This window comes from Brevibacillus composti (genome assembly GCF_016406105.1).
Taxonomy (GTDB): Bacteria; Bacillota; Bacilli; order Brevibacillales; family Brevibacillaceae; genus Brevibacillus; species Brevibacillus composti.
The window spans coordinates 2,136,190-2,251,532 of record NZ_CP066308.1 but is presented as its reverse complement, the minus strand read 5'-3'; the positions used below and the strand labels follow the sequence as shown (position 1 = coordinate 2,251,532).

The window sequence follows — 115,343 nt, the reverse complement described above, 5'->3', positions numbered from 1 at the left end:
TCGACACCCTGACCGGCTTTAAATACATCGGGGAAAAAATGAGCGCGTATGCAGAGTCGGGCGTATATCAATTTCTCTTTGGTTTCGAAGAGAGCAACGGGTATGTGATCGGCGATTTTGTCCGGGATAAAGACGGCATCCAGGCCGCCATTTGGACGGCTGACATGTGCGCACGCTGGAAGGCGAATGGCAAAACCTTGCATCAGAGGCTTTTGGAGCTCTACGCCGTCTATGGATTCTATCAGGAAGAGCTGGTCTCTCTGGAGCAAAAGGGAAAAACGGGAGTCAGTCGGATCGCCGCCCTCCTCGATCATTTTCGCCACAACGCGTATCCCGATTTCGCCGGTGAAGAGGTGGCGAAAAAGGAAGATTATCGGCAGGGAACCTGTCAGGACTTCGTCCAGCGTCGTACCTACCCTCTCGCCCTGCCACTGTCCAATGTGTTGAAATATACGCTCGCGGACGGCTCCTGGTTTTGTCTGCGGCACTCAGGGACCGAACCCAAAATGAAATGCTATTTTGGCGTGAAAGGCTCGTCTTTGGAGGAGAGCAACCGCAAGCTGGCGCGGTTGAAGCAAGAGGTCCTGTCGCTTACCGACCGCTTGCTGTCCGAGTCACAGTCTGCCGCAGGGGAGGCGTAGTCTTTGAAAATACTTTTGGCTACCTTTTGGTACCTGCCCCATGTAGGTGGGGTGGATACCTATCTAAAAGTGCTGAAACAAGGATTGGAGGAACGCGGGCATCAGGTAGAACTGCTCGCCCACCATCCCAGCATGAGTGAAATTTATCAGCCGCTCAGCGGGAAAACGATCGAGAAAAAGCCGATTCTCTATCCTCTCTATGAGCTGATGATGGATTATTTTCAGCGGGAGCAGCCGGATTTGGAAGATTGGGCCCGCTTTCGCGAGATTGAAAGCTATGCATTTGAATTGGCTTCCTCTCTGTTTTCATTGGATCAGTTCGATTTGATCCATACTCATGACGTCATCTCCACGCGGGCCTATGCCCGCATTCGCCCCGAAAGAACGGCTCATGTGGCGACCATTCACGGTTTATTGATGGAAGAGTTTTTTGTCACGGGAGAAATCACGCAGGAGGGCAGCGGCAGATGGAAATACAGCTTCATCGAAGAGCGGCTCGGCGCCTCCTCCGCCGATCGGACCATCCTTCCCAGCGAGTGGCTGCGCAGGGAATACGTCAATCGCTTTTTCGTCAATCCGGAAAAGCTGACCGTCATCCCCTACGGGCTGAATACGGAGCAAATCATCCGGGAGGCGGACGCCATCACGCCCATCCCGCGATCAGACGCCAAGCTGGTCTTCCTCTGTCCGGCGAGGCTCGTCCCCTACAAAGGCCAGCGTTATCTGATCGAAGCGCTGGCTAAATTGCGCCAGGTGCGCGACGATTTTATCTGCCAGTTTGCCGGGGATGGCTCGCAGCGTGCAGAGCTGGAGGCATTGGCGGCTTCCTTGGGACTGCAAGATCATGTCCAGTTCCTGGGCAACCGCAGCGATGTCGTCCGCCTATTGAAACAAGCGGATGTATTCGTCCTGCCTTCGCTCGTAGAAAATCACTCCCTGGCCGTCATGGAGGCGCAGGTGATCGGCCTTCCCGTCATTACGACGCGTGCGGGAGGAAATGGAGAGCTGTTGACGCCGCTGCACACAGGCATGCTGGTGGAGCCGAGAAACAGCCAGCAGCTGGCAGAGGCACTGCTTACGCTGATGGAAAATCCCGACCTCAGAAAAAGGATGGCGGAAAACAGCAGGCGGTGGGGAAGAAAGCATTGGCATCCCGCCAATATGATCGAAAGAACGCTGCACGTGTACGAACAGGCATGTGAAGATAGAAAATGAGGAGGGGCCGCTTGATCATCCGGCCGTACGGTCCCCGTTGTCTGGTTGACGAAATCTTCCAACTCTTTTTTTGCCTCGGCATCCAGAGCGGCGATCCGCTCTTCAAAGAGCGTTTTGGCAAAAGTGTACAGCTCCAGGTCGAGCTCATTTTGCGCTTTGATGATCTCGATAACCTCCGGTGAAATCTCCTCCTGATGAGGACGATTCGGTGTGACATTGGACTTCCACAGCGAATCGATTTGCGTCCACCCGAATGTACTTTTCAACAAATACACCGATTCCGCGAAGCGCTCCGTCAGACCGATCACCGAAAAATGCTTTTGCAAGTTTTCTTTTGCCCGGCCGAGATCTACACCTCCCCCTGCCAGGTATTGGATCATATTATTGGACACCTGGGGAAAGTCGGATGACAGAAACTCAGTGATCGACATCTGGATTTCCGGCTGTTTGAAGGAGTACAGCGAGAGAAGCCGATCGATCGGGTGCCGCAGAATCGTCGCGTACGTATACGGCCTTGTCACGTGGCTATGCAATCCGAAAAAGTAATGGCCATAGACGCATTTGATCCGTCCCTCTTCATCCAGCCGCAGCTTTTCTTCCATTTCCTTTTCATTGTGATAGAGCAGTTCCCGTTCCGTTTCCGCATACTCCCTCGTGACCATCTCCAGCATAGTGGTTCCGGCCGTCTTCGGCAGATGGATAAAGAAGAGCAAGGGATGCTTGTGATGTTCGGACAATGCCACGTTCAGACCACCTCCTGATCCAAAACGGATAAGAATCTCGGGCGCAAGATGTGACCCTATGTGACGAGAATACCGTATACCTCCTCCGAAGGAAGCGGGATAAATGTCTGCTGCCCGCTCTCTCGGCGAAGGATGTGGATTCCGGCAGCGCGCCTGTCTGCACCCCGCCGCAGGTTGCTTTGACCGACGTAGATCGTATCGTCCCGAATGGCCAATCCTCTCGTGTACGAAGGGGCCACAAAGAGAGTCTCACTCCCGCTCATCGGCACCTACCCCATTCCTAAAGTCAACACGTACTTGCCTTGCACATATACTGAGGTATCAACCTTTTTTAGTGGAAAGGAGAACTATGAGAATCGCGTTTTACTACGACTCCTCCTTTGATTGGAATGACCAAGATCTGGAGACCAAAGGAGTCGGAGGTTCCCAATCCGCGCTCATTTCGATCACAAGAGAACTGGCCAAACGGCATGATGTCACCATCTTTAACAGCACCTCCCGCGAAGGGCGGTACCATGGCGTGGTCTACCGTCATGTGAATCGTTTTGACCATGAGGAAAGATGGGATGTGTTCATCAGCTTCCGCTGTGCCGTGCCTCCTAACGTACATGCCTCTTGCAAGCTCCACTGGTGCATCGATCCCGGGGACAACAGCGTGGAGAAAGACCATGCCTACGTTGACAAAATTATCACCATCAGTCCCTTTCACACCAAAATGATGCGCAATATTTTTCATCTGAGCCAAAGCAAGATCTATGAGGCCCGTCTAGGCGTCAGGGCGGACGAGTATCTCAGCGATTTCCCTAAGGTACAGGGGAAACTTATTTTTTGTTCGGCTCCCGAGCGCGGTCTGCAGCATGTTCCGCGCATTTTCGAGCGAATCAAACAGCGGGTGCCGGAAGCCTCTCTGGTGATTACGATGGACTACTCCCTCTGGGGCTTCGATCCCGATATCGCCCATTATCGCCGGCTTTTTGCAGGACTGGACGGCATTCGCTACCTCGGCAACGTGCCGCGACACCAGTTAATTGAAGAGCAAAAGACGAGCATGGTCCATCTCTACCCCTGCGACGGCCCCTACGAGATGTTCTGTCTTGCTTCCCTGGAGTGCCAGGCTGCCGGGACGCCTACCGTCGCCACCCATCAAGGCGCCCTCTCCACGACTGTCCAGGACGGGTATACGGGGAAACTGATCTACACGCTTCCCGATTACGATCCTGATTTTTATCAGACTTTTGCCGACTCCGTCGTACAGTTGCTGCAAGACGGTCCTGCCTGGGAGAAGATGAGCAGGCAAGCGAAGCATCGCGCTTTGAGCCAATTCTCGTACGAAGGCTTGGTGCAAGAACTGGAGCAGCGCTTTTTGGAGTGGTCCCGCTAATCGCCGACGCCTTTTTTATCCTATTACACCGCGCCACAAAGGGAAACGGCGTATGGCCGAGAAACAAAAGATACAGAAATACCCTCCTCTGCTAAGGAGGGCATGTGTCTCATCTCATATTAGCTTGCTCCCTGGATAAACTGCCCCAGCAGGACGCGGGCTTCTTCTTCTGTACACTGAACGAGGGGATGCTTCATCGCATAGGCGGCAACCGGCAGGATGGAGCCGGAAAGCCGGCGCTCCAGGGCGAGCTTGCAGCAACGGATCACATCGATGACGATGCCCGCACTGTTCGGGGAGTCTTCGACGGACAGCTTCACATCCAGCTTCACGTCCGCGCCGCCAAACTGGCTGCCCTCGATGCGTATATGGCAAATTTTATTGTCTTTGAGCCAGGGGATATAGTCACTTGGCCCGACATGAATGTGCTCCTCGGCCAGCGGCGTCTCCAACTGCGACTGTACGGCTTCCGTCTTCGAGATTTTTTTCATGGCCACACGCTCTCGGTTCAGCATGTTGAGAAAATCGGTATTCCCCCCGATATTCAATTGATAGGTGCGGTTGATCCGAATGCCGCGTTCCTCACAGAGGCGGGTCAATACCCGGTGAATGATCGTTGCCCCGAGCTGAGACTTGATGTCATCTCCGATGAGCGGCAAGCCAGCCTGCTCGAATTTGTCCGCCCATTTCGGGTCGGACGCGATAAAAACGGGGATGCAATTGATAAAAGCCACACCCGCCTCAAGTGCGCATGATGCGTAATGTTCTGTAGCCTCTACACTGCCAACGGGCAAAAAGTTGATCAGCATTTCTGCTCCGCTCTCGCGCAATTCCCTGACAATGTCACAAGGGGGCAAGGAAGATGGCCGGAAGCGTCTCTCCTCGGCAAAGGAGTCCATGTGGGAAGATATCCCGTCCAAAAGATGGCCCATCTTGACCACTACCGTCGATTCTTCTACATCTGCGGCAAATACCTTGGTGCAATTGGGCGCGGCAAATATCGCCTGATGAAGAGGCGTTCCCACTTTTCGGTCATCAATGTCAAAAGCCGCGACAATCTCTATATCCCCGGGTTCATATCCACCGATTGACGGATGGATCAAGCCGCTTGCATCGGTTGACCTGCTCTTGTAATAGGAAATGCCCTGCAACAAGGCAGACGCACAATTCCCCACCCCGACAATGGCCGCTTTGATACTTGGCATCTTGATTCCCCCTTTTCCTGAAGCGGTTTGCCACGAGCAGCCGTTCCCACATGATTTACTTTCTCAGTCTATGCAGCGTCCGGTGTCCCGGTGAACCGAACAGCATGGCTGAAAGCATGCATAGAAAAACCAGTCTTAGCACAAACTAGAAGGAGTTACTCTTTCCTGCACGGTGACAAACTGGAGGTGTCTTGCATTGTTTGCAAAAAGAAATCAGGAGCCCGTACCTGAGCTGGAAACGACCATTTGGACCTGCAGCAACGATGACTGTACCTGCTGGATGAGAGAAAATCTGACCTTTGAAGAGGAACCTACCTGCCCGATGTGCAGCTCTTCGATGACGAAGGGGACGCGAATGCTCCCGCCGCTGACTTGGAATGTATTTCGGTAAGCGATAAACGATAGAAAAAATGCCAACCCTGGACCGCAGGGTTGGCATTTTCTATATACGCCGGTCTCTTTTAGGGGCACCGGCCCGGGATATGAAAGGCCCGGCTCTTGATTTCAAGCGGAATGCCGGCGGTCACCAAGAACACCTGGTCACTGACTGCGGCGACGCTCTGGTTCATGATTCCGGATAAATCGCGAAACTGTCTGCCGAGCAAATAGTCTGGCACCAGACCGTAACCGACCTCATTTGAGACGAGCAGGATCGTACCGGGAAAATCCCGCAGCTCCTCGGTCAATTCTTCGATTCGCCGCGACACCTTTTCCATCGGCTGGTCATGCTCATGCCGCAGCAGCCAGTTGGAGAGCCAGAGGGTGAGGCAGTCCACGAGGATCACGGGGTTTTTTGATTCCCGCTGCCACTGCTCTTTGATTCGGCGCAAGCATCCGCTCAAATCATACGCCTCCCAGGCCGTTTCCCAGTGAAAGGCGGCTTGTGCCCGCTCCTCTTGGTGCCGGCGGATACGCTCCCTCATCTCCGCATCCCCCGGGATCGCCGTGGCCACAAAAAGACCGCTCTCGCCCAGCTGTGCCGCATAGGTGGAGGCGAAACGGCTCTTGCCGCTTCTGACGCCGCCTGTAATCAGGATGACCATGGGTACAACCTCCCGTATACAAGAATGCATGGCAAAAGCTGATCGCTCTATTCCCGCTGAGACCGCAGCATGATTTGCGGCAACTCGTGCACGGGATGATCCAGCACAATCGGCTCGATCCCATAGACGTCTTTGATCAATTCAGCCCGCAAGATTTCTTCAGGGACGCCCACTCCGATCTGGCGGCCTTTGTTCAAGAGAAGAATCCGGTCGCAGTAGAGTGAGGCCAGATTCAGGTCATGCAGGACCGCAATCACGGTTGTCTGTCGCGTCCGTTGCCAGCGGTGGACGGTATCCAGCAGCTGAATTTGGTAGCCGATATCGAGATAGGTCGTCGGCTCATCCAAAAGAAGCAGCCGGGGCTGCTGAGCCAGTACTTTGGCCAGAGCGACACGCTGCTTTTCTCCGCCGCTCAGCTTTTCCAGCGTGCGATCCTGCAAGTCGTCGAGCCGCAGTGTCCGCAGGATGTCATCAATCATGTCCGAGGAATCCGCTTTCTCCGTACCGAGCCAGCTCTGGTAGGGATATCTGCCCATCTCCACCACCTCCCGGACGCGAAAGCCGACTGGAGGCAGGGGCTCTTGCTGAAGGACGGCCAGCCACGTAGCCAGATCCTTCCGCTTGTACTGCGAAACGAGCTTCTCCTGCAGCCAGATCTGCCCGTCACCCCAGGATTCTACCCCGGAGAGCAGCTTGAGCAGGGTGGACTTTCCGCTTCCGTTGGGGCCGATTATGCCGAAGAATTCGCCCGGCTCTACGGAGAAGTTCAGACTGCTCAGAACAGAGCGGCCATTGTAGTTTTTAGATACATCCACGACCCGGATCACATCGCTTCCCCCTTACCCGAACGCTGTTTTTTCTTCAACAGATACGCGAAGAAAGGCGTTCCCAGAAAAGCTGTCACGACTCCCAAAGGGATTTCGGTCGGACTTAGCACGGTTCGTGCCAGCGTGTCCGCCCAGAGCACGTAGATCCCTCCGTACAGGGCGGACAGCGGCAGCAGCAGCCGGTAGTCCGGACCCGCCATCAGCCTGACGAGATGCGGGACGACCAGTCCGACAAATCCGATAATGCCCGACACGGATACCGCTACAGCCGTGAGCAGGGTGGAGACGGACAGGACGGCGATTTTGGTCTGGTCGACCTCGATCCCCAGGTGGGCTGCCTGCCTCTCCCCCAAGGCAAATACATTCATCGTCCGGCTATAGCCCATGAGAATCACAAGACCCAGGAGCAAGGCCGGCAAAAGGACCATGGTAAAGGGCAAGCCCCGAAAAGCCAGACTGCCCATCAGCCAAAAGAGGATCTCATTGACGACCTGGTCTGAGAGGGACACCAGCAGCGAGACGATCGATCCCAGAAAAGCCTGGGCCACCACCCCGGACAAGATCAAGGTCTCGATATGTATGTTCCCTTGGTTGTTGGCCAGCCGGATCACCATCCAGAGACTCAGCAGGCCGGTCCCGAAGGCCGCCAGCGGTACGCTCCACTGCCCAAGCAAAGCATACTGGAAGCCGAACAGGATCATAAGCGACGCGCCCACTGCCGAGCCGGAGGCGACTCCCAGGGTATATGGATCCGCCAGAGGATTGCGCATGATTCCCTGGAAGCCAGCGCCCGCCAACGAAAGACAAGCGCCGACCAAAATGGCCAGGAGCACGCGCGGAAAACGGACCTTCAGCACGATCTGTTCTGCTGACTGCGGCCAGTCGGCTGACACCAGCATCCCCACGCCGGGAATCTGGTGCAGCAGAATGCCCCACACCTGCGACAGCGGCAGGTCTGCCGAGCCGAGAGAGAGACTCGTCCCTACAGACAGAAAGAGGAGAGCCATCCCGGCTCCTCCAAATAGAAAAAAACGCATTTTCATTTTATTTCATCCGTTCCGGGTAGACGGCTTTGGCCATTTCGTACAATCCTTGTGTAATCCGCGGGCCTGGACGAGACAGCACATTGTGGTCCAGACCGAACACTTGATTTTCCTCAATCGCTTTGATCTTGTCCCAACCATTGCGCTTGCGAATCATCTGGTCCAGACTCTCCCCCGTTTTATCGTCGGTGAAGCCTTTTGCATACAGGATCACATCCGGGTCTTCCTGGAGGATTTTCTCTTCGCTGATCGGATTCCACCCTTCGGTATCGGCAGCGATATTGATTCCGCCCGCCATCGTAATCAGCTCATCGAGAAATTCCCCTTTGCCGACCGTCCAGCCAGCAGAAAACTCCAAATAGACTTTCTTCTTTTCCTCCGGTTTCAGGGTCTGGACAGCTTCGGTGACCTTCGTGATGTCCGCTTTCATCTTCGCGACCAAGTCTTCCGCCTGCTGATTGCGGTCGGTAATTTGTCCGATCAGCAAAATATTGTCCATGATGTCGTCGACGACCTTGGGTTGAAACGTAATCACCTTCAGGTCGAGAGCACGCAGTTTCTCGACGACCTCATTTTTCATCGAAATGCCGCCGATGACCAGGTCAGGCGCATGCGAAATGATCGCTTCTTCATTGGGCGTAACGACGCCGCCGACTTTCGGCTTTGCTTTCGCTTCTTCTGGGTAGTCATCGTAATCGGAGACGGCCACCACCTTGTCACCGAGGCCGAGCGCAAACAGCATCTCGGTCTCTGCCGGCGACGTGGAGACGATCCTCTCCGGCGCTGCTTCAAACGTAATCTCTTGACCTGTTGCATCTTTTATCGTGATCGGATAGCTGGTCGCCTTTGCGCTCGATTCCGCAGATGGCGGCGGAGCGGCGGGGCTGCTCGCTTCTGTTTGCGGCGCTGGTTCTGCTGGTTGGGCGGTTTGACTGGTGCCACCGCAGCCTGCAAGTCCGATGACGAGCACCAAACAGAACAGGAAAAACATCATGCGTCTCATACCATTCTTCTTCCCTTCTGACAAATGTGCAAGCGAAAAGACCCTTTGTCTCCGCGGGGAAACACAGGGCCCACTTCATTTGGATGCCTCTCATTATATCATTGCCACCGGGAAAAAAGAAGCGGACGCGGCTGCTAGACTTGCAGCACGCAGGCACCCCCCAGGCGTCAGCGCAGCAGTTCCTGCACGGCTTGCACCTTCCGTTTTTTATTCATGCGCGCCTCAATCGCCTGATCGACGGTGACGGAGATAAACCGGGTTTTGGTGTTGGGCCGGGACTGGGCGATCAGGTCCAGATCCGCGTGAATCGCTGTTCCGATCGTGACGAAGCCGCCACCTGTCGTCGCATCGCGAAGCAGCAGAATCAGCTCCTTTTCATTGGGCACCATAATCGCCCCGATCGGATAGACGATGTCTACCACATTGGAAGAATTGTCGCCCGCTCCAAAAGCCGGTTCGGTCGGTTTGAAGGTAACCGTGGCGCCCGTGTACCGGTACGCGATATTGTTTGACTCCAGACCCACCTGCCATTCCGAATTGAGAAACGCCCGCAGGCCCTCGTCGCTCAGCCGATAGCTGGAAAGACCGACGACCATGCGGATATCGACAGAGGTAGAAAAAGGAGGAAGGTATTCGTCCGGGATCCGTTTGCCCACCTGCTGGAATACGCCTGGCAGCGGCTCTCCGATCTGCACCTCGTCGCCCGCCTGCAGCTTCCTGCCCTGATAGCCGCCCAGCTGGCTCAGTACATACGTGGATTTGCAGCCGAGCACGTCCGGCACCTGGATCCCGCCCGATACGCAGAGGTACGTCTTGACGCCGCTCGTGGTCATGCGAAAAGAGAGGACATCCCCTTCTTTCACCAGAAGCGACTCCCACATCGGCACGATCTCCGCGTTCAGTTTTGCTTCGCAGGGCGCGCCCGTGATGGCGATCACTGTTTTTTTGCGAAATTCGATCACGGGTCCGAGCAGCGTGATTTCCAGAGCCGCATAGTCTTGGGGATTGCCGAGCAGGAGATTGCCGAGCACATACGAATACTTGTCGGCAGCACCGGAGGGAGGCACCCCGAGGTGGTAGTATTCCTTTCGCCCCATGTCCTGCACCAGTGTCTGCAAGCCGCCGTCGATGATATACAGCATCTCAAAAATCCTCCATCAATTGTCTGATATACTGATCGCGCATGGCGAAATACTCTTCGGGGGAAAAGTCAACGTACTTCATCCGGTACCGGTAGCGGCCCTCCTCCACTTCCGATAAAATCCGGTGGTACTCCCCTTCGTCAACGGGGCGGTGCTTCCAGATGTCCCCCGGCCTCGCCAAAAAGAAGGAATCGCGCAGATCCTCCAGCCTCCCCGTCTGATCGAAAACGGAAACGGCCGACATGCCGATGAGCTGATAGCTCCCAGGAGCGGACAGCGGATAGATCACCGTGAAGGCTCCTCCCAGACCGACCGCCCTGCCTGGCGTGTCCGTGCGGGGGCTGGCGTATTTGGGCGTCTGGATGATCTCCTCCCGCCGCAGCCCCAGCGGATACTCCCAGGCGGTTCCCGGGATGAAGCCCATCATGGAAATCAGGTAGGGACTCCGCGAGTGCGCCTCGATAAAGGCTTCTTTGTCCCGGTAGCCGTTGAGCCGCATCACTAGTTCAAAATTGCTGTCGAAGCCGTGATCGATATTCCGCTCCTGAAACCGTTTTCCATACTCGCGGGTGATCGGGTCGTCGTACCAGATCGGGATCTCGACGATGCGCACCTCCAGATTTAACGCCGAGGGATTGCTTTTGGTCATGTCGATCTCTTTTAAATAATCGAGCAGCGTCGATGCGGAGATCACCTCCGGGTCAAAGCGGATCAGATACGAGGAATTGGACGGACAGATATCCAGGATACCGGGGATCTGGCGCTTTCGCAGCTCGCTCGTGATCGCCAGCGCCTTAAAATTGCTCTCTTCGCTCATATCGCGTGAAATCTCGGCAAATATGTATTCGTCTCCGCCAAAATCAAAGCGGGTCTCCGGCAGCATAAACATCGCCATTCCTCCTTCAGGGAAGAAGTTTTTGCATTCTCCTGCTCAGCGTAGCCGGACTGACGCCCAGAACTTGCGCGGCTCTGGCCGCCGTCCCGTACTTTTGCAAGGCCATTTGAATCAGCTGTGCCTCTACCTCCTCGATGGCGTCCCTGAGCGGGACAATTTCCCGGATGATCGGCTTTTTGTCCATCTCTTGCGGCTTGCGGTCATAGAGATTGCCGAGCACGTCGCGCGCGCCGATCTGGTCCCCCCTCGCCGTTACGACCAGTCGCTCCACCATGTTTTGCAGCTCCCTGACATTGCCTGGCCAATATGCGGGATCTGGTAGGCCCCCGGCACCATGAGGCCAAAGTCGATCGTCGGACAGCCCGCTCCGAAGGTAGACAGATAGGCGCCGAGATTGGCCGTGTTCTTCACCCGGATCGCAGTGAAGATGCCGTCCCGCGTCCCTGCCAGCTCCACCTCGATCACTTCATCTCTGGCGTGGGTAGTCGCCATAAAATGCTCCCTGCGCTCCTCCACCCACTTCACAGGCCGCTGCAGATCTCGTGCAGCGTGAGCGACGACCGCCTCCTCGGTGTAGGTCGCGATCTTGGCGCCGAAGCCCCCGCCTACATCGGGTGCGACGATGCGCAGCTTGCTCTCCGGAATCCCCAGCACATCCGCGTAAATCATCCGGTGGATGTGCGGATTCTGCGAGGTGCACCAGATCGTCATTTCCCCGCCGCCCGGATTGTACTGCGCCACAGCCGCTCTGGTTTCCATCGGATTGGGAATGACCCGCTGGTTGTAAAGCCGCTGCCGGACGACCACTTCCGCCTGTTCGAATACTTCGTCCGGGATGTCCCCGGCTTTCCACAGGAGGGCGAGGTTTCGCGGCACATCGTCATGAAGCTGGGGCGCGCCGTCTTCCAGCGCTTTTTCCTGATGCGTCACCGCTGGCAGCTCCTCGTAATCCACTTCGATCAAATCAAGCGCGTCCCGGGCTATGTACCGATCCTCCGCGATGACGACCGCTACCGCCTCGCCTGCATACAATACCTTTTCCCCGGCCAGCGGGCTCCTGTCTTTGGCCTTGAGGTCAGCGCCAGGCACATACCACATCGTCGGCACAGGCTTCACTTTTCCGTGCAAATCCGCTGCCGTATACACAGCGGCTACGCCGGGGAGCTGCCTAGCCTTTTCCACGTCGATGCCCTTGATTTTGGCATGGGCAAACGGACTGCGCAGAAAAGCCGCGTGCAGCATGCCGGGCAGCTTGATGTCGTCGGTAAATTTCCCGTTACCGGTGAGCAGGCGCGGGTCCTCTTTTCGTTTTACAGGGGTTCCGATGATGGACATGCTTATTCACCCTCCCCGACTGATACTGACTGGGCAGCCTCGGCGCTCTCCGCCGATTTCGCCATTTCACTGGCTGCATGCATCACGGCATCGACGATGAACTGATAGCCCGTACAGCGGCAGATGACACCCTCCAGCGATTCACGCACCTCTGCTTCTGTGGGGCTGGCATTCTCCTGCAGCAGGCCGGCCATCGCCATCATCACACCCGGCGTGCAGAAACCGCACTGCAGCCCGTGCTTCTCCCAAAAGCCTTGCTGGATCGGATGCAGACGCTCCATATTTCCCAAGCCTTCCACTGTCAGAACCTCGGCGCCGTCAGCCTGGACGGCCAACATCGTGCAGGACTTGACCGCGCGGCCGTTGACCATGACAGTACAGGCACCGCATTGACTGGTGTCGCAGCCGATGTGCGTCCCCGTCAAATTGAGCTTCTCTCTCAGAAAGTGGACCAGAAGCAGGCGGGGTTCCACCTCAGCTTCTCTTGCCACCTCATTTACCGTCAGTGCGATTTTGCATGTACGGTTCATTGAGACACCCCCTCATCCTTCTTTTGATTGCGAGTGAGAAAACAAGAGCCCCATCTCTTTTTCCGCCGCTTTGAAAAACTGTCCCATCACCAGCTTGGCTACGCCATTCATGACCCGCTGTCCGACCGATGCAAGCATCCCCGACACCTGCACTTCCGCCGCGCAGTCGAGCCGCACGCCGTCTCCCTCTGGAGAGAGCCGCATGTCGGCTACCGCGTCGATCTCTCCCGGCCCTCCTTTGCCTTTGACCAGCAAGCGGTAAAAGACAGGCTCCTCTTGATCCTCCTGCCTGACCTCACAGGTGAAGACCCCTTTCACCGGACCGACACTCAGGCCCATTTCCGCGTGGTACAGCTGATCAGCCACACGTGAGAAGGATTGGCAGCCCGGAATGGCCTTTTTCAACACCCCCTCGTCCTGCATTCCTCTCCAAACAGTGTCGAGCGGCAAACGAAACTGATGTGTGTACGAGATTTTCAGGCAAGCTCTCCCCTTTCAATCCTGTGTCGTATTCCCTGCAAAATCTCTGTGCAAGCCATGCAGGTCTTTCCCCAGACGCATCGCAAGTATTGTGCCAGACAAGATTCGTCGGAATAATGAGACGATTCAGGCCGCAAGCCCTCGATTTTCTTTCAGTTTTGAACGGCATGCTTTCATTTTTGAAAGATGCGCAAAACAAATACGCCGGCAAAGGCAGGGAGCCTTCACCAGCGTCATGCAAAACTGAAAGGGGACTTAATACTGCTGCTGACTAGACCTCTTCTTTTTTCTCCGTCCATTTGAACAGCACCAGCACACCCGCCGCCAGCAGGACGGCAATGATCAACCGGTACTTGTTTTCTGACAGAAAGACCAGGTCATGTCCAATAAAGGTTTCCAGCACCAGCGACGGCGTCTTGCCTATGACCGTCGCGAGAAAGAAATCGCCGAACGGAATGCGGGCAAAGGATGCCCCCACGTTGACGACCCCCGAAGGTATCAGGGGATTGATCCGCAAGAGAATCAACGTCAGCAAGCGGCGTGATCTGCTCATCTCGGCGAGCCTTTTGAACAAGCGCGTATCGCTTACCTTCTGCAGCTTCGCCGAACGGGATATTCCCCAGCGGTACAGGAGAAACGACACCGTCGCTCCCAGTATTTCGCCCGCGAGCGAGATGAGAAATCCTCCCCACAGCCCAAACACGACGGCATTGGCCGCCGACAGGAACAGGGAAGGCAGGAAACCGGCCACACTGATCAGAACATTGATCAGCAAGCTGGCGACAATTGCGAGAACTCCCCACGATCGTATCCACTCCGAAGTGGATACCACTAACTCCGACCCAATCACTGAAATACAGCCCTCCCGTATGGAAACAGCATAAAAAGCCCGGATGACCGCTTCGACCGGCCGCCCGGTTTGAAAAAGTGGCGGCAGAGCTAGACTAATTCCAATGGCTCTCTAAAAGAGTACCAGAAAAACGGGAAAAAGGGAGCAGCGAAATTCCATTTCGCACACAAATGGCGAAGAAGAACCACGCGGGCAAAAGGAAAAAGATGTTTCTCTGCCGAAGTATTCTGGGTTCAGCAAAACGAAAGGAAGGAAACGAACATGGATTGCATTTTTTGTAAAATCGTAAAGGGCGAGCTGCCGGCAAACAAGGTATACGAGGATGAGCACGTAGTCGCCTTCCACGACATCAACCCGATCGCACCGGTGCACGTCCTGACCATCCCGAAAAAGCACATCACCTCTGTCTTGGACATCAAGCCCGAAGACAAGGAATTGATCGGCCATCTCCACCTCTCCCTGCAAAAGGTAGCGGCAGAAGTCGGCGTAGACGAGACGGGCTTCCGCGTGATCACCAATACGGGCGTACACGGACAACAAGCCGTTTTCCACATCCATTACCACCTGATCGGCGGCCGCCAATTGGAGTGGAAGATGTAGCTGTTCTCTCCAAAGAAAAAGACAATGCTCCCCGCTCCGTCGAGCGCGGCATTGTCTTTTTTTGCTTCGTATCCTTTGGCACTTTCCGTAAGCGAATGCAGCCGTGAGCGTTTAGCGTGCAGCCCGGAGCCGCCGCTTACTCTGCCGATCCCATGGACTGGGCGATATGCTCGGCAATCAGCTTGCCGTGGTCCCGTCCATTTTCGATAAAGATGGCATTGGCGTGCTCCCCGGAAGCGATGACGCCGGCGATGTAGAGTCCGGGCACGTTTGTCTCCATGGTGTCCGGATCATGAACCGGTTCCCCGCTGTGCGGATCGGTCTGTGCCCCCAGTGCAGCGAGCATCGCCCGGTCCGGCCGAAAGCCGATCAGGGAAAAGACAAAATCATTGGCAAGGGTCCGCACCTCTCCTCCGACGCGGACGACCAGCTCCCGCTCGCGGATCTCCTGCACTTCCGCCGCGTAAAGCACCTGTATTCTGCCCTTTTCCGCCAAGCTCTCAAAAACCGGCCGGGTCCAGGCTTTCACCCGATCGGAGAGCGTCGGCTTGCGGCAGAGCACCGTCACCTCTGCCCCCGCCCGCTCCAGCTCCATCGCGGCGTCTACCGCCGAATTATTGCCGCCAATCACGGCTACCTTCATGCCCGCATAGGGATGCGCCTCCGTGAAAAACGCGGAAACCTTCTTGAGATTTTCTCCCGGGACATGCAAGCGATTGGGATTGTCGAAGTAGCCCGTCGCGAGGACGAGATACCTGCATCGGTATGTCTGTTCCGCTTGAAACCGGTCCCGCGTCCTGACGAGAAATCCCTCCGCTTCTCTCTCCACGTGAAAAACTTCTTCATACAGGTGGATCCTGAGCTGGTGGCGGGCAGCTACCAGACGGTAATAGTTCAAGGCCTCAGCGCGCGTCGGCTTTTCATTCGGGGTCGAAAACGGAATGTCGCCAATCTCCAAACGCTCCGGCGTACTGTGAAAAATCATGTACGTGGGATAGCGGTAAATTGAATGAACCAATGTCCCCTTTTCAATGACCAGCGGGTCGATTCCCCGTCTCTTCAATTCTACGGCGGCGGCAAGGCCACAAGGCCCCGCTCCGATAATCAATACTTGCTCCATGGTCCCATCCATCCTCTGTTTGTCTATTGGATCTCTCTATCACACAGTACCCCCATGATAACATACCCGCGGCCATTCGCGGACACTCCGCCCGTCCCGAGGGCGCTTCTGGCTGCGCTGGCGGTCCATTTTCATGTCATTTCCAGAAAATGAGGAATGAAAGAGCTTTTTCAATTCTTTACACTAAAAAGAGACATAACCGCAACACAGACAGAAAATACATACGAAAGTGAAGAACCATGAAAAAACAACACCCGATCATGCTTACCTTCTTTTTGTGGGCCTCGTCCCTCTTGTGCCTGACGGTCGGCGTCTCCTCGTCCGACGCGAAGACCGCATCGCTGAAAGACATCGCGGACAGCTACGCCCGGGCTGAGATCCAATCGCTCTATCAGGCGGGGATCGTCCTCGGCGATGCAGACGGGTATTATCACCCCAAGCAGCCGGTGACCCGCGCGGAATTCGTCGCCATGCTCACCCGCACCTGGGGACTTTTGCCTGTCAAGAGTCAGTATCCGGCCTATGTCGATGTGCCGAAAAGCTCTTGGGCATACGGGCCTGTACAAGCCGCGGTTTCGCTCGGCATCGCCAACGGCACAACGGCCACGACATTTTCGCCAAACCGCACCATCTCGCGTCAGGAGGCAGCCGCCCTGCTGATCAGGGCCTTGCAGGACGAGCCTGCGCAGCCGCACTCGCTGCCGCTGCATGACGCCCGTGACGTCGCCGGATGGGCGCGCCCGTATGTACATGAGGTCATCCGCCAAAAAATACTGGTCGGTTATCAGGGGTATTTTCGCCCAAACGCCGCTCTGTCCCGGGAAGAGACAGCCGTGATCCTCAGCCGCTTGAAGACAAAGGCGGGACAAGGCGCATCCGCCAAGCAGCCGATCATCCTCGGCTGGCAATACCAGACCAGCACCCAGGAATTTATTGATTTGATCAAAGATTCGCCGGTCAATACGCTGTCGCCGCGCTGGTATTACCTGCAGGCGGATGGCTCTGTCTCGGACCACACCGATGCGGCCATCGTCCGCTGGGCGCATCAGAACGGCAGAAAGGTATGGGCGCTGTTTGGCAACCGCTTTGACGCCAAAGCGACGCACGAGATGCTCACATCTCCCGCCAAACGGGCCGCCGTCATCGCTCAACTGGAAGAGTTCAGCGTCAAATACCAATGGGATGGAGTCAACGTCGATTTTGAGAATATCAAGCCGGAAGACCGCTATTCCTTTACGCTTTTTGTCAAAGAGCTGACGGCCGCGCTGCATAAAAAAGGCCTGAAAGTATCGGTCGATGTTCCGCCGGATTCCCAGTCCGATTGGAGTGCTCCCTACGATTACGTCCAGTTGGGCAAAATCGCCGACTACATCGTATTGATGGGGTATGAGGAGCACTGGAGCGGCGGTCCTGCGGCCGGTTCCGTCTCTTCCGTTCCCTGGCTCGTGAAGGCGTCCGATCATTTGCTGTCTCTCGTACCGCCGCAAAAATTCATAACCGGGCTTCCGCTCTATACGCGCGACTGGTACCGGGAAAATGGCACGCTGCTGTCCAGAGACCTGCTCATCCTGGAATCGTATCGGCTGCTTGCGCAAACCAAGCCAACACTGAAATGGGATCCAGCCGTTTCCCAATACAAGGCGGTCTATGCGAAAAACGGGATCACGCATTCGCTCTGGCTGGAAGAAAGCCGATCGATCGGAGCCAAGCTGCGCGCCAGCATGGATCAGCCGATCGCCGGATTTGCTTTTTGGTACGTCGGAGAACCCTTGCCGGATGTGTGGAATGTCATTTCCAATGCGTGGACTCTCCATAAGTGGAAAATGAGGGGAACATCCTCGTAGCGATCTGTGAAAACGCGGCTTCGCCAGCGGCATGGTGCTGGGCGAAGCCGCGTTGCGCTATATCCCATTGTTCCTAAAAAAAAACAAGCCTGGGTCAAAGCAGGCTTGTTTTTTTATCCGCGGCGACTGTTCCGCTTCTCTCAGCTGATTTTTTGCAGCTTCTCTCAGCTGATTTTTTGCAGCAGCTTCCCTTTGAGCTGCGTAAGCATGTCGGCCGTCATTTTGTCCAGGTCATACTCTGCTTCAAAGCCCCATTCTTCTTTGGCGGCCGTCGGGTCGATGGAGTTCGGCCAGCTTTCGGCGATCGCCTGGCGAACTGGATCGACATCATATTGCAGCGTAAACGAGGGAATATGCTTTTGAATGGCCCGTGCCACATCCTCCGGCTCGATGCTCATGGCCGTCACATTGAAGGCATTGCGATGCTTCAAGCGGGACGGGTCTGCCTCCATCAATTTGATGATCGCTTGCAGAGCATCCGGCATGTACATCATATCCATGTATGTTCCTTTGGCGATGTACGAAGTGTACGTCCCGTCCAGGATCGCTTTGTAATAGATTTCGACGGCATAGTCGGTCGTGCCCCCGCCGGGTGGGGTGACGTAGGAAATCAGCCCAGGGAAGCGGACTCCCCGCGTATCGACGCCGAATTTATGGTAGTAGTAATCGCACAGAAGCTCACCCGCTACTTTGTTCACGCCGTACATCGTCGTCGGACGCTGGATGGTGTCCTGCGGTGTCTGATCTTTTGGCGTGCTGGGACCAAATGCCCCGATAGAGCTTGGCGTGAAGAACTGGCATCCCAGCTCGCGGGAGACTTCGAGCGCATTCACGAGTCCGCCCATGTTCAAGTTCCAGGCCAGGAGCGGTTTGGCTTCTGCCGTCGCGGAGAGCAGTGCCGCCAAATGCATGAACGTATCGACCTGATGCTTTTTGGCGATCTCGTACATCGCTTTGGCATCGGTTACATCCAGGAGTTCAAAGGGTCCAGCCTGTACGGTGGGATGGTCTTTCGGCATTCTGATGTCAGTCGCGATCACATTATGCGCGCCGTATACGTCGCGCAGCTTCGCCGTCAATTCGGAACCGATCTGACCCAGTGCACCGGTAATGATGATTTTTTTCATGAAAGAATCCCCATTTCTTTGCCCACTTTTTCATAGATGCGAAGTGCTTCATCCAGCATGTCTTTGGTATGGGCGGCTGTCGGCATATTGCGGACGCGGCCGGTCCCTCTTGGCACGGTCGGGAATACGATGGACTTGGCGTAGACGCCTGCTTCATACAAGCGCTTGCTGAACTCCTGCGTCTTCTGTTCCTCGCCGATGACGCAAGGGGTGATCGGCGTCTCGCTGTTTCCGATGTCAAAGCCGAGTTCCTTCAAGCCTTTTTTCAGGTAATGGCCGTTCTCCCAGAGACGGTCATGCAGCTCCGTGCTGCTTTGCAGAATATCGATGGCCGTCATGCTTGCAGCAACGTCCGCTGGCGTGAGCGACGTCGAGAACAGGAACGGTCTGCTGCGTACCTTCAGCCAATCAATCAGGTTCTGTCTGCCGGCCACATACCCGCCGACTACCCCGATCGCTTTGGACAGGGTGCCGATCTGGAAGTCGATTTTATCCGAGAGGCCAAAATGCTTCACGGTGCCTGCCCCTTTGCCGAGGACGCCGGAACCATGGGCATCATCGACGTAGGTGATCAGGTCGAATTCTTCGGCCACCTCGACGATTTCCGGCAATTTGGCGATGTCGCCATCCATCGAGAAGACGCCGTCCGTAATCACCATTACTTTTTTGTACTTGCCGGACTCGACGGCCTCTTTTGCTTTGGCGCGGAGATCGTCAATGTCGGAGTGGTTGTAGCGAATGATCTGGGCGCGGGACAGGCGGCAGCCGTCGATGATCGAAGCGTGGTTCAGCTCGTCGGAGAGAATGGCGTCGTCCTTGTCCATCACAGCAGAGATCGCTGCCATATTGCAGTTGAAGCCGGACTGGTAGGCAATCGCCGCTTCTGTCTGCTTGAAGGCGGCCAGCTTTTCCTCGAGCTGGATATGAAGCTCCAGCGTCCCGTTGATCGTGCGGACCGCGCCCGCGCCGACGCCGTATTTCTGGGCGGCTTGCACCGCAGCGTCAATCAGCCGCTGGTCGGTGGCAAGACCCAGGTAGTTATTGGAGGAGAGATTGATCAATTGTTTGCCGGAGATCGTGATGATCGGTCCATTTGCGCTTTGCAGAGGATCAATTACGTTATACAGACCTTTGCTCTTCAGATCGGCCAGGTTTTCTTCCAAAAAGCTCTGCAGTTTTTTGCTTCCCATCGTACATCCTCCCGATATGGTGATTTCAGCAGATTCCTGTGTTTTGCGCTGTAAGCAGCATGTGGCGAGATACATTCACCGAGCACATCTGTCTTTATGGTATGTACACACAAAAGGTGAATATCCCCTATATAACAACCTTTATGATAATATCATATCATTTTATTCAAAAAACGTCCATATGACGTAGACATATTTGGAAGCGTTAACATAGCGGCCTCCTCCCCTATTTACCCTCTCCTTTTTTTGGAAAAGATAGACCTGTCCGCCACCTGCTTTTGTACATAAAATAAACGCAGCCGGTCCCTTTGTTTCGGATCCGGCTGCGCCAAACTTCTCCGCTTGTATCAAGCGTTATTTCTTTTTTTCCGATTTAAAGATTCCTTCTGGCGCTTCGCCCGCCCTTTCAAAACCATTCTCCCCCCGTTGATGGGACACATGGCCTGGCAATGGCTCTCCGCCAACCAGCTGCTTTAACACAAATTCACGTGCCAGCTGGGGAGTCATTTTTCGGTACCAAATGCCTTCGGGATAGACGATCACCACGCAGGAATCCTCACAGCGTCCGTTGCACATCGTTTTGGTCGTGTGCACCTGATCGTCCAACCCAGCATCCGTGATCGCGGCGCGGATGGCTTTGGTCAGCTCCTCCGCTCCTTCCCGCGTGCAGCTTCCACCATTGCAAAGAAAAACATGCTGTTTGGTGCGTGATAAGTTCCAGGTAGACATTTTTCCCCCTCCTCTCCCTCTCTGTCTAGCCAAACAGAAACAAAACCTGAATGTTCATTGTAGCAATCTTCTTCTCTCTTGTCAGGAGAATTCAATCCCGGTGGCTTCGTTCCGTGCAAAGCACAACCCAATCATCATATAGAATGAACGAACGTTGACGATACGGGTACGCAAAAAAAGAGACCGCTGAATTGAAAGCGGCCTCCCTCTCCGGGTTACGATCGGACGGCTCTGGATGCATTGACCCGTCCATAGAGCCAATAGACGCCGGTGCCTGCCACCGGGTCAGACGTGGACAGGATGGCATTTCTGCGAGCAATCCCGCCAAGCCGGCCACATGCGGAGCCGCCATTGAAGTACCGCTTAGATACGCGTAGTATCCGCCCGGATAGGTGGACAAGATGTTTTCGCCCGGAGCAGCCACCTCCACCCACTGCCCGTAGTTGGAGAAGCCGGACTTTTGGTCCCGCTCATTCGTCGAAGCGACGGCAATGACATTGGCGTAGGCGGCCGGATAGTTGAGCCGGGAAGTTCCCTCGTTTCCGGCGGCTGCCACAATAACCGCCCCCCGGCTCCACGCGTACTGAATGGCTGATTCCAGCGTAGAGGATGAGACTGGTGCTCCCAGACTCAGATTGATGACCTGGGCTCCCCGCTGTGCTGCATAGACGATGCCTCTCGCCACATTGGCCAGATCACCGCTCCCCGAGTTATCCAATACGCGTACCGGCAGGATGGAAGCCAGCGGTGCCATCCCCGCGATCCCGATCCCGTTATTGGTCACGGCTGCGGACCGCGGGGTTGCTCTGGGTCACATCCCATGCGGACGGCGCCTGGATGCGCTGTGGTCCATACTGATAAGACGCGAAAAAGGGGTCATTGGGCGTAACCGATGCCGAAACGAAAAGAGATAGTTCGGTTCGGCGAATTCGACTTCAGGCAAATCCCGGTAGGTATTCAGCATCTTCCTCATTTTTCGCTTGGAGCGAATCTTGTGAATACCCAGCTCCTCATCACAGCCTGCCGACCAGCATTTGGCTCGACGGTGGATGCTGTCCATCTGCTCTGGACCGACACCCTCCTTAAATTTGACGATCAATTCATTGGGCACATGATCGTGCCATTTTTCATCCTCTCTCTTTTCCCGGTACCAATACAAGAGGTACGCAACGGCAAGACCGGCGAACGCAAGTCCCGTCCATAGCCACATAACCATTCCTCCCTTTTTGCAGGATTACTATGGTTTATGCAAGGAGAGAGTGATAGGAAAGACCCGCATCGAAATCACCTCTCGACGCAAACGAACAAATATTCCCAATTCCTTTGAAGGTATGATAGAATATATGTTCGTCTTCTATCATGGATTGAAAGAGTACGTAGAGGAGGGTTTTCACAGATGTCTGTGATCAAGAAACGGGATTCCATCCAACTGCTGCAGCTCGTTCCCACGTTTCCCTGGTACGTGGAAAAGTTTGTCGAGCATAAAAAGAGCAAAAAAAATTCCCCCTCGACCTTGCTGGGGTATTTGCGCGACTTTTCTTTTTTCTTTCGCTGGTTGATGGCAGAAGGCCTGACCAGCGCGCGGGAGATGAAGGAGATTCCGCTGGAAACACTGAATGAGCTAAAAAAGGAGACGGTGGAGAGCTACATCCTCTATCTGCAAGAATCTCATCTGTTTGAACGTTCCGGTCTCCTGCAAAAACCGACGCGCAGCGCGCGGCGGGAATACAGCGACCGGACGATTCAGCGGAAGATCTCCAGTCTAAAATCGCTGTTCACCTACCTGTCCGCCATCGCCGAGGATGAACAGGGAGAATCTTACCTGACTCGCAATGTGATGGCCAAAATCGAACTGGACACGGAAGAAGCCACTCCCCTGGCGAGAGCCCATGCCATCCGCGCGAAAATCCTGATCGACGAGCAGATTCACCAGTTTGTCGACTTCGTCTACGACGGCTATCTGGCTCACTGCGATACCGTCAAAAAGCGCCGCTACCATGAGCAGAACCGGGATCGCGACACAGCGCTGATCGCCCTAATTCTCTCCGGCGGCTTTCGCGTATCGGAAATCGTCAATCTGGATTTGTCCGACGTGGTCTTGGAAAAAAACCAATTAAAAATGATACGGAAAGGAAAGAAAGAGGACGCCCCGTTTTTTAGCGACTGGGGAAAAGTTTATCTACAGCGATATCTGGCGGTCCGCCACCGCTATCAGCCGGCGGAATCCGAACAGGCTGTCTTTCTCGCGGTCTCTCCATCCAAGCCGCATGGGCATCGCATCGAAGTGCGCTCCGTGCAAAAGCTGGTGAAAAAATACGCGCAGGCGTTTGGCATTCCCGATTTATCCGTGCACAAGCTGCGGCATAGCTTTGCCACCCAGTTTCTACGCCTCAATCCGGACGCTCATCAGCTGCAGGCGCAGCTCGGCCATTCCAAAATCGAGACGACGATGCAATATGCCCACGTCCTGGAAGACGCGCTGAGCAAGGCTGTCAACCGAACCACTTGAAAGGACAAGGGTACAGGCATGAGGCGAAAGCCTAGCTCCCGCTCGGGTTCATTTTTTGTCCGCGCAGCAGGATCGGCTCACGCAAAGCCCGCTCCCGGTCGGCATCCGTCAGGATTTCGAGTTGGGCCATTCTGTCCAGCACCAGCTCCTGCCTCTGCCGAGCCTTTTGCGAATGCTTGATCGGCGAATAGGACTCCGGCGCTTTGGGGAGGGAGGCCAGGAGAGCGGATTCTCCCACCGTCAACGTCCGCAGGCCATCAGGGTTGCCTTTGCCGAAATAATACTGCGCCGCATGGCCGATGCCATATTGCCCATGCCCGTAGTAAATCGCATTGAGATACAGCTCCAGCAGCTCGCGCTTGCTGTATTTGCGCTCGAGCGCCAGCGCGATCGCCATCTCCTTTCCTTTGCGGATGATGGTCTTGTCATGGGTCAAAAACAGGTTGCGGGCCAATTGCATAGTGATCGTACTGCCTCCTTGCTGATACGAGCCGGACCTGATATCGATCCAAATCGCTCGGGCCAGCGCGGCAAGATCCACACCGTCATGCTGCATAAAGCGGTGGTCTTCAATCGCCACGAAAGCCTTCCACAAGTGCGGCGGCATCTGCTCGATGGGAATGTAGGCGCTGTTTTCGCTTCGCAGCGTATTGATTTTAGACTCGTCGATCCAGCTGCTGCCAGCCTGCGCCATCAGAACTGGGAGCAGATAAGTAAAGATGATCATCGTCAGCGAGATCGCGATCAGCCATTTTTTCCAGACGGCTTGATTCGGGTAAGCAGCTCTCGGATTCACGCGGGTTCCTCCTTTGCTCGCATCTTATCTCCATGATAAGCAGCAGCGAGGGAGGCTCCTATCGAATCCGCTTACAGCCGGCTTACAACTTCGTAATCTTTCGCTTCAGATGATAAAAAGCCCCAGATAAAATGAAAAAAGCCCGGCTAATGACCGGGCTTTCCATGAGCCGCTGCGGCTAGGAATGGGATTTTTGTTTTTCCTGTTGGCGAAGCTCGACGCGCCTGATTTTTCCGGAGGTCGTTTTGGGCAGTTCCGCCACGAACTCTACCTTGCGCGGATATTTGTAAGGGGCCGTCATCCGCTTGACATGATCCTGCAGTTCACGCACCAACTCCTCAGAGGGCTGCATGCCTTGCTGCAGCACGACAAAGGCTTTGACCACCTGGCCCCGCTCCGGATCCGGACTGGCCACCGCCGCGCATTCGGCTACGGCCGGATGCTTCACCAGCGCATCCTCTACCTCGAAGGGTCCGATCGTGTAGCCACCGGAGATAATAATGTCGTCCGCCCTGCCCTCAAACCAGATGTACCCTTCTTCGTCCATCCGCCCCTGGTCGCCCGTCACGTACCAGTTGCCGCGAAACGCTCTCTCGGTCCGCTCTGGATCATCCAGATAACCGCGGAACAGCGCGATCATGTCCCGATCGATGGCGATGTCGCCCACTTCTCCCTGCGGCAGTTCCGCCCCTTCCTCGTCGATAATGGCGACGCGCACCACAGGAGATGGCCTGCCCATCGATCCCGGCTTTGGCTCCATGCCTACAAAGGTGCCCACGAGCAGCGTATTTTCCGTCTGTCCGTATCCATCCCGAACGGTCAGGCCGTATACGCGCCGGAATGTGTCGATGACCTCCCGATTCAGCGGTTCTCCTGCAGAACACGCGCTGCGCAGCGCTTGCAGCGCATACTTTTCCAGACCCGGCACTTTGGCCATCAAACGGTATTCCGTAGGAGTCGCGCACAGGACGGTGATCGGGTAGTTTTGCAGCAGCGTTAGATAGGTATCGGGATCAAAACGGCCTTTATAAACTAAGGCAGTCGCTCCCATCCCTAGAGTAGAGACAAACGGACTCCAGATCCATTTTGCCCAGCCTGGTCCCGCCGTGGCCCAGACCAGATCGCCTTCCTGTACATCGAGCCAGAGCTTGGCGGCTACCGCCAGATGGGCAAAAGGCCAGCCGTGCACATGCATGACCCCCTTGGGTCCTCCGGTCGTCCCCGACGTGTAGGACAGAAACGCCAATTCGTCTGCCTTGGTATCTGCACAGCGGTAGTCGTCCGACTGATCGTCCAACAATTCAGACAACGATATCCAGCCGTCCGCCAGCTGTCCGATCGTTATGAACCGGGACAGAGAAGGCGACGCGGACCGTATCTGATCGACTTCATCCCGGATGGCATCGAAACCGATAATCGCTTTGGCTTGGGCATGGTTGGCGCGGTACTCGATATCCTTGCTCCGCAGCATCTCTGATCCAGGCATGACGACTGCCCCGATTTTCAGCAAGCCCAGATAGATGGCATAAGCCTCTACGCCGCGCGGCACCAGCACGAGTACGCGATCCCCGGCGCCAATGCCGAGTGACTCAAGTCCGTTGGCCACACGATTGGAGTGACGGCGCAGTTCTTCGTAGGTGAGTACCCTTTCTTCTCCCTCTGCATTGACTTCCCAGATAGCGCGTCGCTGGGGATGAAGATCGGCCCAGCGATCCACCTGTGCGGCAAAATTATAGCGTTCCGGCAATTGCAGCTGCATGCATACTCCCCCTATTTCCAACAAGGTATAGAAAGTAAGATTCTCTGTCGTTGCTCATTTTCCCTGTTCAGACTGATGGATATTCTGCCCACAGACGGCCTATTCCCGTTTCCTGAGGAAAAGCCAGGCTCCCAGATATACGGCCACAAGCCCCGCCTCCTCACGATAAGACAGCAGCCCGGATGGGATTCGGTCTGCCGCGGAGAGAGTAATGTGGATGATGGTCCAAAATCCGAGACCGATGAGAAGGATGCCGATTCTCTCCCTCTTGGAAAAGGATGCGCGCCAACGAGGAAACGTAAGCAGCAGAAGCATCGCCAAGAGCACGGCAGCCTCCAGCAGATGCAGCGGGAAGTAATAGACCCCTTGCAGTTCCAAGCCCCAGCCAGCCGTTTCGATTCCGTACCCTTTGATCAACAAGGCCTGTGCCAAAGCCCAAAACGCGACGGCCGCAAGCAGCCATTCCCCTACCGCCGGCTTTAGCCATTTGCCGCGCAGAGCCTGCACGAAGAACAACAACGCTCCTCCGGCTGCTCCGGCTTCGAGTCCAAAGGCACCGCCACTGTAGAGGAGCCAGCGCGACGGCTCCCGTATCACCTCAAATCCCCCCTCCAGGATCGGCCACAGCTTGTACAGAACGAGGGCGAGCAGGATTGAGTTGCCCCCTGCCTGCAAAAAGGCGGAGCTCCCTGACTTGTCGGCCTCGACGCGTTTGAGCCATGGCGGAAATAGCAAGAGCGCTAACAAAACAGACAGGAGATCGGCAGAAAAATGAAGCGGGCCAAATGCCAGCATCGTCCCTGGTTCCAGCATCAAAAACTCTCCTTTTGCAGCATGGGTCGGACCACTCGTTCAAACTCCTCTATGGTGAGGGGACCTATTTTTTTGAACAGGATTTGGCCGCGTGGGTCGATAATAAAACTCGTAGGCATCGCGATAATCTGATACTCCTTGCTGATCGTGCCCTGCGGATCGACCAGCACCGGATATTTCACCTGATAGAAAGAGACAAAATCCCTCGCTGCCTCTTCAGAATCATTGTACGTGGTATGGATGCCCAGAAAAGAGACAGCGTCTCCGTAGCGCTCATGCAAGGCCGTCAGATCAGGCATCTCTGCCTTGCACGGCGGGCACCAGCTGGCCCAAAAATTGAGGAATACCGGCTTGCCCTGGAGCTGCGAGAGTGCGATCTCTTGTCCATCCAGAGATGTTCCGAGAAAAGCGGGAGCCTGATAGCGCACGTCCGGCTTGGCAATTCCCTCTGTATTGCCATCCTGCTTCCCTGTCCCGACGACGAGATAGGTCGCCGTGAGGATAATCGCGAACACGAAGAGGAAACGGATATTCATCGAAGACAAACACCTCCTGATGACACGATGCACGTCACAACCACCATTTGTCAATAAATTCGGTGTAACAAAGTTTTTTCGCTGTCCGTCATACGTAACAAGAAAGTGGGCCGACGGCAAAAAAATCAGACTCTCAGGCGGCATGCCTAAGAGTCTGATGGACCCATTTTATTCCGGAATGACCCGTTTTACCTTTACGACACGACGCTCCCAGTTGGTATCAAAGAACTTGGAGTATGTAACGCCGGGTTTGCCGTAGGTATGCAGGATTTTTCCATTTCCGGCGTAGATGGCGACATGCGTGATCCGGTCAGAAGAAGTTTTGACCGATGCTTTCATAAAGATCAGATCGCCTTTTTTCAGGTTTTTCAGCGAGACTGTTTTTCCCACCGTAGACTGCTGGCGGGAATCGCGCGGAAGCTCGATCCCTGCTTCTTTGAAGACGCGCTGGGTAAAGGACGAGCAGTCAAAGGTTTTTGTCGTGTTTTTGCTCGAACCGAATTTGTACGGGGTCCCCATATACTTCTCCCCGATTTTGATGACCTTGTCGGCGAGCGCCGATGCCTTTGCGTCTTGATCCGGCTTGGAGGAGTCAGGCGTGGTCGGTTTTGCGGCCGACTCCGCAGACAGGTAGCTTCTCGCTCCGAGGAATTTATTCTTGTACGCGGAGTACTTTTTCACGACCACTTCACCTTTGCTTTGCGAAGAGTAGATGAATTGATCGTTCCCCACGTAGATTCCCATGAAGGTCGGCTTCCCATTTCCGCTTGAAGAAAAGAAGACGAGGTCACCCGGTTTGACCGCGGTGCGGCTCACCTTGGTGCCTTTGCTGTACAATTCTGAAATGGTATCCTGAATTTTGATGCCAGCTTGGCCATACACATACGTAGCGAGACCGGCAGAGCCAAAGCTCTTCGGACCTTCTGCCCCATATTTGTAATCTTTTCCTACCAGTGATTTCGTCAGTTTGACAATCTCTTCTGACTTTACGGAATCTTGTGAATAAGCGGCCGCTTGTCCAACTTGACCACCCATTAACAGGGACGTACTCAGCATGACGGCGATAGTCGATTTCATCACCCAATCTCTTTTCGTCACTCTCTTTTCCTCCTTGTTATGTTGTGATCCCGCTAACGGGTACAAGCAAAGGGTACCGCAGGAGGAAACAGGAGGATAAGACCGAAAAATTTACCAACCTGATTTTTGGTAAAATGGCACTAGCCAAAAAAAGGGGCTCACTCTTCGCCAAACTTGGCCTGTGGTTCAGAAGGCCTAGGCCAAAAAGAAAATGGCTGATCGCCCGCAAAAAAACCATCTTCTGCCTGATCATGACAGAAGATGGCTTTCTCCAAGCGGTATTAAGAGAACGTCGCTGTAAATTCTCCCCAAATCTGGTCTCCCCAGAGCAGGGAAAAATGGTCGCCATTTTTGGTCGGGCCGACGCCTTCAGGCGTTCCGGTAAAAATAATATCGCCCGCCCCGAGTCCGAAATGTTCATGCGTGTAGCGGATAATCGTCATCAGGTCAAAGATCATGTTGCGAATATTTCCCCGCTGTGCCTGCTCCCCATTGATGTTCAGGGAAAAATCGGTCTGCTCGCACACAGCCAATCCCGGAAATGGCTGAAACGGCGTGATCACGGCCGAATGGCGAAAGCCTTTTGCCAAAAGCCAGGGGTGGCTATTCTTTTTCAGCTCGCTCTGCACATCGCGCAAGGTAAAGTCAATCCCCAGGGCGATTTTGTCGATCATCTCCTCCAGGCTGGCTCCTTCGGAAAACGGTCTGGCGATATGTATGACGAGCTCCGCTTCGTAATGCACCTCGCCGCGGTTGCCCGGAAGCTCGATCGTCTGCCCATTCGTCAGGGTCAGCGAATGAGTCGGCTTGCCGAACAGCATCGGCACAGTAGGCACGGCATTGCCCAATTCTTCGGCATGAAGTCTGTAATTGCGTCCCACACAGAAAATATTGCGGATGGTTTCCATTCCCTTCTCTCCCCCTGCTCTTCTATTATTGACACTTCTACTATACCACTGATCCTTTCAAGACGGATACAAGTCATTGCCAGATTCTGATTGAATTCCCTTCCAGAGACGGGCATTCCCCATCTGCTCCAGCCTGCTGATCACTTCCCAGACGGAAAGCAGCAGGCCTTCCAAATCTTCCTCTTCGCGAGCCTGCCAGCGAAAACGGTAGGACAGCCGATATGTCTGTTCATCCAGACGGGCTTCGGCCACATCGACATCCCGCACCGTTTGCAACAGCCGGTAGCGCTGAAGCAGCGTCTGGGCGAGCGGAAATAGCCCATCCCATGTGGCGGGATCATAGCGGGAGATCACTTCGATCTGAAACGAAAGCGGGCTCCCTTCCCGCCAAAACACGACGAGATCCTCCTGAAAAAAGCGGACGCCACAAGGCAGCGTATCGCTCAGCGTAAATACCAGGCCGGTCGGCAAATCTGCCGGCTTCAGCGCCTGGATTAACCGCCCCGGCAGCGGATAGGTCCCGTTGCCATCATGCCTGATTTTCTCACCCATCACACGTACGGCGGCTCCCTCGCCTTCCTTTTCCACAGTAACGAACACGGCAATCCCTCCTTTACCAGACAGTATGTGCGGGAGAGCGCTGTCCGAAACGAGCCGGTCGCCCCTTTTGCCAAGGAATGGCCTCGTCCTGGATGCGGGTTATAAAAAAAGACGTGACCAGCTCTTCCTGGTAACACGTCTTTTGAAAAGTGTCTATTTTTTCAGGATCGCAATTACGACATTCGTATCGTCAAAAACTTTGGCTTTGATGGTCAGCGTATGGTCAAATGGGTTGGAGAATCGAAAATCGAGCAAACCATATGCCACAGTGGCGTCCTGTCCGACGGGCACATAGCCGACCGTCTTGCTGTGCGTATGCCGCTCCACGATGGGGAGCTTCGCCTCTTGAACTGCGTTGAAGAGCGTAGAGGAAACCTGGCAGATGCCGCCCCCGTATCCCGCCGTCAACTGGCCGTTCACGATTACATGCGCTTCTTTCCAGTTATCTTCGGCCAGGTTGGAGTTGCCTACCTCTTCATTGTAGGAAAAGATTTCGCCCGGCTTAATTTTTTCGCCGTTAATTTTGCGCATGGCTTTTACTATATTATGCTTCCGGTTATCGGTGCTGCCTTCCATGGAAGTGTAGTAGATGCCCAGGACCTGTTCCTCGTCGACACCCAGTTTTTGAATCAGCTCGTGCCTGTCGTACGCTGGCACGAGTGCCGGTGCTTCGCCTTCGGCTGGCTGCGTCACTGCTGGATTTGCAGGAAGGTTGGCTGGCGCCGGTCCGGTCTCCGGTTGCGTCGGTGCGCCTGGGGATGTCTGTACACCTCCCGGGGCTGGGTGTTGCGGAGCAGCGGGCTCTGCAAGACCTGCGGCATGGGCAAAGGGAGCATGCCAGACGGAAAGCGCGAACGCGGATATGACAGGGATGATCCAGTAACGAGATCGATTGTTCACAGCTTCGTCCTCGCCTTTCTTATCGGAATGTCAGCCGGCTGTGCATACTGCCAGCTGTCTCATAGACAACTGTAACAAGCTGCAACGACTTACTCAATCTGTAAATTTTGGGGAGGATCGTTTTGTCCCATAAAGAAACCGCCTGTCACCAGACGGTTTTGGAAATGCATCAGGGCGTCTCGGCAGCCTGCTGAAACGCTTTGAGAAAATTCTCTACCGGATGGGCACCGGATAAGGCAAATTTGCCGTCGATGATAAAAAAGGGAACACCCGTAATTTGCAGTTCTGCTGCATAGCGCAAATCTTCCTCGATCTCATCCGCTTTTTCCCCGGCTTCGATTTGGCGGCGCGTTTCGTCCGGATCCATCCCATGTTCACCGGCGATTCTGAGCAAAACATCGAGTTGGCCGATGTCTTGCCCATCCTCAAAATAGGCCCGGTACACGGCATCGAGGACCGAGGTCTGTTTATCCGCAGGAGCCAGTTTGATGAGCTGATGAGAGGCAAATGTATGGGGCCACTTTTTTACCTGGTCAAACCGAAAGGGCACTCCAGCCGCCTCACCTGCGTTTGCCGCATGCTGCACCATTTGCCCCACCACGTCCATGCCGCCCTTCATCGCTGCCATCGATTCCCAGAAAGGCAGGCCTTCTTTCGGCGTATCCGGGTTAAGCTGATAGGCGCGATAGCGAATGGTAAGCGGCTGCCCGTCCCACTGCTCAATCGCATCGAATAATTTCTTTTTGCCGATTCGGCACCAAGGACAGATCGTGTCTTGATAAATCTCAATGATCATGAGAAATTGCTCCTTCTGTTCGCTTTTGCTATATTGTACCCCATGCCCACTCCACACTCAAGAAACATGTAAGTTAATATTTTTTTGTAAGTGGATAGGCTCACATGGAAAAAAAGATTGATGATTACCTCTGAATCCGGTACGATCATGAAAAATCAGGAGGTGGCATGATGATCAGGTATCCGATTTTAAGGCAGGGCGCCGCCATTGGCGTCATGTCTCCTTCATCAGGGGTAGATGCGGAGTTGCATCACCTGCTATTGCTCTCACGCGAGCGGATGGAGAGCAAAGGGTATGCGGTAACCTTCGGAGAAACAGTCTGGACACAAAACAAACCAAAATCGTCCGCAGCGAAAATTCGGGCTGCCGAGTTTCAGGCCATGATGGGCGATGGCGAGATCGACATGATCTTTCCGCCCTGGGGCGGTGAATTGGCAATCGAGATTCTGAAGCATATCGACTTCGATCAGCTGCCGAGCAAATGGGTGCTCGGCTATTCCGATACCAGCGTGCTTTTACTAGCGATTACCCTGCAAAAAGGTATCGCCACGGCTCACGGGGTCAATTTTGTAGACTGCTCGTAGGCACCCCATACGGTGACGTGCGGCGATTTCAGAAGCAATTTATCGAGGATCAGCCGATCTTGTGGTATTTCGAAAACTGCGAGCTGTCCACGACCGATTTGCGGAGATCCCTCGTGCAAATGAAGCTGGCCGGCTGGTTTGACCATTGTTCGAATCGATTGTGGCCATGTACCTCCGCAAATCACTTTGATCAATGGTACTTACGCGGATGTAGAGGCAGCGGACGGCAAAGGAACGGTTTTGCAGCATTTTCGCTAGTATACGACCAAATAGCATGCGCAAACACAATCAAGCGGATACAGACAGGAAAAAGGGCATTTCAACAATGTTGAAATGCCCTTTCTGTTCGATGCGGTCGAGAGGACTTGAACCTCCACGGTGTTGCCACCACTAGAACCTGAATCTAGCGCGTCTGCCAATTCCGCCACGACCGCAAAATCGTGAAACCTATCGTGGTGCCGGCGATAGGACTTGAACCCACAACCCCCTGATTACAAGTCAGGTGCTCTACCAATTGAGCTACACCGGCATGTTGATCTTCTGAACCCGGTACGGGTGAGAGAGCCGCACTTCATTGAAATACTGGCGGAGCTGACGGGACTCGAACCCGCGACCTCCGGTGTGACAGACCGGCGTGAACTCCAACTTCACCACAGCTCCATATTGATTCGCAACCGTCGCTCTCTCGTGGCGACTCTTGTAATATAGCATGCCGTTAAATAGAATACAAGAACTTTTTATCAAATTCATCGAAAAAGTTTTCATAGATTTACCAGTCGAATTTCGCTACAATTTATGTAGTCAAATGCGGAAAAACGTAGAAAGGAGATGATCTCCATGAAACTTGCGACAAGAATACTCACCGTTCTCTCCTTTTGCGCACTGATGCCGATTCCTGCGCATGCTTCCTCCCCTGTATACGTGGTGGAAGCAGGTGATACCCTGATGAAAATCGCGCGTGAGCACCAGACGACTGTGCAAGAGCTGATGCAGAGCAATCAGCTCACCACAGATCGCCTCGCCATCGGCCAAAAACTCACACTGCCTAAAATTGCGGCTCCAGCCCAATACGCTGCTACGCAAGCTGTCGCAACGGAACGTCCGGATACACTCCCACCGGCCGATATTCTCTCAAGCGAACAGCCCGCCCCCATTCGCACCGGGGTGAAAGCGCGGATCACGGGCGATATCGTCAATGTCAGAACGGCCCCGTCTCTGGATGCGGAAATCGCCGGAAAGCTGCCTTTGGGAGCTGTCGTCGACGTTCTGGAACCGGGAGCAGAATGGACCCGTGTCGCTTTTGGCCAAGGAGAATCCTATATCGCCAGCGCCTATCTCGCAGAGATCAGCGCCACCGCCAATGCCGGCCAGCCGCCGGTATCCCTCTCCTCCGAGAGACTGCAAGCGATCATCGGTCCGCTGCTCAAAACCCCGTACATCCTGGGCGGCACCACCCCTGACGGCTTCGACTGCAGCGGCTTCACCTCTTATGTATTCCAGCAGCTGGGCATCACGCTGCCGCGCACATCCGAAGATCAGTTTCGGAGCGGACAAGCCATCCCGTTCGAGGAAGCCGCACCCGGCGATCTTATTTTTTACGATTCCCTGCGCAAAGGACGCGTCTCCCACGTCGCCATCTACATGGGGGATGGCATGATCGCGCACGCCAATGGAGAAGATGTCCGATTTGAAAAATTGGCAACTATGCACAAGCTGTACCCCTTCTATGGCGTGAAGCGATACATCGCCGAATAAATCGCACGAGATGAAACAGAGAAAGTCTTCCCTCTTCCATCTGCTCATGCAGCAGCCGGTTCCGGGAAGACTTTTTCATTTAGATCGCGAGCGATGCTTCTGTAATTTTCGCGTTTTTGACGGAATTCCCCAATTTATACAGATGCGGGACTTGGATTCCGTCAAATGCGTTGCGCGTATCGAGAATGGCTACGCCCAATTCGGCCCATGCGCGGTACGGAAACACCTTGTGATTTGTCAAAAGGATCATGCAATCATAATTTCGCCATGCTTTTGCGTCATAGGAGACGCTGTGGACTTCCTTGCCGCTCTGATCGATAAAGGATTGGGCGTACGGGTCATAGTAATCGACCAGCGCTCCTGCCTCTTTAAACAATTCATACACTTGCAGCGAAGGCGATTCCCGCAAATCATCAATATCCGGCTTGTAAGCCATCCCCAGCAGAAGGACCCGTGAGTTGCGGATGGATTTGGCGTACATGTTCAGAATCACGGATGTCTTGTAGACCACGTAGTCTGGCATGCTGTTGTTAATCGACTGGGCCAGATCAATGAACTTACTGAAAAACCGGTATCCCTTGGCCTTCCAGGACAGGTACATCGGGTCCAGCGGTATGCAATGTCCGCCGATGCCAGGACCGGGATAAAACGGCATGAATCCGAACGGCTTGGTGGAAGAAGCCTTGATCACTTCCCACACATCGATGTCCATTCGTTCGCACATCAGCGCCATTTCATTGATAAACGCGATATTGATGCTGCGGAACGTATTTTCCAGCAGCTTCGACATCTCCGCCACCTTCGTGGAAGAGACCGGGACGATCTGGCGGATAAAGTGGCTGTACAGCTGGACGCCCAGCTCCAGACATTTCGCTGTCGTGCCGCCAATCACCTTGGGCGTATTGGTCGTGGAAAATCGATGATTCCCCGGATCGACCCGCTCGGGCGAAAAGCAGAGGAAGAAGTCGCTTCCCGCTTGATACCCCATCCGCTCTAGCTCCCGCTGAATCAACTCTTCTGTGGTGCCTGGATATGTGGTGCTCTCAAGGGTGATGAGCGGACCATTTTGAATGTAATGCTTGATCTGGTCGACTACACGGGATATGTACGACGTATCCGGGTCCTGATTCTCGCTCAGCGGAGTGGGCACGCAGATGCTGATGGCATCCAGTTCCTTCAGGACGCGGTAGTCTGTCGTTGGAATCAACTTCCCTTCCCGCACCAGCTGTTCCACGGACTCGCTTGGCACATCTCGTATGTACGATTCCCCACGCTGCAATGTTTCGATTTTGCCGATGTCCAGGTCCACGCCGAACACGGTAAAGCCGCTTTGCGCTATCTCCACGGCCAAAGGAAGTCCCACATACCCCAGTCCAATGACGCCTATCCTGGCTGTCTTTGCCTCGATTTTTTGTTTAAGCGCTGTATATCGGTCCATCTGCCATCCCTCCGGTTGAATGAGTAACTACGAGATGAGTAGTCGTTTGATTCGCCAATCCAGCTCGACGGGAGAAAACGGTTTGGTCAAGAAGTCCGCCACTCCTTTTTGGAAGCAATGCGACATGTCCTCCTCCAAGCGTCGGTCCGTCAGTACGACGATTTTGCAAGCGGCGGTCTGCCCGTGCTGTCTTTGCACCCAGTCGATCAGCTGGTAGCCGTTCATCACAGGCAGGGTGAGCTCGGTGATGATCAGATCAGGCTGCACCTGCAGGATTTTTTGCTGTCCCTCTTTGCCGTCTAGGGCCTGGAAAATTTCATAGCCGTTTTTGGCTAGACGGACGGAGAGGATTTGCTGAATCACAGGATCGCTTTCTACCAGGAGCAATCGAGGCGGTCGGTCCCATTTTTCCTCGGGCCTGAGCACGACTTGGATTCCCGCGTGTGGAAAGGGCTTTTGGTTCAAGCGCTCCGTCATCTCCATCAGGATCTCCTCCATGGCATCGCCGCTTTCCGGGTAGGCGGCCACCGCGGCGCCTCCCGCCAATTGTTCGGTTCTTTGCAAATACTCTTTGATCACGATCGCCAGGTAATGTGTTTCTGCCACCGTCAACTCTTCCGCGAGGATCACCAGACGTTTTGCATTCTCCTCGTAACAGAATGACGCCGCCAATTCAGGCCGCTGATTTGCGAGAAACTCCTGCAATTCCTTCCACTCGGGATCTCCGCGATGCCGGCAGCGGATCGCGATCATTCCGCAGGCCATTTTGCTCGCTTCATAGTACCGGAATAGATATCGCAGCTTTTCAACAAAGCCCGGCGGTTTCGCCATGGACTTCTCTACCGGATTCATAGAAAGTCACTCCTTTTTGGGAAGCTAGGAAGATTGCTGCCTGGTTTCGACCTTCCAGCTCTGGCGCGTCATGACTCCCCAGGTATTATTGTTGCGGAGAAAATCGATATGTCCGAGTACACGCCAGATGGCGCCCAACTGATAGTAGCCGAAAAACATGAGAAAGCCGTACCCGAGAAGCTTGACCAGATCACTCATCCGCGTGTATCTGCGAAACGCCAGTTCCTCCAGCAAAATACCGCTGATCGTCAGCAGATAGCCGTAGATCAGGTTGACCGCCATAAATACCAGCACGATATGGGCATGGGTCATGTCGTAGTAGCTGTAGCCGAGCAGGGCGAGAAAGCCGGTCAGCTTGAAATACGGATTCAGCGTCTCAAACATGACGTTGTAGGGCATCGTCAACATGCCCATCACCTTGTATTTCGGATGAAACAGCATGTGCCGGTACTCGATCATGTTCTTCAAATTTCCCCGCCCCCAGCGCTTCCGTTGGCTGGACAGGATGTGCAGCGTATCGGGTGCCTGGGTCCAGCAGACGGCATCGGGGCAAAAGGCGATCCGGTATTTCTGTTTCTTTTCCAGCATGTACTTGTGCAGCTTGATGATGATGTTCATATCTTCACCGGGGTACCCCTCGCGATAGCCCCCTACTTCGATCACGCAATCTTTGCGGAAAAGCCCAAAGGCACCGGAAACGATAATCAATCCGTTGATCGAGCTCCAGCCGATCCGGCCCCCGAGAAAAGCCTTCATGTATTCGATGGTCTGAAACATGGGCAGCAGCTTTTTCGGCAAATTCACTTCTTTCACCAGTCCGTCCTCGATCTTGCAGCCGTTGGCGATGCGGACATTTCCGCCGATCGCGATCGTTTCCTCCGGATTTTCCATATACACCTGGGCCATGCGAATCAGCGCATCGCGTTCCAGAAGCGAGTCCGCATCGATGGAGGCGATCATCGGATAGTGCGAAAAGTTGATGCCCGCATTCAGCGAATCCGCCTTCCCGCCGTTTTCCTTATCGATCACGAACAGCTGCGGATACTGCGGATTGTGGTAGATGCCGCTGATTGGACTGGCTGGCACGACATTGCGCACGTAGGTGTGTGTCTGTCGCACCAGTCCGAATTCTCGGATCAAGACTCCCAAAGTATCGTCTCTGGACCCGTCGTTGATGACAATTACCTCGAATTGCGGATAACGCAAGGCGAGGAGCGAACGGACGTTTTCGATGATGGTCAGCTCTTCATTGTAGGCGGGTACTAGGATAGAGACCGGCGGGACTCTCGTCGAACCGGCCAGCGACTGAAAGCGGGAAAAGCGGGAACGCTTCATAATTGTGTAAATATTCACATGGGAAAAGATGTTGATGATGAGATAGAGGGAATTGACGACAAACACGTAATACATCGCAAACATTCCGTATCCCAGCAAAAAATCTCTCATCGTGCCTCACCTCCCGTCATGAGATGACTCGCTGTTGTTGGCGTTGGAACGTATCGTTGTAAATGGTGCGCCGGGTGCTGTGATTTTTAGCCGAGGCAAGTGAGGAGCGCTCCTCCCGCAAGGCTTCCTGGATCAGCTGCAGCGCGAGATCGGCTGTTTCCTTGCGCGTCGTGCGAGCCGCGATTTCGCACAGGGCGCGGAAACCTTCCTCTCCCACTCTGACGAGGCTGCGCGCCGCGTGATATTTTACCCACCAGTTTTCATCTTCGATCGCGGCGAGGAGCTCCGGCACATAGCTCTCCTTCTGCCAGCCGCCGATCGCTTTGACGATCAGTGCACGGATCTCCCAGTCGGGGTGGGTCAACAGCGCCTGAATCCGGTCCGCAGCGAGTTCATCTACGGTCAGCAGACGCTTGGCAGACTGGATTCGAACTTCTTTTTCAACAGACTGGACCTGCCTCCACAAGCACTCTGTCCATCCCTCGTCCACTGCCGTGGCGGGAAGGCATGCAAGGGAAACCAGCACAAAGCGATGATCTTCGCTCGTCATCCATTCGCGCAGCAGCGGCTGCAGATCGAGCGGCGAATCTTGCAGCAGCTCCGCCAACAGCCGCGGGGAGTCCGCTCCGCATGCGATCATGTTTTCCACCATCTTTCGCAAATCGGCCACGGTCTTCGTACAACGGGCGATGGCTCTGGCGATAATATAGCGGCCAGCCTCGTCCTTTTCCGACTCCCACGCGGCGAACAAGGCAGGCGTCGCCTTCTCGTAGCCCATCGCCCCCAACTTGTAGGCGGCATCACTGCGCATCGGACCGGGGAGCTGCTGCAAGCGGCTTATCTCCAGCTCAGGCAACCCCAGTTTTTCGAAGAGCTCCCCTACTTTCATGCGGTGTTTCCCTTTTACGCGTTCGGCAATTTCGATCAGCAACTCTTCCAGCACGATCAAATCCAGCTTTTCCAGCGGGCCGACCGGCATCTCCAGCGGCTGATCGGCATCCAAATGGGCGAGCACGTAGGCGACATACTCCTTATGCTTGCGGTGCAGACGCTCTTTTTCGCGCGTCAGATACGTTTGCCTGTATTTCAAAAACAAGAGAATCAAAACCCCGATCACGATCAAGACGGATGATACGAGCAGGAATAGATACGCCGCCTCAATATGCTGAAACATCCTCGCGCCCTCCTCTCCTTTTCCAGCTTTTACCGATAGGTTGGTATGGAATCCAAGGCTTTCTGATACAGGGAAAAGCTCTCTTTTTTCCGCTCCGAAAAACGGGGGAGGCTCCATACGGGCCAGGAGTAGCGATCCAGCTCGGTCAGCCGGATGATCTGTCCTGCCCTCACTCCTTTTATGCTCCCTTCCGCTTTCTCCTGGAGCATCGCGAGCACGCGGATGCCCTCCGATTCCGTGGATGTCAAACTGCCTTCTCCGCTCGGATACCGCATCACCCGACTCGTGCTTGGATCGGTAAAGCCCAGCAGCATCCAAGGCACGCGCAGTTCCAGCCATTCTCCCCGGGTCTCCCAGTTTGCCTGCGAGCTGTACCCTTGTTTGCCCGGCACGGTGGTGCCTCGCCTCAGCTGTCCGACGGTCATTTCTTCTAAGGGATGTGTTGTTTTGGTATCCGGCGGACTCATCTCCAAGCTGACGGCCAGCTTCCATGGCAGGAACAGGCCAGAGTTATCCCGCTGTTCCTCATCCGGGTAAGGAAGCATGCCATAGCGTTTGCCGTACAGACGCTTGTGGAAGTCGTAGTTGGAAGCAATCTTCACTTCACTCTCATCGCTGTCGCCGAGGCGAATCATGGCCTCCAGACCTTCGTCGAGGCGAAGGCCGGGCAATTCCTGCGCTTCCCGATTGCCGCCTGGTATCGTGTCTATGCCGATCACCACATGTTCCCGCTCCGGGCGAAGCGGCTGCTCCAGTCGCAGGAGGAAGTAGACATACGCCTCGTCATGGGTCATCCACATCCCGCGGATTCCCGGCATCGTTCCATTCATGTGCTTTTTCACATTGTCTTTCAGCTTGTCCCAATCTTCCACGTCCCCGTCGATGCTCAAGATGTTTTCCAAACCGGCATCCATCGCCAGCAGACCGAAGAACGATTCATTGGTCAGCTCGTTTTTCCAATAGGCCCGATTCTCCTCCGGGAGCTCGAATCGCATGGTGTTCCATGTCCGTTTAAACCACTCATCCTGCCAGGTAAACAGGATGGCGCCCGCGTAACCTTCCTCGTAGATCTCACGCAGCAGGTCCGCATTGATTTGGCCTTGCTCCCGCTCGTCATGTCCGCCTTGGTCCCGCCCCAACAGACCGCGATGGGCCGCGCCGACTGAAGAAGGGACGCCGAATTCGGTTACCATCACGGGCATCTCGCTGTGGTGCTCCCGCAGTTTTCGCAAATAGGCCTTGTACGTATCCACTTCGCCCTTCTGATTGCGAACGTTCTGTAAGCTGACATCATAGCGAAACAGATCCGGATAATACGGGTAGACATGATACGCGGCGAAATATCCCGCCTCCCAGCGGATCGGCTCGATGTGCGTCGGATCGACGCTGACCATGTCCTCGTGAAGCATCGGTTCACCGGGGTGTTCCAACGGATCGGTGGTTACCCAATTGGTAAACGTGACAGGATGCTGCCAGCCGCGCATCGCTTCCTGCTCTGCGGCCAGATCTAGCATCTCCGCGAGCCAGGACTCAAAAGCGGACGCTTCGGCACTCGCTTGAAAATGGTCACCCTGATACCGTGGTTCCTCCGCCCGCTTCTCGTTGGTGATCTTTACCATCTCGGGGTCCCATTCGGTTCCGATATGCCATGCCAGCAAATACGGTCCGGCATTTGCGGAATAGGTGCCGCTCGCTTTTCCGCTTCTCTCCGGTATAGTGATGTCCCCGTAGACCGCACCGACGGCATATTCGATCTCATTGCGAAATTCCGTGCGAATCTCCGGCAGAAAAGCGTCTTTTTTTTCGATGAGCGCTTCTTCCGGCGACCAGATCCCTTGAATCAGATAGAGAGGGTCGTTTGCATGCTTCCGGTTAAACTCCACCAGAGCCTCGTAGAAGACAGGCTGATGGATCGTGTAGATGCGGACAGCCCTTGTCCCCAATTCATGCATCATGCCAAACCAGCGCAGGTAATCCTCCTTTGCGATCGGAAGCTCTCCCGGATAGCGCCCGGGAAGCGATGCTCCCAGATTGATCCCTTTTACAAAGTAGGGTCTCCATTCGCCCTCCTCATACACTTGCATGTCGGTTTGAGAGGTGCGGAATTTCAGGCTGTACCCTTCCTCCGTTTGGTGGGCGTCCACCTGAGCCGCTGTCGGCCCCCATAGCAGGTACCCGGTGGCCAGCCCCGCGAATCCCGTGAGAAAGAGCCATCCGATCCGCCTTCGAATCCATGTCTTTCCCATAAGACTTCTCCCATCCTGTGATCATGGCTGCTCCCAGAGGGAACGCTTGTCGGTCATTATAAGCAAGAATTTCGCCACCCACCATAGTCACCTGCTCCTGCATCAACCAGCCGCCCCGTTGTCATGCAACTGTAATCTAACGAGAGAAATATACCCTTCCTCCCATCATTTTCCGATTGGAGTCCTGCAACTCGCACCGGAAAACCCGAATATTTTCGTAGGACTGCCAAGCCGGGCTGCAAAAAAATGGGTCTACCTCCCTTGCAAAAAACGGTAGGTTGCTCCCAAAAAAAAAGCCCTCCCGTACCGATAGGAAGGCTTTCACTCGGCTAGTGCTGCGTATTCTGATGCTCTTGATTGCCGTGCTGCTGATGCTGGTTCGTTATTTCGACGTTCCGCAGTGCGTGCTTCATTTTGTCCAGCTGCATTTGATAATCGCGCACGACCTCTGTCAGCACGCTGACCGATTCTCTGAAATCAGGCTCGTTGCTTACACGGTCAATGGCTTTATGTAAATGCAGCATTTTGTTTTCCGTTTCCCGAAGTAAGTCCAGTATTTGCAAGCCGTTCAACACAGTATCACCTCGTCAACAAGTTCTTGATGATTCCCTATGCGATCATAGGGTGCCCCTGCAATTTTGTCTCTATACCCCGGATTGCACCTGCATGAAAAGAAGACCCGGATACAAACGTTCCGGGTCCTCGGTAAAACGGCGGATGACAGGCTTTCCGCTCGGATTTTTACTTTTTCGCATCTGCCAGGCGGACAAAGCGCTCGATGTCTTCTTGAATCAGCTGCAGGGAACCGCGCCAGAAGTCAACCGAGCGCACATCGACATCCATGATGGCCGCGACATCGGCGATTTTCTTTTTGCCGGTCACTGCCAATAGCTCATCGTACTGCTGGACGAACGAGTCGCCGCGCTCCAGGTATACCGCATACAGGCCTTTGGCGAACAACAGGCCGAATGCGTAAGGGAAGTTGTAGAAATTCAAATCTGCGTAATAATAGTGAGGCTTGCACACCCACATGTACGGGTGAAGCACTTCGTGATCCAGGCCGTCTCCATAGGCGTCCTTTTGGGCCTGCAGCATGATGGACTTCAGTTCGTTCACGGAGAGGGAGCCTTGTTCGCGACGTTTGAACAGCTCCGACTCAAACAGGAAGCGGCTGTAAATATCCACAATGACCTGTCCCGCTCCGGAGAGATCGTTCTCCAGGATCGCAAAGGCTTCCTCTTCGGACGCTTGCTCCAGGGCCGCTTTGGCGATGATGGTCTCACAGAGAATCGATGCGGTCTCGGCGATGGGCATCGGATAATCGCTGTTCAAAAATGCTTCTTCCACGAGACATTCTCCGTGGTACCCGTGTCCCAATTCGTGAGCGAGCGTGCTGACATCGTTATAGCTGCCTGTGAAATTGGACATGATGCGGCTTTCCTTGATCACATGGAGATTGTAGCAGAAGGCTCCGCCCCGCTTGCCCTCTCTCGGCTCCGCATCGATCCAGCGGTTGTCAAAAGCGCGCGCCGCATACGAGGCCAGCTTGTCGCTGAAGCTAGCGAAATGTTTCACGATAAAATCGCGCGCTTCCTGATAGGTGAAGCGCATATCTGCCTCGCCCACAGGTGCGAACAGATCGTAAAAGGGGAGACCTTTTTCATGGCCGAGCAGTTTTGCCTTCGCTTGGTAATACTTGTGGAAAGCGGGCAGGCTTTCGCGCATGGCGGTCAGCATCGCGTCCAGGGTCTCCTGGTCCATGCGGGAGTCGAGAAGCGTCTTTTCCAAGGGAGACGCATAGCCGCGCAGTTTGGATACGGTGATCACTTCACCTTTGATCCCGTTCAGGCTGGCCGCCGACGATTCCTCGATTTTTTTATACGCGGCCAACTCCGCTTCATACGCGGTTTTGCGCACCTGCGGATCTTTCTCATAGGCCATGTTGCGCACGATTGGCAGAGGAAGCTGCTTCTCTTCTCCGTCCACCTGGATGTCGACCAAAAGCGTGGAGGTCAGCATCTCTTGCAGCTTGGACCAGGCATTGGAGCCGGTATTCTTCATCTTGGCGAGAACGATCTCTTCTTTTTCACTGAGCAAATACTTGCTTTTCTCTGCGGTTTCCGTCAAGAAATAGCGATGGGTTTCAAGCAGCGGAGACGCTTCGATACAGCGGTCCAACTGTTCTATGCCACCCAGCCATTTCTGAAAGAGAACACCCGGCTCAACGAGTTCTACTGCCATATCTTGAATCCGCTCTACCAGTTGCAGCGCTTTTTCATTCTTGGCATCCACGCTGGCGGTCAGCTCGGCAAAGCTGTACAGACGCGATTGGACCTGCAGAATGGTTGTCAATTGGGTTATGTACGCTTCCATTTTCGCGACAGGCTCGGCATCGGATTGCAGATTTTCTCTGGTCCATTCCTGCAATTCCGTGATCAGTCGGGAGAGCTTCTCCCAATCTTGCTGTAATTCGGGTGATTCAAAAGACGTATACAAACCGTCTAAATTCCAACGCATATCCACAAGGACACGCCCCCTTCATCATGGTCGACCTATCTCCTTATTGTAAAAAAAAACTTATGGCAAGAGCAAGTTTTATCGATGAAAAAATTGCCAGAACTTTTTCACTGCTTTGGAAAAGAAAAAACCCCGCCGACAACAATCGGCAAGGGCACTCCCTTAACGGTGGACCGGCTGCGTCAGGTACAGCAACGCCGACAAGGCGAATAACTGTGTCGATTCAACCAGCTGATCGATCTCTACGTATTCATCTGCATGATGCGGGATATGCCGGTCGCCAGCACCCGTCGTCAGGATGGGGATGCCTGCCTGGTGCAGGAAAGTGCCGTCCGTGGCACCCGGCACACCATTGTACACCGGCTCTTTTCCCGTCAAATCCCGGTAGGCGTCGGCGACAGCGGTCACAATCGGCTCCTCCATCGCGGTCAGGGTCCACGGCCGCTCCTCGATGACTTCCAGCGTCGCTTTGAAGTGCTCATCCTCGCGGGCCAGCATCTCCAGGATCTGATTCATCTCCCCAACCAAGGCCTGGTGCTCCTGTCCCGGCACGGTACGGATGTCCAGCGTCGTCATGCATTGATCAGGCACGACATTGATCTGGGCGTCTCCCTTCACCGGCGCTTGCAGGATCGTCGGCGTGATGCTGGGCCAGCCGAGCATCGGGTGATTTCCCAGCCGGGCCATCTCTTTTCGCTCCAGCTCCTCAAGTGCCACGATCGCGCGGGCCATGCGCGTATTGGGATTGATGCCAGTGAGGGGCATTGCCCCGTGGGCCATTTTGCCGTACGTGCGGAGGATCGCCCGGATGGCTCCTTTTTGCGTAATGCACAGCTGATTCTCCTCCGGTTCGCAGATGATCGCCGCGTCCACGCCCTTGGCCCAGCCCCTGCGGATAAAATCCTTGATCCCGATCATCATGCCTTCCTCGTCACAGGGGATGCAGAGCAGGATTTTGCCGTAGAAAGGGATTTCCGCCCGCTGTATGGCTTTCACCGCGCAGATCGCTGCCGCCAGATTGCCTTTGGTATCACAGGAGCCCCGTCCGTAGATGCGATTGCCGGCTATTTGTCCGCCAAAGGGGTCGTAGCTCCAGGCTTCGCGGTCTCCCTCGGTGACGACATCGGTATGCGCTTCAAAGAGGAGCGTCTTGCCCGGACGGCCGGAGTCGTAGAAGGCGATTACATTGGGCCGCCCCGGCACCACTTCCTCGTAATGCACCTGAAGCCCCATCTGGCGCAAATAATCAGCGACGAACCGGGCGACTCTCTCTTCATTGCCGTCAGTCATACCCGGCCGGTAGACGCTGGGGATGCGAACCAACTCCTGAGTCAGACGAACCACTTCTTTTTCATCGACGCTGGAAATCACTTGGTGGACCATGCGATCGCTCCTTTCTCATTCTGTGCGCTGCATGCTGCTGCAAGCGGGCAGCCCTCCCGCCGGTTGGGCAGTGCGCACCGCCCGGACGACGGCCTCGGCCAGCACCTCCGCGGACAAAGTCCCGATCAGATCAATCGACGCCTTGACTTGCCCGGTTCCCATCGCAAACAACGTATCGCCGTCGTACATGGTGTGGATGGGCCAGATGGTGCGAGCCAGCCCATTATGGGCCATCTGGGCAATTTTCTTGGCCTCCGCCTTGGTCAAGACTGCATTGCTGGCGACTACGCCAATGGTGGTATTGGTGCCTGGCGGAATCAGGTTGAAGGCATGCTGCTGCATCAGTTCGAGACTGTCGACAATCCCGCCCTCTTCATCTCGCGGACCCGCGAGAATCTCCCCGCTGTCCGGGTCTTTGACATGGCCGACCGCATTGACGGCGACGAGCGCTCCGATAACCAAGCCGTTTGGCAGCACCCGCGATGCCGAACCGATCCCGCTTTTCATCGCTTGCGAAAAGCCGTTCAGCTTGCCGACAGTTGCTCCCGCCCCAGCGCCGACATTCCCCTGTGCCACTGGCTCTTTGCTGGCAAGGCTGGCAGCGGCATACCCCATGTCCCGCGTCGGACGAACCTTGGGATTGCCGATGGAGAGATCGAACAGCACAGCAGCCGGAACGATCGGCACGACGCCAAAGCCGACATCAAGCCCGATGCCCTGTTCCTCCAGGTAAGCCATGACGCCGCTGGCTGCATCCAGACCGTAGGCGCTGCCTCCCGACAGGCAGATCGCGTGCACGTGGCTTACCAGATTGACCGGGTCCAGCAAATCCGTTTCGCGGGTGCCCGGGGCCGAGCCCCGGACATCCACGCCGCATACGGCCGCATCCTCCGCGATCACCACTGTACACCCGGTCCAAGCATTCGTGTCTTCTGCATGCCCTACGCGAATCCCGGGCACGTCCGTAATGGTGCCTGACATGCTACAAACCTCCAGAAATTTTTGACTTTTGTTTTCCCGAGGAGCCGAGCTTCTTCCAGGCGACCACGACCGCGAGCGTCACGATGACGGACACGATCGCTTCCGGCAAGCCGCTCATGACGGCGACTGATGCCGCCACCCCTGCAGGCATGTAGCCGCGCACGACCGCCATGAAGAGAACCAGGATGGTGTTGGTCATCGAGCCGACAAATCCTGCCACACCGATCGCCGCATACTCGTTAAACCGCTTCAAGCCGACGTAGGTGAAATAGGCCGTGACCCCGATGAACAGGCGCGGCAGGATGGCTACCAGCGGATCTTTAAAGAGGGGGACGGTCGCATTCAAAAAGGAAGAGACACCAAAAATAAGACCAATGATTAACCCGACGCCCCACCCCTCCATAATCCCGCCGATGACGGCCGGGATATGCATGATCGTTGCATTGCCTGCCGCTGTGGGGACGGGAATAAAACCGAGCCGCGTCACTCCCAGCAGAATGGCGATGGCTCCGAGCACACCCGCGATGACAATCCTGCGTACGGTCAAGCCTTTTTCCATGCTTCTTCCTCCTTTGTACCTTTTATTGGAATCCCCGGTGATAGGGAGAATTCCCTGCGCAAACTACCACGGTATTGCCAATATCACGGCGGAGAGCAGCACGCTTGCGCCAATCGCGGCGAAATCCTTGGGAGCGGCCTTGTAGTGGGCATAGCGCGTGCGGACAGCGCCCGGCGTATAGCAGCGCGCTTCCATCGCCAGGATCAGGTCTTCCGCCCGGGACAGCGCGACGTTAAACAGCGGGACGATGATCGGAAACATGTCCTTCGTCCGCTTGATAATCCGCCACCACTGGCCGGTGCCAAACTCGGCCCCCCGCGAGGCTTGCGCTTTCATCATTTTTTCCATTTCCATGGCAAAGGTCGGCACGAAGCGTATCGAAATGGTGATGATCAAGGCAAAAGCGTGGACGGGAAATTTTACTTTCTCAAGCGGTCCCAGGAGGCGCTCCATCCCATGCGTCAGCTCCGTCGTCGAAGTGCTCAGCGTCAGCACGCTGGAGAGGAAAATCACTTCGACAAACCGCATGGCGGAGACGACCACCAGCCTGATCACTTCGCTGGAGATGGTGACGAAGCCGTATTGAAAGAAAATCGTGCCACCTTGCGCGATTTCTCCGTAAAACAGCAGCTGCATCAGCGCCAATATGATAATGAACGGCACGGCCGGCTTCACGCCGGAGATTCCGTAGTGAAGCGGGATGCGCGCCAGTGCAAACATCAGCAGGCAGACGAGCAAAGCGAACAGATTGCCGATATAGGTGCCGCAGATCGCAATCGCGATGATCATGATGACAAATGAGGCCAATTTAAACCGCGGGTCCAGACGATGGATAACCGATCCCGTGGGCAGATACTGGCCAATCGTTATATTTCGCGTCAATTCAAATTCTTGTGACACCTGTAGATCCCTCCTCTCATCGCCCGATGATCGTGATGATTTCCTCTGCCGCTTCTTCGGCCAGATAGGCGCCCGGATTGACCGGATAGCCGGCCGCTTGCAGCCGATACAGGATATCGACGCTCTCGGGCGTTCCGATTTGATGGGTGCGGAGCAGTTCCTGATTGCTGAAAATCGCACGGGGCGTCCCCTCGCAGACGACTTTCCCCTGTCCCATGACATAGACGCGATCGGCCAGCTCCGCCACCTCCTCCATGTTGTGACTGACGAAGATGACGGTAAGCCCCTCCGTTTCATTCAAATGCTTGATCCGCCCCAAGAGCTCCTGACGGGAGCGGGGGTCGAGTCCGGCGGTCGGTTCATCCAAGACCAGTATCTTTGGCTGCAGCGACAGGACGCCAGCCAGGGCGACTTTCCGTTTTTGCCCGCCGCTGAGCGCAAAGGTAGGACGATCCTTCATCTCGTCAAAGGAGAGGCCGACCAGTTCCATCGCCCACTGGACGCGGCGGCGAACCTCATCCAACGCAAGCCCCATCTTAAACGGACCGTAGGCGATATCGTCACCAACCAGCTTTTCGAAGATCTGGTCCTCCGGGTTTTGAAAGACCAGTCCCACTTGCCGGCGGAGAGCCTTTACATCGATTTTCGAATCGGAGACGTGTTTCCCCTCAATGATCACGTCTCCTGATTGGGGCCGAATGAGCCCGTTAAAATGCTGGATCAACGTCGATTTGCCCGAACCGGTGTGGCCGATGATGGCGACGCATTCCCCCGCCTCGATTTGGATGCTTACATCGTCCAGCGCCCGGTGCTCCAGCGGGGTTCCGCTCATATACACATGCGAGAGACGCTCCGTCTTCAGAATCGGTTGGGTCATGTGCCGCTCGCCTCCGCCCGTCTGACGTGCAGCCGCCGTACTTCGTCCACAATTTCGTGATTGTGGATCAGATCGGGAGAAAAGGCCCTGTTTTGCGCATGGACCAACTGGGCGATCCGGCTCGCGTCCGGCACGTCGAGATGGAGCTCCCGGAGGCGATCCTGCCGGGCAAACACCTCCCGCGGAGTCCCCTCCATCACGATCTGTCCCCCTTCCATCACCAGCACGCGGTCGGCTTCTGCCACCTCGGACATGTGATGCGTGACGGTGACGATCGTCATCCCTTCCCGATGGAGCTGGCGAACGACTTGCAAAATCTCCTGTCTGCCATAGCTGTCCAGCATGCTGGTCGCTTCATCCAGGACCAGACAGCGCGGCTTCATCGCCAAAATTCCGGCGATCGCCACCCGCTGCTTTTGACCGCCCGACAAATGATGCGGAGGCCGATGCCGGAACGCGCTCATCCCGACCGCGTCCAGGGCATCATTCACCCGTGCGCTCATCTCATCCGGCGGAACGCCGATGTTTTCCAGACCAAAGGCCACATCATCCTCGACGATGGTCGCCACAAGCTGATTGTCCGGATGCTGAAAGACCATTCCGACCTGACTGCGAATCTCATGGATGCGCGTTTTTTCCCTCGTATTGATCCCGTTTACCCAGACGTCTCCCTGATGTGGCGTCAAGATCCCGTTCAGATGTTTCGAAAGCGTCGATTTGCCCGAGCCGTTATGCCCGATAATCGCCAGATACTCACCTGAAAAAACTTCCATAGAGACGCCATGCAAAACGGGGATGACCTGTTCCTGGTTCACTTGATAAGAAAACGTGACATTGTCCACACGAATGATGGGTTCTTTCGTCATGCCGTCTCCCCCTGTCTCCTCAGATTCCTCGCCCGCCATCGACATTGACGATCTCCCCCGTGACGATCTTGGCCAGATCGCTGCACAGGTAGAGCGCGGCCTCGGCAATATCTTCCGGTTGGATTAGCATGCCGAGCGGCACACTACTGAGAAAAATTTCCTTGGTATCCCGTTCTTTTTGTTCGGCGTCGCCCTGCAAAAATTGGCTGAGCATCGGGGTTTCGGCTGGTCCGGGATTGATGCCGTTGACGCGAATCCGGTACGGCGCCAGCTCGATCGCCAGCGCCTTCGTCAGCATGATGGCCGCCCCTTTTGACGCACAGTACGCGTTCAATCCGGGGCGCGCCCGGACACCCGCAATTGAGCAGATGTTGAGGATGGAGCCGCTCTGTTTTGCTTTCATATGAGGGACAGCGTACTTCGCCGTGAGGAAAATCGATGTGCAATTGATATCCATCGTCCGATGCCACTGCTCCAGCGACACTTCCTCAACCGGGGTGAAGGCCATCGGCACCCCGGCGGAGTTGACGACGATGTCGATACTGCCGAACTCCTCCACGGTGCGGGCGACTGCTGCGGCTACCTCTTCTTCCCGGGACATGTCCGCTGTAAGGGGCATCACGGCTGTGCCGCATTCAGCAGCCGTATGGGCAGCAGCCTCCCCAATCCAGTCGACGATGGCCACCTGAGCTCCCTGCTTATTGAACAGCTTGCTGATGGCTTTTCCCATCCCCGAGCCGCCGCCGGTGACGAACGCGGTCTTTCCTTTTAACAACATGCACTCCCCTCCCCTACTGCTTCAGATTCATGACGACCATCCGCAGATCGGTCATCTCTTCGATGGCGTAATGAGGGCCTTCTTTTCCCAGTCCGCTGTTCTTGATGCCGCCGTAAGGCATGACATCGTTGCGATACGTGGATACGTCATTGATGATGACACCGCCGTATTCCAGCTCGCGGGCCGCTCTCATCGCCAGATTCAAATCATTGGTAAAGATGCCGGCTTGCAGCCCGTAGGCGGATGCGTTGGCAGCGGCAAACGCTTCGTCAATCGATTGATAGGGAATGATCGTGACGATGGGGGCAAACACCTCCAGGCAGTTTACTTTCATCTCCGGCGTCGTCTTCGCCAGCACCGTCGGATGCATGATGCTCCCCTCTCGATGTCCGCCATGCAAAAGCTCAGCCCCCTGCTGGACGGCTTCCTGTACCCATGCTTCTGCCCGCATCGCTTCCGCTTCGCTGATCATCGGGCCGACATCCGTCGCTTCGTCTTCCGGATCCCCTACGCGGAGGCTTCTCACTTCGCTTAGGTACTTCTCGGTAAATGCCTCGCGGACCGCTTCTGCCACGAAGATTCTCTGCACCGCAATGCACGCCTGCCCGGCATTGTGAAAGCTCCGCTGTGCGATCAGCTTGGCTGCCTGCTCCAAGTCGGCATCCTCGTGTACGATATTGGGCGAATTATTGCCCAGCTCCAAGGCGACCGGGCGCAATCCGCTCCTCTGCTTGATCTCTGTCCCCACTTCCGCCGAACCGGTAAAGGTGTACATCGCGATGCGGGGGTCTTCCAAGAGCCAGTTGCCTACCTGACTGCCGGAACCGGTTACGATGTTCACAAATCCTTTGGGCAAGCCGGCCTGCTCGAGAATCTCGACCAGCAAATAGGAGGCGATCGGCGTGGCAGTGGCCGGCTTCAGGACGATGGTATTTCCCGCAGCCAAGGCAGGCGCCACTTTGTGCGTGCTCAGCAAGAGCGGATAATTGAATGGCGTGATCGCCGCAATCACTCCTTTCGGCACGCGAATGGCGAAGCCCAGGCGATTTTCAGAACCCGGGGCGGCACCGAGCGGGACCATTTCGCCGCAGATTCGTTTGGCTTCCTCGGACGAGAGGCGCAGTGTATGAATGACCCGATCCAGTTCCCCACGCGCGTCCTTTCTGGTTTTGCCCACTTCCTGCACGAGCGACAGTTCCAGCTCTTCCCGCCTGCTGCTCGCGATCTGACTGGCCCGAAGCAGGATATCGCTCCTCTCCGAAGGGGTCAGCTTTTGCGTGCGAAAGGTATGCAGCGCCCAGGTGACGGCCTCCTCCACGTGATGGCGAGACGCTTTCCCAATCGTGGCAATGACCTGCCCTGTGTATTTATGCGCAACCGGAATTCTCTCTTCGGTATGGATCCATTCCCCGTGGATATACAGCGGGTAATCCTTCGTTTTGAGCTCTGCACGATCCATCTGTCATCCTCCTCTTCGATAGAGCTGCGCCAAGATGGCTTTCCCCATTTCCTGTGTCGTCGCCTTGCCGCCGATATCAGGCGTACGTACTTTTCCCTCTACCAGTACCTCCTCAATACAGTCCAGCACCAGCCTGCCCAGTTCTCTCTCCCCCAGGTGATCCAGCATCATGCTGATGCTCCAGATGGTGGCGATCGGATTGGCGATGCCCCGTCCCGCGATGTCGGGAGCAGAGCCGTGAATCGGCTCGAACATGGAGGGATACGTTTTCTCCGGATTGATGTTGCCCGACGGAGCCAGACCGAGCCCCCCCACCACCGCCGCACCGAGATCGGTTAAGATATCGCCGAACAGGTTGCTTGCGACGACCACATCAAACGCTTCGGGCCTGCTGACAAAAAAAGCGGCAAGCGCGTCGATGTGGATTAGACTGGTTTGAATATTCGGATAATGGAGGCTGATTTCTTTGACGATCTCATCCCAAAATGGCATGGAGTGGTTGATGCCATTTGATTTGGTGGCGGCGGTCAGCCTCGTTTTGCCTGTAGCTTGGGCCAATTCAAAGGCATAGCGGATAATCCGCTCGGTGCCGTATCGGGTGAAAACATTGTTTTGCATCGCCATCTCATAAGGGGTGCCGACGTGAAGCCTTCCACCCATATTGGAGTATTCACCCTCTGTATTTTCCCGGACCACGACGAAATCCAGATGCTCATGCCCTTTGCCGCGCAGCGGGCTCTCCAGGCCCCGCAGGAGCTTGATCGGGCGCAGGTTGACGTACTGCTGAAAGCTTCTTCTGATCGGGAGGATCAGCTCCCAGACGGAGATGTGGTCGGGCACGCCCGGCGCGCCGATGGCCCCGAGCAGAATCACGTCAAACGGCCGCAGCCGCTCCAGTCCATCCTCTGGCATCATCCGCCCGTGCTGCAGATAATAACGGCAGTTCCACGGAAACGACTCCGCCTCAAACGACAGACCGCCATGAATGTCTCCGATGGCCTGGAGCAGCGACATCCCGACCTCCATCACCTCCGGGCCAATGCCGTCCCCGGGTATAACCGCAGCCGAGAAATATTTCATCCAAGCGACTCCTTTGCAATAAGTTTTCTACTCTATGCTTATTGCAAAAGCTGTGCCAAATGATATGTTTTCAATATTCAGTTATTTGCGGGCTTTGCTCTTTTTTCACGAGCGCACTGGTGTTGCACACCGTTGCATTTGTTGTTGCATTTGCAACATCATCATGTCGAGCCATGCCCGTATTTTTTCAGCTTCCGCCATAGCGTCGTCCGGTCGACGCCGAGCAGCTTCGCCGCCTCCTGTCGATTCCCTCTCGTCTGTTGCAAAACGCGCAGGATCATCTCCGCCTCATCCTCGGCGGCAGGAATCGTCCCCGCCACAGCAGCAGCCCCGTCCGTCTGGCGGCGTTTCTGCAGTTTCTTTTCAAAAAAGGCGGCATCCCGCCGCTCCAGCCTCGCCGTTTTGCTCAGCAGCACCATCCGTTCCACGACATTGCGCAGCTCCCGCACGTTGCCCGGCCAATCATGCTGGGTGAACAGCTTAAAAAGGGATTCGCTCACGCTCTCGATCGTCTTGTCGCCCCTCTCGGCGATTTCGCGGATGATCGCCCAGGTGAGGGCGGGGATGTCCTCCAGTCTTTGCCTCAGCGGCGGGAGCTCCAAAGTCAGAACATTCAGCCGGTAATAAAGATCCGAACGGAATTGGCTCATCCGGATTCGTTCTTCCACATCGCGGTTGGTGGCCGCAATGATGCGCACATCCACCGGAATGACGCGCTCTCCGCCTATCCGTCTCACCTTTTTCTCCTGCAGCACCCGAAGCAGCAGCGCTTGGATGGGCAGAGACATCTCGCCGATCTCATCCAAAAAGAGCGTGCCGCCATGCGCCAGTTCAAACAAGCCGGGCTTTCCTCCCTTGCGCGCTCCGGTAAAGGCGCCATCCTCGTAACCGAAGAGTTCGCTCTCCAGCAAATTTCCCGGCAAAGCGGCACAGTTGACGGCGACGAAGGGACCTGCTGCACGCTGGCTGCACAGGTGCATGCCCTGCGCAAACAGCTCCTTTCCCGTCCCCGTTTCTCCCAGAATCAGGACGGTGGCCTCTGTGCGGCCAAAGGTTTCCGCCAGCTCTTTTGCCTCCCGGATGACGTCGGAATGGCCGACGATATCCTCCAGCCTGTATTTGGCCTCGAGGCCGCTTTCCATGCTCTGCTTGCGAATCCGCAGTTCCATTTTTTGAATATCGGTAAATTCCTTGAATGTACTGACGGCACCCACCGTCTGCCCGTCGATGACGATCGGCAGGCGGTTTATGATAATTTGGCGGTTCAAGACGGTCGCGATGTCCCCGATCTCCCGCTTGCCCGTGGCCAGAATGCGCAGCAAGTCGGATTGGGGAATGTAGCGGGTAATTTTTTCTCCGACCACATGGGGAGGGAGGCCGAGAATCTCCAGAGCGTTTTTATTCACCCAGATCACCGTCGAGTCCCGATCCACCGCGATGATGCCGTCATGGGAGGCATCCAGTATCGCCTGAATGAGGGTATAGTCTCTCACTGGATGGTCTCCCCTCCCTCAGCCTTTTCCAGCATTTTATGGACAGTGGCCGGAGGCTTCCTGGCTGCTTTTTTTCGCTTGCGCTTCTTTTTGCGCAAGAGTAGTACCGCCGTCAGCATGAGCGTCAGTGTCGCGAGCTGCAACGGCTGCGTCAGCGCCGCTTCTGCCCAGCCGCTCATCACCAGCAGATGGAGCAATACGGCCAGGCAGAGGATGCTGGAGGTCCACATTTGCGTCTTCACTTGCCCTGCCCCCTTTTCCTGCTTATCCCTCTCCGGGTTGGAAAAGCACTCCCGCCGCAGGCAGCGCAGCTATTACGGAATCGGCCCGACATGACGGGAATGCGAGTAATTATTGGTCCTGCTCAAACAGACTGAGATACTCCCCGTACCCCTCTGCTTCCAGCTCCTCCTTGGGAATAAATCGCAAGGCGGCTGAATTGATGCAGTAGCGCAAGCCGTTTGGTCCGGGTCCATCAGGGAACACATGGCCGAGATGGGAGTCGCCGTATTTGCTGCGGACCTCCGTCCGAATCATCCCGTGCGACGTATCCAAAAGCTCGTTGATATGGTGCTTGTGCAAGGGCTTAGTGAAGCTGGGCCAGCCGCAGCCCGCATCGTATTGATCCCGGGAACTGAAAAGCGGCTCGCCGGAAACAATGTCGACATAGATGCCGTCTCTCGTATTGTTGTAGTATTCGCCTGTGAAGGGACGCTCCGTTCCGTTGTTTTGCGTCACCTCATATTGGATCGGCGTCAGTCTCTTCTTCAGTTCTGCCGGGTCTTTTTGTGCGCGCCAATGTTCTTCGGTGAACTGTTTGCGGCCGGAACCGGCATAGTAGCGGTTGTAGTGGAACGGGTTCTTCTTGTAGTAGGCCTGATGCCCTTCCTCCGCCGGATAAAACGGCTTCGCGGGCAAAATATCCGTCACGATCGGTGCGGAAAAACGGCCGCTTGCCTCCAGCTCCTGTTTTGATTTCTCCGCCAGTTCCTTCTGCCGTTCGTTATGGTAGTAAATCGCGGTCTTGTAATGCTCGCCGCGGTCGTGGAACTGTCCGCCTGCATCTGTCGGATCGATGTTCATCCAGAAGATGTGAAGCAGCTTCTCATAGGGGAAAATGTCAGGGTCAAAGGTAATTTGTACGGCCTCCCGATGCCCTGTCTGATCGGTGCAGACTTCCTCGTACGTGGGATTCTCGGTAAATCCGCCGGTATACCCTGACACAACGCCGTGGATGCCGGGCAGCTCATCAAATGGTTTGACCATGCACCAAAAGCACCCACCTGCAAACGTTGCCTTCTCTAGCATCTTGATCGCCTCCACTGCTATTTTCTCCGGTCCGATCGCTCGCCAGACTCATCTTTATCCTGCTGCCTTCATTGAATGTTCGTGCCAGCTTACTCAGACTTCTTCGTGCCGGTTCGCGCGGAATCCTTCTCGCCGGGAACGGTATAAAGAGGACACCCGGCACCACGCTGATCGCGGGATGACAGGCGCAGCGGCCGGTGTTTCTATTGTACCACCGGCCGGCTACATGGTTGCCGTATTTCCCTGTGCATTCGAAAAGCCAGACTGCGGCTCTGCTTGTATCACAGAAGAGACAGCCTGGCTTTTTTGCGCGATGCCGCTATAGATGTTAGATGGGTAAAAGCGCCAGTTTGTCTTGTTTGGCCAATCCATCGACCATGTCCAGCCACGTCTGGGGCTTTTGCGGCAGAACGGCGTAGTAGCGCGTCAGGAAAGTCTTGACCAGCGAAGATTCCAGCTGATCCTGGTCTTCGTCGGTCGGCATGAAGCACAGGTCGAGCCCGGAAACGGCTTCTCCGTCATTTTGCCAGGACGGATGCACGTACGGAAAATCAATGCGTTTGTAGCCCAGGTGGGAAAGCACTTCTCTGCGGACAAACGGATCCATCGGCTTGATGCCGCCGAAGGCATGGTCTTGGGCTTTGTACGGATCGTAGATCTCGGCAAACATTCCGTAGAGCACCTTGCCGTTTTGTTCTGCCAGGCGGAGCAAATCTTTTTGCCGCTCGCGGGCGAGGAAGCGGCCGATGCCCATGCCTTCCCGTCCGATAATCGTGAAATCGGTCATGGCTACATTCATGTCTGGATAATAGCGATATTCGGTCGCACCTACGACTTTTCCCTCGTGAACGGCGACAAATACGCGGATGCCCGGATCCTCCAGCGGTTCTTTCCACAGGTCAAAGTCGAGGACTTCCTCCGGCGGAAACACTTCCTGCATCAGCTGGTGCATCTGCACAAACAACGGGTCTTGAATATTTTGAATGCGTACGTATTGCATCATGGCTTCCTCCAACTCTCTTGGTTATGTCGTTTCCTTACGATCCAGGGTGGGATCGAAAAGGGTTTTTCCATTCCATCAAAGCGGCGTAATTGCGTGATTCTTCGTCCTCCAGGTAGTCTTGGACCACTTTTACAGGAGTGCGTCCCGCCCGCATCAAAAAGCTGATGACTGGATCTTTCAGCTCGCCTGAGACGACCTTTTCCAGATAGGCTTCGGCTGACAGCTCCGCCGCATACTGGCCGTAGCCCGGCATCCTGCCGCCGCCGAGCAGACGCTCCAGCCCCTTATGTACGACCAACTCGTACATCGCCTGCATCATGCTTATCCCCAGGCGCCATTTGCGATAGGCTGGACGGATGCAGATATCCACGACGTAGAGTGTGTTCCCGTTCGGGTCATGATTGCGGATATACCCCGAATCGGTGACCTCTTCCCACTTGTGGTCGGGATGGGCGGGGTCGAAATCGACCAGCAGACCGGTCATGGAGCCGGCCAGCACCCCTTCGACCTCGATGCAGATCGCGCCTTCGGGAAACAGCGTCACATGGTTGGTCAGCTGCTCCTCGTTCCACCACAGCTCGGATGGAAAGGGCGGCGGGAAGCTTTCCTGCTGGATGCGGATCAGCTCGGGGAAATCCTCCCGCGTGTAATTGCGGATCACAGCCCTGGCAGGCTTGTCTCCGTGAAACACGAATAATTCCTTGCGATACAATGGCTGCACCCCCTCGATTATTTCCAGTCGGGATACAAGTCGATCCGACGGTCGCGCCAGGTCGTGACGGAGCCCTTTTCTCTCACGTCGTATAGCAATTGAAGATCGAGATCGGCGGTGACGATCATGTCGTTGTTCATTTCCCCTTCGACCAGCACCCCGCGCGGCGGGAAGGGAATGTCATTGGGCGTCAGGACGGCTGCCTGTGCGGTATTGGCCCGCATAAAGTCGACGGTCGGAAGCGAGCCTACAGTACCGGTCAGGACGACGTATACCTGATTTTCAATCGTCCGGGCGTGGCTGGTATAGCGCACCCGATGGAAGGCGTGGCGGTCATCCGTGCAGGATGGACAGAAAATCACATCGGCGCCGCGAGCTTTGGCCATGCGCACCAGCTCCGGAAACTCGATGTCATAGCAGATGATCATCGCGATTTTCCCTTTGTCCGTCTCAAAAATCTGCAGCTCATTGCCCGCGCCCATATTCCAGCCCTTGATTTCCCATGGCGTAATATGGACCTTCTTCTGTCTGCCGACCCGGCCGTCCGGATAGAACAGAAAGGCGGTGTTGTACAGCCGTCCCTCTTCTTCGATGATGTGCGTCCCGCCGATGATATGCATCCGATGGCGTTTCGCCAGCGTCGTGAACAGGTCGAGATAAGCGTCGGTAAAAGACGGGAGATCGCCGATCGAGAGAGCCTGTCCCTTTTCATCGCCAATCGACATGAGCTGAGTCGTAAACAGCTCTGGGAACAGCAGGTACTCGGTTTCGTACTCTTCTGCCGTTTTGACGTAATGCTCGACTTGATGGGCAAATTCCTCAAAGCTATGAATCGTGTGCAGATGGTACTGCACGGCGGATACGCGCATTTTCATGGGCAACCTCCTAGGAACCTGGTTACTGCACTTGCAGATATAAAATAAATAATAACAAAAAACGGGGGCGAAGTCTTGCTTCAATTTGGTGTAAATTGTATCGGAGCCCAACAAAAAAGTCTTTCCCTCACCACCGGGAAAGACGATCATGTATCTGCCACTGGCTAGCTTGCTCGAAGGCAGGTATTTTTACATACGCATCGGTCACACTCAGACTTGGACTAGCTCGAACCCGCGTACCCGCATTGGCAGCAACCGCCGCTACCGGTCCGCACCCATTCTCACGATCGTGCGATAGAGCAGCTCTGTCCCCAGTGCGATATCGTCGTGCGTAGAAAACTCCTGCGGATTGTGGCTGATGCCGTCTTTGCAGCGAACGAAAATCATGCCGTAGTCGCATACATAGGAGAGTGCCAGCGCATCGTGAAAAGGACCGCTCATCAGTTCGGGAGGATTGAGTCCGAGGGCGCTGCTCTCTTCTCGCATGATCCCTTTGATCCAATCCGCGCAATAACGCGGTTCGCTGTTGGTGTCCTCGGTAATCGTGTAGGTCAGTCCGTTATCCCTGGCCGCCTTTTCGATAGCGGCCCGCAGCGCCTTTTCCCGCTCGTCGCGCCGCTCTAGGTCGATGTCTCTGAGATCGACGGTGAACCGCGCCCGCTCCGGAATGATGTTGCGCGAGTCGGGAAACACCTGCAGATGGCCGACTGTGCCGACCGTCGGGGCGTCGGGATCCGTTTTGGCAATCTCATGCAGCGCCGTAATCACTTGCGCCGCCCCGACCAGCGCGTCCTTCCTCATCGTCATGGGCACGGAGCCGGCATGTCCCGCGAAGCCGACAAATTCCACGGTCCACCACAGCGGTCCGGAGATGCCGCTGACGATGCCCACTGGCTGCTCGAGCTGATCCAGGATCGGTCCTTGTTCGATATGCAGCTCCAAAAACGCGCCGATCGCCCCCTCCGGGTAGACGGATTCGTGCAGGCGATCCGGGTCGCAGCCAAATTCGCGCAAAGCCTCTCTGCGGGTGACGCCGTTTTTGTCGGTCCGCTCCAGCTCCCCCTCCTCGAGCCGATTTAATATCCCGCGCGAGCCGAAGAGACCCTTCTGAAACCGGCTGCCCTCCTCGTCGCAAAAGGCCACGACCTCGATGGGCTGTTTGGCGCGCAGTCCTTTTTCACGGAAGGTTTGCAGCGCTTCCAACCCGCCTAGCACGCCGATGGCGCCGTCGAATCGTCCCCCGTAAGGCTGGGAGTCGATATGGGAGCCGATCATCAGCACCGGTGCGTCCGGATTCTCCCCCTCGAGCCGCCCGATCAGATTGCCAAATTGGTCGATCCTGGCCGCAAGACCCGCTTCCTCCATCCAGCTCTTGACCTGATCCACTCCTGCACGATCCTCCTTGGACAGTGCCAACCGGCAAACGCCCGTCTCGCCGATTTTCCCGATTTGCGCGAGGGTGTCGATTCGCGTTTTGAGCCGTTCCGCATTAATTTCGAGGTGCCTCGTTTGCATGCTCATGCCATTGCCCCCTTTATATTATGTAGCAAATACTGCCTTACCTAGATTCTATTCGGTTTGTCCCCCGAAAAGTAGAGAACTTCTGGCGGACTCAAATAAAAAGAATCCTCTGGTTTTTGGCTCAGACCAGAGGATTCTGTGTTCCTGCTCGATTATGCGTAATGTTCTTCGCGGAGACGCTTGATTTCTTCGCTTTCCAGGTACTCGTCGTACGTGATCATCTTGTCGATGACGCCCTTCGGCGTGATCTCGATGATCCGGTTGGCAATGGTCTGAACGAACTGATGGTCATGGGAGACGAATAGCAAGGTGCCTTCAAATTCAATCAAGCCGTTGTTCAGCGCCGTGATCGATTCCAGATCCAAGTGGTTCGTCGGTTCATCCATGATCAGCACATTGGCCTGCGCCAGCATCATCTTTGCCAGCATGCAGCGCACCTTTTCGCCCCCGGAGAGCACATTCGCCTTTTTCAAAGACTCGTCGCCGGAGAAGAGCATGCGGCCGAGATAGCTGCGGATGAAGGTCTCGTCCTGCTCCTTGGAGTACTGACGGAGCCAGTCCACCAGCGACAGCGTCGTGTCAAAGTACTCCGAGTTGTCTTTCGGGAAGTACGCCCGTGAAGTCGTGACGCCCCATTCAAACGTCCCACTGTCCGCCTCGACTTCACCCATCAGGATGCGGAAAAGCGTGGTTTTTGCCAATTCATTTGGCCCGACAAATGCCACCTTGTCGCCCTTGTTGATCGTCAAATTGAGGTTTTCGAACAGCTTCTCGCCATCGATCGTCTTGCTCAAGCCCTCCATGATCAGCAGGTTTTTGCCTGCTTCCCGCTCCGGCTTGAAATTGATGTACGGATAGCGGCGGCTGGACGGCTTGATGTCTTCCAGCGAAATCTTATCCAGCAGCTTTTTCCGCGAGGTGGCCTGCTTGGACTTGGACGCGTTGGCGCTGAAGCGAGCGATAAACTCCTGCAGTTCCTTGATTTTTTCTTCCTTCTTCTTGTTCTGTTCGCGCGCCATTTTCAGGGCCAATTGGCTGGACTCGTACCAGAAATCGTAGTTGCCGACATACAGCTGAATTTTGCCAAAGTCGATATCCGCGATGTGCGTACATACCTTGTTCAGGAAGTGACGGTCATGGGATACGACGATGACGGTGTTTTCATAATCGGCCAAAAAGTTCTCCAACCAGCGGATGGACTCGATATCCAGGTGGTTCGTCGGCTCGTCCAAGAGCAGCACATGCGGGTTGCCAAACAGGGCTTGCGCCAGAAGGACGCGCACCTTTTCGTTCCCGGACAGGTCTTTCATCAGTTTGTTGTGAGTCTCTACGGGAATGCCGAGACCGATCAGCAGCTCTGCCGCATCTGCTTCCGCCATCCAGCCGTTCAGCTCTTCGAACTCGCCTTCCAGTTGGGAGGCGCGGATGCCGTCCGCTTCCGAGAAATCTTCTTTCATGTATAGCGCATTTTTCTCTTCCATGATCTCATAGAGACGCTTGTGGCCCATGATCACGGTTTTGAGAACCTCAAATTCGTCAAATTCGAAGTGGTTTTGCTTCAACACAGCGATTCGCTCACCGGGCGTGATCGACACTTGACCGCTGGTGGGCTCAATTTCACCGGACAGGATCTTCAAAAATGTCGATTTGCCGGCGCCGTTCGCACCGATCAAACCGTAGCAATTGCCAGGAGTAAATTTGATGGTGACATCTTCAAACAATGCGCGTTTGCCATAGCGCAGTGTAACATTTTGTGTGCTTATCATCGCGATACCTGCCTTTTTCATCATTCAATCATTAATCATATCAGATAAGGCGACTTTTCGCAAAATTTGATAGAACAGCCCGCGCGCGGGAACCCTATGGAAGACGGATACAGATCAGTCATAGGAGAGATGGACATGTCGAAGAAAAACGGCGTAAAAAATGAAATGGGAAACAAAGAGAACCCTTCGCAAACCAGGGCTTCCAACACACTGAGCAAAGAGGAGACCCGCTCCAAGCAGCGCGGCGAGTGATCGCGCAAGGAATGCAAAAAAGCGGGGAATGCAAAAAAGCCGGTCGGCATCATACGCGACCGGCTGCCCTCTGTTATCCCCGTATCAGTTGGCCATCGATATAAAAGGCCACATGCTGCAAGGTGACGTAGAGCGTATCGGCAGGCCTGAGGGACAGTTCGTCATAGTTGCGCCGACTAAGCTCGGCTTCCAATATTTCTCCCGTATCCTTACGCTTCAGCTCCAGTCTGACCACCGAACCGAGATCGTATACATAACACAGCTCCGACAAGACAGACTGGGAGTTTTGCGGGACGCGGCTCACTTCGATGTCATGTGGACGGACGTAACCGACAGCGGGCAGGTTTTCCGCCTGCGCCGCCCAATCCGCCTTAAATTCGGCCTCGCCCAGCTTTACCTTGCCGTCGTCGATCCGCCCGCGGAAGAAGTTGACGCGTCCGAGAAAACTGTAGACAAAAGGATTGGCCGGTGCATTGTAGACTTCTTGCGGAGAGCCGACCTGCTCGACGCGCCCTTCGTTCATGACCACCACGCGATCCGCCAGCTCCAGCGCCTCCTCTTGGTCATGGGTGACGAAGACGATGGTCAGTCCCAGCTTTTCATGCAGCCGCCGCAGCCAGCGGCGCAGTTCCTGACGCACTTTCGCGTCCAGGGCGCCAAACGGCTCATCCAGCAGCAGGAATTTGGGTTCGACCGCCAGCGCTCTGGCCAATGCGACTCGCTGCCTCTGCCCTCCCGAGAGCTGCGAAGGGTAGCGATGCGCGAGTCCATCCAGCTGAACCAGCCGAAGCAGCGAGTAGACTCGTTCCTTGATCTCCGCCTTGCTGAGCCTGACTTTTCGCGGCCGGACCTTTAAACCAAATGCGATGTTTTCAAAAATATTCATATGCCTGAACAGCGCGTAATGCTGGAAGACAAATCCGACTCCGCGCTCTCGCACATCCCGATTCGTATTGTCTTCGCCATTGAAAAACACCTGTCCTTGATCGGCTGCTTCCAGCCCGGCAATCAGCCGCAGGAGCGTAGTCTTGCCTGATCCGGACGGACCGAGCAAAGCGACGAGCTCTCCAGTGGGAATGTCCAGATCGACGTTTCGCAATGCGGTAAAATTGCCGTACGTCTTGCTGATTCCTCTGATCTCTATACTCATGCGCGAGCCTCCCCGATGACTTCTGACACCGCTCTCTCCTCTTTCTGTTGACGCTCCGTCTTCCATTCGATCAGACTCTTCAAGACGAGAGTCACCAGCGCCAACACAGCCAACAAGGTAGCCGCAGCAAATGCCGCGACGAACTGATACTCGTTGTACAAAATCTCTACATGCAGCGGCAGTGTATTGGTTAATCCCCGGATATGGCCGGAGACGACCGAGACCGCGCCGAATTCTCCCATCGCTCTCGCGTTGCACAGGATAATGCCGTAGAGAAGGCCCCACTTGATATTGGGCAGCGTAATTTTCAGGAACGTTTGCCAACCGCTGGCCCCGAGCGAGATTGCGGCTTCTTCCTCATCTTTCCCTTGCGCTTCCATGACCGGAATCAACTCTCGGGCGACAAAGGGAAAGGTGACAAAGGTCGTCGCGAGAATGATGCCCGGTACTGCGAAGATGATCTTGATATCATATGCTTCGAGCCATGGACCGAGCACTCCCTGACTGCCAAAAAGCAGCACAAAAATCAAACCGGAAATGACGGGGGAGACGGCAAAAGGCAGGTCAATCAACGTCAAAAGGATATTTTTTCCGCGAAAGGAAAACTTCGCGATGGCCCATGCGGCAGCCACACCAAAGATCACATTCGCCGGAACACTGATCGCCGCCGTGAGCAGGGTCAGTTTGATTGCCGAGCGCGTCTCTTCTTCGGTTATCGCCTGGACGAACAGATCCAGCCCATCACTGAACGCTGCGGCAAAAACGGCGATCACGGGTACGATCAGAAACAGTCCCATGAACAGCAGCGCGATCCCGATCAAAAGCCAGCGAATGTAACCCGGTTCGCTCGTGTCTGTCACGTACGCTTCCCCCCTTAGCGAGCAGCGTCAAATTTATTCGTTTTCCACTGCAAGAAATTGTTCAGCAGCAACATGAGAAAAGAGGCAATAAGCATCACCGATGCGATGGCGGTCGCCCCGAGATAGTCGAATTGCTCCAGCTTGGTCATGATCAACAGCGGGACGATCTCGGTTTGCAGCGGCATGTTCCCGGAGATGAAGACCACGGAGCCATACTCACCCAAAGCTCTCGCGAATGCCAAGGCAAATCCGGTCATGATCGCCGGCAGCAGGTAGGGCACGATGACGCGCAAAAAGGTTTGAAGCCTCGTCGCACCCAGCGTCCGGGCCGCCTCCTCCACCTGCTGATCCCAATCCTGCAGGACCGGCTGAACTGTCCGGACGACAAAGGGGAGCCCGATAAAGGTGAGGGCGATAAAAATGCCGACAGGCGTATAGGCAATCTTGATTCCCCATGCGGCGAAAATCTGCCCGATCCAGCCATTCTGCGAGTAAATCGAAGCGAGAGCAATCCCGGCGACGGCGGTAGGCAAGGCAAACGGGAGATCGACGATGCCATCGAGAATCCGCTTGCCGGGAAATTGGTACCGCTCCAGCACCCAAGCGACCAGTACGCCAAAGACGGCATTTACGCAGGCGGCGAAAAACGCGGTCAGAAAGCTGACGCGAAAGGATACCAACACGCGCTCATCGGTCACCGTCGTCCAAAACTGCTCCCAGGTCATGCTCGACGTCTTCAGGAACAGGATGGACAAAGGGATCAATACGAGCAGACTCAGGTAGATGAGGGTATACCCCATGGTAAGGCCGAAGCCTGGCAAAATTCCTCTGGAACTGATTCGTTTTTTCATGGCTGGCTCCCCCAAAGATTTGCAGATTCTCGACTTTTTTACTTCTTTGCGGGCTGATAGATCTGATCGAAGATGCCGCCATCAGAAAAATGAACTTGCTGTGCCTTGTCCCAGCCCCCGAAAAGCTCTGCAATGGTAAAGAGCTCTATCTCTGGAAACGGCGGCTGATGCGCCAATCGGACCTCTTCGGAGCGCGGCCGGTAATAGTGCTTGGCGGCAATCTCTTGCGCTTCCTTGGTGTAGAGGAACTTCAGATATTCCGTGGCGACTTCACGCGTTTGGTGCTTGTCGACATTTTTGTCGACGATCGTGACTGGCGGTTCGGCCAGGATGCTGAGCGAGGGATTGACGATCTCAAATTTGTCTTTGCCGAGTAGATGAATGGCCAAGTACGCTTCATTTTCCCAGGCGATCAGCACGTCTCCGATCTCCCTCTCGACGAAGGTGGTCGTTGCCCCGCGTGCGCCGGAATCGAGTACGGGTACGTTGCGAAACAGCTTGGTGATAAAATCCTGCGCTTTTGCCTCATCTCCCCCGTATTTCTTGATCGCGTATCCCCAGGCAGCCAGATAATTCCACCTGGCACCCCCCGATGTCTTCGGGTTCGGGGTAATGACGGCCACGTCATCCCGGATGAGATCATCCCAGTCCTTAATTTGTTTGGGATTCCCCTTGCGCACCAAGAACACGATGGTGGAGGTGTAAGGCGAACTGTTGTCAGGCAAGCGGCTTTGCCAATCCGCCGGCAAATACCCGCGCGCGGCAATCGCATCGATATCGTAGGCGAGCGCTAGCGTAACGACGTCTGCCTCCAATCCGTCGATGACGGAGCGGGACTGTTTCCCCGAGCCGCCGTGCGATTGCTTGATGGCAACGGTTTGACCCGTCTTTTTCTGCCATTCCGCCGCAAATCGCTCGTTGACTTCGTTGTAGTATTCGCGCGTCGGATCATACGAGACATTGAGCAGTTCTACCTTAGCGGCCGTGTGACCGTCCGACGGAGGATCGGCAGCCCCCGTCGAGCACCCCACCAGAGCCATAGTCAGGATGAGCGTCATCCAGCGAACAGGCCAAGGCGATCGATTCCCTAAAATCAACTGGTTAATCCCTCCCGTTAATCGCTTCTTTTCTGTAAATACCCGCCCATTTACCGTATGTCTGTGGAGGGAGGGCGGTTCAACGATTCAGGCAAATTATTTTGTAAAAGGTCCTCTCTCGCTTTCCGGGGACGGTTTCGTATATGATGAGAAAAGAAGGAGTGATCGATGGTGATTACGGTACTGGTCAAACGGCCGCATGAAGAGGCGTACCCTCTGGAGATACGCGGGACGGACGAGATCAACGAACTGGTCGGCGGAGAGTATGAGCTTTTGTCCGATGACCGGCTGGAGGGCATCTCGCTATTGGTAAACGAGGAGCTGCGCGGCGTGGAAGCGAACAACTTCCCTATCACGACGGACGGCTACCGCGATTGGGTGTACGGCACCTGTGTCTTTGTCAAATCTGACGGCACCTCCCTGAGCGAATCGGATAGGGATGCGATTCGCGCATATCTTGCCGCGCAGCTTTAACGAGCTGCACAGACAAACGTAGACTTCCTGAAATCTTCGAAAAGCGCAAAAAAGACCCGTCGCACGGGGAACCGCGAACAACTCGGTTCTCTCCTGCCGGGTCTTTTTCAGTCCACTCTTACTGCACGCCGCTGCTGCCAAAGCCGCCTGCGCCGCGCTCCGTTTCGTCCAATTCATCCACCTCTTCAAAGTCGGCGATGGGGACGATCGCCAGCACGCCTTGGGCGATCCGATCGCCCTTGCGAATGAGATAAGCATGCCGGTCCACGGGCTGCGCCGACTCAACCGGCTTGTCGCTTACATCCAGGCAGATCGTTCCCGTCTCCCCGGCAGCTTGGCGGATATTATCCATCAGCACGCATACTTCTCCACGGTAGCCTGCGTCTACGGTGCCGGGCGAATTGCTGATCCGCAGCTTGGATTTGGCACTGATGCCCGAGCGCGGGCGCACTTGCAGCTCGTAGCCGTCAGGCAGGGCAAATGCAAGGCCCGTCGGAATTTTTGCCGTCTCCCCCGGGAGGATCAGCACATCCTCCACCGCGACCAGATCAAATCCCGCATCAAAAGCGCGGGCGTATTGGGGGATGACCGCGTCCGGATGGAGGCGTTTGATTTTCACCGCTGCTGTCGGCCGTTTGGTTGTCGTGTTGTTCGTCGTCATGTCATGTCTCTCCTTTTTCGGGTGACGCGGTTCTACTCTTTTTTTACAAATCACCCAGGTTCAGTCCGCTGGATTTCGTATAGTTGGTCACTTTTTGCTCAAAGAAGTCCGTCTTGGTCTGGTTCAGATTGGCGAAGCTGTCCACCCACTTCATCGGATGTTCGGTGTGATCGGGGTAGAGGATCTCCAGGTCCAGCCCTTTCAAGCGCTGATTTGCCAGGTATTTGATATACCGCTCCAAAATGTCGTTGTTGATGCCGAGAATTTCGTTGTTGGTCACATACTGTCCCCAACGGATCTCATGGGTGGCCGCCGTATGGAACATCCCGCGAATCTCCTCCAGCAGCGCCGGGGTGAACACATCCGGATTTTCCGCACGCAGCTCGCGGAACATATTCTGGAACAGCACCACATGTGTCAGCTCGTCCCGCTGGATGTACTTGATCATCGTCGCCGTCCCTGTCATTTTCCCTTGGCGTGCGAGTGTGTAGAAGAACGAGAAGCCCGAGTAGAAATAGAGCGACTCCAGCAGGTAGTTGGCAATCACGGTCTTGACGAAGTTGACGTCATTGGGATTGTCTACAAACTGTTGGTACAGGTCGGCGATAAATTTGTTTCGCTCCAGCAAATGCTCGTCATTGCGCCACTCGTCGTAGATGTTGTCGCGAGTCTGCGGCGAGCAGACCGAATCCAGCACGTAGCTGTACGACTGCGCGTGGATCTCCTCCTGGAAGGTCTGGATGTTCAAAAGCGAGCATACCTCCGGGGCGGTCACGTAGTCGGAGATATTGGGCAAATTGACTGATTGCAGTGAGTCCAGAAAGTTGAGAAACGAGATCGTCTTGTCAAATGCCCGCCGTTCCGCAGGAGAAAGCGAATCAAACTGCTTGGCGTCATTGGCCAGCGGCACTTCTTCCGGAATCCAGAAGTTGTTCAGCATCGTCCGGTATAGTTTCGCCGCCCATGGGTATTTGATCCGGTTCCACTCTCTCAGATTGGTCGTGTTGCCTCCGATCAGACGCTGTGTGCCGCGCTGTCCCTCTTCATTGAATAAACGGTTTTTTTCCAGTCGCACGCTATTCACGCTCCTTAACCAAGTAACGTCCCCGGCCAGAGCGACCGGGGAGCAGAATGGGTATGTCTTTTACGCCGAGCAGCTGACGCAATCTTCCACCTCTACGGATTGATTCCGCACGTAGTAGATGGTTTTCAACCCGTTTTCCCAAGCCTGAATGTACAGGTTGAGAAAATCGGGGGCAGAAATATGCGGGGTGATGTACAAGTTAAACGATTGGGCCTGGTCGATATGCCGCTGTCTGGCTCCCGCTGCCCGGATGGACCACTGCTGATCAATCCGATGCGCTTCCTTGTAGAAAAAGAATGTCTTTTCATTCAGGTTGGGGGCCGTTTGCGGGATATTGCCGCTTCGTTTTTCCTCGACGAAATACTTCGCGTAGACCGGGTCGGTCGATGCGGTAGAGCCGGCGATCAGACTGGTCGTCCCCGTAGGAGCGACAGCAAAGGTCCAGGCATTGCGCATGCCGCTTTCCGCCACCTCCGCCATCAGCGTCATCCAGCGCTCGTCCGAGTAGCCGCGCCGCTCGAAATACTCGCCCGTCTCCCACTCGCTGCCTGCAAACAGCGGGTAGCTTCCCTTTTCCTTGGCCAGTTCCATCGAGGCTTTGATCGCATGGTAGGCGATCTCCTCATACAGCTTGTCCGCTGTTTCCACATGCTCCTCGCTCTCCCACTTGATTCCGTTCTGCGCGAGGTATTGATGGTAACCGCTCGTGCCGAGACCGACAGCGCGGTATTTCTGATTCGTCACTTCGGCCTGCTTTACCGGATAGTAATTCAGATCGATCACATTGTCCAGCATTCTCATCTGAATCGGTACGATCCGGGCGATATCCGCAGCGGAATGGACGCGTCCCAGGTTCAGCGAGGAGAGGTTGCATACGACGAAGTCGCCTGGTCTGTAGCGATGGACGACTTCCCCGTCCTCCAGTTCTTCGCTGATGAACACGGTGGGACTCATGTTTTGCATGATTTCCGTGCAGAGATTGGAAGAGTAGATCATGCCTTTGTGCTTGTTCGGATTGGCGCGGTTAACGGTATCGCGGAAGAAGAGAAACGGTGTGCCGGTCTCAAACGCGCTGGCCATGATTCGCTTCATGATCTCAATCGCCGGAATCTCCGTCTTGATCGTCAACTTTTCCTCCTGTACGCAAAGCTCATAGCGGCGCTCAAATTCCTCGCCATAGGAGTCCTCCAGGGAGAAGCCCATCACCTCGCGCACTTCATGCGGATCAAAGAGATACCAGCTGCCCCGCTCCTTCACCCGCTCCATGAACAGATCCGGTATGCATACGCCCGGGAAGATGTCATGCGCCTTCATCCGGTCGTCCCCGTTATTCGTCTTGAGCAGGAGGAAGTCGAGAATGTCCGCGTGCCAGACATCCAGGTAGATGGCAAAAGCTCCCGCCCGGGTACCCAACTGGTCGACGCTGATCGCAATCTGGTTATACAGCCTGGTCCAGGGAACGATGCCGCCGGAAGCGCCCTTGTGGCCGCGAATGGAAGAGCCGCGGCTGCGAACCTTGCCCAGGTAGATTCCGACGCCGCCGCCGTATTTGGAGACCATCGAAGTCGCACCTGCCGTATTCATGATGCCCGTCAGCGAGTCGTCCACGGTATCGATAAAGCAGGAGGAGAGCTGATGATAAGGTGTGCCCGCATTCGCCAGTGTCGGAGTAGCCACCGTAATCTCCAGCTTGGAGAGCACGTCGTAGAAATCCTTGGCATGCTTGAGTCTGTCCTGTTCTTTCATCGCCAAATGCATCGCAATGATCATGAACCGCTCTTGGGGCAGCTCCATCACGCCTTTGTCATAGTTCTTGATCAGGTAGCGGTCCGCCAGCAGCCGAAGCCCTGCGTAGTTGAACAGCTCGTCCCTCTCCGGTTTGATGTACGCCTGCAGCTGCGCAAGCTCTTCGTCGCTGTATGTCTCCGTCAAATACGTGCCGTACAAGCCTTGTTCCGTCAATGTATGGACGAGCGCGGTAAAATCACCATAACCGAAGTGCCCGCGATAGCCGCGATTGATGGCGGCGTCTTTGTACAGATCATATGCAAGCAGCCGGGCCGCCACGTACTGCCAATCAGGTGTGTCCACACTCGTTTTTTCCACAGCCGTCTGCATGACGATGCGCTGGATTTCTTTCGTCGTCATGCCGTCGCGGAACTGGATGCAGGCATCCATCTCCAGCTCAAGCGGGTCACATGCCGGAAAATCCTTGCAGGCATACCCGATCACCTTTTTCAGTTTGTCGATCCGCAGCTCTTCCGGCTCTCCGTTTCGTTTCAGAATCTGAATCGTGCTTACAGCGTTCATACCGCAACTCCTTCGTCGCCCCGTGTGTTTATGCCAGCCGATTGGGTACAATGACGGGATCTATATTTGGTAGATTTTGCGTTTCAAAACTTTCCTCCAGTGTACTAGACACCACTATATCTAGCAAGGCAATAATTTTTTCGACAAAGATACCACTATATATTGATTCGAACGAACCGAACGTGTAATTACCACAAGAGAGGGAAAAAGGAAACAGGACAAGAGTCTCATTTCTGCCAACCAAGTCTCCCAAAAGCGTCGTGGTAAATACGCGCACCGGTGTCCATTTCTTTTCGCGACGCAACATGACTTTTTACCCGTTTCGAGCGTCTATTATTCTGGATTGGCTCTCTCAAAAACCTCCCCCTTGCAGATGGGGCTTTCTGCAAGAGGCGCATTTGGAGTATCATCAGAATAATCTTGCATAGCGGTCGCCGGCATGTCCGCCTGATGGCAAACATCTTGATTCCGCTATTTACGCATGCCGTGACGGGAGGGAGCACCTGACGATGCTTACCTATCACCAATTCGCCGTCTCCGAGCTGACCTCTGAGCAGAGGCAAGCTTGTCTCCGTCTGGCAGAGAAGGCTCTGCATGAACCGAACTCTCTTGATCTGGCCCGCTACCTTTCCTCCAAATGGGAGGCATACCCGCAGATCCTCATGGCGAAAAGCGAACACGGAATGGCAGCCTTTCAGCTGCTGCACGCTTTCGCTTGCAATGGCGAGCACTATTTGTACCTGGGTCCCCTGTTCTCGGAGCGAGGGGCCTATTTGCGAATGTTTCTTCATTTCTATGAATCTTTGCAAAAGGCGTATCCTGCCGAGACGTTTCATCTCATGGCCGAATTGCAAAACCCGGAGCTGATGATAATATTCAAAACGCTGTTCCGCCGCGCCTCCTATCCGGCACTCACGGGGGAGGCCATTCCGGAGAAAGCCCGAGAGACCGCCCGCATCTTCGCTGATCGACTGAAGCATATCGAACAGCTTGATTTGCAAAAGCTGAGCACGTGCAGCCGGCATACCTTATACCGCAAGAAAGCGGCATCACCTGTGCTGCTCTCCTGGCTCGGAGCCAGAGGCATATATCCCGAGGAAGGCGGGAGCCAAATTCTCCTGCACTCCTCCCCGCCCGCCCCCGCCCTGCGCAAGCGCGTGAAGCACGATTTGAACCGGGGCTTGTTCATGCTGAAGCACTGGTCCCGCTTTCGCGATGTCATGCTGAAAAAGTTCGAGGAGGGAATCCCGCGATGACCGCCATTTACTTTGCCCAAATCCGCGAAGACAGCCGGGTCGAGCTCGCCCTGTCGGAGCGTTTTTCCCCGCGCCGCATCGCCGCCATCGGATCTGGCGGCTGCACAGCCTTTTCTCTGCTCTGCGATGACGTGGATATAATCTACGCCATCGACCAGAATCCAGCCCAAGCGGCGCTGATCGAATGCAAAAAGGCCGCGCTTGCGGTACTCACCCGCGAAGAGTACCTCGCCTTTCTCGGTGAAACCAAAGGGGCGGATCGGCTGGAAACGTACGCCCGGCTGCGAGTGGAGCTGCCTCCGTACGCGCGCTCCTTTTGGGACGAGCACCCCGGACTGATCGCTCAAGGCTTGAATCATTGCGGTGCCACCGAGCGCTTTTACCGCTTTATCGGGGATAATCTTCGCCATAACGTCTACGGGGATGAGGTCTGGCAGGAGCTTTTGTCTTGCCGGACCGTCGAGGAGCAGATTGCCTTTTCCCGGCGGTATCTGCAAAGCGAAACCTGGCGCACAGCCGTGAGAATTCTGCTGAGCAAAACGACGCATTTGCAATTCTTTCCGGCGTTCATGTTCGCTCAGGCCGGCGAGCAGGATTTCGGTTTGTTTTTTGAGTCGATGTTTCAGCGGGAACTGCAGGCGCGCCCGTTGGCGGGCAATTACTTTTTTACCCAACTCTTGTACGCTGCGTACGCCTGGGAGCATCCGGACGGGGCACCGGCCTACCTGACGGAAGAGGGGTATGCAGCTGCGAGGCGGAATCTGCACAAACTGGCGGTTCTGCCTGTCGCCCTGCAGGACGCCGAACCCGAGCTGCAGGCGATTGATGCCTTCTACCTGTCCAATGTATTTGACTGGGCAACGGCTCCGCAGCGCGATGCGATCGCACGCACGCTCCTGCAGACGAAAGCCCCGGAAGCGGTCCTGCTCTATCGGAACATGCTGGCTTCTCCCGCGCTCCCCGCGCTCCTGCAGGACCGGTTCACATTGGATGAATCACTTTCACAGGAGATGACCGCGCTGGAGCGCTCCATGATGTACCGTCAGCTTACGGTCGGGCGTTTGGCATGAACTATGCGGTTACTCTTTTGACGGAAGAGCATAATCAGGCCCTGCTCGATCTGGCCGCGACTTCGGACACGGGGAGCGACTTGTTCGTCATCGACCGATCTCCCGACTTTTTTGCGCTCGGCCGGACATGGGGAGAGTCGCGCTATTACGGCCTATGGCGGCGGGAGCGGCTGATCGGCTGCCTCGGCGTCACGCGAATCGATCGCTTCCTCGCGGGAGAAAAGACGCCCGCGCTCTACCTGCATGATTTCCGTTTGCATCCGGCGTTCACGGGGACCCGCGCCTACTTTCGCCTGGTGCACGAGGCGGTCAAAGCGCTGCAGGGAGAAAGCCGCTGGGCCTACGGGATCGTCTGGGACAGCAATTCACACCGGCCTTCTCTCTTGCGGGGGGACCGGCTGTTTCCGGCCGCCGCTCCCATCGGCCAGTCGGTTCATCTCGGCATGCCGCTGTTTTTGCCCCTGGCGGGAGACTGGAAACAGGTGGAGGAGATTTCTGCGGGCGAAGCCTGGAAGCACTACGAACAGTGGGCAGTTCCGCTCTCCTTTGCCTTTGCAGATCGGGAGCGGTTTGCGGAGGGGGGCGTCTTTCTCGGCCTGCGGAGCGCGGATGGGCTGCTTGCTGTTTGCAAGCTGGTCGATCAGACGCCTGTTCGAAAGCTGATCGCCTCCCGCTCCCTTCCCCCGCTGCTGCGGATGCTCCACGCCCCTTTTCGCTTGCGGGGAGCAATCGCCCTGCCGGCGAAGCGGAACGTTTTTCCCCATCTCTATCTCGCCCATTACGCCAGCGCCGAGCCGCGTGACCACCGGCCCGCATTTTTTGCCTACCTGGCACGCAGATGGCAGAGGCGGTACGCGTATGCATTTACGGGCCTATCGCCCGAGGAAGCGAAAGCCTACCGCAACCCGCTGGCCATCAAGCTCCGCTCCACCACCTATGCATACGGCGATCCGCCTCGCGACCTGTCGCTGGCGGCACACGAAATCACATTGATGTAGGAGGGCATGTATGACAACGCCTTACGACCAAATCAAGCAGCGCGCCCGCGCGCTTTTTACGCGGGCCAAGGTAGAGCAGCACCCGCTTTTTCAAGCGATGAAAAACAGAAAGGTGTCGCCGGGGCAAGCCAAGGAAGCCGCTCTTCAGACGTATCATGTCGTCGAGCACTTTCCGCGCTTTTTGGCGGCGATCCTGACCGCCATCCCCGACTACCGGCTGCGGATGCCGCTGGTGGAAAATTTGTTTGAGGAGCACGGGCGCATGAATACCGCGCTGGTTCACGTGGAGACCTACAAGAAGTTCCTGTACGGACTGGGCGTCACGGAGGAGGAGCGGCTGCATAGCAAGCCGTGCGTCGGTGTGATCGCCTACAACCGGGCCATCATGGACCTCTGCCTGCACCATCCCTACCCGGAGGGGCTGGCAGCGCTCGGCGTGATCGAGGAAATCGTCGCCCGCGTCTCCCCCTTGGTCGGGGCCTACGCATCGGCCGAATACGGGGACCATGCCGATCTCGCTCATTTTACCGACCATGAAACGCTGGATATCACCCATGCGGACGAAATCTACGAAGTGACCGCTCGCCTCTATGAAGGAGAGAACAAGGCGCTGATCGAGCGAGGAATGGAGCTCGGCATGTACTACCACACCCGCCTCTATACAGACATCCTGCAGCATGTGGAAGATATGGCCGTCTCTTCGGCCCCTTAAGAAGACCCCGTCTCGTCGACAGGTCAGTCTGGCCAAAATCCGATCCGGCACGAAGTGTTTACCGTGCTGGATCTATTTTTTTCTGCAAAAACTTTTTACCTGTGCTATAATAGCGTGTGCGTTTTAGTAAAACCAAATAGCAAGAAAGGGTGAATTGTACATTGCAAGTACAAAAACCGTATCGTATTCTGCTTTACTACAAGTATGTCCACCTCGACAATTACGAGGAGTATGCTGCTGAACATCTGCAGTTCTGCAAGGAACTCGGTCTGAAAGGACGAATTATCGTCGCTCCGGAGGGGCTGAACGGCACCGTCTCCGGTACGGTGGAACAGACCGATGCTTACATGGAGTTCGTACGCAAAGACCCGCGTTTTGCGGATATCTGGTTTAAAATAGATGAGGCAGACGGACATGCCTTTAAAAAAATGTTCGTTCGCGCGAAAAAAGAACTGGTTACCTGGCGCCTGGAGGATGATTTCCATCCGACGGAACTGACTGGCAAATACCTGCAACCCAAAGAGTTTTATGAAATGCTGCAACGCGATGATGTCGTCGTGATCGACGGCCGCAACGACTATGAATACGATCTGGGTCACTTCCGCGGAGCGATTCGCCCGGGTGTCGAGTCCTCCCGAGAATTCCCCGAGTGGATTCGCGAAAACCTGAGCCAGTTTAAGGACAAAAAGGTCCTCACCTACTGCACCGGCGGCATCCGCTGCGAAAAATTGACCGGCATCCTGCTGAAGGAAGGCTTCCAGGATGTGTATCAGCTGCACGGCGGCATCGTGACCTACGGAAAAGACCCGGAAGTAAAAGGACGACTGTGGGATGGCAAGTGCTACGTCTTTGACGAACGGATTTCGGTGAAGATCAACCATACGGAGGAAGACGTCGTCATCAGTAAATGTTACTATTGCGGCAAGCCGGAAGACCGCTATCTCAACTGCGCCAATCCCTTCTGCAACAAGCAGCACTTCTGCTGCCCGGAATGCGAGGTAAAATACAAGCGCTCATGCTCCGACGAATGCCGCGAGCACCCGCGCAACCGCTATGTAGAGGGAGAAGCATCCCAACTGCAAACGGCCGTGGCGAACAAGTAAGCTCGGACATATAGGAAAAGGATAGAGAACGTCTAGGAAATTTCACTGTTACTACCCCCAATTTCCCGATTGATCGTGGAGAAATTGGGGGTATATTGTTACTCCGAAAAAAAAGAGCCACATCAAACTGTTTCATCCCCCGTACTCTGCGACAGGATACCAGGTCCGCTCGCATTTCTGCGAAGGCTAATATGCAGAACGGTGGTACTGCAAACAAACAATTCTTCCCCGCAAAGAGGGTTTCCCTGCTTATTCTTGAACCCTAACGGTAACAGTTTGCTTTCTATTTCTCATCATAAAGGGGGAAGTCTCGTTGGATCACTACACGGAAGCGAGCATTCGCACATTGCAGTTGGCGATGCGAACAGGAAAAATCACCAGCCGGGAGCTTACGATTGCTTACCTGGAGCGCATCATGCAGCACGATAAGCAAGGAGCCGGGCTCAATGCCATCATCGAGATCAATCCGCAGGCTCTGCAAATTGCCGAGGCTTTGGACCGGGAGCGGCAAATCCGCGGGGAGCGCGGGCCGCTGCACGGCATTCCTGTCTTGCTCAAGGACAACATCGCCACAGCGGACCAAATGCACACCTCCGCTGGCTCTCTGGCACTCGCTCATGCCTATGCCAGCCGTGACGCTTTCCTGGTGCAGCGACTGCGGAGTGCGGGTGCGGTCATCCTGGGCAAAACGAATATGACGGAATGGGCGAACTTCATGTCGCATGAGATGCCCAACGGCTACAGCTCGCGCGGCGGCCAAGTGCGCAATCCCTACGGACCGGGTCTCTTTGACGCGGGTGGCTCCAGCTCCGGTTCGGGAGCCGCCGCTGCCGCCGGATTTGCCGCGGGCGCCATCGGCACGGAAACCTCCGGCTCGATCCTGAACCCCTCTGCCAACCACGCGCTGGTAGGAATCAAGCCAACAGTGGGACTGATCAGCCGCTCCGGCGTCATCCCGATCGCCATCAGCCAGGATACGCCGGGTCCGATGGCCCGTACCGTCGAAGATGCAGCGATCCTGCTCGGCGCGATGACCGGGATCGACGAGGAAGATCCAGCTACTGCGGCCAGTGAGGGACATTTTTTCAGCGACTATACCCCGTTTCTGGATAGGCGCGGGCTCCAGGGGACGAGAGTGGGCATCGTCCGCAGCTTTCAGGGGGAGCAGATGAATGCCGATCAGCTTTCCTTGTTCCAAACGGCCCTGCGCGTCCTGGAGGAGCTCGGTGCGGTCCTGGTGGACGATGTCCGGATCCCCTCCGAATCGGAGCCGACCGATTCAGCCGTTCTCTACTACGAGTTTAAAACAGGGGTAAATGCCTATCTCTCCCGTCTTCCTTCCGCTTTCCCACTGCGCACCTTGGCCGATGTCATCGCCTGGAACAAAGCGCATGCGGATGTGGCGCTCCGCTATAGCCAGGATATCCTGGAGCAGTCGCAAGAGACCAGCGGCACCCTGACGGAGCCTACGTATCTACTCAGCAGGCTGCGCGATCTCAGATGGTCCCGGACGGAAGGACTGGACGCCGTCCTGGAGCAGCACCAGCTGGACTGTCTGCTCTATCCCCATGATTTTGGCTACGGGATCGCGGCAAAAGCCGGGTATCCCTCCATCACGGTACCCGCCGGCTTTGAATCGTCGGGAAAGCCGTTTGGGATTATGTTCACGGGAAGAGCCTTCAGCGAGCCGTCGCTGATTCGCATCGGGCATGCCTATGAACAGGCGAGCTTGCTGCGCAAGCCGCCGCAGCTGTAGACCGTCGCCTTTCCCCAAAGAAACAGGGCAAGACGGTTTGCGAGGCGTTGCCTCCCTTCCCTTCTTGCCCTGTCGCGGTTGCTTAACCGGCCACGATGGTGTACTCTCGCCAAAGCCGTACTACAAAGATTGGGCGGAAGCCTCCGCCTTTTTCAGCTTCTCCTCAAACAGCTGTCCGAGTATGCTTACATCTACGTCCCAGCTGTTGTCTCCGTAGTGAACCGTTGCTCGCGTATCTCCCTTTTTGCCCGTAATCCGGATGCTCTTGGTCTTCATTTCGTAGCTTCCATCCTCATGGAAGGTGATCGTGGCATCCTTCAGTTCCTTGTCCAACAAAGGAACGACGGTGCCCTCCAAGGCGTCCTGCGTGGTCTGCACAGCGCTGCGCCCCATGTTAATGACCTGTTCCGGCGAAAATTCGAAGACTAGCACCAGCACGACACCGATCACGATAAAAATAGAAATGATGCGAAACAGACTTTTCACGATCAACTGCAAGATAATAATCAAGAGAATCGCCCCGACGACGATCGGCCAGTAATCGGTTGCCAATTGGATTAGCTGCTCCACACTATCAACTCCTTCATTCCCCATTGTGGCCAAAAGGGAGCATCGTCTAATCATGATGTATTACGAATCAAGCCGCTTTCTGTTTCACACCGCTCCCGCTGGACGCGCTCACCCCACCCCGACCAAAAGGAATGCAAAACGTTGGACCTGCGCAGGAAAAAACGGCGCTTTCCATGCGCCGCTTCGCCTGATTACCCCGTCGCTTTTTTTCCCGACTCCGTCCGTGCCAGATAGAGCGCGTACTGGACGGGCTTCTGGATCGCTTCCTTGTACTTGCGCATGGCCCCCATCTCTCGGAAGATCTCCCGTCCCGGTTTGGGGTTCACTTCGATCAGCCAGGGCCGGCCGTGAATGTCGATGCCGATGTCCAATCCCATCTCCATCATCCGGCCAAAGTGGCCCTCCAGCGTATCCATCGTCTGATAGGCCAAACGTTCACAGTCTTGCATGATTTCCTGTGCTCTCGCTTCCCCGAAGCGCCGCTGCAAAAAGGTCTCTGCCGAAACGGCCTTTCCCCCTCCATGCAGGTTGGAGGTGGCGCTCATCGCCCCGCCGACGCGCATGCCCGCACCCGTGATGCTCCAGCGTCCGGCCCCGTCCTTTTGAATGAGGAGGCGCATGTCGACAGCCCGATCAGGAACGAGGTCCAGATGAAGTCCTTGCTGCACGATGTACTTGTCCTTTGTCGCCCATTTTTTCACCCTGCTCTGGACGGATTCCAGCTGCTTGAAGACGAGGGAGACCCGCGCCCGCTGACGGTCTCGTCCCAAGAGATGATAGCCATTGGCGCGCTTTTCCACGGACAGGATGTTGCGCCCGCCCGTCCCGTTGACAGGCTTGACGTAGATGGTGGCGTGACGAGTCAGCATCTTGTGCAAATTGGCCCGGCTGTACAGGACGGTTTCCGGCAGCCACGGGTGCATCCGGCTGTCGCTGTACAGCACCTCATGCACCCTCCACTTGTTCGCCAGGCGGTTGTTGGCATAGAGGAAGTCGCTGGACTTGCGAAAGGCCACGTACCGCTTGAATGCCTCGCCGGGCGAATAGCGGTAGCGGTCGATCACGGCGTCCGGCCGTGGAAACATCCGCGCTTGCCAGCCGCCTGAGGTGGGAATGAAGCCGCGAACGCGACTCCCGCCGGCCAAGACATCGGGCGGGGAGAACAAAAAGAGCGTGCAGCCCAGCTCTTCTCCGGCTCGAATCAGCTTGCGAAAATAGGCAGGCTCAGCGAATCGCTTGCCTTCCCGCCAGGTTAAAATGCCGATGATGGGTCGTTTCATCGTACCACCCTCTCTGCTTCTTCCCTGGCAGTTTATTCAGCTACCGCCGGATTGGCGATTGACGCAGCTTCTCTTCGAGCTGCATCAGCTCGGGCGGGATGGAAGCCAGCACGTCGAGCATCTCCCCGCCGAACGGATGGGTAAAGCGCAGGGCAAACGCGTGCAGCGCCTGTCTCTGGATCAATCCCGCTTTCCCGCCGTAGAGGGTATCGCCCAGCAGCGGGTGGCCGAGATAGCTGAGATGGACGCGAATCTGGTGTGTGCGCCCGGTCTCCAGCTGGCATTCCAGCCGGGTCGCACCCGCGTATCGCTCCGTTACGCGAAAATGGGTAATCGCCGGATCGCCATTCGGCGTCACGCGCCGGCGGCTCGGATGATTGCGGTCCTTGCCGATCGGTTCCGCGATGGTTCCGCTGTCCTTTGACAGGGTTCCCTGCACGTAAGCCACGTAATGCCGCTTGATGTGCCTCTGTCGCAGGGCTTCGTCCAACAGAGCGGAGGCCAGCGAATGCTTCGCATACATCACGGCCCCTGACGTCTCCAGATCGAGCCGGTGCACATGGCGTACCCTCGCCTGGACGCCCGTCCGCTGAAAATGCCCCGCTACGAGGTGATCCAGCGTCCCGCGGTGATGCTTTTCCGTGGGATGCAGAAGCACGCCGGCGGGCTTGTTTGCGATCAGCAGATGATCGTCTTCATAGAGGACATCGAGGGTTGCCCCGGACGGTTCGACCCCGTGCGGTTCGGGGGTGCATACTTTTGCCCGGATCGCCTGCCCGCTTTTCACTTTGCGATGCTGCGGGACCGGGCTTTCATCCAGCCACACCTCTTTTTGCTGAAACAGCAAATGCACCAGTTTTTTGGGCCATTTCCACTGCTCCCGGAGCAGCGTGCCCACCGGCATATCGTCGGCCTCGTCCGGGATGGTGCCGACCAGCCATTCTCCTTGCTTCTCCATGCGTATCATCAGAGGGTTACGCCTGCTTCAACGATTCGCTGACCTGGATGGCACGGTCGAGAAAATGCTCGATCTCTTCCCGGCTTTTGCCCAGCTTGCTGACGAAGCGGATCAGTTCCTTGCCGTTCGCGAAAGCGATAAAGCTGGGGATGCCAAAAACATCCAGCTGTTGGGACAGCTCCGGCAGGGTATCGCGGTTGACGGCCACCATCTCCACTTTTTCGCGGTACGCTTCCTCTACTGCGGGCATAAACGGATCGATCCGATGGCAGTCCGGGCACCAGTCTGTATAAAATTTGACGACAACCGGCTTCTCTTGGGAGATGGCCTGTGTGAATTCTGCTTCTGTCTTGATTTCTCTCATCGGGATAACGCCTCCTCAGGTGTCATTTTGGCATTAGTGTAGCACATGCTGCCTCGCTTGTCGCGGCTGATGGGGCGGCTGTCAGAAATGACTTTTCTGATCCACCAGCCAATTGACAAAGGCCTCCGCCGGACGGGATAACGGACGATCTTTGCGATAGGCCACGACGAGCGTGCGGAACGGACGGCCTGCTATGCGCACATAGACAGGCGGTTCTGTCGTTCCCGGTGCCAGGGTAATCATCCGCGGCGCAAACGAAAGTCCCATTCCCGTCGCCACCAAGGACTGGACCGTCTGGATGTTGGTGCTCTCAAACACGATGCGCGGACGGAAGCCGGCCTCATCGCAAAGGCGCAGCGAAATGGTGCGAAAACCCTGCCCTTCTTTTAATAGAATAAAAGGCTGATCGGCGAGTTCAGCGAGGTCCACCTCTTCTTTTTGCGCAATGGGATGCTGCGGCGGCACCGCGAGAAAAATCTCTTCATGAATCGCCGGAATCGCCTCCAATGTCGGATCGGAGATGGGCATCGTGAGCAGGCTGATATCGATTTTTCCGCGCACGAGCATTTGTTCCAGATTGCTGGAGGTCTCTTCCAGAAGCTGCAGCTCCACCCCGGGAAACTGACGGGTAAAATCGGGAATCACGCGCGGGAGCACATAGGCTCCGGTAATCGGGAGACTGCCAACCAACAGCTTGCCGCTCTCGCCTACGGCGTACGAACGCATCTCCCGCTCGAGCCCCTCAGCCAGATCCACCAGCGTCTGCGCCACTTGCACAAAGCGTTGGCCGGCGTCTGTCAGCTCTACATGCTGCGGGAGTCGGTGAAACAGGTTCACGCCCAGCAATTTTTCCAGCTTGGCAATCTGCTGGCTCAGAGACGGCTGAGCCAGATGCAAGCGGTTGGCAGCGCGGGAAAAGCTCCTCTCCTCCGCTACTGCGAGTACATAACGTATCTGTCGTAATTCCATGCAAACCTCCCAATAGGCAAAAACTATCCATCTCATAATAATTATATCTTTGAACTATTTTCATTGCCATGTTACAACCTGTATAAGAGTTTTTGAACGAAGGAGGAGTATCCCCATGAAACCTCGCACGATGTTTGAAAAAATCTGGGATCAGCATGTCATCCACGAGGAACCCGGCAAACCGAGCCTTCTCTACATCGATTTGCATCTCGTCCACGAGGTTACCTCACCGCAAGCCTTTGAAGGTCTGCGCCTGGCAGGACGCAAAGTACGCCGCCCTGACCTGACATTTGCCACGATGGACCACAATGTGCCGACAGCCGATCGCTTCAATGTAAAAGATCCGATCTCCCGCCAGCAGATGGAGACGCTGACGACCAACTGCCAAGAGTTCGGCATCACGCTCGCCGACCTGAACAGCCCCGACCAGGGAATCGTCCACGTCATCGGGCCTGAACTGGGCTTGACGCTTCCGGGCAAAACGATCGTCTGCGGCGACAGCCACACCTCCACGCATGGCGCTTTTGGCGCACTTGCCTTTGGAATTGGCACCAGCGAGGTGGAGCATGTGCTGGCGACCCAGTGTCTGCAGCAGTCCAAACCCAAAACGCTGGAAGTCCGCGTAGTCGGTGATCTCCCCTACGGCGTATCCGCAAAAGACCTGATTCTGGCGATAATCGCCAAGTACGGCACGGACTTCGCCACCGGGTATGTCATTGAATACACCGGAGAAGCGATTCGCAAGCTGACGATGGAAGAGCGCATGACGGTCTGCAACATGTCCATCGAAGCAGGTGCCCGCGCCGGTCTGATCGCACCGGATGAGACGACATTCGCTTACCTGAAAGGCAGACGCTACGCTCCGCAAGGCGAAGACTTCCTGGCTGCCGTCGAAAAATGGAAGCAGCTCTGCACCGATCCGGGCGCCGCGTACGATCACGTCGTAGAAATCCATGCGAGCGAAATCGCTCCGCAAGTGACGTGGGGAACCAGTCCGGGCATGGGTACCGACATCACCAGCACCGTGCCGCATCCCGACTCGTTTGAGACAACTGCTCAGCGCAAAGCCGCTCAGGACGCCCTCGCCTACATGGGCCTGGAACCTGGCACGCCGATGAGCGAGATTAAAATCGACCGCGTCTTTATCGGCTCCTGTACCAATGGCCGGATCGAAGACCTGCGCCGCGCTGCCGAGGTGGCAAAAGGACGCAAGGTAGCCGCCCATGTACATGCCATGGTCGTACCCGGATCTCAGGCAGTCAAGCAGAGAGCGGAAGAAGAAGGTCTGCACCTGATTTTCCAAGAAGCCGGTTTTGAATGGCGCGAGTCGGGCTGCTCCATGTGCCTCGCGATGAACCCGGACATCCTGCAAGAAGGTGAGCGCTGCGCCTCTACCTCCAACCGCAACTTCGAGGGCCGTCAGGGACGTGGTGGCCGCACCCATCTGGTCAGCCCTGAAATGGCAGCTGCCGCTGCGATTGCCGGTCATTTTGTAGACGTGCGCGAATGGAAGCGCGAAGGCGTGAACAAGGAGGTATTCCAATGAACCCGTTTGTCATCCACACCGGATTGGTAGCACCTTTGGACCGCGTAAATGTGGACACGGATGCCATCATCCCCAAACAGTTTTTGAAGCGGATCGAGCGCACCGGATTTGGTCAATTCCTCTTCTATGAGTGGCGTTTTACGGTTGATGGACAGCCGATCGAATCCTTTGTGCTGAATCAGCCGAAATATCAACAGGCGACAGTTCTGCTGGCCCGCAATAACTTCGGCTGCGGCTCTTCCCGCGAACACGCACCCTGGGCATTGCTCGACTACGGCTTCCGCGCCGTCATCGCGCCGTCCTTTGCCGATATTTTTTACAACAACTGCTTTAAAAACGGCATCTTGCCGATCAAGCTGAGCGAAGAGCAGGTGCAGGAGCTGTTCACGCGTGCCGAAAGCCGCGACAACTACGAACTGACGATTGATCTGCAGGAACAAGTGGTGAAAGACAGCGAAGGCCTCTCCTACCCCTTCGAGGTCGATTCCTACCGCCGCTACTGCCTGCTCAACGGCCTCGACGACATCGGCATTACCCTTCAATACGAAGACAAAATTGCCGCTTACGAAGCCAAACAACAGGCATAAGCCATGGCAAAAAAAGAGGGCGAAGGCATGGACGGATCCGTGCCTTCGCTTTTTTTTATCCTCATCATCATAGAAGAGTCCCGGGAGAAAGTAAAGGGATGCCGCTACCCTCCCCCGCCTTCGCCGCCGTGCTCATGCGGTCGAATACCCGCCCTCCTCGCTCAGCCCGAGCAGCTCGATCGCTTGTTCGCGCAGCTTGAATTTCTGAATCTTGCCGGACGCCGTCATCGGATAGTCCGTGACAAACTGGATGTAGCGCGGGATTTTGAACCGGGCGATTTTTCCCTCGCAGTAGGCGAGCAGCTCCTCCTCCGTCAGCGTTTCTCCCGGCTTTACCTTGATGCAGGCCAGCACCTGCTCGCCGTACTTGGCATCCGGAACGCCGACGACCTGCACATCCAGCACCTTGGGATGCGTGTAGAGAAACTCCTCGATCTCCCGCGGGTAGATATTCTCCCCGCCGCGGATAATCATGTCCTTCAGCCTTCCCGTGATGCGGAAATAGCCGTGCTCATCCATCGTGGCCAAATCGCCGGTATGCAGCCAGCCCTCGTGGTCAATCACCTTGGCGGTCTGCTCCGGCATATTGTAGTACCCTTTCATCACCAGGTAGCCCCTCGTGCAGAGCTCCCCCTGCACGCCTGGCGGCAAGCTCTCGCCGGTGGCGGGATCGATGATTTTCACTTCCACGCCGTCATGCGCCCGCCCGACGGTTGTCACCCGCCGCTCAATCGAATCATCGGGCCTGGTCTGCGTAATCACCGGAGACGATTCCGTCTGCCCGTAGGCGATCGTGATGTCCCGAATGCCCATTTTTTCCACGACCCGCTTCATCACTTCAATCGGGCAGGGCGATCCTGCCATGATGCCGGTGCGCAGCGAGCTCAGGTCTCTTTCGGGGAAGCTCTCGTGATTCAGCTCGGCGATAAACATCGTCGGCACGCCGTACAGGGCCGTGCATCGCTCCGCCTCGACGACATCGAGCACCACCTGCGGATCGAAGGCGATGACCGGAACCATCGCGGCCCCTGTCGCCACTGAAGCCAGCGTCCCCATGACACAGCCGAAGCAATGGAAAAACGGGACGGGTATGCAGACGCGATCCGTCTCATCCAACCGCTGGCATTCTGCCACTTTGATCGCATTGTTGACGATGTTGACATGGGAGAGCATGACTCCTTTGGGAAAGCCCGTCGTACCCGAGGTGTACTGCATATTGATGACATCGTCAGGGTGAAGCGACTTTTGCCGGGCGACTCTTTCTTCATCCGGGTATTCCACTCCACGCTCCATCAGGTCACGCCAGAGAAACATCCCCGGCTGTCTTTCCTCGCCCAGGTAGATCACATTCCGCAGATGCGGCAAACGCGCTGAGCGCAGCTGACCGGGCTCGCACTCGTCCAGCTCGGGGCAGATTTCCCTGATCATGTCCAGATAGCTGGCGTTTCGGTACGAATCAATCAAGAGGAGCGTCGTCGACTCCGACTGGCGCAGCAGGTACTCCAGCTCGTGGACGCGGTAGCTCGTATTCACCGTGACCAGCACGCCGCCCATTTTCGCCGTGGCGAACTGACTGATCACCCATTCCGGCACATTCGTCGCCCAGATGGCGATATTCTCCCCTTTTTGGATGCCGAGCGAAAGAAATCCTCTGGCTGCCTGATTGCAAATCATCTGGAACTGGGAGTAGGAGTAACGCAGCCCCCGCTCATGGTACACGACAGCCTCGCGGTCAGGAAACCGCTCCGCTGTCTCATCGAGCAAATCTCCAATCGTGATGGAACGCAGCATGTGTTCAGCCCTCCAATTCTTTCTGACTATTCTGTCTCATTTTTCTTCATTCGCCCTCTTCCAGCTTATTCCTTCCGGTTAAAAAAAGAAAAGCGTCCCCATTGGAACGCCCTTTTATTCTACGACAAATTTTTGTACGGCTTCGATCTTGTAGGGCAGATGATTGCTGTAGTTCAGCTCCACGCGCAGCTCGTGCTCCCCTTTTGGGAGTTTCTTCAAGAGGAACTCCGGCTGATAGATCATCCCCTTCGGCTCGCCGTTCAGGTATAGATGGGCATGCCCTTCGCCGTATACTGCCTGCAGATCCATCTCGCCGTTGTCGCTTACAAATTGGAAATTTTGCGTGAGCAGCGACACTTCCGCCGTATTCCCCTCTACTTTGACATCCAGATTGAGCGAGGGTTTTTCTTTGCCTTCGGGCTGCACCATCGGCATGGCCGAAGCGGGAACGCTGGACTCTTGCTGTCGGTAGGAGTCGGAAACGTTCAACGGATCCTTCACCAGCAGAAAAATTCCGGCGACCAGCACGATCAATAAGACAATGCCGCCCAAGATGAGGTTTCGCAAACTGACGATTACAACCTTCATTTTCTACTCTCCCTTTCGCAAATGCTTGTCACCTATTAGTACATGCATACGCGGGAAGAAAGAGAGATAGAAGCGAAACTTTTCTCAGATTGCCTTGACCAGTCCGCCGTCTACGAGAAAAGCTTGGCCGGTCACATAGCTGTTAGCCGGGGACGCGAGGAATGTCGCCATCCGGGCGAACTCTTCCGGCTCGCCGTAGCGGCCAAGCGGAATGGCGGCCTCTACGTTTTTGCGCACTTCGCTCGCATCGATTTGGAGGTTCTGCGCTCTGATTTGATCCAGTGCTGCGACCCGATCCGTCGCGATCCGGCCGGGTCCGATCGTATTGATCAAAATGCCGTCCGGCCCCAGCTCCGTCGCCAAACTTTTCGCCAGTCCGACGATCCCCGTACGAAAGGTATTGGATAAAATCAGATTTTCCAGCGGTTGTTTAAAAGAAGACGACGCAAAATTGACGATCCGCCCGAATTGCTGCCGGCGCATATGCGGCAGAACGGCCCTGATCGAGCGGACAAAGCTGAGCAGGTTCAATTCAAAGGCATTCGTCCACTGTTCATCGCTCAGCTGATCAAATGTGCCTGCCGGCGGCCCGCCCGCATTATTGATCAAAATATCCACTCGTCCATAACGGTTGACCGTTTCAGCCACCAGCCGCTCAATATCTTCCGCCTTGGTCACGTCTGTCACCAGCGCCAGGGGCTCTCTGCCAGTCGCTTGCAGGATCTCCGCCTTGGCCTCGTTCAAAGCGGCTTCGTCGCGCCCGCTGAGCACGACATCGGCACCCTCTTTTGCCAGGCAGAAAGCGGTCGCTCTGCCAAGACCTTTCGTCGAAGCCAGGACAATGGCTACTTTTCCCTGCAAATGTAAGTCCATGTCTCCTATCTCCCTTCAGCTTTCCTGTACAGTTTTTGGTTATTTGCTTGTCTTCTATTCTACAGAAGTATCTGACAAACGCATAGAGGATGCCGCAGGCTTTAAGCCCGCCAAAAAAATAGAGAAGCAGAGGGGGTCTCTGCTTCTCTGAAGAGCGGATGGCCGTGGCGATGCGCCAATCCTCGCCATTTACAGATCGGACGGACGAATTTCCGCTTTCGCCAGACGCTTTTCCAATCGCTTCGCGGCTCTTGCCTCCCGCTTCGCCATTCTTCTTTCCTTGGCCGTCTCAAACAGGGAGTACAGCACCGGCACTAGCACCAATGTCACGATCGTGTGGAAGATCAGACCGGAGATGACGGCGGTGGCGAGCGGCGCTTCCAGATCGGAGCCTTCGGCCACGGCCAGCCCCATCGGGAGCATGCCGAGGATCGCCGTCAGCTTGGTCATGATGACGGGGCGCACCCTGTCCTTGGTCCCTTGAATGATCGCCTCGCCCATCATCATGCCGCGCGACCGCAGCAGATTGATCCGGTCAATCAGCAAAATCGCATTGGACACCACGATCCCGACGAGCATGATCATCCCGATCATCGCCATCTCGCCGAAGACGCGCTGCGTCAGGACGAAGCCGAGCACGACCCCGACCAATGCCATCGGAATGGTCAGCATGATGATAAACGGCTGGGACAAGCGGCCAAACTGCGCGACCATGATGACGTAGATCAGTGCGATGACGCCCAAAAAGACGAAGATCCCCTGTGTCATCGTAGAGCTTTGCTCTTTCAATTTGCCCGCGATCTCGACTTGATAGCCAGCCGGAACAGCCAGCTGCGGCAGTTTCTCGCCAATTTGCCTTCCCACTGTGCCCAGGTCGCTGCCCAAAAGCTCGGCCGATACCGTCACGATACGATTCCCTTTTTCATGTGTGATGGACACCGGAGATTTGCTGTACTGCCATTCGACCAGATCGGCGAGCGGCACCTGCGCGCCCGTCTTCGATGTGATCATGATCTGCCTGAGCTGCTCCGGATGCTTCAGCCACCCCTCCGGCATCATCGCCACTACATCTACTTCGATGCCATCCGATGAGATGGTCGTCACGGGCTGCTCCCCGATCATCGTGGTGATCTGCTGCAAGAGCGAGCGGTGATCCACCTGCATCTGTGCCAGCGCATCCGGCTTCGGATGCAGGGTTACCTTTTCTTTGCCTTCTTTAAAGTCATTGCGAATATTTATGACGCCCGGTACGGTCGCCAGCATCTCCTCGACATCGCCAGCGATCTCGCGCATCTTGTCCATATCCTCGCCGGTAATATCCAATTCGATCGGCGCGCTGCCGCCCTGGCCGCCGAACTCCGTCGTGATCCGGTCGACACCTGGAAGCGCCTGAAGAATTTGATTGATCTCGAGCGTCAGTTCCTCTTTGTCCCGCTCTCTTTCACTCTTTCCTTTCAGCAGCAGAAACAGCTCCGCGTTTGATTTTCCTGCAAAGAAGAACACGTCTTTCACATCGGAGATGTCGCGCAGCGATTTTTCCGCTTCCAATGCAGCCCGCTGGGTATTCTCCAGGGTCGAACCTTCCGGCATACTGATGGTGGCAAACACCATATTTTCATTCGGATTGATTCCCTGCCCCATTTTCATCATCGGCATCAGGAAAAAGGAACCGGCAAACAGGCCGACCGCCAGCATAACGGTCTTGACGCGGTGCCGCAGCGCTTTTTGCAGCAGTCTGGTAAAGCCGCGCACGATCGCATGCTCCTTGGCTTCGCTCTCCAGCATCACTTTTTTGTCATTCTTCAAAAAGCGGTCGGAGAAGACGGGTACGAAGAAAAATGCAGCAATCGTTGAAGCCGTGATCGCAGCCGTCACCGTAAAGGCGATCGCTCCGAGGATCGGTTTCAGCCAAGCCTCGAAGTCGGCCAGTACCAGCGGCAAAAAGACGACGATGATTGTCAGCTGGGAGGTGAATACGGGTGTCATGACCTCCCGGGTCCCTTTGACGATGGCGGAGGAGAGCGGCTCCCCTTTTTCCCGGAATTGATAGATGCTCTCCAGCACCACGATGGCCGCGTCCACGATCAGCCCGACTGACAAGCTGAGGGAGAGGAGGCTGATCATATCAATGTTGTAGCCGCCCACCTTCATCGCGATAAACGTCATCATCGCCGACAGCGGCAGCGTCGTGGCGATTACCAGGGTGACCCGCCAGTTTCGCAAAAAGATGAGCAGGACCAGGATGGCCAGCGCTCCCCCGATAATGACGTCGCGGCTGAGGTTGGTCACGGCATGATCGATGTAGGAGACTGCCTCAAACATGACCTTCAGCTGGTACTGGCCATTGGCTTCCGCGTTAATTTCGCGAACCACCTCTTCGACCTTGCCCTGGGTCGTGATCAAGTCGCTGCCCTGGGCACGCTTGACGCTGAGGTGGACGAACACCTGGCCATCCGTCAACGCCACCGAATCCTTCACTTTGCCGCGCAGATCATCGACGGCGGCTAATTGGTCCAGGGTGACGGTGCCTTCCGGCGTCTCAATCGGCAGCTGGCTCAGTTCCTGCGGTGTCGAATAGGAATGATCGATCATGACGACGGTGTCAAAGCCGGTATTCACCAGCGTCCCCACCGCCTGCTTCCAATTCGTCGACTGCAGCTGCTCGACGACCTCGGACGGCGTGACGCGATACGCGTTCATGCGGTCCGGCTGCAGGGTGACGGCAATCTTGTTTTCGAAGCTGCGACTGGATACTTCTACTTCCTTGACGCCCGGCACATCTTCAATGCGCTCTTTGATCGATGTCTTCGCCAGGCTGAGCATCGTTTTGGGATCCGCGCCGACCAGGGCGTAATCGATCATTTCCTCGTCCCCGAGGTTCCCCTGTACGATGTTGACGGTATCGACGCTTTTGGGAAAGGAATTGCGCAGGCGGTTGACGGCGTTTTGCACGTCTTGCTTCACCTGCTCGCCCTGCCCTTCCTCGGCGGTGATGTTGATGCGGACGGAACCGGTGCCGGTCGTGGAGGAATGCTCTTTGATCCCCGTAAGCGATTTGATTTCCTGCTCAATTCGCTTGGTCACCTTCTCCTCCATCTCTTCGGGAGGGAGCGAACCGCCGGATATCTGTACGTTAATCATCGGCAGATTTGTCTTCGGGACCAGCTCGATATGGAAGCTGAAAAGGGAACCCAGACCGGCCACAACGATGAGAAACGTCAGCAGGTAGACGATTAGGCGGCGCTTGAGCAAAGAGTGAATCAGCTTTTCCATGGTTATTCCCCTTTCGCCTCCACTTTTTGCCCCTCGACGTAGAACGTGATGCCGGAGCGCAAAAGCTGATCGCCTTCATGCAGTCCGCTGAGAATCTCGATCTGGTCTCCCACCATTTGACCCGTCTTGACCGGTCGTTTCACCGTGAGTCCGTTTTCGATCGCCATCACGTAGTGCTCGGACTGCGAGACGCCGACCGCCTCCAGCGGGACGAGATATCCGTTCAGCTGGCGCGGCAGCTCTACCGTGGCGACCATGCCGCCCCTCCACTGGCCGTCCGGATTGGCGGCCACTAGCTCCACCCGGTATTTCCCGGTCTGTTTATCCACCACAGGCGAGACGAAGCTGATCGTCCCCTCGTGTTTCATGCCGTCTCCCCCGCTAATCTGGACCTTTGCCTGTTCGCGGTACTGATTGATCACGTCATTCGTGACATCCAGGGTAATCTTGACTTCCGAGAGGTCTACGATGTGGATGACCTGTTCGCCCGGAGAAGCAAGCTCCCCGACCTGTTTGGTCACATCGACGATCGTCCCTGCGAAGGGAGCCACGATTTTGGTTTCGCCCAGGCTCTTTTTCGCCAGCTCTACCTGTCCGGCTGCCTGTTTGATCGATGCGTTGGCCATCGCCACATCCTCCGGCTCGGCGCCGCGGAGGAGCTCCTCCAGCGCCAGCTTATGGTCGCGGAGGCGTATGGCCGCCTGGTCCCTCGCACGCTTCCGATCATCCAGCTCGCTTTGCGAGATGGCCCCGCCCGCGAACAGTTTTTCTCCCACCACGACATCCTCGCTGGCTTTGTCCAAATCCTGCTGCGCGCTTTGCACCTGCAGCTGCTGCTTTTGAATCGTCTCGGAGGAAGCGCCTTTCAATGTCTTAGCCTTTCGGGCGGCCGCCTCTTCTACCTGACTGGCAGCCGCCTCTACTTCCGTTTGATAGTAGCGGGCATCCAGGCTGGCCAATAGCTGGCCTTGCTTTACCTGATCTCCTTTTTTCACGGCGATGGACGATACCGTGCCCCCGGCTCCGAACGGCAGCACCGCTTCCCGGCTGGCCTGAACCAGCCCCGTCGCCGTCAATGCGACGGGAGCTGCCGCTTTTTGGACCCGGTACACCTCCACTACTTTTGCTTTGGTTTCTTGCTGGGTTTCTGGTTCGGCGGCGCCGGGGCCACACCCGGCAGTCGCGAGGACGACCAGGGCTAGTAAAATGGTTGCATGTTTTTTCACAAAAATTCCTCCAAGTCGTAACGATCATTCCCAAGTGTATTGTGCAATTTTTCCAGTCGCTGTAAAACCGTCAGCGGAAGGAACTTCCTCTCCGTCTGAGGACGGATGGCACAATATCCCTGTTGGATATCAGTGAGTACGAATTTGTACCGGGAAAAATTACCGCAATCCGGAAAAAATGTTGCAAAAATGTGACAATCGAAAGAAACGCGAGCGGAAATTTGTCCTCGTATGAGTAAAATGTTCGTGGGCAAACCGAAAAGAAATTTTTGAAGAAAAATCAGTTGGAGGGTATAGAAAAGGGCTTCTCTTCTTGGTAAAGTGTAAAGCGCCAAAACCAAACACACCAAGGAGGAGAAACCCTGTGAGCAAGTTTACCACGGAATTTCCCACAATGAAAGAGCTTGAAACGTTGTTGTTTCGAACGTTGCAGGAACAGTTCGCTGCCGGTATGGCTTATATTTTGGAAGCGTTGGACGAGTATCTGATGCATCAACGGGATCATTCACGCTTTCGGCTAAAGGACCAACGAGAAGTCCAGATCGACACGCTCTTTGGTACGGTTCGATTCAAACGGCGATTGTATCAGGATCGCGTGAAGGGTCAACATGTGTATTTGTTGGATCGTATGCTGGCCTTTGACGGGCGGGAGAAGCTAAGCCCGTTTTTGGAAGAGATAGCGATCGAATTTGCTAGCCAAGGCCCCTCGTACCGGGACAGCGCAAAACGCTTGGAAGCGTTACTGGGGTATCGGGTACTGAGCCATGAGGCCATTCGGGACAAACTAATCACGCGGGTTGAACAAGCATCAACCATCGTGTCGAAAGCGACCCGAAGGTCGGTTCGCGTATTGTTTGTGGAAGTGGATGGACTTTACACCTCATTGCAGAGGCAACGCCAGCGGGGAATGGAAAATCGAATGGCGATTGTGCACGAAGGATGGGAACAAGAGGGGGACCGAGTGCGGCTTAGGTCGAAACGCCATTACCTGCATACGACGAAGGGAGAGTTCTGGGAAGGGTTTGGCGACTTTCTGGTTCGTCATTACGACATGGATGAAAACACATGGATCGTAGTCAATGGGGATGGGGCCAATTGGATTGGAGAATGCGAATCCTACTTTCACCGCTGTATTTACACACTGGATCGCTTTCATGTGGCGCGAGAATTGCGCCGATTCCTGGGTCAGTTGCCAGAGACGTGGCAGACGGTAAGGCAGGCGTTGGCGGCCTTTGAAGCGGATATCTTGCTGGCGACAGTAGAGTCCGTACCGGAGGAAAAGATTCTGGAAGAGCACCGGAACGAATGGCGGAAATACGTGGCCTATTTACGGCGGCATCGAAGGCATCTTATCGACTATCGAAAGGTTCTGGGTGAAGCTGGTATCGACACGACGGGCATGCGTCCAATGGGGAGTGCGGAAGCGCAAATGCGGGTGATGGCAAAAAGGACCAAACGAGGCGGCTACAGTTGGAGTGTACGGGGAGTACAAGCGATGTTGCGAGCCATTATGGCACGACAAGAGGGAAGTCGTTTGAGCGGCCAGGCGATAGCGAAGAAGCAAGTGTTACAGCCCAACCCAATGGTCCGAGTGAAGGACTTGCTACGGGAAGTGAAAGAGCAGGCAAAAGGCTATATAAACGGGACGATCCGCCTGTTGCACGGGCCATATCAAAGCAGCCCTACCGGGCTGGCCTTAAAAGCCCTTCGCGGATGAGGCAAAAATCGAGTGGAAGAAAGGAATCATACAAAAATAAAGCGCTTTCAAGAAGAGGAAACCAGAAGTCTTATTTTGGAGACAAAAAAATCCTGCCCACTATGGCTTGACTCACACTTTGTCCTCTTGCTCCATTTGCAAACCGACAGTTTGTATGTATACTGATGATGAATACGGTTTGGGAGGCATATCCGTTGAAACAGGAAGAACGTCGGCAACAGACCATCCAGCTGCTTCTCTCCACGACCAAAGACTTGATCCGGGAAAAAGGCTGCGATGCCGTCACGATGAAGGACATCATGGAACGCTCCGGCTTGTCAAAAGGAGCCATCTTTCATTACGTAAACAGCAAAGACCAGATATACGCCTGGGTGCTGCAGGAGAGCTTGGAAGAAGTGGACCAACGATTCCAGAATCGGGTCAAATCCTCCGGAAAGGAATTGGATGGCCCCCTGCTGGAGCTGACCAAGCGTTTCCCCTTCCTCGACGATCCGAAGGACGTGGTCAATCAGATCCTGGTCTATCTCTTGTCCAAAACAGGAAGGCCGGAGATCGAAGACGTGCTCAAGCAGTTTTACGACCAATCGGTATGCCTGTCCCGCCAGTGGATCAAATCCGGACAGGACCATGGCGTCATACCCGCTTCGGTCGATATGGAAAAAATGGGCGAGCTGTTCGTGCTGATTTCGCTGGGCTTGCGTATGCGCTCCTTTCTGCCGGTGGAGGGAAGCTCCTTTCAGGTGGACGATTTCGCTGCTTTTTTGAAAGAAACGCTGAGTCCTCGCAGCTAAGCTCGACAGGGCTCCTCCAACAAAAAAACCAGGGCGAATCACCCTGGTTTTTTCTCTTTCTTATTCTGCTGTCAGCTTTTCCATCTCCGCCAGCATTTCTTCAAAAACAGCCAGCGCCTCGCGGATCGGCTCTGGGGAGGTCATGTCCACCCCCGCTTTTTTCAGCAATTCCAGCGGATAGTCGGAGCTGCCGCTCTTCAGGAACTGCAGATAGCGATCAACCGTCTGCTGTCCTTCCTCGAGGATTTGCTTGGCCAATGAAGTGGCGGCGGAGAAACCGGTCGCGTACTTGTAGACGTAAAAATTGCGATAGAAATGGGGAATGCGCGCCCACTCCATATCGACCTCCTGATCCACCACCATGTCAGGGCCGTGGTAGGCGACATTCAGCTCTCGGTAGATTTCGCTCAGGCTGTCGGCTGTGAGCGGCTCCTCCTGCTCGGTTTTCGCGTGAATGATCTTTTCGAATTCCGCAAACATGGTCTGGCGGAAAACCGTTCCGCGGAATTGCTCCAGGTAGTAGTTGATCAGATACATGCGCTGCTTTTTGTCCGTCGTGGTTTTGAGCAGGTGGTTCATCAACAGCGCTTCATTCAGGGTAGAAGCCACCTCCGCCACGAAAATTTTATAGTCGGCGTAGGTATACGGCTGTTCCTTGTGGGAGTAATAGCTGTGCAGGGCGTGCCCCATTTCATGCGCCAGGGTAAACATGTTGTTAACATTGTCCTGGTAGTTCATCAGCACGTAAGGATGGGACGTGTACGCTCCCCAGGAATAGGCTCCGCTGGTTTTTCCCTCATTTTCGTAGACATCGATCCAGCCGTTGGAGAAGCCTTCCTCCAGTACCTTGCCGTAGTCCTCTCCCAGCGGCTTGAGCGCTTCCTTGATGGTTGCCACCGCTTGATCGTACGGGATGTTCATCTCGACTTCCGGAACGATCGGCACGTACAGATCGTACATATGCAGCTCATCGACAGCCAGCATCTTTTTGCGCAAGGCGATGTAGCGATGCATCAGCGGCAGATGCTCATGGATGGTTGCGATCAGATTGTCGTAGACGGAGAGGTCCACATTGTCGGCGAACAGCGCCGCATAGAGAGCAGACGGGTATCTGCGGGTGCGGGAGTAGAACACATCCGTCTTCACCGAGGAGGTCAGGGATGCCGCAATCGTGTTGCGGTGTTTTCCATATGTCGCATACAGCGCTTCAAAGGCTTCGCGCCGCACGCGGCGATCCTTGCTCTCCATGAACTGGACGTAGCGTCCTTTGGTGAGCTCTACTTCTTCCCCGTTCTCGTCCCGGATCATCGGGAATTTGAGGTCGGCATTGTTCAGCATGCCAAAAATTTTGGAAGGAGCCGAAGCGACTTCACTAACATTCGCCAAAATCGCCTCTTCTTCGGCTGAGAGGGTATGCGGTTTAAACCGGGTGATCTCGTCCAAAAGGATGCGGTAGTGATCCAGTCCTTGCACTTCCCCCATCCACTTTTCCAGTTGATCGGTAGGGATTTGCAGGATCTCCGGCTGTATGTATGAGATGGCCCCGTAGACCTGCGTGCTGAGCGAGGTGGCTCTGTCTGTGAGGGCTTGATAGGTGCTGTTCGCATTGTCTTCATCTCGGCGCATTCGCGCGTAGACGTAGACCTGGTCCAACGTTTTCAGCAGTTCGTCTTGCAGCCGCAGGGTCTCCAGCAGCTGCTCGCCGGACTGGCCCAGCTGCCCTTTTTTGCGGGAAATTTCTTCTGCCAGCTGCTTGACCTTTTCCAGGTCCTTCTCCCAATCGCTGTTGCTGGCGTACATGTCTTCCAGTCGCCATTTGTACTCGGCTGGGACTTCACTTCGTTTTGGCAAGGTTTTGCTTTTATTCAATCTTACTCACTCCTCGCATGCGTATCGGTGGGAAAACAATCCATATGAGTATCCTAGCGCATTCTGCTCCGCGGTTCAAATCTATCTCTTCGACTTTCTTCGTCCGCGCGAGACGGCGATCCCCCTCGCTCCAAGCCCAAAAGCTGACGCATCCCGAGGGACGGTCAGCTTTTGCCAACGCCGCAGTAGGTAAAGCCATGCCGCTTGACGATTTGTGTCGGCCAGGCGTTTCTGCCGTCAAACAGGACCGGACTTGCCATGACTTCTTTTACGCGGTCCCATTGCAGCTCCACGCAGTCCTTCCACTCTGTGACGAGCAGTGCCGCATCCGCGTCCGTCAATGTCTCGTAGACGTCTTGGGCATAGCGAACCTGCGGATAGAGCCTCGCGACCGCCTCCGCGGAAACGGGGTCATAGGCCGACACCAGCGCGCCTGCTTCCAGCAGCTCCGCCAAGACCGGCAGCGAGCGGGCCTCGCGGATATCGTCCGTATCCGGCTTAAACGAAAGTCCGAGGACCGCGATGCGCTTGCCGACCAGGCCTTGCAGCCGCTCGCGCATGAGCTGTACGTACCATGACGGCTGCGTGCGGTTTACCTCCCTGACTTGTTCCAATATACCCAGCGACACCCCCTGCTCTTTGGCTACCTGCAAGAGCGCGATGGTGTCTTTGGGGAAACAGGAGCCCCCGTAGCCCAGACCGGCTCGCAAAAACTCCGGACCGATTCTACTGTCCAAGCCCATTCCGCGTGCAATCACTTCGATATCCGTACCCAACGCGGCACTCAGACGAGACAGTTCATTCATGAAAGAGATACGGGTGGCGAGAAAGGCATTGGACGCGTATTTGATCATCTCGGCATTGGCACGGGTGGTGCGGACCCACTCTGCAGACAACCTTTCGTACAGCTGATCCATCAGGGCAAACGCCTCCGCGTGATCCGCGCCGATCACGATACGGGACGGGTTCAGCGCATCACGGAGCGCCCTTCCTTCCCGCAAAAACTCCGGGTTGGAAACTACGTGAACCGACGCAAATTCCCGCAGCAGATCAGCCACACGGTCTCCCGTCCCGACCGGCACCGTGCTTTTTACGACGACGGCCCGCTTTCGGGGGTCATGCTGCTGGAGGAGGCGCAACTCCTCGACAGCGGCAAACAGATAGCGGAGATCGGCTGTGCCATCCTCCGACTCGGGCGTGCCGACACAAATGAACAAGATCTCTGCCTCTGCCGCTTCGTCCGCCAAGGAACTGCCAAACGACAAAGTCCCCTGTTCGACAACTGTTTCCAAGGCTTCTTCCAGCCCCGGCTCGTAGATGGGCGACTTCTTTTTTCGGAGCTGTTTTACTTTTTCCTCATCCACATCAATCCCGATGACGCGATGACCGTGCAAGGCCAGCGAGACTGCCGTGGTCAACCCGACATATCCCGTTCCGATTACGGCTACGTTCATTCCTTCACCTCATCGTTTTTTTAGCAACGCGCAGGTACAGGTCTTCCAGCTTGGCGCGCTGCTTTTCGATATCGTGATTGGTTTCCACCTTTACTCTCGCCCGTTGCGCCACCCTCTGCCATTCCCCGGAATTGGCCAGGACGCGGCTGATCATTCTCGCCAGTTTGCCCGGCGATTTCTCCGGCACGAGATAACCGCTCACCTCGTGCTCCACCAGCTCGGGAATGCCCGCATGGTAGGTCGAGATCACCGGCCGCCCGGTGGCCATCGCCTCCATCAGTACGTTGGGAATGCCCTCCTGATTGCCGTTTTTGGCTGTCTTGCAGGCGATGACAAAGAGATGGCATTTCGCCAGTTCGCGCTGCACCTCTTTATGCGTAAGGGCCCCGCGCAGTTTCACGCGATCGGTCAGTCCGTATTTTTTGATCATTCGTTTCAGCTTTTTCTTCTCTTCGCCGTCACCGACGATGGTGAGGGTCGCCTGGGGATACTGGCGCCCGACGCGAGCGAATGCCTTGATCAGCGTATCCATCCCTTTTTTCTCGGTCAGCCTGCCGACACTCAGCAGGCGGTAGGCGCCGTCCTTTACCGGCTGCTGCGGGAGCATGGGAAACTTTCTCAGATCAATCCCCGATCGGATCAGCGTAATCTTCTTTTTCGGACAGCCGAGCCGCACCAACCGTTTTTTCATGTGATCGCTGACGACCGTAAAGGCCTTTCCCTTGCGAAAGAGCTTTTTCAATTGTTTCCGGTATCCCTTGCTCTCGCGCACCCGCTTGGTGGCGTCAAACCCGTGAAAGGACGTGATCAGCGGCAGCTTCGCCTTGCGGGCATGGGGAAGCAGCTCCACGCCCGCCGGCCCAAACCGGGCATGGAGACAGCTGAATTTCTTTTTTTTGAGCCATCCCGCCAGGCCACGGAACCGCCTGCGCACGTATACGGGCGAAAACGGAAACTGCTTGCGGTGAAAAGGCTTCTGGCGCGCGAGCACGGCTGTTTTTACCCGTTGATGCCCGAGCAGCTGCTCGTAGATAAAGGTCTCGCTTTTCGGGAGGAATTTGCGGCGGTAGACGAGCACCCGATGCAAGTCATTGCCCCCTCTCGTCGGACGGCCCATCTATATGGGCGCGTAGATCCGCCAGCTGCAAACGCAATCCTTCTTCCAGCCGGACCCGCGGCTGATATCCCAGCTTCGCCTGGGCCTGCCTGATGTCTGCCTTGGTACGGCGGGAGTCTCCTGCGACCGCTGGCAGATGGACTACGTGCGGCGTGACGTTTGCGAGCTGACTCATCAAATGCAGGACTTCCAGGACGCTGATCTCCCGGTCCCCTCCGATGTTGAACACATCGCCGGGGGCGGCGTGACGGGCGGCGAGCAGGTTGGCTTCCACCGCATCGCTGACATAGGTAAAATCGCGGCTCTGCTGACCGTCGCCATAGATCGTAATCGGCTCTCCCCGCAGCATCTGACGAAAGAAGCGGTGAAACGCCATATCCGGCCGCTGCCTCGGACCGTATACCGTAAAATAGCGCAGCATGACGACATGCAGGCCATGCGCCTCGACATACACACGGCAAATCTGCTCCATCGCGGCCTTCGTCACTCCGTACGGGGAGACCGGATGAAGCGGGGCGCTCTCATCCAGCGCCCCTTCCTTCATCGATCCGTAGACGGATGAGGAGGAAGCGATGACAATGCGAGGGGGCTTCTGGAGCCGTGTACATGCCTCCAGCAGGGATTGGGTGGCGGTCAGGTTATGGGCGACATAGTCTGCAAAAGCGGTGCCCCAACTGGACCTGACACCGGGCAGGGCAGCCTGGTGAAAGATCAGGTCGACTTCATCCAGCCAGGGCTCCCCCAGTTTATCGGCGAGCAGAGACGAGTGAAAGGCAAACCGGGGATGGCTCCTGATCGCCGAGAGATTTCGCAATTTGACCGAAGCATCGTAATTGTCTACGAAGCCGTCAATCCCGATGACGTCCATGCCATCCTGCAGCAAGCGTTCCGCGAGATGGGAGCCGATAAATCCGGCACAACCAGTGATCAGGACCTTTCTCATCGCCGCCTCCTCCCCTTTTTCTTTTTCAGACGCCGTATGATCAGGTACCCGTTTTTGTATCCGTATACGGCCTTGTATTTATCGCCCCAGCGTTTCAGGTAATAACGAAAGGTTATTTTGCGCAGATGATTTCGCTTGCGCTTCATCTTGTTGTCCGTGAGCTGACCCTTGTGCTTTGTGCGATTGTACAATTTTTTATTGATGTATTTGACGGGATAACGCTCGATCAGACGCAAGATGATCCGCCTGTCTTCCATGATCCGGCCCTGGTACTTGTCGGAGGTGTCCCATCCGCCTACCTTTTGCAGAGCCGAAACGCGGTAGCAGCGCGGAGCCACCATCCAATGGTTGTATTTCAGGAACTGATACTTGGTGCGGAATTGCTTGTGCTTCACCAAAAAGGGATTGACGTAACGTCCCCGTTTTACCCGCCAAATCTTGACGTTTCCGTAAAAGAGGGCCACTTTTCGTTTTTTGTCTTTTCGGATTCGTTTTTTCAAGACCGCCAACGCCTTCTTGGGAAGCCAGTCATCCGAATCCAGCTGAACCAGGTACGGCGTCTCCACCATGGACAATGCCTGGTTCATGACTTTGGAGATTCCCGAATTCTCCTCCAATCGGTAATATTCCACATTCGGATGAAACAGGTAGCGCTCTACCTTCTGCCGCGTCTTGTCCGTAGAGGCATCATCCATGATCAGCAGCTTCCAATCCTTGCAGGTCTGTTTCAAGACGCTAGAGATGGCTTTGCGAATGTACCTGGCCCGGTTGTAGGTGGGGATGACGACGGTAAACATGGGCGTATCCTGGTTCACGCCTCGTCACCTCCCCCGGCGGGCAGGTGAATAGAAGATTTGTCACTGAGAATGACAGACGCCATGTGTTTCTCCAGCTCTCCCTTGAGATGGGAAGAACGGCCAAAGACACTGTCCTTTAGCTTCCATTTCACATCTTGCAGGCAGCTTTCTTCTAGCAAAATGCTATTCTCGATATGAGCGCAGTTTAATAGCTGAACACCGTTCTGAATCGAAACGTACGGCCCAATCCTGCAATTCTCCAGGCGGCAGCCGTTTCCGATCAAGACGGGACCAATGATCTCGCAATTGAGGACGACGCTGTCTTTTCCGATCTCAACCTCTTTTCCCAGCTCGCGGGCTAGCATCCACCGATTCGCCTCCAGCCAACGCTCAACCGTTCCTACGTCGGTGTATTTCCCTGTTGCCGTCCTGTGTGCAATGACCAAACCGCGATCGATCATCGCCTGGATCGCATCCGTTATCTCGTACTCTCCGCGAGCGGAGGGTTGCAGTGAGTCGATTGCCTCGAAGATCGGCGTCGTAAATAAATAGGCTCCGATTACTGCCAGATTGCTTTTCGGTCGGGCAGGTTTTTCTTCCACGGAGATGAGTCGACCTTCGCGCACTTCGGCGATGCCGAAGTCCTGCGGCCGCTTAACCTCACTCAACATGACGACTCCGTCTGATCGCTTCTCCTGAAAGCCACGAACCAGTTCAGTCAGCGAATCCATCAACAGATTGTCGCCTAATAAAAGGATAAACGGTTCTTTTTGCAAAAACGCTTGCGACATACGGACGGCGTGGGCGATCCCCATCGGTTTATCCTGATGGATATAGGTAATAGTAGCCCCAAATTGACTACCATTGCCGACACATTCAGGTATTTGCACGTGGGAAGGATTGATCACGATGCCGATGTCCGTGACACCCACTTCGAGCAGTTTGCGGATGCAGTGGAACAGAACCGGTTGATTCGCCACAGGGAGCAGGGTTTTGGGTTGCGAATAAGAAAAAGGGTGCAGTCTCGTACCACGTCCGGCGCATAAGATTAACCCCTTCAAACATATCACCCCCCAGTTGTGCTTCTCGATACTTATAAGGTATGCGTCCTGCAACATCAGGACAGGGCAGAAGTCCACAACTGGGGCAGAAAAGGCAGCCACCTATTTTCTTTAGCTTGCTTTTTTTAGCGGGGACGGCGATTTCGCCCGTTCCTCTACGCCTTTTTCAAAGACCTGCAGATAGCCTTGCGCCGTGGCGTACCAGGAGAACTGCTTGGCTCGCTGCAGGGCCTGCTTGCCCAATCGCTGACGCAGATGGGGCACTCCCCACAGCACCTCCCATATCTCCGGCAGCTTCTCCTTCCATTCCGCTGGTGGAATCACAAAGCCGGTCTCCGCATGCGCCACGACCTCGCTTATCCCGCCCCGAGGCGTGGTGATGACCGGCTTGCTGGCGGCCATCGCTTCCAGATTGACGCGGCAAAAAGGCTCCTGCCAGACCGACGGCGTAGCGACGACATCACCGATCTGATAGTACAGCGGCATCTCCTTGCTGGGAATAAATTTGACAAAGCGGACTTTGTCTCCCAGCGGTTTGGCCATCTCGTGCAAGCGTCGCACGTAGGGGCTGAGGCGATTGCTCCCGTACCCGGTCCCTCCCACGATGACGAGCCGCGCTTGGGGATCCTGCTGACTCACTTCGCGAAAGGCCTGCAAGAGAACGTGCACGCCTTTGGCTGGGATCAGTCTGCCTGCGTAAAAGATGACGCGATGCTCCGGCTTCAGCCCCAGCTTCTGCCGCAGCTGTCGGGCGGGAACCTCCAGCTTCGCCTGCTGATAGGGCCCCACATCTACGCCCAGGTGGACGGCATGGACTTTTTCCGGAGACATCTGGTGCTTGCGGATGAAATGGCGGCGCAGGTATTCGCTGTTCGTCAGAAAGCCGTCTGCCATGCGGCAGATTTTCCTCATTTTTTCCGGACTGATAAACCACTTGGCCGCATACACATGCGAGTGCATATTGACATAAATCGGCGTGCGGGGAAACTTTTTTCGCAGTGCCGGCACGAAGTTGGGCCGGTTCTCGACCATGATGACATCGGGCCGCCGCTTTTTTAAATCGAAAAGGATCTTTTTCAGATAGGGGCCTGGTCCCTTGTACGGAAAGCGGACGATGCGCCTGCCCTCCTCTTCGCTCGAGCGCGGATAGGTTTTGCAGGTTCTCGTGTAGATCGTCACCTCATGGTGAGGGCCGAACATTTTGCTCACTTCGTCAATATCATGCTCCACGGAGCTTCCCTTGACAGGGGGGACAGAGAACGGACCCGGACTAATGATCGCGATTCTCATTTCGCTCCCTCTCCCACTCCTGTTTCAAGGAAAGGACCACTTGATACAGGTATTCGCGCTCCCGTTTCTGCTCTTCTTGCAGCGTTTTGAAGCGCTCTTCCCAGCGGGCCACGGCCTCTTTCAACGCATCCAGCTGCTGCTGAAACTGCTCTGTCTGCATTCGCCCAGCAGAGCCTTCGCTCGTCTGAAAGTCTTCCCGCTTCATGGAAGTGACGCGCTCTACCGCCTCTTCCACGACGAACTGTCCGGAGAATACCCCAGGAATCGGCGTAATCCAATGATTGCCTTCGGCTTTTTTACGTTTTTCCACGTCACATGACCTCCCGACTATTCCGACATCTGGTAAGGATGACTGACTCGCACAAAAAAGAGTGCTTTCGCTCCTAATATGGTATGAATCATCATCGGGATAGGTACATGTACAGGGAGAAAAGAAAAACCACCTTGAGGATGATCTCAAAGTGGTTGGCGCTGATCGCCCGCCGGCTGATGGCGCCGGAAGCGAAGGCTGTAATGGCGAGCCTCTTCGACACTGGAAATCTGCTGCTTTTGCCATTCCAGGAGAATGCGGTCGATGTAGCGGATATGCAGCTTGCCGACTGTAGCGGCTTCGCGCAAGGCGGTCAGGATCAGTTCGTCCGAGTAGCCGTCCTGGGCCGTCCAGATGTGGATTGTCTCGATTTCGAAAGGCGACAGCGGTCGGCCAAACGCCTGTTCAAACCGGGCGTACAAGCCCATTTGCTCCGACTCCGCCGCACTGGCGATCTCGGCGTACGGTTCGGCCAGTGCGTCGATTCTCCGCGATGCGTGCCGCTGTTCCCGCCAGCTTTGATACAGCTTTCGGTAGAGCGGCGTCAGATTGTAGAGCTCATGCCGCATCCCGGTCTGCGGATCGGTGTATTCGTCGATGCTGATCCATTCTTCCTTGATTAATTTTTGCAGCGTTTGGATCAATCTGGTGGAAGGCATGGACATCCTGTCTTCCAGCTCCTGTATGGTCGGGAAGCGATTCCCCTCCTGTTGAAACGATAATATATGAATGATCAGGATCATTTCTTCATCAGACAGAGACGTCTGCTTGTATCTTTTCAGGAGGAGATTGGAGATCGATGTGGCACCTTCTTGCAGTATTTGTAAAATTTCTGTATCCATGAGACTTCTTCACCTCATCGCCCTCATTGCCAGTTGGCGAGCTTGTTTGGGTGTGTACGGGAAAAATAGAATACCCTGCCGCCCTCCAGCAGCAGGGTGTAAAAAAGCAGGTACTACGGGTACAGACGGTAAAGCATGCGCGGGAACGGAATCGTCTCGCGGACGTGATCCAGTCCACAAATCCAGGCAATCGTTCTCTCCAGCCCCAATCCAAATCCGGAGTGAGGAACCGTACCGTATTTGCGCAGGTCGAGATACCATTGGTAGGCCTCTTCAGAGAGCTCATGCTCACGGAAGCGCTCTTCCAGCAGGACGGGATCGTCGATACGCTGGCTGCCTCCGATGATCTCGCCGTAGCCTTCCGGTGCGATCAGGTCGGCACAGAGCACCACTTCCGGACGCTCTGGATGCGGCTTCATGTAAAATGCCTTGATCTCGGTCGGATAATGGGTGATGAATACCGGCTTGTCGTAATGCTCTGCGATCAGCGTCTCATCGGGAGCTCCGAAGTCATCTCCCCATTTAATCTCGCTGCCCTTTTCCTGCAGCAGCTTGATCGCATCGTCATAAGTGATGCGCGGGAACGGCGCCACTACATTTTGCAGCTTCGTCGTATCGCGCTCCAGCGTTTTCAGCTCTCGCTGGCAATTTTTCAGGACGGATTGTACGACATGGGAGACGAATTCCTCCTGAATGCGCAGATTTTCTTCGTGATCCACGAAGGCCATCTCCGGCTCGATCATCCAGAACTCGATCAAGTGGCGGCGGGTTTTCGATTTTTCCGCACGGAAAGTGGGACCAAACGAATAGACGCGGCCGAGCGCCATCGCTGCGGCTTCCATATACAGCTGACCCGACTGGGAAAGATAGGCGTCCTCGTCAAAATACTTCGTGTGGAAGAGGTTCGTCGTCCCCTCCGCAGAAGTAGGAGTCAGAATCGGCGGATCTACCTTGTAGAAGCCGTTTTGGTAGAAATATTCATTCACGGCCCGAATCACCTCGGAGCGGATCGCCATCACCGCCCGCTGACGGGGGCTGCGCAGCCACAGATGACGGTGGTCCATGAGGAAATCAACGCCATGCTCCTTCAGAGAGATCGGGTATTCATGAGAAATTTGAATGATTTCAATACCGGTCACTGTCAGTTCGTAGCCGCTCGGGGCACGCTCATCTGCCCGAACGATGCCGTTTATGTATAACGAGCTTTCCTGGGTCAATTGGGAAGCCGCTTCCCATACCGCTTCCGGCACTTCTGCTTTGACGACGACGCCCTGAATGAATCCCGAGCCGTCGCGAAGCTGCAAAAATTGTATTTTCCCGCTGCTGCGCTTGTTATACAGCCAACAGCCAATCCGTACTTCTTGTCCCACATGCTGCCCGACTTGGGCAATGGTTGTCATCATCGGCTTGTTTCCCTCCATTTGCCACTACACAACAATATCCTCAATCTTGATACCGATCTCATTATACTATCAGAGCGCATCTGAATTCAATGAAAGACTCTCCGAAAGAAATTTACCGTAATATCGTTATGTCTACTGATTCGTTTTCAAACTCTCATACAAAAACGCCCGCGGGCCGATGAAGATCCGCAGACGTGACCGGGGAATACAGAACCCTTAAAAGCAAAAGAAAGACAAACGACCGCTTTTTCATGCAAGCAGAGAGGCTCTGCCACAAACAAAAAGAAAGGCCCTTCTCTGTCGATCGAGGCCTTCCCTATCTCTTCATAGCTCACGCTACCGCTCGCCTTCCTGCTCCTCCGCCAGATCGAAATCGGCGAAGTCATCTTCTTCCTCTTCCGCCATATTCAGCAGAAGGAGTTCATCTTCGTCCATCGCGTCCTCATCTTCATCCAGTACGACTTGATCCGCCGCTTCAGCTTCCGGCTTTCCTTCCTTATTCGCTTGATCCGCGAAGGCTTCCCGCGCGTCCTCAATATCATTTGGTTCCCCGGACTCTTCGGAAGCCCCATCGCCTTTTACGCCGATCGCGATCCACTGAATGATGCCCTTCTCTTCCTGGCCGGAACGGTTTCGGAATACGGTCACGACGGCTGCAGACTGGTTGCCGTATTTAAAGGACACCTGGCAGCCCATCCGGTTGGTCATCGCGACCAGGCAATAGTCTGTGTTGGCAAAAGGAATTTCCAGACGGATCGTCACGTCTACCGCCTTTTTGCTGGCTGCCATCCGGAAAGTCTGAAAGCCGTACTGTTGCAGGGTGGTTCCTTGCTGGTTGGCCGTTTCGATCGGGGAAAAAGCCAGTTTATCAGCGGTTACGGCTCCGTTGGCGAGATGATGGGTAGCGACCGCCTCCGGCGCGATATGCTGTTTCCGGATGCTCGCTTCCTGGATATGCCTGGAAGCCACGCTGCCTTCTTGCAAATGGCGCGGCGCCACACTTCCCTCCTGCAGATGCCGGGGGGCGACGCTGCCCTCGGAAAGATGGCGGCTGCTGACCGCGTGATCCAGCAAATGCTCGGAGCGAATCGAACTAGTCGCAATCTTATCCCGGGTGATGGCCCGATCCGCAATATGGTCATTGGTTACCGAAAACAAGCCGATTTTTTCGCTGGTTACGCTGCGCGGGGCGATGTGGGCAGTCTGGACGGCTTCTTCTTTAATCTGCTCGGAGCAGATCGCTTGCGGAGCGATGTGCTGGCTATCCACTGCCATTCGGGCCAGATGCGACCCCCGGACGCTGCCGGACTGGAGGTGTTCGGCCGTGATCGATCCCGTATTCAAGTGCTCTCCGGACAGGGTCTGCTTCTCGATATGCTCACCTGATATCGATTGCAAGTCCAAATGGGTACGGTCTACGCTGCGCGGGGCCAATTTGTCGCGGGTGACGCTGCCCGCCGCCAGTTTGTCGGCTGTCACCGCATAATTTTGCAGATGCTCGGTCTGAATTGTGTCATGGGCGATATGCTTTGCCTGTACGGCTTTATCGACCAGCTTGTCATGGGATACCGAGTTTTTGGCGAGATGTCTTGCCTTGACGGATTCGCTGGCCAATTTGGGCGATGTAATCGCACCATCCGCGATTTTGGAGGTGACGATGCTCAGTTCCGTCACCTTGTCCGTCGAGACAGATTCCGCTGCCAGCTTGGATGTGGTGATGGAATGATCGACCAGATTATTGGTGTGAATGATGTGATCCTTCAAATGGATATTGCTGATGACCCGCTCACTCAGATGAATCGAGTCGATCACGCCTTTGGCCAGCTTATCTTTGTTGATGGAGCCGCTGGCCAGATGCTTGGCTTCGACTGATTCTTCAATCAGATGCTTGCTGGACACAGATCGCGGTGCCAGTTTGTCGGCATCGACGGCGTTATCCGCCAGTTTGCTTGTCGTGACTTGATCATCCCCCAACTTTTTATGAGTCACACTGTTGTCTTGCAGGTGGATCGTCTGGATGGACGCCGGCTGCAGATGCGTGCCGTTTACGGCCTCCCGGGCCAGCTTTTCCGCAGTCACGCTATGGTCATCGAGATGTTCGGTCGAGATGGCATAGGGGGCCACCTTTTGGGCAGTCACGGACTCAGGGGCCAGATGCTGCGAGTGGATGATGTAGGAGGAGAGATGATGTTCAGTGATGCTGCCTGGAGAGAGATTCGCGGCATCGATTGCGCCTTCGGCCAGATGCTCATGCAGGATCGAGCCTCGCTTGATATGATGGGCTTCGATCGCCTCGTCGTCAATCTTGCTGCTAGTAACGGCGCCATCCCTGATTTTTTCGCTGCTGACGGCGTTATCCTCCAGCTTGACAGAGTTGATGATATAGTTGGCCAGATTATTGGTTTGGATCGTGCCCATTTTGATTTTTTCTGCGGTTACGGCCTGATCCTCGATCAATTCGCTGGTAATCGCCTGCTCTTGTATGTGCTTGGACTGGATCGCCCCTTCGGCGAATTTGATCGAATCGATCGTTTTGTCAGCCAGCTTCTCGCTCGTAATGCTGCCATTTTGCAGTTTGTCTGCGGTAATGGACCGGTCCTGGATCATATCTGTGGTAATGACATTTCTGCCGATGTGGTGTGTCTGGATGGCGTCCGGCGCGATTTTGCTGGAAGTGACAGCTCGATCCGCCAGCTTGGCATTATCGACCGCATAGTCTTTCAACAGATTGTTGTCGATGCTGCCGAGCTTGATTTTGGTCGCATCGATGGCGCGGTTGGCAATCTTCTCCGCGGTTACGGCCTGGTCGGTCAAATCATCTGTGTACACGATTGAATGATCCTTTTCGTCTCGCCGTTCCTTGATCACCTTGGAAAACGTGGTTTGTTGAGGAATCATTTTCGCCCTGGGCGTATTGGGCAGGACTTGGGATGCTGCTTGAGCCGGTGGCTGAGGTGATGCTTGGGGTGAGGATTGAGGCAATGGCGGGGACGAGGGTTGGGAGGTGGGCTGCAGCACAGGGATGCTTCTCTGTCCCCCGCTCGCCAGCTGTTGATCGGATTCCAGGTCTTCCAGCCAGTCTATGTCCGCTCCGCTTTGCAGCAAAGGAAATTCCAGCCTCCCGGACCTTCTTCCTGCGCTTTTACTCAGTTTTCGACGGTTTACCTTCGCCATGGTATGTTCTTCCCTCCTGAAATCGTCCATGTCCTCCTCTAGAATATTCATCTTGTTACTTTTTGGGCACCATCTGACTAAAAATAACAAATCGGGTAGGGGGCTACCCATTAGTTGAGTAGCCGACCTCCCACACCACCGTACGTACCGTTCGGTATACGGCGGTTCCTTAGTTCACGCAGTCACTTGTCGATAATAATCTGAGAAGAAAAGAAATCCGAGGCCTTTAATGGTGTTGTTATCGAGGGCTTTCGCGAGGATGGGGCTATTGGAGATTCTCCAGTAGCTCTTTCTTGTATTTGCGTATTCCCATGCCTTGAACTTTGGGATTCCAAACGAGATCAGCTTTTCGAATTTTGTCCTTATTCGTTTCCATTGTTTCCAGTAGATCATTCGAATCCTTCTTCTCATCCATTCATCCGTTGTTTGGAGCAGGTTCTTCATATCCGCAATCTTGAAGTAGTTGACCCATCCCATGATATAGCGTCTGAGCCTTTCGGCTCTCTCTTCATTTCCCATGCCATTGCTTCTTGCGGTTAGTTCCTTCACTCTTGTTTTCATTTTGGCGATGGATTTGGGATGGATGCGGACTTTCACTTGCCCTCGTTGGTTGTAGAATGAGAATCCCAGAAACTTCACTCGAATGGCTAGGTCCACCACGGTTTTCTCCCGATTTACTTTTAGGAACAGCTTCTTTTCAATGTAGGGGAGAATGTTGGTTAGTGTCCGTTCGGCACTTCGTCTGCTCTTGCAGAAGATGAGTAAATCATCTGCGTATCGCACAAACTTGTGTCCTCTCTTCTCCAGCTCCTTGTCCAACTCATTCAGCATGATATTACTGAGAATTGGACTCAGATTCCCGCCCTGCGGTACGCCGACTTCTGTTTCCTCAAACTTGTGCTTCACGACAACTCCTGCCCGAAGATATTTATGAATTAGTGAAATGACTCGTCCGTCCTTAATCGTTCTTGAGAGTACTTCAATGAGCTTGCTTTGGTTGACGGTGTCAAAGTATTTCTCTAGATCCATATCCACAACATAGCGGTAGCCTTCCTGAATATATTGCTGGCTGCGCCTTATGGCTTGGTGGGCACTTCGTTTGGGTCGGAACCCGAAGCTGTTGTCCGAGAACTGTTGCTCATAGATCGGCGTGAGCATTTGTGCAATTGCCTGCTGGATTACTCGATCAACCACCGTTGGGATGCCCAGGTTTCTTTTCTTTCCGTTCTCTTTTGGGATTTCTACCCTTCGAACGGGATTTGGGCGATATCTGCCCGCCAGGATTTGTTCCTTGATGGTTTCACCGTTTTCTTTGAGATATTGTAGAAGTTCATCTACGCCCATCCCGTCGATTCCGTGTGAACCTTTATTCGCTTTGACTCTTTTGAACGCTTCGTTCAAATTGTCTCTGCTTATGATTTTCTCAAGTAACCTTTCCTTCGACTCGTTTGCGTTGGTGTCGTCGGTTTCAGCTATCCTCTCAGGAACGTGCACTCCCGCATATCCTTCGTGTTCCGCACTATTCTTTTGCGGTGAGCCTTCCGTTGGAAGTTGGCTGCCCTTATCTCCTGTTTCGGTAACATTCATTGACGACCACCTCCTAAGGTTCAGCCCTTCCCTCAAGCCGTCGACTGCTCGAGGTACTATGGCGTCTGCTGACTTCTCATGATAAATCTTGTTTCAACCGTGATTCGAATGTCATCTTCTCACGTCCATGAGACCTCCCACGGTAAGACGACTCACTTTCCTCCCATATACCCGCATCATTTACACCGGAATGTCCGTGTAGTGTATTGGACTTTGCTTTGTCTCGCAAGCTTGTCCCATTCCATATGCCTGATGATGTTCGTGTTCCTCGGGCCGGGATTTTGCCTCCAGCTTCCTTCAGATTCCACCTCACGGTGGACACCCTTGCTCTTGGCTAGTGGTTGGCCACTACCAGCCCCCACAGCGGACTTTCACCGCCTAGTTAGTCGCCATGCGTGGCGCACGAGAAAAATGGCTCCATCCCTGTGAGGACGGAGCCATCTGCAATCGTTATTGCAAAGAAACCACTTTTGTAATTTGCGGCAGCGTTTCCATCGCGGCCGCCACCTCCGCGCTGATCTCCTCATCCGTCACCGAGATGAGCAGAGCGTTTTTCCCCTTCTGTTCGCGGGATACGTTCAGCTTGGAGATATTGATGCGATTATCGGCCAAAATGCGCGACACATCGTAAATGACACCCGGGTAATCCATATGGTATACCAGCAGCCCATGTGAGCGCGGCGGGATTCGGCACGGGCAGTAATTAATTTCGCTGATGTAGACGTCACGCCAGTCCTGGGCGATCGTATACTTGTTCTCCCCGATGCGCACGGTCGCCAGATGATTGGCGTACTCCCCCGAGCTGGTCACAACGGGCACTTCCCCCTCCAGCCCCTGTCTGAGCGCCTGTGCGATCAGCTCCCTGTTTTCATGGGCCAGGATGGTGATGGAGCGGTCTTGCTCTTTCGGTTCCAGCTTGCGGATCAGGCGAGCCAATTCGCGCAGATCTTCTTCGTTTGACAATGTCATGCCATCACGTCCTACTCTCGTCGTTACTCGGGAAAAATCCATTCCTCGTTCTCTTTTATTATAGAAGATTGGTTGTCAGAGCGGAACCAGGCAGTCAGGGTCTTTCCGTCTTTGCGATAATCGATTTTGTAAATGGTATTGCCCTTGCCGCTCACCTCGAAGGGGCTCTCGTCCTTGGGGACTACCATGATGTTCTCCACGACGCCGCCTTTTTCCGCAATCGCTTCCTGAATCACCGCAACGTGTTCCTTGCCCATGACGTACATGCCGTAATACCCGAGCGCCCCCAGCAGCAGGACTGCGCCCAAAAACACCAGAATCATCACTTTTGATTTCTTTGTCGCTTCCACGTACCGATTCTCCAATCCCTCTGGTTATTTCCCGGTGACCATGGGTCTCACCTGGTCAATGGTTCCTCCGCCCAAACATTCTTCGCCGTTGTAGAAGACGACGGCTTGTCCGGGTGTAACCGCCTTTTGCGGCTGGTCAAAGACGACTTCCACTGTCTGGTCCTCGCGAAGATGCACCGTCACCTGCTGATCAGGCTGGCGGTAACGGAATTTGGCTGTGCAGGCAAACGACGAGGTCGGTTTCTTGTCGCTGATCCAGTTGACGTCCGTGGAGATGAGACTGGTCGAATACATCCGCGGATGATCCGAACCCTCTGCCACGATCAGCACATTGCGCTCCAGGTCTTTGTCTACCACAAACCACGGCTGTCCCGTCTTGCCATGCCCGCCGCCGATCCCGAGGCCTTGCCGCTGTCCGAGCGTGTAGTACATCAGCCCGTCGTGCCGGCCGATGACATCCCCGTCCACGGATTCGATGTCTCCGGGCCTTGCAGGCAAGTAGTTTTGCAAAAACTCGCGGAAGTTGCGCTCCCCGATAAAGCAAATCCCTGTGCTGTCTTTTTTCTTCGCTGTGGCGAGTCCCGCTTGAATCGCGATCTCCCGCACCTCCGGCTTGCTCAAATGGCCGATGGGGAACATCGTTTTGGAGAGCTGGTTTTGATTCAAGGCGTTGAGAAAATAGGTCTGGTCCTTGTTGGTGTCTTTGCCGCGGAGCAGCTTGTACTCGCCGTCCAGGAACTTCACCTGAGCATAATGGCCTGTCGCGATATAGTCGGCGCCCAAATCCATTACCTTGGCGAGCAGCTCGCCAAATTTGATCTCCCGGTTGCACATGACATCCGGATTGGGCGTACGTCCCCGGCGGTATTCGTCGAGGAAGTACTGGAATACCTTTTCCATGTATTCTTTTTCAAAATTGACTGTATAGTACGGAATGCCGATTTGATCGCATACGCGTCTGACGTCTTGAAAGTCTTCTTCCGCTGTGCAGTGGCCGAATTCGTCGGTATCGTCCCAGTTTTTCATGAAGATGCCGATCACATCATACCCCTGTTGCTTTAACAGGTAGGCTGTCACGGAAGAATCGACCCCTCCAGACATGCCGACGACGACACGTGTATCTTCTGGTCTTTTCATGGCGGTCGTTCTCCTCACTGTAATGGGTTACTCTATCAGATTACCATGTTTCGCGGAACAAATCATCTCTATGAAAAAACGCCTGCCGTCAAACCGGCAAGCGCGAGGTGCCCTACATCCTGTCAGAAATCTCATCCTTGATCTCGGAGCGAAAGCCTTCGATGCTTTCTTCCCGGCGCTCGTTCTTCTGCTCCAGGCTGGCTTTCTCTTCGGCAGAGATTTCACCTGCATGCGCCTTCAGGTAATCACGGGTTTCCCGGATGTTTTCCATGCTGTTCTCGATCATGTTTTGCAGTTTGTCCACATTGTCCGAGCGATTGTCAGGTTTGGCCATGGGGCACACTCCTTTGCAGTTTGTTTCCCGAGTCCTTACCATTTTGCTCGATGTCGCGGGTCTTTATGTATGGCTGTCTACGCGATCGCCGATGGCCCATTTGCCGTCGATTTTTACCATCTGCCGGATCTCGGCGATGGCATCTGTATTCAGTTTGCCGTAAATATGCGGATAGAGGAGACCGTCCTTGGCCTTTTCGTATTTGATCGGAGCTGTCACCTTTTGCTCATCGATCACCAGCACATACAGCTCATCGTTCGTGTCACCGTAGACGCGGCCCGCTACCTTGGTCAGCAGATCGTCGCCCTTGGTGGCATGGATAAAGCCCTCCTGTTCGTAATCGCGCGGCAGATAGTATTCGTTTTCGGCCCATTTCTCCCAATAGTGTTTCGGCACCAGACAATAGATAATCTCCATGCGCTTTTCCCCATTTCTATTCTGTGATGGACGGGCTATGGCGTCCTCATAAAGCTAAAGCTACCCGCGCAAAGCCCGGTCGATATGGCGTATCGCTTTGAGATACATCGCCTCTTCCAAGCGTTTTTGGTCATGGCGCCATTGGATAAAATTGCGCAGCGAATGCAAATCGACCCAGGCCTCCCTGGACTGCGGATTTCCTCCAGGAACCTCCCCCGTAATCTCGCCTTCCTGCACCAGTCTGGCCATCTCTGTCGGGTGCATGCCAATTTGATAGGCGATTTGGTGCAATGCTGTTTTCATGGAACCACCCTCTTCTCTTTTGCCATCATTTTCCCTACAATAGGGGAATATTCCGTTGCAGATCCAGAACACTAAATCGTCCAGGCATACAGGGAGGAACCCGCCGATGTCTCCATATTTTTCCCGCCAACCCAGCGGAGAGCCCTTTGTTCCCTATTCGCTCTCCCATGTCGTGGTGCTGGTATTATTCGCGGCAGCCATCTTCGCGCTCTATCGGGCGCGTCAGAACATTCGGGCGCCGCTCGCAAACGGACTGATCCGCTATTCGCTGGCCGGTTTCTTGCTCCTGTCGGAAGTCGCCGTGCAGTCGTGGCAAATCCTGACGGAGAATTGGACGCTCGCCTATTCGCTGCCCTTGCAGCTCTGCAGCATCTCTCTGCTTCTGTCTGTCATCATGCTCCTGACTTATTCGTACCGCGTCTACGAAATTACCTATTTCCTGGGGCTGGGCGGCGCCTCTCAGGCGATGTTGACGCCCGACTTGCTCTACCCGTACCCCCATTTTATCTTTTTCCATTTTTTCCTGGCCCATGCGGCCATCATCCTGGCTTGCCTGTTCATGACCTGGGTGGAGGAATACCGTCCCACCCTTCGTTCGATGTGGAAGGCGTTTGGCTTTTTAAATCTGCTGCTGCCCTTTGTCCTCTGGGTCAATCACGTCACCGGCGGCAACTACATGTTTATCTCGCGAAAACCGCTCCATCCCAGTCTGCTTGATTACCTCGGGCCGTACCCTTGGTATATTCTTTCATTAGAAGGCGTCGCGATCTTGCTCTTCCTGCTGCTGTACCTGCCTCATCGCTTGCGCAAAAAGAATCTGCACAAGCCAACGCAGACAGACGCCGCCCTCTAGGGGGCCATCCCCTCTTGGCTTTGATACGCTTTCACCAGTCGTTTGGATGCGGTTCGAAGATAGCCCTCTTCGATCAGACTTTCGATTTCCGGCCAGTGATAGGGCCCCCCCTCTTGTACGGTCACCCAGCCATGGTGGCCCACATAAGGGGTTTTTGTGTAGCCTCCCTGATGAAGCAGGAGTTCCTGGGTATGCAAATGGGTCTTAATCGAGAGCGAAGCGGTCCCGCCGCTTTCACCCATGATCACAAAAGGCTTGTCCCCAACGCGAAAAGACGTATGACCAAAGGCATCGACACGTTCGCTGACTTCAGGGAAACGCCGACAAATATCCCGTACCTGTCCAAGCAGCTTCATACCCTCTGGGGAAGCGATCGCTTTGTGATGTTCCATACTGTTACCTCCTTTGCCGGTAGTGGTGAGAATCAAGCCTCGGGGTCAACGGATGACCGGGGTATTTGCCCCCCGAGCCCAGTCTAGAATGAACCGGGCTTGATGCGGATTAAGATTGTCCGGCAGCTCATCTCTGTGGAAAAAGGCATGCATGGCGCTCTCGTCGTCCGCCGTTTGCTTCAGCGTACCCTCATAGTGCCGGGAATAAAAAATGATCTGCAGACTGAAAACCTTGTCGCCATTTTCATAGGCAGCGAGCCCCTCCGGACCGGAATAGATGCCAAAGAGCTCCGGCTGGAGAACTGTCAGATTCGTCTCTTCCTTCACTTCTCTCAAAGCGGCGTCCAGAACGAATTCACCCAGTTCCATAATGCCGCCGGGAATCACCCAGATATCGACGTGCCTTCTCCGCTGCAGGAGAATCCTCCCCGCCTCATCCTCCAGGATAAATCCGCAGCCGACCGTCAGCAGAGTATCCTGCCCGATCTTGGCTCTCATCGCAGCCACGTAATCATTCACCTTGCACACATCCTTTCGGCAGGAAAACAGGTCTGTCAGCGTCAACCTACTCTCTTTGATAGTCTACTTGCGAGGCGGACTGTTTTTCAAGCTGGTTTATCAGGACCCCCTTGGTTGCACGGTACGCGTCTAGTACAGGCGTTAAACGTCCGTTTAAGCTAAGCGAATTTTTTGACCATTGCCTTAAAACTTCTGCAGATTCTCTTCGACCATCTTCTTGTTGATCACTCTGATCTTTTCAATGGGCGACTGGGCATCGGCCGCATCCAGGATCAGCATATTGTCGCCTGCCTGATAGAGGAGGAACCAGCCTCCGTCTACCTGATTGACGCCCTCCTCCGTCGGCTTGCCCAATTGTTTTTTGACCTCGTCGATACGGGACGTATTCAAAAGATCGCCTGTCAAATCAAAAGCGTAGACCTATGGAAGAACTTCGATCCTACTGCCTCGGCAAAAAAGGGGCGACGGAGGATTTTCCCTTTGGCCATGATGTCCACGTCATGAAAGTAGGCGGCAAGATGTTTGCCCTGCTGACTGCAAATGAAAATGGCGTCCAGATCGGTCTCAAATGCGAGCCGGATCTGGCGGATGCCCTGCGGCAGCAGTATCCGGCCATCGTGCCGGGCTACCACCTCAATCAGCGGCATTGGATTACCGTCACTGTAGACGGCAGTATCCCGGAGCCGGAACTGCTCGGCTTGATCGACTTATCCTATCATTTGGTTGATCAGGGACTGACAAGAGTGATCAAGCATCAGATAGACGCGTTGTGAAAAGTACCAACTCTAGCCTGTCATTTGCTTATCAGCCCTATTTTTCCAGACGATGGTAATCGTCCATCCTCT

The 115,343-nt window shown here is 55.2% G+C and carries 113 protein-coding genes, 3 tRNA genes and 2 pseudogenes (1 of these 118 running past the window's edge); 23 read left to right on the top strand and 95 right to left on the bottom strand.

Annotated features, from left to right (window positions below; all coding sequences use genetic code 11):
- The 3 genes in view from JD108_RS11610 to JD108_RS11600 are tightly spaced (at most 11 nt apart) and all read left to right on the top strand, a layout consistent with a single transcriptional unit that may run on beyond the window.
- Positions 1-641, top strand: the final stretch of a protein-coding gene (locus JD108_RS11610) for a phospho-sugar mutase (RefSeq protein ID WP_198826254.1). The gene continues 1,156 nt to the left of window position 1, outside the view; the window shows 641 of its 1,797 coding nt (coding positions 1,157-1,797); the start codon falls outside the window, past its left edge; its stop codon occupies positions 639-641.
- A 3-nt stretch (positions 642-644) separates the two neighbouring features.
- Complete coding sequence (locus tag JD108_RS11605; RefSeq protein WP_198826253.1) at positions 645-1,856, top strand: glycosyltransferase family 4 protein; 1,212 nt, start codon at positions 645-647, stop codon at positions 1,854-1,856.
- Positions 1,857-1,867: 11 nt separating this feature from the next.
- Positions 1,868-2,038 carry a hypothetical protein gene (locus tag JD108_RS11600; RefSeq protein ID WP_198830235.1) on the top strand — a complete coding sequence of 57 codons (171 nt, stop codon included), beginning with the start codon at positions 1,868-1,870 and terminating at the stop codon, positions 2,036-2,038.
- Positions 2,039-2,311: 273 nt separating this feature from the next.
- Here the strand turns inward: JD108_RS11600 and JD108_RS22840 are convergent.
- Together JD108_RS22840 and JD108_RS11595 are read right to left on the bottom strand one after the other, a co-directional pair.
- Positions 2,312-2,599 (bottom strand): annotated as a pseudogene (locus tag JD108_RS22840) (sulfotransferase family 2 domain-containing protein); the annotation flags it as partial.
- Between the two features lie 56 nt (positions 2,600-2,655).
- Positions 2,656-2,862 carry a hypothetical protein gene (locus tag JD108_RS11595; protein WP_198826252.1) on the bottom strand — a complete coding sequence of 69 codons (207 nt, stop codon included), beginning with the start codon at positions 2,860-2,862 and terminating at the stop codon, positions 2,656-2,658.
- Positions 2,863-2,948: 86 nt separating this feature from the next.
- Here JD108_RS11595 and JD108_RS11590 point away from each other — a divergent pair, with 86 nt between their 5' ends.
- Positions 2,949-3,980, top strand: a complete 1,032-nt coding sequence (locus JD108_RS11590) for a glycosyltransferase family 4 protein (protein ID WP_198826251.1) — start codon at positions 2,949-2,951, stop codon at positions 3,978-3,980.
- A gap of 119 nt (positions 3,981-4,099) precedes the next feature.
- Here the strand turns inward: JD108_RS11590 and JD108_RS11585 are convergent, their stop codons facing one another.
- Positions 4,100-5,185, bottom strand: coding sequence for an inositol-3-phosphate synthase (locus JD108_RS11585; protein WP_198826250.1), 1,086 nt, complete (start codon positions 5,183-5,185; stop codon positions 4,100-4,102).
- A 196-nt stretch (positions 5,186-5,381) separates the two neighbouring features.
- On the opposite strand from JD108_RS11585, the gene JD108_RS11580 reads away from it, so the two are divergent.
- Positions 5,382-5,576 (top strand): cold-shock protein, encoded by a 195-nt coding sequence (locus tag JD108_RS11580; protein ID WP_198826249.1) that lies wholly within the window; start codon positions 5,382-5,384, stop codon positions 5,574-5,576.
- A gap of 70 nt (positions 5,577-5,646) precedes the next feature.
- On the opposite strand, the gene cobU is transcribed toward JD108_RS11580, so the two are convergent.
- From cobU to JD108_RS11525, 11 genes are all read right to left on the bottom strand, one after another.
- A complete protein-coding gene (gene cobU, locus JD108_RS11575) occupies positions 5,647-6,228 on the bottom strand; it encodes a bifunctional adenosylcobinamide kinase/adenosylcobinamide-phosphate guanylyltransferase (RefSeq protein WP_198826248.1) in 582 nt (193 codons plus the stop codon).
- A gap of 47 nt (positions 6,229-6,275) precedes the next feature.
- The gene (locus JD108_RS11570; RefSeq protein ID WP_198826247.1) at positions 6,276-7,055 is read right to left on the bottom strand and encodes an ABC transporter ATP-binding protein; all 780 of its coding nucleotides are present in this window, start codon (positions 7,053-7,055) and stop codon (positions 6,276-6,278) included.
- Positions 7,052-8,098 carry a FecCD family ABC transporter permease gene (locus JD108_RS11565; protein WP_198826246.1) on the bottom strand — a complete coding sequence of 349 codons (1,047 nt, stop codon included), beginning with the start codon at positions 8,096-8,098 and terminating at the stop codon, positions 7,052-7,054. The genes JD108_RS11570 and JD108_RS11565 overlap by 4 nt, the downstream gene beginning before the upstream one ends.
- A 1-nt stretch (position 8,099) precedes the next feature.
- Positions 8,100-9,101: an ABC transporter substrate-binding protein gene (locus JD108_RS11560; protein WP_198826245.1), complete on the bottom strand. Its 1,002-nt coding sequence runs from the start codon at positions 9,099-9,101 to the stop codon at positions 8,100-8,102.
- A 167-nt stretch (positions 9,102-9,268) separates the two neighbouring features.
- A complete protein-coding gene (locus JD108_RS11555; RefSeq protein WP_198826244.1) occupies positions 9,269-10,243 on the bottom strand; it encodes a 5-oxoprolinase subunit C family protein in 975 nt (324 codons plus the stop codon).
- 1 nt (position 10,244) lies between these two features.
- Positions 10,245-11,132, bottom strand: a complete 888-nt coding sequence (locus JD108_RS11550) for a 5-oxoprolinase subunit B family protein (protein ID WP_198826243.1) — start codon at positions 11,130-11,132, stop codon at positions 10,245-10,247.
- A gap of 13 nt (positions 11,133-11,145) precedes the next feature.
- Positions 11,146-11,412, bottom strand: a complete 267-nt coding sequence (locus JD108_RS11545; protein WP_198826242.1) for a helix-turn-helix domain-containing protein — start codon at positions 11,410-11,412, stop codon at positions 11,146-11,148.
- Positions 11,391-12,473 (bottom strand): xanthine dehydrogenase family protein molybdopterin-binding subunit, encoded by a 1,083-nt coding sequence (locus JD108_RS11540; protein WP_228728121.1) that lies wholly within the window; start codon positions 12,471-12,473, stop codon positions 11,391-11,393. Before JD108_RS11540 ends, JD108_RS11545 begins: the two co-directional genes overlap by 22 nt.
- A 2-nt stretch (positions 12,474-12,475) precedes the next feature.
- The gene (locus JD108_RS11535; protein WP_198826241.1) at positions 12,476-13,003 is read right to left on the bottom strand and encodes a (2Fe-2S)-binding protein; all 528 of its coding nucleotides are present in this window, start codon (positions 13,001-13,003) and stop codon (positions 12,476-12,478) included.
- A 12-nt stretch (positions 13,004-13,015) separates the two neighbouring features.
- Positions 13,016-13,453 carry an SRPBCC family protein gene (locus JD108_RS11530; RefSeq protein ID WP_228728120.1) on the bottom strand — a complete coding sequence of 146 codons (438 nt, stop codon included), beginning with the start codon at positions 13,451-13,453 and terminating at the stop codon, positions 13,016-13,018.
- A gap of 301 nt (positions 13,454-13,754) precedes the next feature.
- A complete protein-coding gene (locus JD108_RS11525) occupies positions 13,755-14,333 on the bottom strand; it encodes a TVP38/TMEM64 family protein (RefSeq protein WP_198826240.1) in 579 nt (192 codons plus the stop codon).
- A gap of 261 nt (positions 14,334-14,594) precedes the next feature.
- Here JD108_RS11525 and JD108_RS11520 point away from each other — a divergent pair, with 261 nt between their 5' ends.
- A complete protein-coding gene (locus JD108_RS11520; protein ID WP_198826239.1) occupies positions 14,595-14,933 on the top strand; it encodes a histidine triad nucleotide-binding protein in 339 nt (112 codons plus the stop codon).
- A gap of 136 nt (positions 14,934-15,069) precedes the next feature.
- Here JD108_RS11520 and JD108_RS11515 read toward each other — a convergent pair whose 3' ends face one another.
- On the bottom strand, positions 15,070-16,053 hold the full coding sequence (locus JD108_RS11515; RefSeq protein ID WP_198826238.1) for a YpdA family putative bacillithiol disulfide reductase: 984 nt from the start codon (positions 16,051-16,053) through the stop codon (positions 15,070-15,072).
- 239 nt (positions 16,054-16,292) lie between these two features.
- On the opposite strand from JD108_RS11515, the gene JD108_RS11510 reads away from it, so the two are divergent.
- On the top strand, positions 16,293-17,897 hold the full coding sequence (locus tag JD108_RS11510) for an S-layer homology domain-containing protein (protein ID WP_198826237.1): 1,605 nt from the start codon (positions 16,293-16,295) through the stop codon (positions 17,895-17,897).
- A gap of 164 nt (positions 17,898-18,061) precedes the next feature.
- On the opposite strand, the gene JD108_RS11505 is transcribed toward JD108_RS11510, so the two are convergent.
- The 5 genes from JD108_RS11505 to JD108_RS22310 all read right to left on the bottom strand — a co-directional run bounded on the left by JD108_RS11505 (position 18,062) and on the right by JD108_RS22310 (position 22,153).
- A complete protein-coding gene (locus JD108_RS11505) occupies positions 18,062-19,024 on the bottom strand; it encodes an L-threonine 3-dehydrogenase (RefSeq protein ID WP_198826236.1) in 963 nt (320 codons plus the stop codon).
- On the bottom strand, positions 19,021-20,214 hold the full coding sequence (locus tag JD108_RS11500; RefSeq protein WP_198826235.1) for a glycine C-acetyltransferase: 1,194 nt from the start codon (positions 20,212-20,214) through the stop codon (positions 19,021-19,023). Before JD108_RS11500 ends, JD108_RS11505 begins: the two co-directional genes overlap by 4 nt.
- Positions 20,215-20,568: 354 nt before the next feature.
- Positions 20,569-20,943 (bottom strand): (2Fe-2S) ferredoxin domain-containing protein, encoded by a 375-nt coding sequence (locus JD108_RS11495; protein ID WP_198826234.1) that lies wholly within the window; start codon positions 20,941-20,943, stop codon positions 20,569-20,571.
- A gap of 91 nt (positions 20,944-21,034) precedes the next feature.
- Positions 21,035-21,727, bottom strand: coding sequence for a S8 family serine peptidase (locus tag JD108_RS22315; protein ID WP_228728119.1), 693 nt, complete (start codon positions 21,725-21,727; stop codon positions 21,035-21,037).
- A gap of 27 nt (positions 21,728-21,754) precedes the next feature.
- Positions 21,755-22,153 (bottom strand): S8 family serine peptidase, encoded by a 399-nt coding sequence (locus tag JD108_RS22310; RefSeq protein WP_228728118.1) that lies wholly within the window; start codon positions 22,151-22,153, stop codon positions 21,755-21,757.
- A 186-nt stretch (positions 22,154-22,339) separates the two neighbouring features.
- On the opposite strand from JD108_RS22310, the gene xerS reads away from it, so the two are divergent.
- Complete coding sequence (xerS, locus tag JD108_RS11485; protein ID WP_198829927.1) at positions 22,340-23,452, top strand: tyrosine recombinase XerS; 1,113 nt, start codon at positions 22,340-22,342, stop codon at positions 23,450-23,452.
- A gap of 31 nt (positions 23,453-23,483) precedes the next feature.
- Here the strand turns inward: xerS and JD108_RS11480 are convergent, their stop codons facing one another.
- From JD108_RS11480 to JD108_RS11440, 9 genes are all read right to left on the bottom strand, one after another.
- Positions 23,484-24,248: a transglycosylase domain-containing protein gene (locus JD108_RS11480; protein WP_228728389.1), complete on the bottom strand. Its 765-nt coding sequence runs from the start codon at positions 24,246-24,248 to the stop codon at positions 23,484-23,486.
- Between the two features lie 178 nt (positions 24,249-24,426).
- Positions 24,427-26,007 (bottom strand): acetate--CoA ligase, encoded by a 1,581-nt coding sequence (locus JD108_RS11475; protein WP_198829926.1) that lies wholly within the window; start codon positions 26,005-26,007, stop codon positions 24,427-24,429.
- Between the two features lie 99 nt (positions 26,008-26,106).
- Positions 26,107-26,820, bottom strand: coding sequence for a hypothetical protein (locus JD108_RS11470; protein ID WP_198829925.1), 714 nt, complete (start codon positions 26,818-26,820; stop codon positions 26,107-26,109).
- On the bottom strand, positions 26,820-27,356 hold the full coding sequence (locus JD108_RS11465; RefSeq protein WP_198829924.1) for a TlpA family protein disulfide reductase: 537 nt from the start codon (positions 27,354-27,356) through the stop codon (positions 26,820-26,822). The genes JD108_RS11470 and JD108_RS11465 overlap by 1 nt, the downstream gene beginning before the upstream one ends.
- A 168-nt stretch (positions 27,357-27,524) precedes the next feature.
- Complete coding sequence (locus JD108_RS11460; RefSeq protein WP_198829923.1) at positions 27,525-28,454, bottom strand: C40 family peptidase; 930 nt, start codon at positions 28,452-28,454, stop codon at positions 27,525-27,527.
- 260 nt (positions 28,455-28,714) lie between these two features.
- Positions 28,715-29,341 (bottom strand): fumarylacetoacetate hydrolase family protein, encoded by a 627-nt coding sequence (locus tag JD108_RS11455; protein WP_198829922.1) that lies wholly within the window; start codon positions 29,339-29,341, stop codon positions 28,715-28,717.
- A 57-nt stretch (positions 29,342-29,398) separates the two neighbouring features.
- Positions 29,399-29,941 (bottom strand): hypothetical protein, encoded by a 543-nt coding sequence (locus JD108_RS11450; RefSeq protein WP_198829921.1) that lies wholly within the window; start codon positions 29,939-29,941, stop codon positions 29,399-29,401.
- Positions 29,942-30,094: 153 nt separating this feature from the next.
- On the bottom strand, positions 30,095-30,841 hold the full coding sequence (locus JD108_RS11445) for a VanW family protein (RefSeq protein ID WP_228728388.1): 747 nt from the start codon (positions 30,839-30,841) through the stop codon (positions 30,095-30,097).
- Positions 30,842-31,010: 169 nt separating this feature from the next.
- Positions 31,011-31,637 (bottom strand): DsbA family oxidoreductase, encoded by a 627-nt coding sequence (locus JD108_RS11440; RefSeq protein ID WP_198829920.1) that lies wholly within the window; start codon positions 31,635-31,637, stop codon positions 31,011-31,013.
- 170 nt (positions 31,638-31,807) lie between these two features.
- Here JD108_RS11440 and JD108_RS11435 point away from each other — a divergent pair.
- A pseudogene (locus tag JD108_RS11435) lies at positions 31,808-32,479 on the top strand (LD-carboxypeptidase).
- Between the two features lie 92 nt (positions 32,480-32,571).
- Here JD108_RS11435 and JD108_RS11430 read toward each other — a convergent pair.
- The 3 genes from JD108_RS11430 to JD108_RS11420 form a co-directional block, all read right to left on the bottom strand.
- Positions 32,572-32,655, bottom strand: a tRNA-Leu gene (locus tag JD108_RS11430).
- A 19-nt stretch (positions 32,656-32,674) separates the two neighbouring features.
- A tRNA-Thr gene (locus JD108_RS11425) sits at positions 32,675-32,750 on the bottom strand.
- Between the two features lie 54 nt (positions 32,751-32,804).
- A tRNA-Asp gene (locus tag JD108_RS11420) sits at positions 32,805-32,881 on the bottom strand.
- A 177-nt stretch (positions 32,882-33,058) separates the two neighbouring features.
- Between JD108_RS11420 and JD108_RS11415 the strand changes: the two genes are divergently transcribed.
- Positions 33,059-33,976, top strand: coding sequence for a C40 family peptidase (locus JD108_RS11415; RefSeq protein ID WP_198829919.1), 918 nt, complete (start codon positions 33,059-33,061; stop codon positions 33,974-33,976).
- A 79-nt stretch (positions 33,977-34,055) separates the two neighbouring features.
- On the opposite strand, the gene JD108_RS11410 is transcribed toward JD108_RS11415, so the two are convergent.
- The 28 genes from JD108_RS11410 to JD108_RS11275 all read right to left on the bottom strand — a co-directional run bounded on the left by JD108_RS11410 (position 34,056) and on the right by JD108_RS11275 (position 65,381).
- Positions 34,056-35,414 carry a nucleotide sugar dehydrogenase gene (locus JD108_RS11410; protein ID WP_198829918.1) on the bottom strand — a complete coding sequence of 453 codons (1,359 nt, stop codon included), beginning with the start codon at positions 35,412-35,414 and terminating at the stop codon, positions 34,056-34,058.
- Between the two features lie 27 nt (positions 35,415-35,441).
- Positions 35,442-36,266: a response regulator gene (locus tag JD108_RS11405; RefSeq protein WP_198829917.1), complete on the bottom strand. Its 825-nt coding sequence runs from the start codon at positions 36,264-36,266 to the stop codon at positions 35,442-35,444.
- A 24-nt stretch (positions 36,267-36,290) separates the two neighbouring features.
- Positions 36,291-37,712 carry a glycosyltransferase family 2 protein gene (locus tag JD108_RS11400; protein ID WP_198829916.1) on the bottom strand — a complete coding sequence of 474 codons (1,422 nt, stop codon included), beginning with the start codon at positions 37,710-37,712 and terminating at the stop codon, positions 36,291-36,293.
- Between the two features lie 16 nt (positions 37,713-37,728).
- Positions 37,729-38,886: a HEAT repeat domain-containing protein gene (locus JD108_RS11395; RefSeq protein ID WP_198829915.1), complete on the bottom strand. Its 1,158-nt coding sequence runs from the start codon at positions 38,884-38,886 to the stop codon at positions 37,729-37,731.
- A 29-nt stretch (positions 38,887-38,915) separates the two neighbouring features.
- Positions 38,916-41,132: a hypothetical protein gene (locus JD108_RS11390; protein ID WP_198829914.1), complete on the bottom strand. Its 2,217-nt coding sequence runs from the start codon at positions 41,130-41,132 to the stop codon at positions 38,916-38,918.
- A gap of 329 nt (positions 41,133-41,461) precedes the next feature.
- Positions 41,462-41,707: a hypothetical protein gene (locus JD108_RS11385; RefSeq protein ID WP_198829913.1), complete on the bottom strand. Its 246-nt coding sequence runs from the start codon at positions 41,705-41,707 to the stop codon at positions 41,462-41,464.
- Between the two features lie 166 nt (positions 41,708-41,873).
- Entirely contained in the window at positions 41,874-43,655 is a 1,782-nt protein-coding gene (locus JD108_RS11380) for a M3 family oligoendopeptidase (RefSeq protein WP_198829912.1), read from the bottom strand.
- Between the two features lie 156 nt (positions 43,656-43,811).
- Complete coding sequence (locus JD108_RS11375; protein ID WP_198829911.1) at positions 43,812-45,032, bottom strand: M20 family metallopeptidase; 1,221 nt, start codon at positions 45,030-45,032, stop codon at positions 43,812-43,814.
- 15 nt (positions 45,033-45,047) lie between these two features.
- Positions 45,048-46,013, bottom strand: a complete 966-nt coding sequence (locus JD108_RS11370; RefSeq protein WP_198829910.1) for a P1 family peptidase — start codon at positions 46,011-46,013, stop codon at positions 45,048-45,050.
- 1 nt (position 46,014) lies between these two features.
- Complete coding sequence (locus JD108_RS11365; RefSeq protein WP_198829909.1) at positions 46,015-46,572, bottom strand: ECF transporter S component; 558 nt, start codon at positions 46,570-46,572, stop codon at positions 46,015-46,017.
- A gap of 63 nt (positions 46,573-46,635) precedes the next feature.
- On the bottom strand, positions 46,636-47,472 hold the full coding sequence (locus JD108_RS11360; protein WP_198829908.1) for an energy-coupling factor transporter transmembrane component T family protein: 837 nt from the start codon (positions 47,470-47,472) through the stop codon (positions 46,636-46,638).
- A 16-nt stretch (positions 47,473-47,488) separates the two neighbouring features.
- Positions 47,489-48,349, bottom strand: coding sequence for an energy-coupling factor transporter ATPase (locus JD108_RS11355; RefSeq protein WP_198829907.1), 861 nt, complete (start codon positions 48,347-48,349; stop codon positions 47,489-47,491).
- Entirely contained in the window at positions 48,346-49,215 is an 870-nt protein-coding gene (locus JD108_RS11350; RefSeq protein WP_198829906.1) for an energy-coupling factor transporter ATPase, read from the bottom strand. The genes JD108_RS11355 and JD108_RS11350 overlap by 4 nt, the downstream gene beginning before the upstream one ends.
- A 19-nt stretch (positions 49,216-49,234) precedes the next feature.
- Entirely contained in the window at positions 49,235-49,993 is a 759-nt protein-coding gene (locus JD108_RS11345; RefSeq protein ID WP_198829905.1) for an SDR family oxidoreductase, read from the bottom strand.
- A gap of 13 nt (positions 49,994-50,006) precedes the next feature.
- On the bottom strand, positions 50,007-51,452 hold the full coding sequence (locus JD108_RS11340) for an aldehyde dehydrogenase family protein (protein WP_198829904.1): 1,446 nt from the start codon (positions 51,450-51,452) through the stop codon (positions 50,007-50,009).
- 3 nt (positions 51,453-51,455) lie between these two features.
- Complete coding sequence (locus tag JD108_RS11335; protein ID WP_198829903.1) at positions 51,456-52,532, bottom strand: tartrate dehydrogenase; 1,077 nt, start codon at positions 52,530-52,532, stop codon at positions 51,456-51,458.
- Positions 52,533-52,693: 161 nt separating this feature from the next.
- A complete protein-coding gene (locus JD108_RS11330) occupies positions 52,694-54,025 on the bottom strand; it encodes a sigma-54 interaction domain-containing protein (protein ID WP_198829902.1) in 1,332 nt (443 codons plus the stop codon).
- Positions 54,022-54,267 (bottom strand): hypothetical protein, encoded by a 246-nt coding sequence (locus JD108_RS11325; RefSeq protein WP_228728387.1) that lies wholly within the window; start codon positions 54,265-54,267, stop codon positions 54,022-54,024. The genes JD108_RS11330 and JD108_RS11325 overlap by 4 nt, the downstream gene beginning before the upstream one ends.
- Before the next feature lie 109 nt (positions 54,268-54,376).
- Positions 54,377-55,333: a peptide-methionine (S)-S-oxide reductase MsrA gene (msrA, locus tag JD108_RS11320; protein ID WP_198829901.1), complete on the bottom strand. Its 957-nt coding sequence runs from the start codon at positions 55,331-55,333 to the stop codon at positions 54,377-54,379.
- Between the two features lie 328 nt (positions 55,334-55,661).
- On the bottom strand, positions 55,662-56,333 hold the full coding sequence (locus JD108_RS11315; RefSeq protein ID WP_198830078.1) for a GNAT family N-acetyltransferase: 672 nt from the start codon (positions 56,331-56,333) through the stop codon (positions 55,662-55,664).
- 37 nt (positions 56,334-56,370) lie between these two features.
- Entirely contained in the window at positions 56,371-57,048 is a 678-nt protein-coding gene (locus JD108_RS11310; protein ID WP_198829900.1) for a GNAT family N-acetyltransferase, read from the bottom strand.
- A gap of 17 nt (positions 57,049-57,065) precedes the next feature.
- Positions 57,066-57,923, bottom strand: coding sequence for a carbon-nitrogen hydrolase family protein (locus JD108_RS11305; RefSeq protein ID WP_198829899.1), 858 nt, complete (start codon positions 57,921-57,923; stop codon positions 57,066-57,068).
- Between the two features lie 261 nt (positions 57,924-58,184).
- Entirely contained in the window at positions 58,185-59,444 is a 1,260-nt protein-coding gene (locus tag JD108_RS11300) for a M20 family metallo-hydrolase (protein WP_198829898.1), read from the bottom strand.
- 152 nt (positions 59,445-59,596) lie between these two features.
- On the bottom strand, positions 59,597-61,210 hold the full coding sequence (locus JD108_RS11295) for an ABC-F family ATP-binding cassette domain-containing protein (protein ID WP_198829897.1): 1,614 nt from the start codon (positions 61,208-61,210) through the stop codon (positions 59,597-59,599).
- 325 nt (positions 61,211-61,535) lie between these two features.
- Positions 61,536-62,612, bottom strand: a complete 1,077-nt coding sequence (locus JD108_RS11290) for a sulfate/molybdate ABC transporter ATP-binding protein (protein ID WP_198829896.1) — start codon at positions 62,610-62,612, stop codon at positions 61,536-61,538.
- A complete protein-coding gene (cysW, locus tag JD108_RS11285; protein ID WP_198829895.1) occupies positions 62,609-63,472 on the bottom strand; it encodes a sulfate ABC transporter permease subunit CysW in 864 nt (287 codons plus the stop codon). The genes JD108_RS11290 and cysW overlap by 4 nt, the downstream gene beginning before the upstream one ends.
- Before the next feature lie 14 nt (positions 63,473-63,486).
- Positions 63,487-64,323, bottom strand: a complete 837-nt coding sequence (gene cysT, locus JD108_RS11280; protein ID WP_198829894.1) for a sulfate ABC transporter permease subunit CysT — start codon at positions 64,321-64,323, stop codon at positions 63,487-63,489.
- A 38-nt stretch (positions 64,324-64,361) separates the two neighbouring features.
- Complete coding sequence (locus JD108_RS11275; RefSeq protein ID WP_407649434.1) at positions 64,362-65,381, bottom strand: sulfate ABC transporter substrate-binding protein; 1,020 nt, start codon at positions 65,379-65,381, stop codon at positions 64,362-64,364.
- A gap of 207 nt (positions 65,382-65,588) precedes the next feature.
- On the opposite strand from JD108_RS11275, the gene JD108_RS11270 reads away from it, so the two are divergent.
- Positions 65,589-65,894 carry a DUF3846 domain-containing protein gene (locus JD108_RS11270; RefSeq protein WP_228728386.1) on the top strand — a complete coding sequence of 102 codons (306 nt, stop codon included), beginning with the start codon at positions 65,589-65,591 and terminating at the stop codon, positions 65,892-65,894.
- Positions 65,895-66,012: 118 nt separating this feature from the next.
- Here the strand turns inward: JD108_RS11270 and dut are convergent, their stop codons facing one another.
- The 4 genes from dut to JD108_RS11250 all read right to left on the bottom strand — a co-directional run bounded on the left by dut (position 66,013) and on the right by JD108_RS11250 (position 70,256).
- The gene (gene dut / locus JD108_RS11265; RefSeq protein ID WP_198829893.1) at positions 66,013-66,555 is read right to left on the bottom strand and encodes a dUTP diphosphatase; all 543 of its coding nucleotides are present in this window, start codon (positions 66,553-66,555) and stop codon (positions 66,013-66,015) included.
- Positions 66,556-66,598: 43 nt separating this feature from the next.
- Complete coding sequence (locus JD108_RS11260) at positions 66,599-67,630, bottom strand: ribonucleotide-diphosphate reductase subunit beta (protein ID WP_198829892.1); 1,032 nt, start codon at positions 67,628-67,630, stop codon at positions 66,599-66,601.
- A 69-nt stretch (positions 67,631-67,699) separates the two neighbouring features.
- Positions 67,700-69,949 (bottom strand): ribonucleoside-diphosphate reductase subunit alpha, encoded by a 2,250-nt coding sequence (locus JD108_RS11255; RefSeq protein WP_228728385.1) that lies wholly within the window; start codon positions 69,947-69,949, stop codon positions 67,700-67,702.
- A 28-nt stretch (positions 69,950-69,977) separates the two neighbouring features.
- Positions 69,978-70,256 (bottom strand): hypothetical protein, encoded by a 279-nt coding sequence (locus JD108_RS11250; protein ID WP_198829891.1) that lies wholly within the window; start codon positions 70,254-70,256, stop codon positions 69,978-69,980.
- 202 nt (positions 70,257-70,458) lie between these two features.
- On the opposite strand from JD108_RS11250, the gene JD108_RS11245 reads away from it, so the two are divergent.
- The 6 genes from JD108_RS11245 (at position 70,459) to JD108_RS11220 (ending at position 76,844) form a co-directional block, all read left to right on the top strand.
- Complete coding sequence (locus tag JD108_RS11245; RefSeq protein WP_198829890.1) at positions 70,459-71,205, top strand: hypothetical protein; 747 nt, start codon at positions 70,459-70,461, stop codon at positions 71,203-71,205.
- Positions 71,202-72,275 carry a DUF3419 family protein gene (locus JD108_RS11240; protein ID WP_198829889.1) on the top strand — a complete coding sequence of 358 codons (1,074 nt, stop codon included), beginning with the start codon at positions 71,202-71,204 and terminating at the stop codon, positions 72,273-72,275. The genes JD108_RS11245 and JD108_RS11240 overlap by 4 nt, the downstream gene beginning before the upstream one ends.
- Positions 72,272-73,273 (top strand): hypothetical protein, encoded by a 1,002-nt coding sequence (locus JD108_RS11235; RefSeq protein ID WP_198829888.1) that lies wholly within the window; start codon positions 72,272-72,274, stop codon positions 73,271-73,273. Before JD108_RS11240 ends, JD108_RS11235 begins: the two co-directional genes overlap by 4 nt.
- 10 nt (positions 73,274-73,283) lie before the next feature.
- Positions 73,284-73,985, top strand: a complete 702-nt coding sequence (locus JD108_RS11230; protein ID WP_198829887.1) for an iron-containing redox enzyme family protein — start codon at positions 73,284-73,286, stop codon at positions 73,983-73,985.
- Between the two features lie 161 nt (positions 73,986-74,146).
- Entirely contained in the window at positions 74,147-75,088 is a 942-nt protein-coding gene (trhO, locus tag JD108_RS11225) for an oxygen-dependent tRNA uridine(34) hydroxylase TrhO (RefSeq protein ID WP_198829886.1), read from the top strand.
- A 313-nt stretch (positions 75,089-75,401) separates the two neighbouring features.
- Positions 75,402-76,844 carry an amidase family protein gene (locus tag JD108_RS11220; protein WP_198829885.1) on the top strand — a complete coding sequence of 481 codons (1,443 nt, stop codon included), beginning with the start codon at positions 75,402-75,404 and terminating at the stop codon, positions 76,842-76,844.
- A 120-nt stretch (positions 76,845-76,964) separates the two neighbouring features.
- On the opposite strand, the gene JD108_RS11215 is transcribed toward JD108_RS11220, so the two are convergent.
- The 5 genes from JD108_RS11215 to JD108_RS11195 form a co-directional block, all read right to left on the bottom strand.
- Positions 76,965-77,414: a hypothetical protein gene (locus tag JD108_RS11215; protein ID WP_198829884.1), complete on the bottom strand. Its 450-nt coding sequence runs from the start codon at positions 77,412-77,414 to the stop codon at positions 76,965-76,967.
- A gap of 191 nt (positions 77,415-77,605) precedes the next feature.
- Positions 77,606-78,694, bottom strand: coding sequence for a YheC/YheD family endospore coat-associated protein (locus tag JD108_RS11210; protein WP_198829883.1), 1,089 nt, complete (start codon positions 78,692-78,694; stop codon positions 77,606-77,608).
- A 40-nt stretch (positions 78,695-78,734) separates the two neighbouring features.
- The gene (locus tag JD108_RS11205) at positions 78,735-79,661 is read right to left on the bottom strand and encodes an RluA family pseudouridine synthase (protein WP_198829882.1); all 927 of its coding nucleotides are present in this window, start codon (positions 79,659-79,661) and stop codon (positions 78,735-78,737) included.
- A 7-nt stretch (positions 79,662-79,668) separates the two neighbouring features.
- Positions 79,669-80,016 (bottom strand): thioredoxin family protein, encoded by a 348-nt coding sequence (locus JD108_RS11200; RefSeq protein WP_198829881.1) that lies wholly within the window; start codon positions 80,014-80,016, stop codon positions 79,669-79,671.
- A gap of 81 nt (positions 80,017-80,097) precedes the next feature.
- Complete coding sequence (locus JD108_RS11195; protein ID WP_198829880.1) at positions 80,098-80,985, bottom strand: LysR family transcriptional regulator; 888 nt, start codon at positions 80,983-80,985, stop codon at positions 80,098-80,100.
- A gap of 115 nt (positions 80,986-81,100) precedes the next feature.
- On the opposite strand from JD108_RS11195, the gene leuC reads away from it, so the two are divergent.
- Together leuC and leuD are read left to right on the top strand one after the other, a co-directional pair.
- Complete coding sequence (leuC, locus tag JD108_RS11190) at positions 81,101-82,531, top strand: 3-isopropylmalate dehydratase large subunit (RefSeq protein WP_198829879.1); 1,431 nt, start codon at positions 81,101-81,103, stop codon at positions 82,529-82,531.
- A complete protein-coding gene (gene leuD / locus JD108_RS11185) occupies positions 82,528-83,118 on the top strand; it encodes a 3-isopropylmalate dehydratase small subunit (protein ID WP_198829878.1) in 591 nt (196 codons plus the stop codon). The genes leuC and leuD overlap by 4 nt, the downstream gene beginning before the upstream one ends.
- 132 nt (positions 83,119-83,250) lie before the next feature.
- Here leuD and JD108_RS11180 read toward each other — a convergent pair whose 3' ends face one another.
- From JD108_RS11180 to JD108_RS11160, 5 genes are all read right to left on the bottom strand, one after another.
- A complete protein-coding gene (locus JD108_RS11180; protein ID WP_198829877.1) occupies positions 83,251-84,909 on the bottom strand; it encodes an AMP-binding protein in 1,659 nt (552 codons plus the stop codon).
- A gap of 114 nt (positions 84,910-85,023) precedes the next feature.
- Entirely contained in the window at positions 85,024-85,497 is a 474-nt protein-coding gene (locus JD108_RS11175; RefSeq protein ID WP_198829876.1) for a hypothetical protein, read from the bottom strand.
- 84 nt (positions 85,498-85,581) lie between these two features.
- Positions 85,582-86,370 (bottom strand): SDR family oxidoreductase, encoded by a 789-nt coding sequence (locus JD108_RS11170; RefSeq protein ID WP_198829875.1) that lies wholly within the window; start codon positions 86,368-86,370, stop codon positions 85,582-85,584.
- 189 nt (positions 86,371-86,559) lie between these two features.
- On the bottom strand, positions 86,560-89,643 hold the full coding sequence (locus JD108_RS11165; RefSeq protein WP_198829874.1) for an efflux RND transporter permease subunit: 3,084 nt from the start codon (positions 89,641-89,643) through the stop codon (positions 86,560-86,562).
- Positions 89,644-89,645: 2 nt separating this feature from the next.
- Positions 89,646-90,869, bottom strand: coding sequence for an efflux RND transporter periplasmic adaptor subunit (locus JD108_RS11160; protein WP_198829873.1), 1,224 nt, complete (start codon positions 90,867-90,869; stop codon positions 89,646-89,648).
- A 364-nt stretch (positions 90,870-91,233) separates the two neighbouring features.
- On the opposite strand from JD108_RS11160, the gene JD108_RS11155 reads away from it, so the two are divergent.
- Positions 91,234-92,586, top strand: a complete 1,353-nt coding sequence (locus JD108_RS11155; RefSeq protein ID WP_198826639.1) for an ISLre2 family transposase — start codon at positions 91,234-91,236, stop codon at positions 92,584-92,586.
- Between the two features lie 194 nt (positions 92,587-92,780).
- Entirely contained in the window at positions 92,781-93,377 is a 597-nt protein-coding gene (locus JD108_RS11150; protein WP_198829872.1) for a TetR/AcrR family transcriptional regulator, read from the top strand.
- A 60-nt stretch (positions 93,378-93,437) separates the two neighbouring features.
- Here JD108_RS11150 and pepF read toward each other — a convergent pair whose 3' ends face one another.
- The 18 genes from pepF to JD108_RS11060 form a co-directional block, all read right to left on the bottom strand.
- The gene (gene pepF, locus JD108_RS11145; RefSeq protein WP_198829871.1) at positions 93,438-95,246 is read right to left on the bottom strand and encodes an oligoendopeptidase F; all 1,809 of its coding nucleotides are present in this window, start codon (positions 95,244-95,246) and stop codon (positions 93,438-93,440) included.
- A 164-nt stretch (positions 95,247-95,410) separates the two neighbouring features.
- Entirely contained in the window at positions 95,411-96,700 is a 1,290-nt protein-coding gene (locus JD108_RS11140; protein ID WP_198829870.1) for a UDP-glucose dehydrogenase family protein, read from the bottom strand.
- A 4-nt stretch (positions 96,701-96,704) separates the two neighbouring features.
- A complete protein-coding gene (locus tag JD108_RS11135; RefSeq protein WP_198829869.1) occupies positions 96,705-97,787 on the bottom strand; it encodes a glycosyltransferase in 1,083 nt (360 codons plus the stop codon).
- 1 nt (position 97,788) lies between these two features.
- On the bottom strand, positions 97,789-98,760 hold the full coding sequence (locus JD108_RS11130) for an NAD-dependent epimerase/dehydratase family protein (protein ID WP_198829868.1): 972 nt from the start codon (positions 98,758-98,760) through the stop codon (positions 97,789-97,791).
- Positions 98,757-99,557 (bottom strand): glycosyltransferase family 2 protein, encoded by an 801-nt coding sequence (locus JD108_RS11125; protein ID WP_198830074.1) that lies wholly within the window; start codon positions 99,555-99,557, stop codon positions 98,757-98,759. The genes JD108_RS11130 and JD108_RS11125 overlap by 4 nt, the downstream gene beginning before the upstream one ends.
- A gap of 14 nt (positions 99,558-99,571) precedes the next feature.
- A complete protein-coding gene (locus JD108_RS11120; protein WP_198829867.1) occupies positions 99,572-100,618 on the bottom strand; it encodes a glucose-1-phosphate thymidylyltransferase in 1,047 nt (348 codons plus the stop codon).
- A 111-nt stretch (positions 100,619-100,729) separates the two neighbouring features.
- On the bottom strand, positions 100,730-101,908 hold the full coding sequence (locus JD108_RS11115) for a glycosyltransferase family 4 protein (protein WP_198829866.1): 1,179 nt from the start codon (positions 101,906-101,908) through the stop codon (positions 100,730-100,732).
- The gene (locus JD108_RS11110) at positions 101,889-102,218 is read right to left on the bottom strand and encodes a hypothetical protein (protein ID WP_198829865.1); all 330 of its coding nucleotides are present in this window, start codon (positions 102,216-102,218) and stop codon (positions 101,889-101,891) included. Before JD108_RS11110 ends, JD108_RS11115 begins: the two co-directional genes overlap by 20 nt.
- 146 nt (positions 102,219-102,364) lie before the next feature.
- Positions 102,365-103,060 (bottom strand): DnaD domain-containing protein, encoded by a 696-nt coding sequence (locus JD108_RS11105; protein ID WP_198829864.1) that lies wholly within the window; start codon positions 103,058-103,060, stop codon positions 102,365-102,367.
- A gap of 113 nt (positions 103,061-103,173) precedes the next feature.
- Positions 103,174-104,463: an asparagine--tRNA ligase gene (gene asnS, locus JD108_RS11100; RefSeq protein WP_198829863.1), complete on the bottom strand. Its 1,290-nt coding sequence runs from the start codon at positions 104,461-104,463 to the stop codon at positions 103,174-103,176.
- A 336-nt stretch (positions 104,464-104,799) separates the two neighbouring features.
- On the bottom strand, positions 104,800-107,637 hold the full coding sequence (locus JD108_RS11095) for a WIAG-tail domain (RefSeq protein WP_198829862.1): 2,838 nt from the start codon (positions 107,635-107,637) through the stop codon (positions 104,800-104,802).
- Positions 107,638-107,811: 174 nt separating this feature from the next.
- Positions 107,812-109,224: a group II intron reverse transcriptase/maturase gene (gene ltrA, locus JD108_RS11090; protein WP_198826346.1), complete on the bottom strand. Its 1,413-nt coding sequence runs from the start codon at positions 109,222-109,224 to the stop codon at positions 107,812-107,814.
- A 450-nt stretch (positions 109,225-109,674) separates the two neighbouring features.
- On the bottom strand, positions 109,675-110,187 hold the full coding sequence (locus JD108_RS11085; RefSeq protein WP_407649433.1) for an ACT domain-containing protein: 513 nt from the start codon (positions 110,185-110,187) through the stop codon (positions 109,675-109,677).
- Positions 110,188-110,216: 29 nt separating this feature from the next.
- On the bottom strand, positions 110,217-110,543 hold the full coding sequence (locus JD108_RS11080) for a hypothetical protein (protein WP_198829860.1): 327 nt from the start codon (positions 110,541-110,543) through the stop codon (positions 110,217-110,219).
- Between the two features lie 24 nt (positions 110,544-110,567).
- Positions 110,568-111,680: a tRNA 2-thiouridine(34) synthase MnmA gene (gene mnmA, locus JD108_RS11075; protein WP_198829859.1), complete on the bottom strand. Its 1,113-nt coding sequence runs from the start codon at positions 111,678-111,680 to the stop codon at positions 110,568-110,570.
- A gap of 112 nt (positions 111,681-111,792) precedes the next feature.
- Positions 111,793-112,014, bottom strand: coding sequence for a small acid-soluble spore protein Tlp (tlp, locus tag JD108_RS11070; RefSeq protein WP_198829858.1), 222 nt, complete (start codon positions 112,012-112,014; stop codon positions 111,793-111,795).
- Between the two features lie 63 nt (positions 112,015-112,077).
- Positions 112,078-112,431, bottom strand: coding sequence for a DUF952 domain-containing protein (locus JD108_RS11065; protein ID WP_198829857.1), 354 nt, complete (start codon positions 112,429-112,431; stop codon positions 112,078-112,080).
- 60 nt (positions 112,432-112,491) lie between these two features.
- A complete protein-coding gene (locus JD108_RS11060) occupies positions 112,492-112,734 on the bottom strand; it encodes a hypothetical protein (protein ID WP_198829856.1) in 243 nt (80 codons plus the stop codon).
- 106 nt (positions 112,735-112,840) lie between these two features.
- Here JD108_RS11060 and JD108_RS11055 point away from each other — a divergent pair, with 106 nt between their 5' ends.
- Positions 112,841-113,587: a YwaF family protein gene (locus tag JD108_RS11055; RefSeq protein WP_198829855.1), complete on the top strand. Its 747-nt coding sequence runs from the start codon at positions 112,841-112,843 to the stop codon at positions 113,585-113,587.
- On the opposite strand, the gene JD108_RS11050 is transcribed toward JD108_RS11055, so the two are convergent.
- From JD108_RS11050 to JD108_RS11040, 3 genes are all read right to left on the bottom strand, one after another.
- Positions 113,584-113,979: an MmcQ/YjbR family DNA-binding protein gene (locus tag JD108_RS11050; protein WP_198829854.1), complete on the bottom strand. Its 396-nt coding sequence runs from the start codon at positions 113,977-113,979 to the stop codon at positions 113,584-113,586. The two genes, JD108_RS11055 and JD108_RS11050, sit on opposite strands and share 4 nt — an antisense overlap.
- Before the next feature lie 45 nt (positions 113,980-114,024).
- Positions 114,025-114,498, bottom strand: coding sequence for an NUDIX hydrolase (locus JD108_RS11045; RefSeq protein ID WP_228728384.1), 474 nt, complete (start codon positions 114,496-114,498; stop codon positions 114,025-114,027).
- Between the two features lie 183 nt (positions 114,499-114,681).
- The gene (locus JD108_RS11040; RefSeq protein ID WP_198829853.1) at positions 114,682-114,888 is read right to left on the bottom strand and encodes a hypothetical protein; all 207 of its coding nucleotides are present in this window, start codon (positions 114,886-114,888) and stop codon (positions 114,682-114,684) included.
- A 32-nt stretch (positions 114,889-114,920) separates the two neighbouring features.
- Here JD108_RS11040 and JD108_RS11035 point away from each other — a divergent pair, with 32 nt between their 5' ends.
- Entirely contained in the window at positions 114,921-115,271 is a 351-nt protein-coding gene (locus JD108_RS11035) for an MmcQ/YjbR family DNA-binding protein (RefSeq protein ID WP_198829852.1), read from the top strand.
- The last annotated feature ends 72 nt before the right edge of the window (positions 115,272-115,343 follow it).

Excerpts from the sequence above, each read along its gene's own strand:
- mnmA (WP_198829859.1), bottom strand. The coding sequence starts at position 111,680 with ATGAAAAGACCAGAAGATACACGTGTCGTCGTCGGCATGTCTGGAGGG.
- JD108_RS11140 (WP_198829870.1), bottom strand. The coding sequence starts at position 96,700 with ATGAACGTAGCCGTAATCGGAACGGGATATGTCGGGTTGACCACGGCA.
- JD108_RS11455 (WP_198829922.1), bottom strand. The coding sequence starts at position 29,341 with ATGGAAACCATCCGCAATATTTTCTGTGTGGGACGCAATTACAGACTT.
- JD108_RS11440 (WP_198829920.1), bottom strand. The coding sequence starts at position 31,637 with ATGATCATTGAGATTTATCAAGACACGATCTGTCCTTGGTGCCGAATC.
- msrA (WP_198829901.1), bottom strand. The coding sequence starts at position 55,333 with ATGCTAGAGAAGGCAACGTTTGCAGGTGGGTGCTTTTGGTGCATGGTC.
- JD108_RS11590 (WP_198826251.1), top strand. The coding sequence starts at position 2,949 with ATGAGAATCGCGTTTTACTACGACTCCTCCTTTGATTGGAATGACCAA.
- JD108_RS11475 (WP_198829926.1), bottom strand. The coding sequence starts at position 26,007 with ATGCAGCTGCAATTGCCGGAACGCTATAATTTTGCCGCACAGGTGGAT.
- JD108_RS11335 (WP_198829903.1), bottom strand. The coding sequence starts at position 52,532 with ATGAAATATTTCTCGGCTGCGGTTATACCCGGGGACGGCATTGGCCCG.
- JD108_RS11065 (WP_198829857.1), bottom strand. The coding sequence starts at position 112,431 with ATGGAGATTATCTATTGTCTGGTGCCGAAACACTATTGGGAGAAATGG.
- ltrA (WP_198826346.1), bottom strand. The coding sequence starts at position 109,224 with ATGAATGTTACCGAAACAGGAGATAAGGGCAGCCAACTTCCAACGGAA.
- JD108_RS11245 (WP_198829890.1), top strand. The coding sequence starts at position 70,459 with ATGCTTACCTATCACCAATTCGCCGTCTCCGAGCTGACCTCTGAGCAG.
- JD108_RS11535 (WP_198826241.1), bottom strand. The coding sequence starts at position 13,003 with ATGAACCGTACATGCAAAATCGCACTGACGGTAAATGAGGTGGCAAGA.
- JD108_RS11105 (WP_198829864.1), bottom strand. The coding sequence starts at position 103,060 with ATGGATACAGAAATTTTACAAATACTGCAAGAAGGTGCCACATCGATC.
- JD108_RS11370 (WP_198829910.1), bottom strand. The coding sequence starts at position 46,013 with ATGTCAGGCACCATTACGGACGTGCCCGGGATTCGCGTAGGGCATGCA.
- JD108_RS11595 (WP_198826252.1), bottom strand. The coding sequence starts at position 2,862 with ATGAGCGGGAGTGAGACTCTCTTTGTGGCCCCTTCGTACACGAGAGGA.
- cobU (WP_198826248.1), bottom strand. The coding sequence starts at position 6,228 with ATGGTCATCCTGATTACAGGCGGCGTCAGAAGCGGCAAGAGCCGTTTC.
- JD108_RS11235 (WP_198829888.1), top strand. The coding sequence starts at position 72,272 with ATGAACTATGCGGTTACTCTTTTGACGGAAGAGCATAATCAGGCCCTG.
- JD108_RS11340 (WP_198829904.1), bottom strand. The coding sequence starts at position 51,452 with ATGGATCGTGCAGAGCTCAAAACGAAGGATTACCCGCTGTATATCCAC.
- JD108_RS11250 (WP_198829891.1), bottom strand. The coding sequence starts at position 70,256 with ATGTTGCGTCGCGAAAAGAAATGGACACCGGTGCGCGTATTTACCACG.
- JD108_RS11130 (WP_198829868.1), bottom strand. The coding sequence starts at position 98,760 with ATGAGAAAGGTCCTGATCACTGGTTGTGCCGGATTTATCGGCTCCCAT.
- JD108_RS11180 (WP_198829877.1), bottom strand. The coding sequence starts at position 84,909 with ATGCTGCGTTCCATCACGATTGGAGATTTGCTCGATGAGACAGCGGAG.
- JD108_RS11350 (WP_198829906.1), bottom strand. The coding sequence starts at position 49,215 with ATGACGAAAGAACCCATCATTCGTGTGGACAATGTCACGTTTTCTTAT.
- JD108_RS11230 (WP_198829887.1), top strand. The coding sequence starts at position 73,284 with ATGACAACGCCTTACGACCAAATCAAGCAGCGCGCCCGCGCGCTTTTT.
- JD108_RS11165 (WP_198829874.1), bottom strand. The coding sequence starts at position 89,643 with ATGGAAAAGCTGATTCACTCTTTGCTCAAGCGCCGCCTAATCGTCTAC.
- JD108_RS11095 (WP_198829862.1), bottom strand. The coding sequence starts at position 107,637 with ATGGCGAAGGTAAACCGTCGAAAACTGAGTAAAAGCGCAGGAAGAAGG.
- JD108_RS11400 (WP_198829916.1), bottom strand. The coding sequence starts at position 37,712 with ATGAGAGATTTTTTGCTGGGATACGGAATGTTTGCGATGTATTACGTG.
- JD108_RS11395 (WP_198829915.1), bottom strand. The coding sequence starts at position 38,886 with ATGTTTCAGCATATTGAGGCGGCGTATCTATTCCTGCTCGTATCATCC.
- JD108_RS11405 (WP_198829917.1), bottom strand. The coding sequence starts at position 36,266 with ATGAATCCGGTAGAGAAGTCCATGGCGAAACCGCCGGGCTTTGTTGAA.
- JD108_RS11275 (WP_407649434.1), bottom strand. The coding sequence starts at position 65,381 with ATGACGCTCATCCTGACTATGGCTCTGGTGGGGTGCTCGACGGGGGCT.
- JD108_RS11295 (WP_198829897.1), bottom strand. The coding sequence starts at position 61,210 with ATGATAAGCACACAAAATGTTACACTGCGCTATGGCAAACGCGCATTG.
- JD108_RS11410 (WP_198829918.1), bottom strand. The coding sequence starts at position 35,414 with ATGGACCGATATACAGCGCTTAAACAAAAAATCGAGGCAAAGACAGCC.
- JD108_RS11200 (WP_198829881.1), bottom strand. The coding sequence starts at position 80,016 with ATGAGAGAAATCAAGACAGAAGCAGAATTCACACAGGCCATCTCCCAA.
- JD108_RS11415 (WP_198829919.1), top strand. The coding sequence starts at position 33,059 with ATGAAACTTGCGACAAGAATACTCACCGTTCTCTCCTTTTGCGCACTG.
- JD108_RS11465 (WP_198829924.1), bottom strand. The coding sequence starts at position 27,356 with ATGAATATCCGTTTCCTCTTCGTGTTCGCGATTATCCTCACGGCGACC.
- JD108_RS11300 (WP_198829898.1), bottom strand. The coding sequence starts at position 59,444 with ATGAGCATGCAAACGAGGCACCTCGAAATTAATGCGGAACGGCTCAAA.
- leuC (WP_198829879.1), top strand. The coding sequence starts at position 81,101 with ATGAAACCTCGCACGATGTTTGAAAAAATCTGGGATCAGCATGTCATC.
- JD108_RS11210 (WP_198829883.1), bottom strand. The coding sequence starts at position 78,694 with ATGAAACGACCCATCATCGGCATTTTAACCTGGCGGGAAGGCAAGCGA.
- JD108_RS11545 (WP_198826242.1), bottom strand. The coding sequence starts at position 11,412 with ATGGTGGAGCGACTGGTCGTAACGGCGAGGGGGGACCAGATCGGCGCG.
- JD108_RS11255 (WP_228728385.1), bottom strand. The coding sequence starts at position 69,949 with ATGAACGCTGTAAGCACGATTCAGATTCTGAAACGAAACGGAGAGCCG.
- JD108_RS11315 (WP_198830078.1), bottom strand. The coding sequence starts at position 56,333 with ATGCAATACGTACGCATTCAAAATATTCAAGACCCGTTGTTTGTGCAG.
- JD108_RS11510 (WP_198826237.1), top strand. The coding sequence starts at position 16,293 with ATGAAAAAACAACACCCGATCATGCTTACCTTCTTTTTGTGGGCCTCG.
- asnS (WP_198829863.1), bottom strand. The coding sequence starts at position 104,463 with ATGATGACAACCATTGCCCAAGTCGGGCAGCATGTGGGACAAGAAGTA.
- JD108_RS22310 (WP_228728118.1), bottom strand. The coding sequence starts at position 22,153 with ATGTGGCTATGGACGGGACTTGCGTTCGCCGGTCTTGCCGTTGCGTAC.
- JD108_RS11170 (WP_198829875.1), bottom strand. The coding sequence starts at position 86,370 with ATGGACTTACATTTGCAGGGAAAAGTAGCCATTGTCCTGGCTTCGACG.
- JD108_RS11195 (WP_198829880.1), bottom strand. The coding sequence starts at position 80,985 with ATGGAATTACGACAGATACGTTATGTACTCGCAGTAGCGGAGGAGAGG.
- JD108_RS11515 (WP_198826238.1), bottom strand. The coding sequence starts at position 16,053 with ATGGAGCAAGTATTGATTATCGGAGCGGGGCCTTGTGGCCTTGCCGCC.
- JD108_RS11050 (WP_198829854.1), bottom strand. The coding sequence starts at position 113,979 with ATGGAACATCACAAAGCGATCGCTTCCCCAGAGGGTATGAAGCTGCTT.
- JD108_RS11470 (WP_198829925.1), bottom strand. The coding sequence starts at position 26,820 with ATGCTGGAACCAGGGACGATGCTGGCATTTGGCCCGCTTCATTTTTCT.
- JD108_RS11560 (WP_198826245.1), bottom strand. The coding sequence starts at position 9,101 with ATGAGACGCATGATGTTTTTCCTGTTCTGTTTGGTGCTCGTCATCGGA.
- JD108_RS11290 (WP_198829896.1), bottom strand. The coding sequence starts at position 62,612 with ATGAGTATAGAGATCAGAGGAATCAGCAAGACGTACGGCAATTTTACC.
- JD108_RS11390 (WP_198829914.1), bottom strand. The coding sequence starts at position 41,132 with ATGGGAAAGACATGGATTCGAAGGCGGATCGGATGGCTCTTTCTCACG.
- JD108_RS11505 (WP_198826236.1), bottom strand. The coding sequence starts at position 19,024 with ATGAAAAAAATCATCATTACCGGTGCACTGGGTCAGATCGGTTCCGAA.
- JD108_RS11365 (WP_198829909.1), bottom strand. The coding sequence starts at position 46,572 with ATGGAAAAAGGCTTGACCGTACGCAGGATTGTCATCGCGGGTGTGCTC.
- JD108_RS11345 (WP_198829905.1), bottom strand. The coding sequence starts at position 49,993 with ATGTTGTTAAAAGGAAAGACCGCGTTCGTCACCGGCGGCGGCTCGGGG.
- JD108_RS11115 (WP_198829866.1), bottom strand. The coding sequence starts at position 101,908 with ATGAGAATCGCGATCATTAGTCCGGGTCCGTTCTCTGTCCCCCCTGTC.
- JD108_RS11550 (WP_198826243.1), bottom strand. The coding sequence starts at position 11,132 with ATGTTTATGCTGCCGGAGACCCGCTTTGATTTTGGCGGAGACGAATAC.
- JD108_RS11175 (WP_198829876.1), bottom strand. The coding sequence starts at position 85,497 with ATGAAGGTTGTAATCGTCAGTTTGCGAAACCTCATCTTGGGCGGCATT.
- JD108_RS11240 (WP_198829889.1), top strand. The coding sequence starts at position 71,202 with ATGACCGCCATTTACTTTGCCCAAATCCGCGAAGACAGCCGGGTCGAG.
- JD108_RS11540 (WP_228728121.1), bottom strand. The coding sequence starts at position 12,473 with ATGTCCATCATCGGAACCCCTGTAAAACGAAAAGAGGACCCGCGCCTG.
- JD108_RS11055 (WP_198829855.1), top strand. The coding sequence starts at position 112,841 with ATGTCTCCATATTTTTCCCGCCAACCCAGCGGAGAGCCCTTTGTTCCC.
- JD108_RS11375 (WP_198829911.1), bottom strand. The coding sequence starts at position 45,032 with ATGGTCCACCAAGTGATTTCCAGCGTCGATGAAAAAGAAGTGGTTCGT.
- leuD (WP_198829878.1), top strand. The coding sequence starts at position 82,528 with ATGAACCCGTTTGTCATCCACACCGGATTGGTAGCACCTTTGGACCGC.
- JD108_RS11205 (WP_198829882.1), bottom strand. The coding sequence starts at position 79,661 with ATGATACGCATGGAGAAGCAAGGAGAATGGCTGGTCGGCACCATCCCG.
- JD108_RS11500 (WP_198826235.1), bottom strand. The coding sequence starts at position 20,214 with ATGGGAAGCAAAAAACTGCAGAGCTTTTTGGAAGAAAACCTGGCCGAT.
- xerS (WP_198829927.1), top strand. The coding sequence starts at position 22,340 with ATGTCTGTGATCAAGAAACGGGATTCCATCCAACTGCTGCAGCTCGTT.
- JD108_RS11555 (WP_198826244.1), bottom strand. The coding sequence starts at position 10,243 with ATGCTGTATATCATCGACGGCGGCTTGCAGACACTGGTGCAGGACATG.
- JD108_RS11270 (WP_228728386.1), top strand. The coding sequence starts at position 65,589 with ATGGTGATTACGGTACTGGTCAAACGGCCGCATGAAGAGGCGTACCCT.
- tlp (WP_198829858.1), bottom strand. The coding sequence starts at position 112,014 with ATGGCCAAACCTGACAATCGCTCGGACAATGTGGACAAACTGCAAAAC.
- JD108_RS11495 (WP_198826234.1), bottom strand. The coding sequence starts at position 20,943 with ATGTCTACCTGGAACTTATCACGCACCAAACAGCATGTTTTTCTTTGC.
- JD108_RS11060 (WP_198829856.1), bottom strand. The coding sequence starts at position 112,734 with ATGAAAACAGCATTGCACCAAATCGCCTATCAAATTGGCATGCACCCG.
- JD108_RS11565 (WP_198826246.1), bottom strand. The coding sequence starts at position 8,098 with ATGAAAATGCGTTTTTTTCTATTTGGAGGAGCCGGGATGGCTCTCCTC.
- dut (WP_198829893.1), bottom strand. The coding sequence starts at position 66,555 with ATGACGACGAACAACACGACAACCAAACGGCCGACAGCAGCGGTGAAA.
- JD108_RS11585 (WP_198826250.1), bottom strand. The coding sequence starts at position 5,185 with ATGCCAAGTATCAAAGCGGCCATTGTCGGGGTGGGGAATTGTGCGTCT.
- JD108_RS11125 (WP_198830074.1), bottom strand. The coding sequence starts at position 99,557 with ATGTTTACCGTCGTCATCCCCACCTACAACCGGGCCAGGTACATTCGC.
- JD108_RS11305 (WP_198829899.1), bottom strand. The coding sequence starts at position 57,923 with ATGAAAATGCGCGTATCCGCCGTGCAGTACCATCTGCACACGATTCAT.
- JD108_RS11355 (WP_198829907.1), bottom strand. The coding sequence starts at position 48,349 with ATGACCCAACCGATTCTGAAGACGGAGCGTCTCTCGCATGTGTATATG.
- JD108_RS11035 (WP_198829852.1), top strand. The coding sequence starts at position 114,921 with ATGGAAGAACTTCGATCCTACTGCCTCGGCAAAAAAGGGGCGACGGAG.
- JD108_RS11520 (WP_198826239.1), top strand. The coding sequence starts at position 14,595 with ATGGATTGCATTTTTTGTAAAATCGTAAAGGGCGAGCTGCCGGCAAAC.
- cysT (WP_198829894.1), bottom strand. The coding sequence starts at position 64,323 with ATGAAAAAACGAATCAGTTCCAGAGGAATTTTGCCAGGCTTCGGCCTT.